The 111,583-nt window shown below is 70.0% G+C and carries 116 protein-coding genes (1 of these 116 running past the window's edge); 56 read left to right on the top strand and 60 right to left on the bottom strand.

The features are described 5' to 3' along the window. Together ACFC06_RS12740 and glpX are read right to left on the bottom strand one after the other, a co-directional pair. A protein-coding gene (locus ACFC06_RS12740; RefSeq protein ID WP_375929896.1) for a class II fumarate hydratase crosses the window boundary here: on the bottom strand, positions 1-1,053 show its 5' portion. The gene continues 357 nt to the left of window position 1, outside the view; 1,053 of the gene's 1,410 nt are visible here — the first part of the coding sequence; its start codon is at positions 1,051-1,053; the stop codon falls past the left edge of the window. Between the two features lie 218 nt (positions 1,054-1,271). Further along, positions 1,272-2,315 (bottom strand): class II fructose-bisphosphatase, encoded by a 1,044-nt coding sequence (gene glpX, locus ACFC06_RS12735; RefSeq protein WP_375929895.1) that lies wholly within the window; start codon positions 2,313-2,315, stop codon positions 1,272-1,274. A 126-nt stretch (positions 2,316-2,441) separates the two neighbouring features. Here glpX and ACFC06_RS12730 point away from each other — a divergent pair, with 126 nt between their 5' ends. Further along, complete coding sequence (locus ACFC06_RS12730) at positions 2,442-3,008, top strand: DUF4245 domain-containing protein (protein WP_375929894.1); 567 nt, start codon at positions 2,442-2,444, stop codon at positions 3,006-3,008. Positions 3,009-3,028: 20 nt separating this feature from the next. Here the strand turns inward: ACFC06_RS12730 and ACFC06_RS12725 are convergent, their stop codons facing one another. From ACFC06_RS12725 to ACFC06_RS12715, 3 genes are all read right to left on the bottom strand, one after another. After that, on the bottom strand, positions 3,029-3,289 hold the full coding sequence (locus tag ACFC06_RS12725) for an exodeoxyribonuclease VII small subunit (RefSeq protein ID WP_375935445.1): 261 nt from the start codon (positions 3,287-3,289) through the stop codon (positions 3,029-3,031). Next, positions 3,286-4,569: an exodeoxyribonuclease VII large subunit gene (gene xseA, locus ACFC06_RS12720; RefSeq protein ID WP_375929893.1), complete on the bottom strand. Its 1,284-nt coding sequence runs from the start codon at positions 4,567-4,569 to the stop codon at positions 3,286-3,288. The genes ACFC06_RS12725 and xseA overlap by 4 nt, the downstream gene beginning before the upstream one ends. A 176-nt stretch (positions 4,570-4,745) precedes the next feature. Further along, entirely contained in the window at positions 4,746-5,333 is a 588-nt protein-coding gene (locus tag ACFC06_RS12715; RefSeq protein WP_375929892.1) for a lipid droplet-associated protein, read from the bottom strand. 114 nt (positions 5,334-5,447) lie between these two features. On the opposite strand from ACFC06_RS12715, the gene ACFC06_RS12710 reads away from it, so the two are divergent. After that, positions 5,448-6,467, top strand: a complete 1,020-nt coding sequence (locus tag ACFC06_RS12710) for a 4-hydroxy-3-methylbut-2-enyl diphosphate reductase (RefSeq protein WP_375929891.1) — start codon at positions 5,448-5,450, stop codon at positions 6,465-6,467. A gap of 54 nt (positions 6,468-6,521) precedes the next feature. Here the strand turns inward: ACFC06_RS12710 and ACFC06_RS12705 are convergent, their stop codons facing one another. Then, complete coding sequence (locus tag ACFC06_RS12705; protein WP_375929890.1) at positions 6,522-7,382, bottom strand: DUF6542 domain-containing protein; 861 nt, start codon at positions 7,380-7,382, stop codon at positions 6,522-6,524. Positions 7,383-7,433: 51 nt separating this feature from the next. After that, a complete protein-coding gene (locus ACFC06_RS12700; RefSeq protein ID WP_375929889.1) occupies positions 7,434-8,582 on the bottom strand; it encodes a DNA recombination protein RmuC in 1,149 nt (382 codons plus the stop codon). A 134-nt stretch (positions 8,583-8,716) separates the two neighbouring features. On the opposite strand from ACFC06_RS12700, the gene ACFC06_RS12695 reads away from it, so the two are divergent. Then, positions 8,717-9,901: an exonuclease SbcCD subunit D gene (locus ACFC06_RS12695; protein WP_375929888.1), complete on the top strand. Its 1,185-nt coding sequence runs from the start codon at positions 8,717-8,719 to the stop codon at positions 9,899-9,901. A gap of 34 nt (positions 9,902-9,935) precedes the next feature. Next, positions 9,936-13,826, top strand: coding sequence for an AAA family ATPase (locus ACFC06_RS12690; RefSeq protein ID WP_375929887.1), 3,891 nt, complete (start codon positions 9,936-9,938; stop codon positions 13,824-13,826). A 17-nt stretch (positions 13,827-13,843) separates the two neighbouring features. Here the strand turns inward: ACFC06_RS12690 and ACFC06_RS12685 are convergent, their stop codons facing one another. The 5 genes from ACFC06_RS12685 to ACFC06_RS12665 all read right to left on the bottom strand — a co-directional run bounded on the left by ACFC06_RS12685 (position 13,844) and on the right by ACFC06_RS12665 (position 19,113). Continuing rightward, positions 13,844-14,464: a YitT family protein gene (locus ACFC06_RS12685; protein ID WP_375929886.1), complete on the bottom strand. Its 621-nt coding sequence runs from the start codon at positions 14,462-14,464 to the stop codon at positions 13,844-13,846. Positions 14,465-14,534: 70 nt separating this feature from the next. Next, complete coding sequence (locus ACFC06_RS12680) at positions 14,535-15,047, bottom strand: methylated-DNA--[protein]-cysteine S-methyltransferase (RefSeq protein ID WP_375929885.1); 513 nt, start codon at positions 15,045-15,047, stop codon at positions 14,535-14,537. Next, on the bottom strand, positions 15,044-16,546 hold the full coding sequence (locus tag ACFC06_RS12675; RefSeq protein ID WP_375929884.1) for an AlkA N-terminal domain-containing protein: 1,503 nt from the start codon (positions 16,544-16,546) through the stop codon (positions 15,044-15,046). The genes ACFC06_RS12680 and ACFC06_RS12675 overlap by 4 nt, the downstream gene beginning before the upstream one ends. Before the next feature lie 78 nt (positions 16,547-16,624). Then, positions 16,625-16,864: a YbdD/YjiX family protein gene (locus tag ACFC06_RS12670; RefSeq protein ID WP_375929883.1), complete on the bottom strand. Its 240-nt coding sequence runs from the start codon at positions 16,862-16,864 to the stop codon at positions 16,625-16,627. Then, the gene (locus ACFC06_RS12665; protein WP_375929882.1) at positions 16,861-19,113 is read right to left on the bottom strand and encodes a carbon starvation CstA family protein; all 2,253 of its coding nucleotides are present in this window, start codon (positions 19,111-19,113) and stop codon (positions 16,861-16,863) included. The genes ACFC06_RS12670 and ACFC06_RS12665 overlap by 4 nt, the downstream gene beginning before the upstream one ends. Positions 19,114-19,716: 603 nt before the next feature. On the opposite strand from ACFC06_RS12665, the gene ACFC06_RS12660 reads away from it, so the two are divergent. Continuing rightward, complete coding sequence (locus tag ACFC06_RS12660; RefSeq protein WP_375929881.1) at positions 19,717-20,880, top strand: esterase/lipase family protein; 1,164 nt, start codon at positions 19,717-19,719, stop codon at positions 20,878-20,880. 84 nt (positions 20,881-20,964) lie between these two features. On the opposite strand, the gene ACFC06_RS12655 is transcribed toward ACFC06_RS12660, so the two are convergent. Together ACFC06_RS12655 and ACFC06_RS12650 are read right to left on the bottom strand one after the other, a co-directional pair. Then, the gene (locus tag ACFC06_RS12655) at positions 20,965-21,375 is read right to left on the bottom strand and encodes a VOC family protein (protein ID WP_375929880.1); all 411 of its coding nucleotides are present in this window, start codon (positions 21,373-21,375) and stop codon (positions 20,965-20,967) included. 4 nt (positions 21,376-21,379) lie between these two features. Next, entirely contained in the window at positions 21,380-22,225 is an 846-nt protein-coding gene (locus tag ACFC06_RS12650) for a helix-turn-helix domain-containing protein (RefSeq protein WP_375929879.1), read from the bottom strand. A gap of 225 nt (positions 22,226-22,450) precedes the next feature. Here ACFC06_RS12650 and ACFC06_RS12645 point away from each other — a divergent pair, with 225 nt between their 5' ends. Further along, positions 22,451-23,374: a zinc-binding alcohol dehydrogenase family protein gene (locus ACFC06_RS12645; RefSeq protein WP_375929878.1), complete on the top strand. Its 924-nt coding sequence runs from the start codon at positions 22,451-22,453 to the stop codon at positions 23,372-23,374. 5 nt (positions 23,375-23,379) lie between these two features. Here the strand turns inward: ACFC06_RS12645 and ACFC06_RS12640 are convergent, their stop codons facing one another. Next, positions 23,380-23,976 carry a YbhB/YbcL family Raf kinase inhibitor-like protein gene (locus tag ACFC06_RS12640; protein WP_375929877.1) on the bottom strand — a complete coding sequence of 199 codons (597 nt, stop codon included), beginning with the start codon at positions 23,974-23,976 and terminating at the stop codon, positions 23,380-23,382. A gap of 2 nt (positions 23,977-23,978) precedes the next feature. Here ACFC06_RS12640 and ACFC06_RS12635 point away from each other — a divergent pair, with 2 nt between their 5' ends. The 6 genes from ACFC06_RS12635 to ACFC06_RS12610 all read left to right on the top strand — a co-directional run bounded on the left by ACFC06_RS12635 (position 23,979) and on the right by ACFC06_RS12610 (position 29,857). Next, positions 23,979-24,815, top strand: coding sequence for a helix-turn-helix transcriptional regulator (locus ACFC06_RS12635; RefSeq protein ID WP_375929876.1), 837 nt, complete (start codon positions 23,979-23,981; stop codon positions 24,813-24,815). Between the two features lie 12 nt (positions 24,816-24,827). Next, positions 24,828-25,934, top strand: coding sequence for a redox-regulated ATPase YchF (gene ychF / locus ACFC06_RS12630; protein ID WP_375929875.1), 1,107 nt, complete (start codon positions 24,828-24,830; stop codon positions 25,932-25,934). 21 nt (positions 25,935-25,955) lie between these two features. Beyond that, positions 25,956-26,810, top strand: a complete 855-nt coding sequence (locus ACFC06_RS12625; protein WP_375929874.1) for a hypothetical protein — start codon at positions 25,956-25,958, stop codon at positions 26,808-26,810. 101 nt (positions 26,811-26,911) lie between these two features. Continuing rightward, positions 26,912-28,423 (top strand): Eco57I restriction-modification methylase domain-containing protein, encoded by a 1,512-nt coding sequence (locus ACFC06_RS12620; RefSeq protein ID WP_375929873.1) that lies wholly within the window; start codon positions 26,912-26,914, stop codon positions 28,421-28,423. Further along, the gene (locus ACFC06_RS12615; RefSeq protein WP_375929872.1) at positions 28,420-29,382 is read left to right on the top strand and encodes a BsuBI/PstI family type II restriction endonuclease; all 963 of its coding nucleotides are present in this window, start codon (positions 28,420-28,422) and stop codon (positions 29,380-29,382) included. The genes ACFC06_RS12620 and ACFC06_RS12615 overlap by 4 nt, the downstream gene beginning before the upstream one ends. Before the next feature lie 4 nt (positions 29,383-29,386). Further along, entirely contained in the window at positions 29,387-29,857 is a 471-nt protein-coding gene (locus ACFC06_RS12610; RefSeq protein WP_375929871.1) for a hypothetical protein, read from the top strand. Between the two features lie 232 nt (positions 29,858-30,089). On the opposite strand, the gene ACFC06_RS12605 is transcribed toward ACFC06_RS12610, so the two are convergent. Continuing rightward, positions 30,090-31,073 carry a type IV toxin-antitoxin system AbiEi family antitoxin gene (locus tag ACFC06_RS12605; RefSeq protein WP_375929870.1) on the bottom strand — a complete coding sequence of 328 codons (984 nt, stop codon included), beginning with the start codon at positions 31,071-31,073 and terminating at the stop codon, positions 30,090-30,092. A gap of 97 nt (positions 31,074-31,170) precedes the next feature. On the opposite strand from ACFC06_RS12605, the gene ACFC06_RS12600 reads away from it, so the two are divergent. Continuing rightward, positions 31,171-31,515: a DUF1801 domain-containing protein gene (locus ACFC06_RS12600; RefSeq protein WP_375929869.1), complete on the top strand. Its 345-nt coding sequence runs from the start codon at positions 31,171-31,173 to the stop codon at positions 31,513-31,515. A 10-nt stretch (positions 31,516-31,525) separates the two neighbouring features. On the opposite strand, the gene ACFC06_RS12595 is transcribed toward ACFC06_RS12600, so the two are convergent. The 3 genes from ACFC06_RS12595 to ACFC06_RS12585 are packed head-to-tail and all read right to left on the bottom strand — an operon-like array spanning position 31,526 to position 33,677. Next, positions 31,526-31,963: a VOC family protein gene (locus ACFC06_RS12595; RefSeq protein ID WP_375929868.1), complete on the bottom strand. Its 438-nt coding sequence runs from the start codon at positions 31,961-31,963 to the stop codon at positions 31,526-31,528. 36 nt (positions 31,964-31,999) lie between these two features. Next, positions 32,000-32,563: a TetR/AcrR family transcriptional regulator gene (locus ACFC06_RS12590; RefSeq protein WP_375929867.1), complete on the bottom strand. Its 564-nt coding sequence runs from the start codon at positions 32,561-32,563 to the stop codon at positions 32,000-32,002. Between the two features lie 40 nt (positions 32,564-32,603). After that, entirely contained in the window at positions 32,604-33,677 is a 1,074-nt protein-coding gene (locus tag ACFC06_RS12585) for an agmatine/peptidylarginine deiminase (protein ID WP_375935442.1), read from the bottom strand. A gap of 137 nt (positions 33,678-33,814) precedes the next feature. Between ACFC06_RS12585 and ACFC06_RS12580 the strand changes: the two genes are divergently transcribed. The 4 genes from ACFC06_RS12580 to ACFC06_RS12565 all read left to right on the top strand — a co-directional run bounded on the left by ACFC06_RS12580 (position 33,815) and on the right by ACFC06_RS12565 (position 37,220). Beyond that, positions 33,815-34,768 (top strand): alpha/beta fold hydrolase, encoded by a 954-nt coding sequence (locus ACFC06_RS12580; protein ID WP_375929866.1) that lies wholly within the window; start codon positions 33,815-33,817, stop codon positions 34,766-34,768. A 110-nt stretch (positions 34,769-34,878) separates the two neighbouring features. Continuing rightward, positions 34,879-35,547 carry a hypothetical protein gene (locus ACFC06_RS12575; RefSeq protein WP_375929865.1) on the top strand — a complete coding sequence of 223 codons (669 nt, stop codon included), beginning with the start codon at positions 34,879-34,881 and terminating at the stop codon, positions 35,545-35,547. Between the two features lie 125 nt (positions 35,548-35,672). Next, complete coding sequence (locus tag ACFC06_RS12570) at positions 35,673-36,671, top strand: DoxX family membrane protein (protein ID WP_375929864.1); 999 nt, start codon at positions 35,673-35,675, stop codon at positions 36,669-36,671. Positions 36,672-36,926: 255 nt separating this feature from the next. Beyond that, on the top strand, positions 36,927-37,220 hold the full coding sequence (locus ACFC06_RS12565) for a hypothetical protein (protein ID WP_375929863.1): 294 nt from the start codon (positions 36,927-36,929) through the stop codon (positions 37,218-37,220). Between the two features lie 3 nt (positions 37,221-37,223). Here the strand turns inward: ACFC06_RS12565 and ACFC06_RS12560 are convergent, their stop codons facing one another. Beyond that, positions 37,224-37,547 carry a hypothetical protein gene (locus tag ACFC06_RS12560; RefSeq protein ID WP_375929862.1) on the bottom strand — a complete coding sequence of 108 codons (324 nt, stop codon included), beginning with the start codon at positions 37,545-37,547 and terminating at the stop codon, positions 37,224-37,226. Between the two features lie 18 nt (positions 37,548-37,565). Next, on the bottom strand, positions 37,566-38,051 hold the full coding sequence (locus ACFC06_RS12555; RefSeq protein WP_375929861.1) for a MarR family winged helix-turn-helix transcriptional regulator: 486 nt from the start codon (positions 38,049-38,051) through the stop codon (positions 37,566-37,568). Positions 38,052-38,118: 67 nt separating this feature from the next. Here ACFC06_RS12555 and ACFC06_RS12550 point away from each other — a divergent pair, with 67 nt between their 5' ends. Next, on the top strand, positions 38,119-39,549 hold the full coding sequence (locus tag ACFC06_RS12550) for an MFS transporter (RefSeq protein ID WP_375935439.1): 1,431 nt from the start codon (positions 38,119-38,121) through the stop codon (positions 39,547-39,549). Here the strand turns inward: ACFC06_RS12550 and ACFC06_RS12545 are convergent. Further along, positions 39,546-40,286, bottom strand: coding sequence for a helix-turn-helix domain-containing protein (locus tag ACFC06_RS12545; RefSeq protein ID WP_375929860.1), 741 nt, complete (start codon positions 40,284-40,286; stop codon positions 39,546-39,548). The two genes, ACFC06_RS12550 and ACFC06_RS12545, sit on opposite strands and share 4 nt — an antisense overlap. After that, positions 40,283-41,035: a helix-turn-helix domain-containing protein gene (locus ACFC06_RS12540; protein WP_375929859.1), complete on the bottom strand. Its 753-nt coding sequence runs from the start codon at positions 41,033-41,035 to the stop codon at positions 40,283-40,285. The genes ACFC06_RS12545 and ACFC06_RS12540 overlap by 4 nt, the downstream gene beginning before the upstream one ends. 422 nt (positions 41,036-41,457) lie before the next feature. On the opposite strand from ACFC06_RS12540, the gene ACFC06_RS12535 reads away from it, so the two are divergent. The 3 genes from ACFC06_RS12535 to ACFC06_RS12525 all read left to right on the top strand — a co-directional run bounded on the left by ACFC06_RS12535 (position 41,458) and on the right by ACFC06_RS12525 (position 44,226). Next, positions 41,458-42,045: a CHAP domain-containing protein gene (locus ACFC06_RS12535; protein WP_375929858.1), complete on the top strand. Its 588-nt coding sequence runs from the start codon at positions 41,458-41,460 to the stop codon at positions 42,043-42,045. 149 nt (positions 42,046-42,194) lie between these two features. Continuing rightward, positions 42,195-43,352 carry a hypothetical protein gene (locus ACFC06_RS12530; RefSeq protein ID WP_375929857.1) on the top strand — a complete coding sequence of 386 codons (1,158 nt, stop codon included), beginning with the start codon at positions 42,195-42,197 and terminating at the stop codon, positions 43,350-43,352. A 163-nt stretch (positions 43,353-43,515) separates the two neighbouring features. Further along, a complete protein-coding gene (locus tag ACFC06_RS12525; RefSeq protein WP_375929856.1) occupies positions 43,516-44,226 on the top strand; it encodes a DUF1906 domain-containing protein in 711 nt (236 codons plus the stop codon). A 4-nt stretch (positions 44,227-44,230) separates the two neighbouring features. Here ACFC06_RS12525 and ACFC06_RS12520 read toward each other — a convergent pair whose 3' ends face one another. Together ACFC06_RS12520 and ACFC06_RS12515 are read right to left on the bottom strand one after the other, a co-directional pair. Then, positions 44,231-44,587 (bottom strand): hypothetical protein, encoded by a 357-nt coding sequence (locus ACFC06_RS12520; protein WP_375929855.1) that lies wholly within the window; start codon positions 44,585-44,587, stop codon positions 44,231-44,233. 98 nt (positions 44,588-44,685) lie between these two features. Further along, positions 44,686-45,459 (bottom strand): hypothetical protein, encoded by a 774-nt coding sequence (locus ACFC06_RS12515; RefSeq protein WP_375929854.1) that lies wholly within the window; start codon positions 45,457-45,459, stop codon positions 44,686-44,688. Between the two features lie 267 nt (positions 45,460-45,726). On the opposite strand from ACFC06_RS12515, the gene ACFC06_RS12510 reads away from it, so the two are divergent. After that, complete coding sequence (locus tag ACFC06_RS12510; protein ID WP_375929853.1) at positions 45,727-46,959, top strand: mannosyltransferase; 1,233 nt, start codon at positions 45,727-45,729, stop codon at positions 46,957-46,959. 1 nt (position 46,960) lies between these two features. Here ACFC06_RS12510 and ACFC06_RS12505 read toward each other — a convergent pair whose 3' ends face one another. After that, complete coding sequence (locus ACFC06_RS12505) at positions 46,961-47,257, bottom strand: 4a-hydroxytetrahydrobiopterin dehydratase (protein ID WP_375929852.1); 297 nt, start codon at positions 47,255-47,257, stop codon at positions 46,961-46,963. A gap of 53 nt (positions 47,258-47,310) precedes the next feature. Then, entirely contained in the window at positions 47,311-47,487 is a 177-nt protein-coding gene (locus tag ACFC06_RS12500; RefSeq protein ID WP_278263204.1) for a hypothetical protein, read from the bottom strand. Positions 47,488-47,612: 125 nt separating this feature from the next. Between ACFC06_RS12500 and typA the strand changes: the two genes are divergently transcribed. The 4 genes from typA (at position 47,613) to ACFC06_RS12480 (ending at position 52,725) form a co-directional block, all read left to right on the top strand. Further along, the gene (gene typA, locus ACFC06_RS12495) at positions 47,613-49,517 is read left to right on the top strand and encodes a translational GTPase TypA (RefSeq protein ID WP_375929851.1); all 1,905 of its coding nucleotides are present in this window, start codon (positions 47,613-47,615) and stop codon (positions 49,515-49,517) included. A 154-nt stretch (positions 49,518-49,671) separates the two neighbouring features. Beyond that, positions 49,672-51,390, top strand: coding sequence for an ABC transporter family substrate-binding protein (locus ACFC06_RS12490; protein ID WP_375935436.1), 1,719 nt, complete (start codon positions 49,672-49,674; stop codon positions 51,388-51,390). Next, the gene (gene mshB, locus ACFC06_RS12485; protein ID WP_375929850.1) at positions 51,387-52,274 is read left to right on the top strand and encodes an N-acetyl-1-D-myo-inositol-2-amino-2-deoxy-alpha-D-glucopyranoside deacetylase; all 888 of its coding nucleotides are present in this window, start codon (positions 51,387-51,389) and stop codon (positions 52,272-52,274) included. The genes ACFC06_RS12490 and mshB overlap by 4 nt, the downstream gene beginning before the upstream one ends. Before the next feature lie 34 nt (positions 52,275-52,308). Then, positions 52,309-52,725, top strand: coding sequence for a hypothetical protein (locus tag ACFC06_RS12480; RefSeq protein WP_375929849.1), 417 nt, complete (start codon positions 52,309-52,311; stop codon positions 52,723-52,725). Here ACFC06_RS12480 and ACFC06_RS12475 read toward each other — a convergent pair. From ACFC06_RS12475 to ACFC06_RS12465, 3 genes are all read right to left on the bottom strand, one after another. Then, a complete protein-coding gene (locus tag ACFC06_RS12475) occupies positions 52,722-53,069 on the bottom strand; it encodes a DUF1622 domain-containing protein (protein WP_375929848.1) in 348 nt (115 codons plus the stop codon). The genes ACFC06_RS12480 and ACFC06_RS12475 overlap by 4 nt on opposite strands. Before the next feature lie 125 nt (positions 53,070-53,194). Beyond that, entirely contained in the window at positions 53,195-54,850 is a 1,656-nt protein-coding gene (locus ACFC06_RS12470) for a PH domain-containing protein (RefSeq protein ID WP_375935433.1), read from the bottom strand. A 41-nt stretch (positions 54,851-54,891) separates the two neighbouring features. Continuing rightward, positions 54,892-55,392: a PH domain-containing protein gene (locus ACFC06_RS12465; RefSeq protein ID WP_375929847.1), complete on the bottom strand. Its 501-nt coding sequence runs from the start codon at positions 55,390-55,392 to the stop codon at positions 54,892-54,894. A 148-nt stretch (positions 55,393-55,540) separates the two neighbouring features. On the opposite strand from ACFC06_RS12465, the gene ACFC06_RS12460 reads away from it, so the two are divergent. The 5 genes from ACFC06_RS12460 (at position 55,541) to ACFC06_RS12440 (ending at position 61,864) form a co-directional block, all read left to right on the top strand. Beyond that, on the top strand, positions 55,541-58,141 hold the full coding sequence (locus tag ACFC06_RS12460) for a bifunctional FO biosynthesis protein CofGH (protein WP_375929846.1): 2,601 nt from the start codon (positions 55,541-55,543) through the stop codon (positions 58,139-58,141). A gap of 102 nt (positions 58,142-58,243) precedes the next feature. Further along, positions 58,244-58,567 carry a ferredoxin gene (gene fdxA / locus ACFC06_RS12455; protein ID WP_022566345.1) on the top strand — a complete coding sequence of 108 codons (324 nt, stop codon included), beginning with the start codon at positions 58,244-58,246 and terminating at the stop codon, positions 58,565-58,567. Then, the gene (gene dapC, locus ACFC06_RS12450; RefSeq protein ID WP_375929845.1) at positions 58,564-59,655 is read left to right on the top strand and encodes a succinyldiaminopimelate transaminase; all 1,092 of its coding nucleotides are present in this window, start codon (positions 58,564-58,566) and stop codon (positions 59,653-59,655) included. Before fdxA ends, dapC begins: the two co-directional genes overlap by 4 nt. A gap of 78 nt (positions 59,656-59,733) precedes the next feature. Beyond that, the gene (locus ACFC06_RS12445) at positions 59,734-61,320 is read left to right on the top strand and encodes a serine/threonine-protein kinase (RefSeq protein ID WP_375929844.1); all 1,587 of its coding nucleotides are present in this window, start codon (positions 59,734-59,736) and stop codon (positions 61,318-61,320) included. A 16-nt stretch (positions 61,321-61,336) separates the two neighbouring features. Next, the gene (locus tag ACFC06_RS12440; protein ID WP_375929843.1) at positions 61,337-61,864 is read left to right on the top strand and encodes a hypothetical protein; all 528 of its coding nucleotides are present in this window, start codon (positions 61,337-61,339) and stop codon (positions 61,862-61,864) included. 34 nt (positions 61,865-61,898) lie between these two features. Here the strand turns inward: ACFC06_RS12440 and ACFC06_RS12435 are convergent, their stop codons facing one another. Continuing rightward, a complete protein-coding gene (locus tag ACFC06_RS12435; protein ID WP_375929842.1) occupies positions 61,899-62,750 on the bottom strand; it encodes an oxygenase MpaB family protein in 852 nt (283 codons plus the stop codon). Between the two features lie 115 nt (positions 62,751-62,865). On the opposite strand from ACFC06_RS12435, the gene ACFC06_RS12430 reads away from it, so the two are divergent. Further along, positions 62,866-64,293, top strand: coding sequence for an acyl-CoA synthetase (locus tag ACFC06_RS12430; RefSeq protein WP_375929841.1), 1,428 nt, complete (start codon positions 62,866-62,868; stop codon positions 64,291-64,293). Between the two features lie 3 nt (positions 64,294-64,296). On the opposite strand, the gene ACFC06_RS12425 is transcribed toward ACFC06_RS12430, so the two are convergent. The 4 genes from ACFC06_RS12425 to ACFC06_RS12410 all read right to left on the bottom strand — a co-directional run bounded on the left by ACFC06_RS12425 (position 64,297) and on the right by ACFC06_RS12410 (position 68,071). Next, positions 64,297-65,175 (bottom strand): RNA polymerase sigma-70 factor, encoded by an 879-nt coding sequence (locus ACFC06_RS12425; RefSeq protein ID WP_375929840.1) that lies wholly within the window; start codon positions 65,173-65,175, stop codon positions 64,297-64,299. After that, positions 65,172-66,251, bottom strand: coding sequence for an NAD(P)/FAD-dependent oxidoreductase (locus ACFC06_RS12420; RefSeq protein WP_375929839.1), 1,080 nt, complete (start codon positions 66,249-66,251; stop codon positions 65,172-65,174). Before ACFC06_RS12420 ends, ACFC06_RS12425 begins: the two co-directional genes overlap by 4 nt. Positions 66,252-66,383: 132 nt before the next feature. After that, on the bottom strand, positions 66,384-67,334 hold the full coding sequence (dapD, locus tag ACFC06_RS12415) for a 2,3,4,5-tetrahydropyridine-2,6-dicarboxylate N-succinyltransferase (RefSeq protein ID WP_375929838.1): 951 nt from the start codon (positions 67,332-67,334) through the stop codon (positions 66,384-66,386). A 119-nt stretch (positions 67,335-67,453) separates the two neighbouring features. Continuing rightward, positions 67,454-68,071, bottom strand: coding sequence for a hypothetical protein (locus tag ACFC06_RS12410; protein ID WP_375929837.1), 618 nt, complete (start codon positions 68,069-68,071; stop codon positions 67,454-67,456). Between the two features lie 285 nt (positions 68,072-68,356). Between ACFC06_RS12410 and dapE the strand changes: the two genes are divergently transcribed. The 6 genes from dapE to ACFC06_RS12380 all read left to right on the top strand — a co-directional run bounded on the left by dapE (position 68,357) and on the right by ACFC06_RS12380 (position 74,566). Further along, the gene (dapE, locus tag ACFC06_RS12405) at positions 68,357-69,451 is read left to right on the top strand and encodes a succinyl-diaminopimelate desuccinylase (protein WP_375929836.1); all 1,095 of its coding nucleotides are present in this window, start codon (positions 68,357-68,359) and stop codon (positions 69,449-69,451) included. Between the two features lie 27 nt (positions 69,452-69,478). Next, entirely contained in the window at positions 69,479-70,285 is an 807-nt protein-coding gene (locus ACFC06_RS12400; protein ID WP_375929835.1) for a TIGR00730 family Rossman fold protein, read from the top strand. Next, complete coding sequence (locus tag ACFC06_RS12395) at positions 70,279-70,833, top strand: TIGR00730 family Rossman fold protein (RefSeq protein WP_375929834.1); 555 nt, start codon at positions 70,279-70,281, stop codon at positions 70,831-70,833. The genes ACFC06_RS12400 and ACFC06_RS12395 overlap by 7 nt, the downstream gene beginning before the upstream one ends. Before the next feature lie 11 nt (positions 70,834-70,844). Next, entirely contained in the window at positions 70,845-72,611 is a 1,767-nt protein-coding gene (locus ACFC06_RS12390) for a long-chain-acyl-CoA synthetase (RefSeq protein WP_375929833.1), read from the top strand. Between the two features lie 204 nt (positions 72,612-72,815). Next, the gene (gene folP / locus ACFC06_RS12385) at positions 72,816-73,631 is read left to right on the top strand and encodes a dihydropteroate synthase (protein WP_375935430.1); all 816 of its coding nucleotides are present in this window, start codon (positions 72,816-72,818) and stop codon (positions 73,629-73,631) included. Further along, positions 73,628-74,566, top strand: a complete 939-nt coding sequence (locus ACFC06_RS12380; protein WP_375929832.1) for a glucosyl-3-phosphoglycerate synthase — start codon at positions 73,628-73,630, stop codon at positions 74,564-74,566. The genes folP and ACFC06_RS12380 overlap by 4 nt, the downstream gene beginning before the upstream one ends. Before the next feature lie 18 nt (positions 74,567-74,584). Here the strand turns inward: ACFC06_RS12380 and ACFC06_RS12375 are convergent, their stop codons facing one another. From ACFC06_RS12375 to sigE, 9 genes are all read right to left on the bottom strand, one after another. Continuing rightward, a complete protein-coding gene (locus ACFC06_RS12375; protein ID WP_375929831.1) occupies positions 74,585-75,043 on the bottom strand; it encodes a DUF6640 family protein in 459 nt (152 codons plus the stop codon). Continuing rightward, positions 75,040-75,603 (bottom strand): TetR/AcrR family transcriptional regulator, encoded by a 564-nt coding sequence (locus ACFC06_RS12370; protein ID WP_375929830.1) that lies wholly within the window; start codon positions 75,601-75,603, stop codon positions 75,040-75,042. The genes ACFC06_RS12375 and ACFC06_RS12370 overlap by 4 nt, the downstream gene beginning before the upstream one ends. A gap of 86 nt (positions 75,604-75,689) precedes the next feature. Next, complete coding sequence (locus ACFC06_RS12365) at positions 75,690-76,763, bottom strand: XdhC family protein (RefSeq protein ID WP_375929829.1); 1,074 nt, start codon at positions 76,761-76,763, stop codon at positions 75,690-75,692. 89 nt (positions 76,764-76,852) lie between these two features. Further along, positions 76,853-77,425: a hypothetical protein gene (locus ACFC06_RS12360; protein WP_375929828.1), complete on the bottom strand. Its 573-nt coding sequence runs from the start codon at positions 77,423-77,425 to the stop codon at positions 76,853-76,855. 116 nt (positions 77,426-77,541) lie between these two features. Then, positions 77,542-78,399, bottom strand: coding sequence for a hypothetical protein (locus ACFC06_RS12355; protein WP_278263229.1), 858 nt, complete (start codon positions 78,397-78,399; stop codon positions 77,542-77,544). 180 nt (positions 78,400-78,579) lie between these two features. Next, positions 78,580-78,996, bottom strand: a complete 417-nt coding sequence (tatB, locus tag ACFC06_RS12350; RefSeq protein WP_375929827.1) for a Sec-independent protein translocase protein TatB — start codon at positions 78,994-78,996, stop codon at positions 78,580-78,582. Positions 78,997-79,029: 33 nt separating this feature from the next. Beyond that, positions 79,030-80,565, bottom strand: a complete 1,536-nt coding sequence (locus ACFC06_RS12345) for a S1C family serine protease (RefSeq protein WP_375929826.1) — start codon at positions 80,563-80,565, stop codon at positions 79,030-79,032. Positions 80,566-80,576: 11 nt separating this feature from the next. Beyond that, positions 80,577-80,945 carry a hypothetical protein gene (locus ACFC06_RS12340; protein WP_375929825.1) on the bottom strand — a complete coding sequence of 123 codons (369 nt, stop codon included), beginning with the start codon at positions 80,943-80,945 and terminating at the stop codon, positions 80,577-80,579. A gap of 74 nt (positions 80,946-81,019) precedes the next feature. Beyond that, positions 81,020-81,670, bottom strand: coding sequence for an RNA polymerase sigma factor SigE (gene sigE, locus ACFC06_RS12335; protein WP_375929824.1), 651 nt, complete (start codon positions 81,668-81,670; stop codon positions 81,020-81,022). A gap of 270 nt (positions 81,671-81,940) precedes the next feature. Between sigE and ACFC06_RS12330 the strand changes: the two genes are divergently transcribed. Further along, the gene (locus ACFC06_RS12330) at positions 81,941-82,573 is read left to right on the top strand and encodes an O-methyltransferase (protein WP_375929823.1); all 633 of its coding nucleotides are present in this window, start codon (positions 81,941-81,943) and stop codon (positions 82,571-82,573) included. A 34-nt stretch (positions 82,574-82,607) separates the two neighbouring features. On the opposite strand, the gene glgC is transcribed toward ACFC06_RS12330, so the two are convergent. After that, positions 82,608-83,825, bottom strand: coding sequence for a glucose-1-phosphate adenylyltransferase (gene glgC / locus ACFC06_RS12325; RefSeq protein ID WP_375929822.1), 1,218 nt, complete (start codon positions 83,823-83,825; stop codon positions 82,608-82,610). A gap of 110 nt (positions 83,826-83,935) precedes the next feature. On the opposite strand from glgC, the gene glgA reads away from it, so the two are divergent. Then, positions 83,936-85,102 carry a glycogen synthase gene (glgA, locus tag ACFC06_RS12320; protein WP_375935427.1) on the top strand — a complete coding sequence of 389 codons (1,167 nt, stop codon included), beginning with the start codon at positions 83,936-83,938 and terminating at the stop codon, positions 85,100-85,102. 4 nt (positions 85,103-85,106) lie between these two features. Here glgA and ACFC06_RS12315 read toward each other — a convergent pair whose 3' ends face one another. From ACFC06_RS12315 to ACFC06_RS12270, 10 genes are all read right to left on the bottom strand, one after another. Next, positions 85,107-85,940 (bottom strand): putative RNA methyltransferase, encoded by an 834-nt coding sequence (locus ACFC06_RS12315; RefSeq protein ID WP_375935424.1) that lies wholly within the window; start codon positions 85,938-85,940, stop codon positions 85,107-85,109. After that, complete coding sequence (locus ACFC06_RS12310; protein WP_011211259.1) at positions 85,937-86,104, bottom strand: DUF3117 domain-containing protein; 168 nt, start codon at positions 86,102-86,104, stop codon at positions 85,937-85,939. The genes ACFC06_RS12315 and ACFC06_RS12310 overlap by 4 nt, the downstream gene beginning before the upstream one ends. A gap of 105 nt (positions 86,105-86,209) precedes the next feature. Then, the gene (locus tag ACFC06_RS12305) at positions 86,210-86,842 is read right to left on the bottom strand and encodes a DNA-3-methyladenine glycosylase I (RefSeq protein WP_375929821.1); all 633 of its coding nucleotides are present in this window, start codon (positions 86,840-86,842) and stop codon (positions 86,210-86,212) included. After that, positions 86,839-87,159, bottom strand: a complete 321-nt coding sequence (locus ACFC06_RS12300; RefSeq protein ID WP_278263238.1) for a DivIVA domain-containing protein — start codon at positions 87,157-87,159, stop codon at positions 86,839-86,841. Before ACFC06_RS12300 ends, ACFC06_RS12305 begins: the two co-directional genes overlap by 4 nt. 37 nt (positions 87,160-87,196) lie before the next feature. Then, the gene (locus ACFC06_RS12295; RefSeq protein WP_375929820.1) at positions 87,197-88,333 is read right to left on the bottom strand and encodes an Mrp/NBP35 family ATP-binding protein; all 1,137 of its coding nucleotides are present in this window, start codon (positions 88,331-88,333) and stop codon (positions 87,197-87,199) included. Positions 88,334-88,393: 60 nt separating this feature from the next. Continuing rightward, positions 88,394-88,660 carry a hypothetical protein gene (locus tag ACFC06_RS12290; RefSeq protein WP_375929819.1) on the bottom strand — a complete coding sequence of 89 codons (267 nt, stop codon included), beginning with the start codon at positions 88,658-88,660 and terminating at the stop codon, positions 88,394-88,396. Between the two features lie 365 nt (positions 88,661-89,025). Continuing rightward, positions 89,026-89,880, bottom strand: a complete 855-nt coding sequence (locus tag ACFC06_RS12285; protein ID WP_375929818.1) for a lytic transglycosylase domain-containing protein — start codon at positions 89,878-89,880, stop codon at positions 89,026-89,028. Positions 89,881-89,945: 65 nt separating this feature from the next. Beyond that, positions 89,946-91,316, bottom strand: coding sequence for a lytic transglycosylase domain-containing protein (locus tag ACFC06_RS12280; protein WP_375929817.1), 1,371 nt, complete (start codon positions 91,314-91,316; stop codon positions 89,946-89,948). A 142-nt stretch (positions 91,317-91,458) separates the two neighbouring features. Then, positions 91,459-92,049, bottom strand: a complete 591-nt coding sequence (locus tag ACFC06_RS12275) for a DUF1003 domain-containing protein (protein ID WP_375929816.1) — start codon at positions 92,047-92,049, stop codon at positions 91,459-91,461. Beyond that, on the bottom strand, positions 92,042-93,337 hold the full coding sequence (locus ACFC06_RS12270) for a magnesium transporter MgtE N-terminal domain-containing protein (protein WP_375929815.1): 1,296 nt from the start codon (positions 93,335-93,337) through the stop codon (positions 92,042-92,044). Before ACFC06_RS12270 ends, ACFC06_RS12275 begins: the two co-directional genes overlap by 8 nt. Positions 93,338-93,412: 75 nt before the next feature. Between ACFC06_RS12270 and ACFC06_RS12265 the strand changes: the two genes are divergently transcribed. The 4 genes from ACFC06_RS12265 (at position 93,413) to ACFC06_RS12250 (ending at position 95,944) form a co-directional block, all read left to right on the top strand. Beyond that, on the top strand, positions 93,413-94,342 hold the full coding sequence (locus tag ACFC06_RS12265) for an HpcH/HpaI aldolase/citrate lyase family protein (RefSeq protein ID WP_375929814.1): 930 nt from the start codon (positions 93,413-93,415) through the stop codon (positions 94,340-94,342). A 94-nt stretch (positions 94,343-94,436) separates the two neighbouring features. Next, positions 94,437-94,931 carry a general stress protein gene (locus tag ACFC06_RS12260; RefSeq protein WP_375929813.1) on the top strand — a complete coding sequence of 165 codons (495 nt, stop codon included), beginning with the start codon at positions 94,437-94,439 and terminating at the stop codon, positions 94,929-94,931. A 4-nt stretch (positions 94,932-94,935) separates the two neighbouring features. Next, on the top strand, positions 94,936-95,517 hold the full coding sequence (locus tag ACFC06_RS12255) for a suppressor of fused domain protein (RefSeq protein ID WP_375929812.1): 582 nt from the start codon (positions 94,936-94,938) through the stop codon (positions 95,515-95,517). Positions 95,518-95,521: 4 nt separating this feature from the next. Continuing rightward, positions 95,522-95,944, top strand: a complete 423-nt coding sequence (locus ACFC06_RS12250; protein ID WP_375929811.1) for a hypothetical protein — start codon at positions 95,522-95,524, stop codon at positions 95,942-95,944. A 50-nt stretch (positions 95,945-95,994) separates the two neighbouring features. Here the strand turns inward: ACFC06_RS12250 and ACFC06_RS12245 are convergent, their stop codons facing one another. Continuing rightward, positions 95,995-97,056: a magnesium and cobalt transport protein CorA gene (locus ACFC06_RS12245; RefSeq protein ID WP_375935421.1), complete on the bottom strand. Its 1,062-nt coding sequence runs from the start codon at positions 97,054-97,056 to the stop codon at positions 95,995-95,997. A 94-nt stretch (positions 97,057-97,150) separates the two neighbouring features. Here ACFC06_RS12245 and ACFC06_RS12240 point away from each other — a divergent pair, with 94 nt between their 5' ends. From ACFC06_RS12240 to ACFC06_RS12220, 5 genes are all read left to right on the top strand, one after another. Beyond that, on the top strand, positions 97,151-98,005 hold the full coding sequence (locus ACFC06_RS12240) for a PHP domain-containing protein (protein ID WP_375929810.1): 855 nt from the start codon (positions 97,151-97,153) through the stop codon (positions 98,003-98,005). Continuing rightward, positions 98,002-98,268, top strand: a complete 267-nt coding sequence (locus ACFC06_RS12235) for a hypothetical protein (RefSeq protein WP_375929809.1) — start codon at positions 98,002-98,004, stop codon at positions 98,266-98,268. Before ACFC06_RS12240 ends, ACFC06_RS12235 begins: the two co-directional genes overlap by 4 nt. Before the next feature lie 51 nt (positions 98,269-98,319). After that, positions 98,320-99,864 (top strand): FAD-binding protein, encoded by a 1,545-nt coding sequence (locus ACFC06_RS12230; protein WP_375929808.1) that lies wholly within the window; start codon positions 98,320-98,322, stop codon positions 99,862-99,864. A 420-nt stretch (positions 99,865-100,284) separates the two neighbouring features. Next, positions 100,285-101,496, top strand: coding sequence for an NADP-dependent malic enzyme (locus ACFC06_RS12225; RefSeq protein ID WP_375929807.1), 1,212 nt, complete (start codon positions 100,285-100,287; stop codon positions 101,494-101,496). Between the two features lie 75 nt (positions 101,497-101,571). After that, complete coding sequence (locus tag ACFC06_RS12220) at positions 101,572-101,781, top strand: hypothetical protein (protein ID WP_375929806.1); 210 nt, start codon at positions 101,572-101,574, stop codon at positions 101,779-101,781. On the opposite strand, the gene ACFC06_RS12215 is transcribed toward ACFC06_RS12220, so the two are convergent. Next, positions 101,778-102,662 carry an ABC transporter substrate-binding protein gene (locus ACFC06_RS12215; protein ID WP_375935418.1) on the bottom strand — a complete coding sequence of 295 codons (885 nt, stop codon included), beginning with the start codon at positions 102,660-102,662 and terminating at the stop codon, positions 101,778-101,780. The genes ACFC06_RS12220 and ACFC06_RS12215 overlap by 4 nt on opposite strands. A gap of 233 nt (positions 102,663-102,895) precedes the next feature. On the opposite strand from ACFC06_RS12215, the gene ACFC06_RS12210 reads away from it, so the two are divergent. Continuing rightward, the gene (locus ACFC06_RS12210; protein ID WP_375929805.1) at positions 102,896-103,771 is read left to right on the top strand and encodes a transporter; all 876 of its coding nucleotides are present in this window, start codon (positions 102,896-102,898) and stop codon (positions 103,769-103,771) included. 19 nt (positions 103,772-103,790) lie between these two features. On the opposite strand, the gene ACFC06_RS12205 is transcribed toward ACFC06_RS12210, so the two are convergent. Next, complete coding sequence (locus ACFC06_RS12205; RefSeq protein ID WP_375929804.1) at positions 103,791-104,006, bottom strand: hypothetical protein; 216 nt, start codon at positions 104,004-104,006, stop codon at positions 103,791-103,793. A gap of 232 nt (positions 104,007-104,238) precedes the next feature. On the opposite strand from ACFC06_RS12205, the gene ACFC06_RS12200 reads away from it, so the two are divergent. Continuing rightward, entirely contained in the window at positions 104,239-104,550 is a 312-nt protein-coding gene (locus ACFC06_RS12200; RefSeq protein ID WP_375929803.1) for a DUF6968 family protein, read from the top strand. Next, entirely contained in the window at positions 104,547-104,810 is a 264-nt protein-coding gene (locus ACFC06_RS12195) for a hypothetical protein (protein ID WP_375929802.1), read from the top strand. The genes ACFC06_RS12200 and ACFC06_RS12195 overlap by 4 nt, the downstream gene beginning before the upstream one ends. On the opposite strand, the gene ACFC06_RS12190 is transcribed toward ACFC06_RS12195, so the two are convergent. Beyond that, the gene (locus ACFC06_RS12190; RefSeq protein ID WP_375929801.1) at positions 104,788-105,717 is read right to left on the bottom strand and encodes a hypothetical protein; all 930 of its coding nucleotides are present in this window, start codon (positions 105,715-105,717) and stop codon (positions 104,788-104,790) included. The two genes, ACFC06_RS12195 and ACFC06_RS12190, sit on opposite strands and share 23 nt — an antisense overlap. 187 nt (positions 105,718-105,904) lie before the next feature. On the opposite strand from ACFC06_RS12190, the gene ACFC06_RS12185 reads away from it, so the two are divergent. The 4 genes from ACFC06_RS12185 to ACFC06_RS12170 all read left to right on the top strand — a co-directional run bounded on the left by ACFC06_RS12185 (position 105,905) and on the right by ACFC06_RS12170 (position 109,536). After that, complete coding sequence (locus ACFC06_RS12185) at positions 105,905-106,570, top strand: PadR family transcriptional regulator (protein ID WP_375935415.1); 666 nt, start codon at positions 105,905-105,907, stop codon at positions 106,568-106,570. Positions 106,571-106,606: 36 nt separating this feature from the next. Continuing rightward, positions 106,607-108,079 carry a DHA2 family efflux MFS transporter permease subunit gene (locus ACFC06_RS12180; protein WP_375929800.1) on the top strand — a complete coding sequence of 491 codons (1,473 nt, stop codon included), beginning with the start codon at positions 106,607-106,609 and terminating at the stop codon, positions 108,077-108,079. A gap of 223 nt (positions 108,080-108,302) precedes the next feature. Beyond that, entirely contained in the window at positions 108,303-108,743 is a 441-nt protein-coding gene (locus ACFC06_RS12175) for a hypothetical protein (protein WP_375929799.1), read from the top strand. Between the two features lie 82 nt (positions 108,744-108,825). Continuing rightward, positions 108,826-109,536 carry a cutinase family protein gene (locus ACFC06_RS12170; RefSeq protein ID WP_375929798.1) on the top strand — a complete coding sequence of 237 codons (711 nt, stop codon included), beginning with the start codon at positions 108,826-108,828 and terminating at the stop codon, positions 109,534-109,536. A 187-nt stretch (positions 109,537-109,723) separates the two neighbouring features. Here the strand turns inward: ACFC06_RS12170 and ACFC06_RS12165 are convergent, their stop codons facing one another. Then, positions 109,724-111,517, bottom strand: coding sequence for an AMP-dependent synthetase/ligase (locus ACFC06_RS12165; protein WP_375929797.1), 1,794 nt, complete (start codon positions 111,515-111,517; stop codon positions 109,724-109,726). Between the last annotated feature and the right edge of the window lie 66 nt (positions 111,518-111,583).

The following is a 111,583-nucleotide window of genomic DNA, read 5'->3' as shown; positions in this document are numbered from 1 at the left end:
ACTCGCCCCACCGAAGGCGATGGCCGCGTCGTTGCCCACCACCTGCACCGCCACCTGGGTGACCGCCTCGGGCAGCACGGGGTTGACCTTGCCCGGCATGATCGAGCTGCCCGGCTGCAGGTCGGGCAGCTGCAGTTCGCCCAGGCCGGTCAGCGGGCCCGAGCCCATCCAGCGGATGTCGTTGGCGATCTTGGTCAGGCTCACCGCGATGGTGCGCAGCGCACCGGAAGCCTCCACCAGGCCGTCGCGCGCGGCCTGGGCCTCGAAGTGGTCCTCGGATTCGCGCAGCGCGTCGATGCCGGTGGCGCGCACCAGTTCCGCGACGACCTTCGCCCCGAAACCGGCGGGGGCGTTGAGCCCGGTGCCGACCGCGGTGCCGCCGATCGGCAGCTCGCCCAGGCGCGGCAGGGTGGCCATGGCGCGTTCGATGCCCGCGGCGATCTGGCGGGTGTAGCCGCCGAACTCCTGGCCCAGGGTCACCGGGACGGCGTCCATCAGGTGGGTGCGGCCGGACTTCACCACGGTGCGCCACTCGGTCGCCTTGTCCTGCAGAGCCAGGCGCAGGTGGTCGAGAGCGGGCACCAGTTCGGTGATCACGGCTTCGGTGGCGGCCAGATGGGTGGCGGTGGGGAAGGTGTCGTTGGACGACTGCGACATGTTCACGTCGTCGTTGGGATGCACGGTGACGCCGTCACGCGCGGCGATCGAGGCGATCACCTCGTTGGCGTTCATGTTGGAGCTGGTGCCCGAGCCGGTCTGGAACACGTCGATCGGGAACTGGTCGTCGTGGCGGCCCTGCGCGATCTCGTTCGCCGCGGCGACGATCGCGTCGGCCTTCACCGGATCCAGCAGCCCCAGATCTTTGTTGACCTGCGCGCAGGCGGCCTTCAGCAGGCCCAGCGCCCGGATCTGCGCGCGCTCGAGCCCGCGCCCGCTGATCGGGAAGTTCTCCACCGCCCGCTGCGTCTGCGCCCGCCACAGGGCATCCACGGGAACCCGGACCTCACCCATGGTGTCGTGCTCGATCCGGTACTGCGCGTCGTCATCAGCCATAGCACGACCCTAGGACGAGAACAGCGCGAATGGGGTTGCCACGTCAGCGGAAAATCCCACACCGTGTCACGGAATACATTCCCGGTGACAACCACAGGCGAGTCTTACGAGCCGTTCGCGGCCGGCCCGCGTTCGCGGCTCGAAGCGTAACGCCGCAGGCGCAGTCTCGAGTCGCGAGCGCGGGCCTTCGGGGCCGCGAACACCGCGGCCCCGGCCGCTCAGGGAAGAGGCGGGTTGGCGCTGTCGTCGCCGTCGAAGTCGACGGAGGAGTATTCGCGGAGCTTGGTGAGGCGGTGGTAGGCGTCGATCATGCGGACCGTGCCGGACTTGGAGCGCATGACGATCGACTGGGTCGACGCGCCGCCACCGAAGTAGCGCACGCCGCGCAGCAGGTCGCCGTCGGTGACGCCGGTGGCGCAGAAGAAGACGTTCTCGCCCGCGACGAGGTCGGTGGTCGAGAGCACGCGGTCCAGGTCATGGCCCGCGTCGATCGCCTTCTGGCGCTCCTCGTCGTCCTTGGGGGCCAGCATGCCCTGCAGTTCGCCACCCAGGCAGCGCAGCGCGGCGGCGGCGATGATGCCCTCGGGCGTGCCGCCGATGCCGACGAGGATGTCGACGCCGGACTCCGGGCGGGCCGCGGCGATGGCGCCGGCGACGTCACCGTCGGAGATGAGGCGGATGCGCGCGCCCGCGTCGCGGGTCTGCTGGATGATGTCGGCGTGGCGGGGGCGGTCCAGGATGCAGACCGTCAGGTCCGACACCGAGGACTGCTTGGCCTTGGCGACCCGGCGGATGTTCTCGCCGATGGGGGCGGTGATGTCGATCGAGCCCGCGGCGTCGGGGCCGACGGCGATCTTGTGCATGTAGAACACCGCGGACGGGTCGAACATGGCGCCGCGTTCGGCGACCGCGAGCACCGAGATGGCGCCGGGGGAGCCCTTCGACATCAGCGTGGTGCCGTCGATCGGGTCGACGGCGAAGTCGACCTCGGGACCGGTTCCGTCGCCGACGGCCTCGCCGTTGTACAGCATCGGCGCTTCGTCCTTCTCGCCCTCACCGATGACGACGACGCCCTGCATGGAGACCGAGCTGACGAGCTGACGCATGGCGTCGACCGCCGCGCCGTCGCCGCCTTCCTTGTCGCCACGGCCGACCCAGCGGCCCGCGGCCATCGCCCCTGCCTCGGTGACGCGGACCAGCTCGAGTGCGAGGTTGCGGTCGGGTGCCTCGCGGCGGCTGGGGGCGGGCGATGATGCCGTCATGCGTGGGGCCTCCTTGGCGTTGGTGTTACGGGTGCATTGTCGCATTCGGAATCGGCACGCCCGTGCACGACCTCCCGCGCGGCCCCCTGGCGGTGCTGGTCAGGCGCCGAGTGGATACTGGTAGCCGTGGCCCAGCAGAAGCACCGGATCTTCAACGACTATCGCGACCTGTTCTGGTCGCTGATCCCGTTGGTACTGATCGCGGTCGTGCTGGCGGGGGCGGCGAGCCAGTGCACCGTGGCGACCAACGGCCCCACCCAAGGTCAGGTGCCGCATTTCGACGTCGACGCGGCGCTGGGTTCCGACGCCGCGAGCCTGTCGTTCCCCATTCGCAACCCCGAGGTCCCGCAGGACTGGACCTCGAATTCCGGCAGCCGCGACACCGTCACCGTCGCGGGCGGCGGCCCGGTGAGCACGGTCGGCTACATCACCCCGCAGGGCACCTACATGCGCCTGTCGCAGAGCAGCGCGACCGAGGAGAGCCTCTCGCGCCACATTCTCGGCTCGCGCTACCCGACCGGCACGGTCGATGTCGGCGGCCGCAAGTGGGTCGTCTACACCGAACCCACCGAGGAGACCGCCTGGATCGCCGACTTCGGCGACGTGCGGGTCCTGATCACCGGCGCGGGCGACGAGGCCGCGTTCACGACGCTGGCCCAGGCGGTCACGGCCGCCACCCCGCTGGCGAAGTGAGTCCGGCGGGCTGAGCCCGGCTAGTCGCCGGTGTCGAGGTCGGCGCGCGAGAGCGCGTCCTCGACGCGGCGGCGGGCACCGGCCAGGTGCTGTTCGCAGCGGGCCGCGAGGGCTTCGCCGCGCTCCCACAGGGTGAGCGAGTCGTCGAGATCCAGGCCGCCCTGTTCGAGCATCTTCACGACATTGATCAGTTCGTCGCGGGCGCGCTCGTAGCCGAAGCCGGCGATCTCGGCGAGGGTGTCGGCGGCGGGGGTCTCGGAGCCGGCGTCGGCCACGGTCAGGTCCTCTTCTCGTCGGTGGTCTTCGGCGTCAGGCGCTGGGTGCCCAGGGCCGCAGCGGTGACGGCGCCGTCGGCGACCCGGATCCGCAGCTGGCTGCCCGCGGGGGCGTCCTCGATCGACCGGACGACATGGCGTTCGGGCCCGGCCACCCGCTGCACGACAGCGTAACCACGCGCCAGCGTGGCGGCCGGACCCACCGCGGTGAGTTTCTCGCGCAGGTGCAGCGTGGTGGTCGCCTCGGCACGCAGCAGGTGGTCGATGCTGCGCTGGGCGGCGGTGCGCCAGCGTTCCAGTTCGTCGTGGCGGTGGCCGAGTTCGCGCAGCGGGTCGGCCAGGACCGGCCGCGAGCGCAACTGCGTGAGCGTGTGCTCCTCGCGCCGCACCCAGCCGCGCAGCGCGCCCGCCGCGCGTTCACGCATCTCGCGCACGCCGGCCAGTTCGGCCGCGGCGTCGGGCACGATCCGCTTGGCGGCGTCGGTGGGGGTGGCCGCGCGCAGGTCGGCGACCAGGTCGAGCAGCGGGTTGTCGGGTTCGTGCCCGATGGCGCTGACGACCGGGGTGCGCGCCGCGGCGACCGCCCGGCACAGCGCCTCGTCGGAGAAGGGCAGCAGGTCCTCGGTGCTGCCGCCGCCGCGGGCCAGCACGATCACCTCCACCTCGGGATCACGATCGAGCTCGGCCAGCGCCGTCAGCATCTGCGGTACCGCCGTCGGCCCCTGCACCGCCGTGTTCCGGATGACGAAACGCACTGCGGGCCAGCGGTTCTGGGCCACGCTCAGCACGTCCCGTTCGGCCGCGCTCGCGCGCCCGGTGATCAGCCCGACGGTGCCCGGCAGGAACGGCAGCGGCCGTTTGAGTTTCGGGTCGAAGAGCCCCTCGGCGGCCAGCAGCGCCTTGAGCCGCTCGATGCGGGCCAGCAGCTCACCGATCCCGACCGCGCGGATCTCGGTGACCCGCAGCGAGATCGTGCCGCGCCCGGTGAAGAACTGCAGCTTGCCGTAGACCACCACCCGGCTGCCCTCGGTGAGCGGCACCGGCAGCCTGCGCAGCAGATCGGGATCGCAGGTGAGCGACAGCGACATGTCCGCCGAGGTGTCGCGCAGCACCAGGAACGCGGTGCGCGTGCCCGGCCGCAGATTGATCTGGGTGACCTGCCCCTCCACCCAGATGCTGCCGAGCCGCTCGATCCACTGCGCGACCTTCACGGCCACGGATCGCACCGGATACGGCTGCTCGGCCGAATTGGCCGGTGCTCCCGCCGCGCCACCCTCGGTAGTCATACGACAGGTATACGCGGCCCCACCGACACAACAAAAGGCGGCCGCGTCGGCGCCGAAGGCGCGGATCGCGGCCGCCTCGATTCTGGACTGACGGAGAGAAGGAGCGAAGCGACTGAACGCAGGAGGGAAGAATCGAGGCTCAAGGGCCGCGATCCCCGCGGCGCCAGCCGCCTATGTCACTGCTGGACCGTGGCGATCCGGTTGGTCAGCATGGTGACGAAGGGTGCGCGGGCGCGGGTCTGCTGTTCGAAGGCCAGCAGCTGGGCCAGCTCCTCCACGGTCAGCATCCGCAGCCGGGCGCGCAGCTGGGCCAGCGTCATCGAGGGGTAGTCGTAGCGGATCGCGACCTCGGGAGCCTCGATCTCGGCGGGCTCGTCGGCGGCGGGTTCCTCGACGGTCTCGAGCAGCAGCAGGTTCGCCGGGGAGACCTCACCGTTCACGGGCGCGACCGGCGCTTCCTCGGTGAACAGGTCGAAGCGGCTGGTGTGGCCGTTGGTGGCCACGGCGGGCTCGGGAGCGATGTCCTCGTCGAAGGTCGCCCACTCGGGCTGCTCCTGCGGAGCCGAGCCGAGGCGCTCGAACACGGCGTCACCCTTGAGCGCGAGGCTGGTGACGAACTGCTGCACGTGCATGGTGGTCTGCAGCACGCGACTCAGGGCCGTGATGGGGAAATTCACGGCCGCGACCGGGAGCCGCCTGGTCTCTTCTAAGGCGTATACGGCGGCACCGGCGGCGACCCGGGCCACGAACGGAGGACGGAACATGGTCCCAGCCTGCCGCAAACGGTCTGTGATGCAAAGGTCCAGCCTGCCCGAATGTGACTTTCGCCCCTCGAACCGCCCGGATCGGGCTCCCCGCGCGCACGTAAGCTGGGGACCATGACCTCGGCAATTCCCTTGAACGTCGGTATCGCGCGCTCGCCGGGCGCGACTGCTGCCGGTGGCAAGCGCGTGCTGCTGGCCGAGCCCCGCGGCTACTGCGCGGGCGTCGACCGCGCCGTCGAGACGGTCGAGAAGGCACTGGACAAGCACGGTGCCCCGATCTACGTGCGCAAGGAGATCGTGCACAACCGGCACGTGGTGGAGACGCTACGCGAGCGCGGCGTGGTCTTCGTCGACGAGAACGACGAGGTGCCGGAGGGTGCGCTGGTCGTGTTCTCCGCGCACGGCGTGGCGCCGACCGTGCACGAGAGCGCCGCGGCGCGCAATCTGCGCACCATCGACGCCACCTGCCCGCTGGTGACCAAGGTGCACCAGGAGGCCAAGCGCTTCGCCCGCGACGACTACGACATCCTGCTGATCGGCCACGAGGGCCACGAGGAGGTCGAGGGCACCGCCGGCGAGGCACCCGAGCACGTGCAGCTGGTCGACGGCCCGGATTCGGTGGACGCGGTGACCGTGCGCGATCCGGCCAAGGTGATCTGGCTGTCGCAGACCACGCTGTCGGTGGACGAGACGATGGCGACCGTCGAGCGCCTGCGCGAGCGCTTCCCGACGCTGCAGGACCCGCCCAGCGACGACATCTGCTACGCCACCTCCAACCGCCAGACCGCGGTCAAGGCGATGGCGCCGGAATGCGATCTGGTGATCGTGGTCGGTTCGCGCAACTCCTCCAACTCGGTGCGCCTGGTCGAGGTGGCGCTGGGCGCGGGCGCGCGGGCCGCGTATCTGGTCGACTACGCCCGCGAAATCGACCCGGCCTGGCTCGACGGCGTGCGGACCGTCGGCATCACCTCGGGCGCGTCGGTGCCGGAGATCCTGGTGACCGGCGTGCTCGACCTGCTGGCCGAGCACGGTTTCGGTGAGGTGCAGCCGGTGACCACGGCCAACGAGACGCTGGTGTTCGCCCTGCCGCGTGAGCTGCGCCCGTCCCGCAAGGACGCCGCCGCGAAGAGCTGACCCCCGACAGAAACAATCCCCGCCGCGCTGTTCGCGGCGGGGATTCCGTCTTTCCTACCCGTTGTCCGGGCGGCGGCGTTCGGTGCGGGTCGAGTCGGCGCGGTCGCGGTAGCGCACATTCGGCTGCGGGTGCGGCGGCGCCTCACCGCGCCGCCGCGGTACCCGGGCGGGTTCCGGTTCGCGGGGTCCGCCGCGGGCGGCGCGCGGTTCGCGGTTGCGCGGCGGGGCGGGGGCGCGCTTGGGGTCGCGGGGCTGACGGCGGGCCGGGCTCGCCATGTCGACCTCGGTGGCCGGGTCGTCCAGCACGGCGGTCGCGCGCCGGGGACGTCTGCGCGCCTCGGCCGGTTCGGCGGCGGGCTCGGGACGGCGGCGCTTGACCGGCTTGCGCTCGGGGGTGCGTTCGGCCTTGGGCTTGCGGTCGGTGCGCGGCTTGCGCTCACCCCGGCGCTCGGCGGCGGCCGGGCGCGCGGTCGCGGGGGCGCGCTTGGCGACGGCGATCCGGACGCCGCCGATCAGCAGCACCAGCACCGTGGCCAGCATCATCGTCGGGAACCGCTCCACCAGCGGGATGACCAGGTTCATCAGGACGTCTTTGATGGAGGTGGTGGCCCGCCCACCCAGTAGCTGGCAGGCCAGCGGCACCGCGACGAACAGCAGCAGCGGCGGCATCACCATCGTCGCGAACAGCCCGCGCATCCGGACCGCGCACACGGCCAGCACGCAGCCGAGCACGTACGTCGCCGAGAACGTGCCGGTCGGGTAGGTCTCGCCCCCGAGCCCGTCGATCACGAACCCCACCGCTGTCGCGCCCGCGGCCAGCGCGATCGCGGCCCAGGCGGGGATGCCGGGCACCGAGGGCAGGATCGAACGTTGCGGCGCGGGCACCCGGGGTCGCGCACGTTGGGAAGCAGCCACCCTATGACACTAACTGCACATCGGCCCGGCGGGCGCTACGGCACGGAGAACTCAGACGCGATCCTCCGCGTCGGCGAAGGCCACGACCCGTGGCCTGGTCTCGGTGCGCCGGATTGCCGGGAGCTCCTGATCGGCGATGCCGAGATCGTGCATCCGGCGCGCGGTGACCAGCACCCGCGATTCCACCGAGCCCACCGTGGCGTTGAAAGCCGCTACGGCCTTACCGAGATTCACGCCGAGAGTGTCGAGGTGCTCGGCCACTTTGCCGACCCTGGTGTAGAGCTCCTTGCCCAATTGCTGCACCGTTGCCATATCGCGCGAGAGCGCCTCCTGGCGCCAGCTGAACGCGACCGTGCGTAACAGGGCGATGAGCGTAGTGGGGGTTGCCAGGATCACGTTCCGGCCGAACGCGTACTCGAGCAGGCCCGCGTCGGTGGTCAGCGCGGCGTCGAGGAAGGGGTCACCGGGGACGAACAGCACCACGAACTCCGGCGCCGGGTCGAACGCGGCCCAGTAGGCCTTGTCGGCGAGCTGGTCGACGTGGGCGCGCAGCTGCTTGGCGTGCCGGGCCAGCAGTTGATCGCGATGGGCGGGGTCCTCGGTGGTGGCGGCGTCGAGGTAGGCCGTGAAGGGGACTTTCGCGTCGACCACGATGTGCCTGCCTCCGGCCAGGCGCACCACCAGGTCGGGCCGCACCGCACCGCGGTCGTCACCGCCCCGGCGGTGGACCTGGGTGTCGAAATCGCAGTGCCTGGTCATCCCGGCCAGTTCGACGACGCGTTCGAGCTGGATCTCGCCCCAGCGCCCGCGGATCTGCGGCGCCCGCAGCGCCGCGACCAGCTGACCGGTCTGATCGGAGAGCCGATGCGAGGTGCGCTGCATCCCGGCGACCTGCTCGCGCAGCCCCGAATACGCGTCGATCCGGTGGTGCTCGACCTGGCGGATCTGCTGTTCCAGCGCGCCGACCGCCGCCCGCAGCGGATCGACCAGGGCGCCGACGGCGGCCGAATGCCTGCGCGCCGCATCCTCGTTGGCCGCGTGCAGCGACTGCTGCAGCAACCGCTGATTGTCACCGGCCGCGGCGAGCCGGGCCTCCGCCGCGGCGGCGCGCTGCCCGCCCCTGGCGGCACGGCCCAACCAGCCGAGACCGAAGCCTGCGGCGAAAACCAGGACGAGCGCGACGAGCATCGAAGCGGTCATAGCGGCGATAGTGCCCGAGGCCACCGACAAACTCGCAATCGACGGGCAACCCCGGCGCGGCGCCACGCCGGGAAATCACATCCCTGTAGTGCGCCGATTGAATTCTGTCGGGGGTGTGCCCTACGGTTCGCGGCATGCGGATCCTGCACACCTCCGACTGGCACATCGGGCGCACCTTTCACGGTGTCGACCTGCTGGCCGATCAGGCGCGGGTGCTCGCGGCGATCGCCGATCTGGTGGCCGCCGAAGCGGTGGACGTGGTGGTGGTGCCGGGCGACGTCTACGACCGCTCCATCCCCAGCGCCGACGCCATCACCGTCTGCCAGCGCGGTTTCGAGGCCATCCGGGCCGCGGGCGCCACGATCATCGCCACCTCCGGCAACCACGACTCGCCCGCCCGGCTCGGCGCCGGTGCCAGCTTCGCCGCCGCCGGTGGACTGCACCTGTGCACGAGGGTCGCCGACGCCGACCGTCCCGTCCTGCTCGCCGACGCCGACGGCGAGGTGGCCTTCTACGGCATCCCGTATCTCGAGCCGGAGATCACCCGCGCCGAACTCGGTGTGCCGCAGGCGCGTTCGCACGCGGAGATCCTCGCTGCCGCGATGGCGCGGATCAATGCCGACCGCGCCACCCGGCCGGGTGTGCGGTCGGTGGTGCTCGCGCACGCGTTCGTGGTCGGGGGCGAGGCCACCGGTTCGGAGCGCTCCATCTCGGTGGGCGGGGTGGAGACCGTGCCCATGTCCGCTTTCGACGGTATCGACTATGTGGCCCTGGGGCATCTGCATTCGCCGCAGACGCTCGCGGAATCGGTGCGCTACAGCGGTTCCCCGCTGCCGTACTCGTTCGGTGAGAACTCCCACCGCAAGGCGGTCTGGATCGTCGACCTCGACGCGCGCGGACTGGCCGCGGTGCGCAGGCACGATCTTCCGTTGGTGCGTGGCCTGAGCAGGCTCACCGGCACGCTCGACGAGCTGCTCACCGCCGCCGAATTCGCCGCCGCCGAGCCGCATTACGTGTCGGCGACACTCACCGACAGCAAGCGTCCGGTGGACCCGATGCGGCAGTTGCGCGAACGGTTCCCGCATGCCGTGCACGTGGAATGGCAACGCCCGGAGGGTAATCCGGAGCTGCGCTACCGCGAGCGGGTGCACGGGCGCCACGACACCGAGGTGGCGGCGAGTTTCCTGACCGATGTTCGTGGTACGCCGAGCAAGGGGGAGATGGCATGGGTGGAGCGGGCATTGGCCGCGGCGGTGCGCGAGTCCGATCCGGTCCGGGTGGGGTCCGGCGACGACGAGCAGCCGGAGCTGACGGCGTGAAGACCCGGCGCGCCGACCTGTCCGGTGGTGCCGCGTGAGGTTGCACCGGCTCGAACTCACCGCCTTCGGTCCGTTCGCCGAGACCACCGTGGTCGATTTCGACGCGCTCGGCGCCGACGGGCTGTTCCTGCTGCACGGGCACACCGGCGCGGGCAAGACCACGGTGCTCGACGCCATCGCCTTCGCCCTCTACGGGCGTGTCCCCGGTGTGCGTGGCGAGAGCAAACGCCTGCACTCCGATCACGCCGACGCCCAGACCCCGCCCCGGGTGAGCCTCGAGGCCACCCTCGGTGCCCGGCGGCTGCGGCTGACCCGCACCCCGGAGTTCGAGCGGCCCAAGCTGCGTGGCACCGGCACCAGGATCGAACCGGCCAAGGCCACGCTGACCTGGCTCGACGGCAGCGGCGAGAACCTCTCGCGGATCACCGATATCGGCGACGAGGTGCTGCGGCTGCTCGGCATGAGCGCCGACCAGTTCTTCCAGGTCGTGCTCCTGCCGCAGGGCGATTTCGCGCGGTTCCTGCGCGCGGAGAACGAGGACCGCGAGAAGCTGCTCGAAAAGCTCTTCGACACCCAGCGTTTCGGCACCGCCGAACAGTGGCTGGCCGAGCGCCGCCGGGCCGCCGGTGCCGCGCTGGAGACCCATCGGCAGGGGATCGACCGTCTGATCACCATGGTCGGCATGGCCGGTGGGTACCAGGGCTCGGAGTCGGTCGAGGTGCGCGATGCCGTTGTCTGGTCGCAGGAACTGCTCGCGACCGCGCGCGCCGAACTCACCGAAGCGAACACCGTCACCGACCTGCGCCGCGAGGAATCCGCCGCGGCCCGTGCAGAAGCCGAGGAACAGCGCCGCGTCACCGAGCTGCGCACCCGCCGCGCCGCCGCCGAAACCGAACTGGCCGCCTACACCGCCGCCGCACCCCGCCGCGCCGAGCGGCAACACGAACTCGACCAGGCCCGCCGCGCCGAGCCGGTCGTCCACGCCATCGACGAGGCTCGCTCCGCCGTCCGCACCCTCCGCCGCGCCGAATCCGCCACCCACACCGCCGCCACCACCCTCGCCGCCCACCTCACGGCCCCCGAGACCGCCGACATCAGCGGCATCGACCTGCTGACCATCGTCACCGAGCACACCGAGCACACCGAGCACACCGAGCACACCGAGCACACCGAGCACACCGAGCACGCCGGGCGGGCCGAGCACGCCGGGCGGGCCGAGCGGCCCGGGCGAGCCGGGCAGGCCGAGCGGGCCGGGCAGGCCGAGCGTGCCGGGCGGGCCGAGCATGCCGGGCGGGCCGGGCAGGCCGAGCGTGCCAGGCGGGCCGGGCAGGCCGAGCGTGCCGGGCAGGCCGAGCGAGCCGGGCAGGCCGAGCGAGCCGGGCAGGCCGAGCGAGCCGGACAGGTGGGCACGCCGGGCGAGGTGGCGCGTACGGGTGGGCGTAGCACTACGCGCGAACCGAAATTGCCCGACGCGGCTCGTCGCGTGTCGGCGGGAACGGCTGCGGGCGCTGAGGATGCGGGGGTGCGTGATGTCGTGGGCGACCTCGATGCCGCCGTCAGCGGGTGGAACGGATTGCTCGGTGTGCTCGCGGAGGTACGGGCCGACGCTACGACGGCTGAGCAGCTGACCGCCGATCTCGCGGCGCGCGAGCGGGAGGCCGCGCGGCTCACCGCACGGGCGGGGGAGCTGGCGCGGCGGCGGACCGAACTGCCGGTCGCCCTCGCCTCGGCGCAGGAACAGTTGCGTGAGGCCACCGACGCGGCGGCCGCGCTGCCCGGGATACGCAACGAGCTCGCCAAGTGGCAGGACTCGGCGGCCGCGGCGGTCGAGATCGCCCGGCAGCGCCCGGCGCTGGACCGGGCGCAGGGGGAGTTCGACGCCGCCCGGCGCACGCACCTCGATGCCCGTGAACGCGTGCTCGATCTGCGCGCCCGGCGGCTGGCGGGAATGGCCGCCGAGCTCGCGGGGGCCCTCGTCGTGGGCGCGCCGTGCACCGTCTGTGGTTCGGCCGAGCATCCCCAGCCCGCGCGGCCCACCGACGACGCGGTGTCCAAGGATGCCGAGGACGCGGCGGCGGCCGCCGAACAGGCCGCGGAGGTGGCCCGCGACCGGATCGCCGAGCGGATCGGCGCCATCGAACGCGAGATCGAGGCCCTGATCGCCCGTGGCGGCGACACCGACCCCGTCGCCCTGGCCGACGAGGTGCGCGCCGCCACCCACCGCTTCACCGACACCGCCGACACCGCCGAGCGCGTCCCCACCCTCACCACCCGCCTCGACACCTTGCGCGGCGAGGAAACCCGGCTCAACGACGAGTCCCGCGATATCGACGCCCGCCTCGGCACCACCACCGCCACGATCACCGCCACCCGCACTCGCCTGGACGAACTCACCCAGCGCCTGCGCACCGCCGCAGGCGCCGACCGCACCCTCGAGGCCCGCGTCACCCGCCTCGAATCCCTCATCACCGCCGCCACCGCCCTGCGCACCGCCCGCACCGAGGAATCCGCCGCCCGCACCGCCGTCCACCGCATCGCCACTCGCGTCGAAAATCTTGCCCGCGCAGCAGGTTTCGTCCCCGAGGGCTTCGAGCAAGAGCGTTCCCCGCTGGAGTCGAGCCCGGCCACGAACGAGACGCCCGGCGCCCCGCCCGCAAACTCGCCCGCCAGTTCGGCACAGGCATGTGCCACCGACGGCGCGGCGACTCGAGCACGTGGCACCGTCGATGCCACCGCGCGTGGTGCCGACGACGTGATGGTGCGTGGTGCCGACGACGTGACGGTGCGTGGCGCCGAGGACGCGATGGCGCGTGGCGCCGACGACGTGACGGCGCGTGGCGCCGAGGACGCGATGGCGCGTGGCGCCGCCGACGCCGATCGGCCCGGAGCCGCCATCGAGGGCGACGAGGCCGAATCCGCTTCGGGCCCCGGGGAATCCGGCAGGCCCACGAATGCCGAGTCCGAATCGCTCAGCCTGTTCGACCTCTTCGCTGAGGACTCCACCGGCGACACGACCGCCGACCCGGAACCCGCGACGCCCCGCGACGATATCGCCCTGCTCACCGCGTACGCCCAGGTCGTCACCGCGGTCGCCCGGACCGCGCGGCAGCAGGCGGATATCGAGGCCGAACTCACCGCCGCCGACCGGGCGCGGGCCCACGCCGAGGCGGTGCTCGCCGAACCGCAGATCAAGGCGGTGGCCGGGCAGCTGCCCGGTGACCTCGCCGAACTGGAACAGCGGTTCGCGCAGGCGCAGACCGCGCTGAACACGGCGGTGGCCGCGCAGTCCGCGGCGGCGGAGCGGGTGGCCCAGCTCGAGCGACTGGGCACCCAGCTGTGGGGCGAGGTCGAGCGGATCGCGCCGGAGCAGCGGGCCTATGACGAACTGGCCGGGCTGGCCGATGTGGTCGCCGGGCGGGGCGAGAACAATCGCCGGATGTCGTTGCGGTCGTATGTGCTCGCGGCCCGGCTGGAGGAGGTCGCGGTGGCGGGTTCGCTGCGCCTGCGCCGGATGTCGGGTGGCCGTTATGAACTCGTGCACTCGGACAAGGCGGGGCCGCGTGGGCGCCGTGGTGGACTCGGCCTCGATGTCCGCGACGACTACACCGGCGCCGTGCGCTCCGCGAAGACCCTGTCCGGTGGCGAAACCTTCATGGCCTCCCTCGCCCTGGCTCTCGGCCTGGCCGATGTGGTCGCCGCCGAATCCGGCGGCGTCGTCCTGGACACCCTGTTCATCGACGAGGGCTTCGGCAGCCTCGACGCCGACACCCTCGACGCCGTCATGGGAGTCCTCGACGAACTCCGCGCCGGCGGCCGCGTCGTCGGCGTCGTCAGCCACGTCGACGAAATGCGCCAACGCATCCCCAGCCGCCTCCACGTCCTGCGCGGCCGCACCGGCTCCCGCCTCGAAGCCACCGTCGCGTAACCGCGGCGCTCCCGTGACTACACCACCACGGGTTCCGGGCGCGGGATCGGGGTGAAGCCGGGCAGCCACCGGTCCACGAACGGGATCATCAGCTGGATGAGCGGTCCGATGCCGAAGGCGTAGACCAGTGTCGCGATGCCGACGGTGCCGCCCAGGAACCAGCCGGTGGTGAGCACCGTGGCCTCGATGCCGGTGCGCACCGACCAGACGGGCCACCCGGTCCGGGCTACCAGTCCAGTCATCAGTCCATCACGGGGACCCGGACCCATGCCCGCGCCGATGTAGAGCACGGTCGCCGCCGCGTTGACGACCACCGCCGCCACCATGGCCAGCCCCTGCCACGCCAGCCCGCGCACGTCGGGGAGCAGCCACAGCCCCACATCCACCGCGACGGCGATCACCACCACATTGCTCACGGTGCCCAGCCCCGGTCGCTGCCGCAGCGGAATCCAGGCCAGCAGCACCGCGAGGCCGGTCAGCGCGGTGACCACGCCGAAACTCAGGGGCACGTGCGCGGCGACTCCCTGATGGAAGACGTCCCACGGATCGAGCCCGAGACCGGCTCGGATCATCACCGCCATCGACGTCCCGTACAACCACAGCCCGGCATACAGGGCGACCAGACGACGAGTGAGCATGTCACTCAGCATCCGGGCAGACTGGACCTTCAGAAAGAGCCACTCGGCGAATACTGGCCTGATGGATCGCTCACTGTTCGTGCGCGAGCAGCCACCGCTTCGCCTCGAGCCCCCACCGGAAACCGCCGAGCTGCCCACCGATCCGCAGCACCCGATGACACGGCACGAACAGCGCCGCCGCATTGCGCGCGCAGGCATTGGCCGCGGCCCGCGTCGCCGCCGGACGGCCCGCCAGCCCAGCGAACTCGGTGTAGGTCACCGGCTCACCGGCGGGCACCTTGCGCAAAATGTCCCACGCGTGGGTGAGGAATTCCCCCGACTGCTGGCGCACCGGGATCGTGTCGATCGCCGTGAGATCACCGGCGTGGTAGTCGAGTACCGCCCGGGTCACGGCACCGAGGGAGTCCCGGCGCCGCAGCTCGGCCGGTCGCAGGCTCGAGTGGATGACGGTGGTGAGGTCGGCGGGATCGCCGGTCCAGCCCGAGGCCAGTACGGCCCCGTCGGCATCGACGATCGCGGTGAACGGACCGATCGGGGTGGTGACGGTGGCGATATCGGCGGAACGAACAGGGGTGGTGGTCATGGTTTTTCGCTTCCGGTCGCGGGGATGACGCCGCGCTCCACGAGCGCCGTCTTCCACAGATGCATGGACAGATACGAGCGCCACGGCGCCCAGCGGGTGGTGTGGTCGAGGTCGACCCCGGCCAGCAGCGCGCCTTGGCGCACCACCAGATCGGTGTCGAGCAGGATGTCGGGGTCGGCGAGCAGCCGCATGGTGACGTAGTCGGCCGTCCATGGCCCGATCCCGGCCAGGGTGAGCAGGTCGCGGCGCAGATCGGCCGCGGTGCGCCCGGCGTGCAGGGCCAGGTCGCCGTCGGCGATGGCCCGGGCGGCGGCCACGATCGCGGCGACCCGCCGGGCCGGACCGGTGAGGATCTCGGCGCCCTGCTCGGCGATCGCCTCGGCGGTGGGGAACAGTCGCGGTGCCGGTCCGTCGATCCGCTCGCCGAGCGCGTCGACCAGCCGTGCGGTGTGCGTGGCGGCGGCGCGCACCGAGATCTGCTGACCGATCATGGTGCGCAGCAGCAACTCCGGGCCGTCCGGGCAGCCGGGCACCCGGATGCCCGGCGACCAGCCCGCGCGGCTCGCCGGGCCCGCGGCGTCGGTATCGATACCGAGCGCCTCGTCGATGCCGAGCGGGTCGGCGTCGAGGTCGAGCAGGTGCCGCACCCGCGCGACCGTCGGTGCCAGATCGCGCATGTCGCGCAACGCGAGCTCGGCGCGCACGTGGCCCGGACGCAACGACAGCCGCACCGTCGCGTATCCGTGCGGGGTGCGCAGGCTACGGGTGTAGACGCCGTCGTCGAACAGTTCCATCCCCGGCACCGTGTGGGCGGACAGGAACCAGCCGAGCCACGCCGTGTCGAGGGGTTCCCGGTAGGGCAGGCGCAGCGTCAGCAGCCCGGGCACGGCCGGAACGACGACATCGTTGCGTGCCGAGGCCCGCAGTTCGCCGCGCATCGTCGTCGGGCTGACGGCGAACACCTCGCGCACGGTGTCGTTGAACTGGCGGATGCTGGCGAACCCGGCCGCGAAGGCGATATCCGACATCGGCATCTCGGTGGTCTGGATGAGCAGCCGCGCGGTGTGCGCGCGATGCGCCCTGGCCAGCGCGAGCGGTCCGGCGCCGAGTTCGGTGGTGAGCACCCTGGTCAGCTGACGTTGCGAGTACCCCAGCGTCGCGGCCAGCCCGGGCACCCCGCCGCGTTCGACCACCCCGTCCCCGATCAGCCGCATGGCGCGCGCGGCGAGATCGGCGCGGACGTTCCACAGCGGGGAGCCGGGCGCGGCGTCGGGCAGGCAGCGGCGACAGGCCCGGTAACCGGCCTGCTGGGCGGCCGCCGCCGTGGGTAAGAAGCAGACATTGGCCCGTTTGGGGGTGATCGCCGGGCACGAGGGCCTGCAGTAGATGCCGGTCGTGCGCACCGCGGTGAAGAACTGCCCGTCGAAACGGGAGTCCCTGGTCGACACCGCGCGGTAGCAGCGTTCGAAGTCCAATGCCGTGATCGTCACGGGTTCCACAGTGTCAGCACGGAGGCGCCGACGCTAGCGGAAATCAGCCACATACCCCCGAGGGGGCGTCGGCGGGTCGTGGCCCGGTCAGCAGCAGCGATTGGTGGGGTTGCGGTCGGCTTCGGCGTAGCGTTCGCGCCAGTAGTCCCGTTCCGAGGCGATCGGCTCGCCCGGGTGGGTGCGCCTGCGATGCTCGACGTACCGGCGGTAGTCCTGACCACCGTTGATCGCGCTGTACCACCAGGCCACCCCGCGCGCCGCCGACCGCAGCCACGCCCAGCCCGCGGCCACAACCGGCCCGGCCCAGCGGCCGCGGGCGGCGCTCACGACACGTGCGCCGATCCGGGCGCGCTCACCTTGCCCTCGGCGATGAGCACGTCCCACTCCTTCTGCACGTCCTTCTCCGCCGAGGTGGCCAGGAAACCGCTGGGCGAGAAGATCTTCGACGGCTGCTCCTCGGACTCGGTGCTCGACACCGTCCCCGAACGGATCGCCTTGAAGCACACATACGCGCCGACCACGGTCACGATCAGCACCAGCACCGCGAACACGATGGACAGCGTGCCCTGGATGAAGGTGTTGCGGATGGCCGTCTCCACCTGCTCCGGCGTCTTGGCCGTCAGACAGCCCTTGCCCGCGTCCTTGGCCGACTGGCACAGGCTGTGCTGCTTCCAGTAGCCGAGCTTGGGATCGGCGGAGAAGATCTTCTGCCAGGAGGCGGTCATCGTGACGATCAGATCCCAGACCAGCGGCACGCCCGGAATCCACGCCCACTTCCACTGCCCGCGTTTGACGATGATGGTGAGCACCACCGTCAGCGCGATCGCGGCCAGCAGCTGGTTGGCGATACCGAACAGCGGGAACAGCGCGTTGATACCGCCGAACGGATCGTTGACACCCATCAGCAGCACACTGCCCCAGCCCGCCACCACCAGCAGCGAGCACACCCACGCGCCGACCCGCCAGGACGGGTCCTTGAACTTGCGGAAACCGCCGCCGAAATTGCCCAGTGCGTCCGACACCAGGAACCGCGCCACGCGGGTACCCGCGTCGATGGTGGTGAGGATGAACAGCGCCTCGAACATGATCGCGAAGTGGTACCAGAACGCCTTCATCGACTCACCGCCGAGGAACTGGTGGAACACTTCGGAGATACCGACCGCCAGCGTCGGGGCGCCACCGGTGCGCGAGATCACCGAGTTCTCGCCGACGTCAGCGGCCGCGTCGGCGAACAGCGCGGGCGTAGCCTTCGGATCGCCGAGCCCCAGCGAATTGGTATAGGCCGCAGCGCCTTCCGGGGTGCCGCCGGTGAGCCCGACCGGGGCGTTCATCCCGAAGTACAGGTGCTGGTCGATGATCGAGGCGGTGATGATCGCCATCACCGCGACGAACGACTCCATCAGCATGCCGCCGTAGCCGATCATCCTGGCATTGGACTCCTTGGCCATCAGCTTGGGCGTGGTGCCCGAGGAGACCAGCGCGTGGAAACCCGACAGCGCACCGCAGGCGATGGTGATGAACAGGAACGGGAACAGGCTGCCCGCGAACGCCGGACCCGTACCGCTGTACGCGAACTCGGAGACCGCGGGCGCCTTCAGCACCGGCATCGTGATCAGGATGCCCGCCGCCAGCAACACGATGGTGCCGACCTTCATGAACGTCGACAGATAGTCGCGCGGAGCCAGCAGCAACCACACCGGCAGCACCGAGGCGAAGAAACCGTAGGCGATCAGGCACCAGGCGATGGTGGTGCGCGAGAGGGTGAACCAGTCGGTGCCCCACTCGGTCTCCGACACCATGCCGCCACCGACGATCGCCGCCAGCAGCAGCGCGATACCGATCGCGGACACCTCACCGACCTTGCCCGGCCGCAGATACCGCAGATACACACCCATGAACAGGGCGATCGGGATGGTCATCGCGATGGAGAACACACCCCACGGGCTCTCACCCAGCGCGTTGACCACCACCAGCGCCAGCACCGCCAGCAGGATCGTCATGATGGCCAGGATCGCCACGATCGCGGCCACACCACCGACCGCGCCGAGCTCGTCGCGCGCCATCTGCCCGAGACTGCGCCCACGCCGGCGCGTCGAGGCCCACAGCACCAGATAGTCCTGCACCGCGCCCGCGAAGACGACACCGACGATGATCCAGATGGTGCCCGGCAGATACCCCATCTGCGCGGCCAGCACCGGACCCACCAGCGGCCCGGCCCCGGCGATGGCGGCGAAATGGTGCCCGTAGAGCACCCGCCGATCCATCGGCATGAAATCCTTGCCGTTGTCGTAGATCTCGGCGGGCGTGGCCACATCGTCACGCGGCTTGGTGATCTTCCATTCGATGAACCGCGCGTAGAAGCGGTAGGCGATGATGTAGGTACACACCGCCGCGATCACGATCCACACCGCGTTCACCGACTCGCCGCGCACGAACGCCACCACGGTCCAGGCGATGGCGCCGAGCACGGCGATCCCCGCGAACACGGCCTTCTTGGCCGGGGTGATCGGCGTGCGGTCGACGAGACCGACCGGAGGAAGATCCGGCTCGGTCCGCAGATACTCGATGGTCGCCATTGACTCAACTCCTGATCGAACGCGCCAAGCCTCGGGTAGAACACGGACAAGGTAGCGGATCGGCCGGGCCGATCGAGCGGGATCTCCGGCCTCGCGGCCAAGATGAAATTTTGTTCAGGGTTGGTTGGAGCGCTGGCGCGCTCGAGTTCGCGCCCTTTGGGCGGTCCCGTCGATCAGGCACCGTGGCTTGCTCCTTCGTCGCGTACGCCACGGCGCCTGATCGACGGGACGGGCGCGAACCGCCGACTTCGTCGGCGATCCCTCCTCGGGGTCGGGATGTTGTTGTTGCGGGGAGTTGTTCGGGTTTTGTGTAGTGGTGACAGTGAATTCATCGGGTTGCCTGTTGTGGATCACTGTGTCGGTGTTTCTGCCCTGGTCAGGTGGGTGGTCGTGGTGTCGAATTGTCGTTCTCGGAAATGCTCGACTATTTCCTGTGTGTGGCCATGGGGTTTTTCGTGATCAGTTCGTGAACTGTCCAGATGCGGTGGTACCGGGACGATTTCGCGTAGTTCTCGCCTTAGGTTCGGGGCGGCTCATGGGCCGAATCCTTTTCCCTTCGGAAGGCAAGTCTTTATGCGAACTACCGGCGGCCGCAGACGCAGCATGCATGCGGCAGTGATGATCGGCGTCAGCGCTCTCGCTGTCGCCTTGTCCGGGGCCGGCGCCTCGGCGAATCCCACCTCCGAACCCACCGAGCAGGCGCTGGCCGAGATCATCGGCGCGGGTGCCATCGCGGACAGCGGCAGTGCGTCGGGGTCGGGGTGCAACTCGGGGTCGGGCACGGGCTCGGGCAACGGGTCGGGGGACTGCTACGGCGGCTCGGGCTCCAGCTCGGGGTCGGCGGGCGGCTACTCCAGCGACACCAAGGGCTGGGGGCCGCGGCAGACGGCGTTCCTGCCCGCGTTCGCCTACGGCCTGTCCAACGGTGACGCGGCCCCGCCCGGCACCAACGACTGGAACTGCAAGCCGACCGCCGAACACCCGCGCCCGGTCCTGCTGATCCACGGCACCTGGATGAACGCCTACAACGGCTACGCCTACATGAGCCAGCCGATCAAGGACGCGGGCTACTGCACCTTCACCTTCAACTACGGGCGCTCGAACCTGCTCGAGGGCGGTGGCCTCGGTTCGGTGCTGCCGGGCGTGATGGGCACCGGCTACATCCAGGACTCGGCCAAGCAGCTGGCCGGATTCGTCGACAAGGTGCTGGCCGCGACCGGCGCCGACGAGGTCGACCTGGTCGCCCACTCCCAGGGCGGGTCGATGTCGAACTGGTACACCAAGTACGAGGGCGGCGCGGCCAAGGTCAAGAACCTGATCACCTTCGGTGCCACCCACCACGGCACCTCGCTCGACGGCATCGGCGCGCTGGGCCGCATGATCAACAACCTCGGCATCGACATCCTCGGGTTCATCGAGATCTTCGTCGGCCACGCGGGCATCCAGCAGACCATCGGCTCGGACTTCGTCAACCAGCTCAACGCCAACGGTGACACCGTCGCCGGGGTCGACTACACGGTCGTGGGCACCCGCTACGACGAGGTGACCAACCCCTACGACCTGACCTTCCTGAAGGCCGGGCCGGGTGCCACGGTCAACAACATCACCCTCCAGGACGGCTGCGAGCAGGACGTCTCCGACCACCTGACGATGATGTACTCGCCCCGGGCCCTGTCGATCGCGCTGCGCGCGCTGGACCCGGCGAGCAGCCCGAACCTGGTGTGCGAGTTCAACCCGTGGCTGGTCGGAGGGGGTGGTTCGCTGTAACTTGTCGAACCCTCGGTGACCGACCGCGATTCTCGGCACCGGCGGACGCGGTGGGCGGCTACTCCAGCCGCCCACCGCGTTCGTTCATTCCCCGGTGTAGGTGCCGAAGCTCCAGAGGTTGCCCTCGGGGTCGGCGGCGCTGAAGCCGCGGGAGCCGTAGTCCTCGTCGCGCAGCCCGCGGATGATCCGCGCGCCGGCGGCGGTGGCGCGGGCGTGGAGGGCGTCGGGGTCGTCGGTGATCAGGTAGAGGGAGGCGGTGCCGGCGGGGCGGCTGCCGAAGGGGGACTCGTCGCGGCCGGTGGAGCCGAACATGATGCCGCCGCCCGCGGGCCAGCGCAGTTCCCCGTGCTCGACGACCGACGGGTCGTCTGCTCTGGCGTAGACCGCGGTCTCGGTGAAACCGAAGGCGGTGGTGAGGAATTCGATCATGGCGCGGGCGTCGTCGAAGGCCAGGCAGGGCCAGACGCCGGTCACGGTGTTGGTTGTGGTGTCCATGGATTCAGCCTCGTGTGTCGGCGGTACTCGGGTCTTGGACGGATGGAACCTCCTCCTCGGTCAGCCAGGTGGTGGGCGAGCAGCCGGCGAGTTCGGCGAAGTCGCGATCGAGATGGGCCTGGTCGTAGTAGCCGCAGGCGGCGGCGACCTGGGCGATGGAGACGAACGAGGGCGTGGCCGCGAGCATGTGCCGGGCGCGTTCGAAGCGGATGATCCTGGCCGCCAGTTTCGGGCTCGCGCCGAACTCAGCGGTGAACTTGCGGGTCAGGTGCTGGCGGCTCCAGCCGATCCGCTCGGCCAGCGGGGTGATCTCGCAGGTGCCGCCGGTGCCGACGAGAGTGCGCCAGGCCCAGGTCAATTCGGGCCCGGCCAGCGACTCGGTGCGGGCGGCGGCCAGCAGTGCCCGGTCGCAGGCGGCGAAGCGGTCCGGCCAATCCCGGTGCGATTGCACGGCATCGGCGAGCTGATCACCCAAAATCCTTTGCGCGTCGGTGCATTCGATCGACACATCCCACAGTTCGCGCGCGGGCATGCCGAACAGCACGCGGCTGCCCAGCGGTGTCAGCTCGATGGCGATGCCCTCCTGGAAGCCGGTGTGCGCGATCATCGCCGGGCTCGCCTGCAGGCCGCTGAGCACACAGCGGTAGCTGCCCGGCGCCTGACGGGGATCGGTCTGGGCGACCACGTCGATGGTCGGGCCGATCGCGACGATGAAGGTCATGTGGCGCGAGGGCAGCCCGCGGTGCAGGCCGGGGGCGAAGCCCGCCAGCCGGTAGCCCACGTACCGGTCGATGAACGCTGCCAGCACCGGCGCGGGGGCCGCGGTCACCACCTCGGTGCTCGGCTCCATACCGGCCACGCTACGCCGGGACGGCGCGGTCGGCGTCCGTCAAGCCCGCGACGGTGTGGGATGACGCACGCGTCCCGGCCACCGGGGTGGGGTAACCGTTTCGTGAAGGTGCTCTCCGCAGTGTCGCGGAGTCGGTGAGATTTCGCACTCACACGTCCATGGCCTGTGGAAACGCGCACTCGGCCGGTTAACGTTGCGCCTTCGCCCAAATCTGTAGGAGGTGTCATGCGGCGGGTTCAGTACGAGCGCAGCGGTGGTCCGGAGGCGCTCGAGGTCGTCGCGGCGGAGGTGCCGGTGCCCGGCGCCGGTGAGCTGCTGGTCCGGGTCGAGGCCATCGGGGTCACGCTGTCGTCGATCCGGCGGATCAGCGCCCAGCCGGTCGCGCAGGAATCACGCGCCGAGGTCGCCGGTGAGGTCGTCGCCGTCGGTGACGGGGTCGACGGCTACAGCGCCGGATACCGCGTCGTCGGCCTGTGCACCTCCGACGCCTACGCCGAATACGTCGTGCTGGCCGCCGACCAGGCCAGCGCCATCCCCGACGGCGCGTCCGCCGTCGACGCCGTCGCGCTCATGCGCAGCGGCCTGGTTGCCCTCGGCGCCCTCGACACCGCCGCCCCGCGCGAGGGCGAGACCGCCCTGGTCACCGCCGCCTCCGGTGGTGTCGGCCACCTGGCCGTCCAGCTGGCCCGCGTGCGCGGCGCCGCCTGGGTCGTCGCCGCCGTCTCGGACCCGGCCAAGGCCGATTTCGTGCGCGAACTCGGTGCCGACGAGGTGTTCACCTACGACCAGCTGCACTGCGGCAAGCAGGCCGACTACGCCCTCGACGGCGTCGGCGGCACCGGTCTCGGCGGCACCCTGGCCGGGCTGGCCGAAGGTGGCCGCGTGGTCACCTACGGCACCGGCGGCGGCCTGATCGACGCCGAGGACCTGCTCGCCGGCGGCAAGACCCTCACCGGCTTCCGCATCGGCCGCCTCGCCCAGCGCGACCCGGCCCGCTACGAGGACCTGCGCCAGGAGGTCTGGCAGTACTACGCCTCCGGGCTGCTGCACCCCGTCGTGCACGCCGAGTTCGCCCTCGACGACGCGGCGGCCGCGCACGCGGTCATCGAGCAGCGGGCCAACCTGGGCAAGGTCGTACTGGTTCCCTGATCCGGTCAGCGCCGGGCGGTGGCGGTCAGGTGACCTTCGCCGATGATGTGATCGCGCAGGGTGAAGGTGACCAGCGCGGGCGGTGTCGTCGGCGGCAGCCCCAGGCTCGGGGTGTCGAGCGCCAGGACGGTGAACCGGTAGCGATGCGCCGGGTCACCGACCGGCGGGCACGGACCCAGATAGCCGGTACCCCCGGCGGTGTGGGTGCCCGCGACCGCGCCCGCCGGGGCCGGATCGGTGACGCTGGTCGCGGTGGCCGGGATGTCCCAGGTCAGCCAGTGCCAGAAGCCGGAGCCGGTGGGCGCGTCGGGATCGAACACGGTGAGCGCGAAGCTCTTCGCCGCCGCAGGCGCGCCCGACCAGGTGATGGTGGGCGCGTCGTTGTCGCCGGTGCAGCCCAGGCTCGCGGCGAAACCCGCGCCGGGGACCTCCGAGCCGTCGGGCAGATCGGGACTCGTGACGGTGAACGTCGGGGTCCCGGCCGGAATGTAGGACCGCACGGCGGTCGTATCGTCCGCCGGGGTGCCCGCGTCACCACAGGCGGTGGTGAGCAGCGCGACAGCGGGCAGTGCGATGCTCGCCAGGGTGCGGGCGATGGTCATGGGTGACTCCTTGTTCCTTCCTGCGTGCCGCGCGCGAGCGGGTGAGTCCGCGCGAGGCGGGACTGCCCGAGACCGGCCGCCGCCGGACCCCCGGCCTGCGGCGGCAGGAAGTGGCGCAGCTGGCCGCCGTCAGCGTCGACTGGTATATCCGGCTGGAACAGGGCAGGGCCGGAACCCCGGGCTCCGGCGTCCTGGACGGCATCGCAGACGCGCTGCGGCTGGGTCCGGCCGAGCGCACACACCTGCATCTGCTGGCCCGGGGCGAGGCGCCGCCCGCACCGCACACCCCGGGACCGGTGCGGGCCTCGCTGCACCTGATCCTGGACAGCCTGCCCTGGCCCGGCTACCTGATGGACCACCGCTTCGATGTCCTCGCGCGCAACGACGCCTCCGCGGCGCTGTTCGGCGACGGATTCGTCGCCGGGATCAATGTCGCGAACATGATCTTCCTCGACCCCACCTCCCGCGCGACGCAGGCGAACTGGGATCAGATCGCCCGCGAGACCGTCGGCCACCTGCGCCGCAACCGCACCCGGTACCCCGGCGATCCCGAACTGGACCGCATCATCGAGGAACTGCGCTGCGCCAGTCCCGAGTTCGCCACCTGGTGGGACGACCACACCGTGCGCGAACGCAGCTTCGGAACCAAACTGATCCGTCATCGCGAGGCAGGCGAGATCCCCGTCTCCTACGACATGCTCGCCGCGCCGGACGGGTCCGGTCAGGTCCTGGCGGTGGTGACCCCGATCGGTCCCGCCGCCGCGCGTGCCGTGCACAGCCTCGTCCTCGCCCGCGCCGATCGCTTGGGCGCCACCAGGCTGCGGGGGATCACCGCGTAGGATCTGATCCTCGTGAGCCTCACCCTCGGAATCGTCGGCCTGCCCAATGTCGGAAAGTCGACCCTGTTCAACGCGCTGACCAAGAACGACGTGCTGGCCGCGAACTACCCGTTCGCGACCATCGAGCCCAACGTCGGCGTGGTCCCGCTGCCCGACCCGCGGCTGGGCGAGCTCGCGAAGATCTTCGGTTCCGAGAAGATCGTGCCCGCCGTGGTGTCCTTCGTCGACATCGCCGGCATCGTGAAGGGCGCCTCCGAAGGCGCGGGCCTGGGCAACAAGTTCCTGGCCAACATCCGTGAGGCCGACGCCATCTGCCAGGTCGTGCGCGTGTTCGCCGACGACGACGTGGTGCACGTCGACGGTCGGGTCGACCCCACCGCCGACATCGAGGTCATCGAGACCGAGCTCATCCTGGCCGACCTGCAGACCCTCGAGAAGGCCATCCCGCGCCTCGAGAAGGAAGCCAAGGTCAAGAAAGACCGCAAGCCGCTGCTCGACGCCGCCAAGGTCGCCCAGGAGTTCCTCAACGACGGAACCACCCTGTTCGCCGCGGGCAAGAAGATCGACGCCGAGCTGCTGCGCGAACTCTCGCTGCTCACCGTCAAGCCGTTCCTCTACGTCTTCAACGCCGACGAATCGGTGCTCACCGACGAGGCCAAGGTCGCCGAACTGAAGGCCGCCGTCGCCCCCGCCGACGCCGTCTTCCTCGACGCCAAGGTCGAAGCCGAACTCCTCGAACTCGACGACGAGTCCGCCCTCGAACTCCTCGAATCCATCGGCCAGACCGAACCCGGCCTGCACGCCCTGGCCCGCGCCGGCTTCCACACCCTCGGCCTGCAGACCTACCTCACCGCAGGCCCCAAGGAAGCCCGAGCCTGGACCATTCACCAGGGCGACACCGCCCCCAAGGCCGCAGGCGTCATCCACACCGACTTCGAACGCGGCTTCATCAAAGCCGAACTCGTCGCCTTCACCGACCTCGTCGAAGCCGGCTCCATGTCCGCCGCCAAGGCGGCAGGCAAGGTCCGCATGGAAGGCAAGGACTACGTCATGTCCGACGGCGACGTCGTCGAGTTCCGTTTTCAAACAACGTCAGGTGGCAAGGCCGCTGCCAAGTAGGCCCCCGGCTTCTGGATAAACATGCAGGTAGACGACTTCTTCATCGAGGCGCACGACACCGATGACCCGTGGGGCGTCGGCTCGCCGAAGCTCTTCTTGCGGACGGACCTCCTGAACAGTCTTCGCAGCGGACCGCTGCCGGACGAAGATGATCTCTCGACCGCGATAGCCCTCACGCGGCTGGTGCATGGCGAGCTGGAGTCGTACGGCACGGATGGCACGGAGCGGCTGAACAACGACGAGATTTCGGTTGCACAGCGAAGTCTCCGCGTGACATTGGAGCGGCACGGGATTCGGCTGTCGTTGCCGTGGCGGGACTACAGCACATTTCGTGGCTACTGGCTTCGGAACGAAGCCTCGGGCTCGTGGCAGGCCCGAAGAGACATCCTCAGCACGTTCTTCGATCCCGTCTTCGAACAGCTCTATCAGCTTGAGGAAGCGGCCTTCTCGGCCGGTACGGCGGTGGCGGTATCACCGCACGCGGGCACTGGTTGGCCCGCAGTCGATACGGAAATTGCTGAGCTGCGGAAACGGTTCAGATCAGCCATCACACCGCAGGACTTCCGCGACGTAGGGAACAGGTGTGTCGCGGTGCTGGAGACGTTGAGCCGAACGGTCTACGACCCGGCGCAGCACCTGCGCGAGGGCGAAACCGAGCCACCGGTGGACAAGACCAAGCAGCGACTCGGCCGCTACGTAGAGGACTCGCTTGCAGGCAAGGACAACGAGGAAGTCCGTGGTGTGGCGAACAAGGTGTCCGAGCTGGCTCACAAGGTGAAGCACCGGCCGTTCCCCAGCCGCCGGGACGCCGGGATCGTGGCCGACGCCGTGATCCTGCTCGCGAACATTCTCCGTCGGGTCGATCAGGATCAGTGATCGACGCAATGCGAAACGTCCGTGACGGGCTGGCCGGACACAGCGGTGACAATGACCGCGCGCACGGTCGTTCTGTCGGACGACTGCAATACAGTGGCCGCATGACCACGGGACTACTGCAACGCGCCGAGCGCCGACGTGTCGAAGCGCTTGCGACGCTCGACGCTGACCATCAGGCACGTCTCGGCCAGTTCTTTACCCCGGAGCGTGCCGCGCAGCTCATCGCCGGTTTACCGCGCCTACCGCAGACGGGGACGCTCCGAGTTCTCGACCCAGGTGCAGGGTCCGGTTCCCTGACTGCCGCGCTGATCGAACGGGTGCTCACCGAGGCACCACATCTGTCTGTCGATCTCGTGGCCGTAGAGATCGACCCTGTCGTGGCGGACTTCGCGGGGGCGACCCTGGACGATTGCGCACGCACCGCCAGCGAACGCGGTGCCACGGTCACGTCTCGCGTCGTCGTTGGAGATTTCATCGAGCTGCGTACGGCGGGCATGTTCGAGGATGCCTTGAGCGAGCGGTTCGACATAGTGATCATGAATCCGCCGTATGCCAAGCTCGCAGCGGGATCAGACCATCGAAAGGGACTTCGCCAGGCGGTGGTTGATTGCCCGAACTTGTACGCTGCGTTCCTGGCGCTTGGCGCGGACGCGCTCCATGCCGGTGGGCAGCTCGTCGCCATCACACCACGTTCATTCGCGAACGGGCCGTACTTCGAGCAGTTCCGCCGCTACCTCCTCGGTGAACTCGCCCTCGACCGACTTCACACCTTCGAGTCACGCTCGACTGTCTTCGCCGACACGGGCGTGCTCCAGGAGAACATCGTCTTGTCGGCTACGCGCGGCGGTGACCGCGAGAAGGTCATGCTCAGCGTGAGCAGCGGGCACACGGACACCGCCGTCGAACACGTCGTGGATTATGACGAGATCGTGCGCCCCGGCGATCCCCATCAATTTCTGCGAATCAGCGCGGGCGACGCCGATACGGCTGTTGCCGAACTCATGGCGTTGATGCCGTCCACGCTGACGGATATCGACCTCCATATCTCTACAGGCCGAGTCGTGGATTTCCGCTCTCGCGAATGCCTGCTGGATGGTCCTGAGCCGGGCTCCGTGCCGTTGATCTACCCCGGCAATCTCCGCAACGGCGTTGTCGAGTGGCCGAGGGAAATCCGAAAGCCCCAAGGTTTCGCGGCCCACACCGAAAAGGACCGCAAGCTCCTTATGCCGACGGGCGCTTACGTACTCGTGAAGCGGTTCTCGGCAAAAGAGGAGCGGCGGCGCATCGTGGCGGCTGTCTGGAACCCCGAGACTGACGGCGCGACCCCGGTCGCGTTCGAGAACCACGTGAACGTCTTTCACTCCGGCGGCGAAGGCCTGGACCTCGCGACGGCCGTCGGCCTGAGCCTATGGCTCAACAGCACGGCCGTGGACAAGTTCTTCCGCACGTTCTCGGGTCACACGCAGGTGAACGCGACCGACCTACGAACGCTTCGTTACCCGACGGCCGATGCTCTGCGCTCTCTCGGGCTCGGCCGCACACCCGTTCTGCCCGATCAAGATTCAATCGACGCACTGGTGCGCGAGCACCTGCTGGGGGACCACGACGTATGACGATCGACCCGAACGCTCAGACGATCACCGAGGCGCGGCAGCTCCTCTCCGACCTGGGTTTCGACCGCGAGCGGACCAACGAGCGCTCAGCTCTGGTTCTCCTGGCACTGCTTGAACTCGGCCCCGGCGACGATTGGTCGAATGCCGCGAATCCGATGCTCGGTACCCGAGCGATCATGGACTGGATCAGCGAGCAGTTCGACGTTCAATACGCACCGAACACGCGCGAGGCGGTTCGCCGATTCACCCTGCACCAGTTCGCCGACGCCCTGCTCATTGAGCAGAATCCCGACCAGCCTGACCGCCCGGTCAATTCGCCGAAGTGGTGCTACCAGGTACACGCAAACGCCCTCAAAGTAGTCCGCGCTTTCGGCTCCTCCGAGTATGCGACGCTCCTTCTCGACCATCTGATTGCGGTTCCTGGTCTGAAAGCCCAGTACGACGCCGCCCGAGAAATGCATCGAATCCCGGTCAATTTGCCGAGTGGTCAGCCGTTAACGCTCAGCCCCGGTGGCCAGAATGTCCTCATCAAGCAAATGGTGGAGGACTTCTGCGGGTACTACACGCCCGGCGGTGAAGTGCTCTACGTCGGCGACGCCGACGCGAAATGGGCGGTGTTCGAGGAAGCCGCGCTGGCTGCGCTTGGCGTGACGGTAGACCAGCACGGCAAGATGCCCGACTTGGTGGTCTACCTGCCCGCCAAGAACTGGCTGGTGCTGCTGGAAGCTGCGTCGTCACACGGCCCGGTCGATGCCAAGCGCCACCGCGAATTGAGCGAGTTGTTCCAGCACTCCACAGCCGGGCTTGTGTATGTCTCGTGCTTCCCGTCTCGGGTCGAAATGCGGAAGTACCTTGCTGAGATCGCCTGGGAGACCGAAGTCTGGTGCGCGGACAACCCGACGCACCTCATTCACTTCAACGGCGAGCGGTTCCTGGGGCCGTACGAGAGCAAACCGTAGGCCAATGACGTTCGACCTGGCTGGATTTGAGGGCTTCGTACCCTTCGCTGACCTGCTGAAGAGCGATGTGCCTACGGGGCTGGGTGTCTACGTGGTCACCCGGCCAGCGTCGGCACCGCCCGTGTTCCTGCCGCAGAGTCCGGCCGGGTGGTTCAAGGGCAAAGACCCCACCGTGCCCGTGTCCGAACTGCAAACGTCCTGGGTGCCTGGGGAATCGGTGATCTACATCGGCAAGGCCAACGCTGGCGTGTCCGGCAAGCGGGGGATGCGTAAGCGGCTGAACGAATACCGGCGGCACGGAGCCGGGCAGCCGGTCGGGCATTGGGGCGGCCGGTTGATCTGGCAGCTCACCGACAGCGCGGAGTTGCTGGTCGGCTGGCGCGAGGAGTCCGACGCCCGCGCGCTGGAAAAGGCGATGATCGCCGAGTTCGTGACGATGTACGGCAAACGTCCGTTCGCCAACCGGACCGGTTGAATCGAGCAGGGGTTGATCGGCGCAGCTCAGGGCTGCGAGTCCACGAACACCGGCACCACCGCGCCGCACCGATCGCACAGGGTGAAGCTCGTAAAGCGCAGTGAAGGACATCATGAGCTGCCAGTGTGCGCCGATGATCATGATCGACGCGTCGTTCGCGCCGGCGGCCGATACCAGTTCGGCGATCACCTTGTCGATCAGATCCGCTGACTGTGCGTCGATGCGCTCAGGATCAAACAAGGTCGTCTCTCCTCAAGGCTTCCGCGACTTCGGCCTGTCGTGGTTCTTTCGACGCCAGGAGATCCGCGTATACCAGGACCGGTGGTGCTGCCGAGTCCGTGAACGCGCCGAATGGCTGGGGATCGGTGGCACCGGCGGGTTCGGTCCAGAATTTCTGGCGGATTTCGATGTTCGGATTGTCGGATCTGTGCCAGCCGTTGCGTATGGCCACCATGGGATCGAAGTCTCGGGTGTAGACCGTCAGCGTTTGGGGGTGTCTGATGGTGTCGACCGCAGATTCGCCGCTGACCAGGTGTCCCGGCGGTGGGGTCCAGTTCCGGATGTCGCCTGCGTAGGTGTGTTCCCGAATCTTCGGCAGGAGGGTGCCTCGATACGCGGCGGACCAGAGATCCAGGAGTTCGTCTCGGCGATGGAGCGATCTTCCGACCAGGTAGTCGGACTCCTTCATGATTTCCAGCGTCGATTGGGTGATGCCGACAGATGTACCTGACGTCTGGGCGATGCTGCGAACCGGCCCATCGAGCAGGCCCGGCCACGACAAGATCCCGAAGAGGACCTGCATTCGTCTTGCGCTGAACAGATTGGCTTCGGTGTGTCGGCGGTCCTGGCGCGTCAGTGCGCTGCGGCGTCCCCGGATGTCGATGAGGATCTGACCGAAGTCCAAGTGGGCGTTTCCCGCGTAGTCGATGAAGTCGATGTGGGCGTCCCGAAGCGCGTCGGCGGTTCGGCTGCTGATCTGGGAGCTGGTGACGAGCAGGCGATGAGAGCCGGACTGCTGGTCGATACGGGCGAGCGCTGACAGGGTCGCATGGGGCAACCACGCCATCTGGTACACCGTGCTGGAGCTCTTCCGGCCGACTTCGACGAGGGCCGTCTGGGGTGAGGTCCAGTCCAGGATCCGGAGATCGATCGAGATCGCCGCCGCTACCTCGGCGAGCCTGCGAGCGATGTCGCTGTCGTGCGTTCGACCATCCATGTTGTTCAGTTTAAGTGAACATGCTGAAATATTGAACATGGCGGATGCTCTCCGCATGTTCCGCTTCAACGTGTGAGGTGCGGCTTATCATCGGGGGATGGCTGAGGACTGGCGGGTCGGGCGGGTGGAGGACATTCGGGCGCTGATCAAGGCGGCGGAGCCGGATGTGGTCGAGGAGATGAAGTGGAAGAAGCCGTCGAATCCTGAGGGGGTTCCGGCTTTTTCGTTGGACGGGTTGATCTGCACCTTGGAGATGTACAAGGGGAAGGTGAAGGTGAACTTCGCCAAGGGGTCTTCGGTGAAGGATCCGGAGGGGCTGTTCAATGCCAGTCTGCAGGCTCCGGTGGGGCGGTCGATCGATTTGCACGAGGACGACGAGCTCGATGCCAAGGCGTTCAAAGCGCTGATCAACGAGGCGGTGCGGGTCAACCGGGCGCGGTGAACCGCGGCGGTCAGTGGAGTGCTTCGGCGAGGCCGAGGAGGATTCCTTCGGGGCCGCGGAGGTAGCAGAGGCGGTAGACGTCTTCGTAGCGGACGACTTCGTCGCTGACGAGTTCGGCGCCGTGGGCGCGCAGGCGGGTGAGGGTGGCGTCGATGTCGTCGACCTCGAACATGACGCGCAGGTAGCCCAGGGCGTTGACGGGGGCCGTGCGGTGGTCGGCGATGACGGCGGGTTCGAGGAAGCGGGAGAGTTCGAGGCGGCTGTGGCCGTCGGGGGTGCGCATCATCGCGATCTCGACGCGCTGGGTGCCCAGGCCGGTGACACGGCCCGCCCATTCGCCTTCCACGGCGCCCTGACCTTCGAGTTCGAGGCCGAGTACACGGAAGAATTCGATCGCCGCGGTGAGGTCTTCCACGACGATGCCGACGTTGTTCATCCTCACGGTCATGGCGCGAGTCTAGGACGGTGTCGAGCGTAACGAGGGTCAGGTCGGCAACTCGAGGGCGATGGCGCCGGCGAGGAGTTCGCGGGCTCGGGCGAGGGTGAGCGAACCGCTGTGCCATCGTTCGCTGAGGCCCTCGACCAGCGCGGTGAGGCGCTCGGCGGCGTCGGCCGGATCGACTGTGGTGGCGACGCTGCCCGCGTCCGTCGCCGCGCGGATCAGGGACGCGATATCGGCGTTCCAGGATTCGGTGGTGGTGCGCAGCGGGGTGCGCAGCTCGGGGTCGAAGGCGGCGGTGGCTCGCAGTTCACCCCAGGCGAGGCTGGTTTCGCGCACGTCGGCGGTGTCCTGGAGTTCCTGGAGCAGCATCTGTTCGAGGCGGGCGCGCGGGTCGGTGGTGGGTGCGTCGGTGTAGGTCTGGGCGCGATGGTTGATGTGGGCGAGCGCGGCCCGCAGGATGCCCGCGCGGTCCTTGAAGTGGTAGTAGATCAGGGCTGTGGAGACCTCGGCGGTCGCGGCGAGTTTGTCGACCCGCAGTCCGCGCACGCCGTCCTGGGCGATGACGCGCACCGCGGCTTCCATGATCTGAGTACGACGATCCGACACGATTCCTCACAGTAGGTCCCGGTGTTCGTCCGGGCGCGGCTCAGGCGGCGGGTTCCTGCTGGGTGGTGCAGTGGATACCGCCGCCACCTGCGGCGATGCCGTCGATATTGATCTGCACCACGTCGCGTCCGGGGAACAGCCGGGTCAAGGTGGCGGCGGTGGCGCCGTCGGCGGCGGGATCGCCGAATTCGGGAGCGATGACGGCGCCGTTGCACACGTAGAAGTTGATGTAGCCCGCGGCGAAATCGTCGTTCTCGAACGTCTCGCGCACGGTCGACGGCCCGGCCAGCACCTCCACCCGCAACGGACGGCCGCGGGCGTCGGTGGCCGCGCGCAGGATGTCGAGGTGGCGTCGGGTGACGTCGTGGTCGAACGAGTCGGGGTCGTTGTCCAGTCCGGCGACGACCACGCCGGGGCCGGTGAAGCGGGCATAGAAATCGGTGTGCCCGTCGGTGATGTCGTGCCCGGCGATACCGGGCAGCCAGATCACCTTCTCGATGCCGAGCAGGTAGTCGAGTTCCTCCTCGACATCGCGTTTGCTCCAGCCGGGATTGCGATTGCTGTTGAGCACGCAGCTCTCGGTGATGATCGCGGTGCCCTCGCCGTCGACCTCGAGCGCGCCGCCTTCGAGCACCAGATCGGTGTGCCGGGTCTCGACGCCCGCGCGGGCGGTGACGAACTGCGCGACCTTCGCGTCGGCGCGGTGCTGCTGCTTGTCGCCCCAGCCGTTGAAGTTGAAGTCGACACCGGCCCTGGTGTTGGCGCTGCGCACGAAGACCGGACCGGTGTCGCGCATCCACAGGTCGTCGAGATCGGTGGGGATCAGCTCGACGTTCGCGGTGCCGATCAGGCTCTGGGCCAGGGCCTGATCGGCGGGCCGGACCAGCATGGCGACCGGTTCGTAGCGGGCGATGGTGGTGGCGATGGTGGCCAGGTTGCGCTGCACTTCCGGGACCAGGTGCGCGCCCCAGATGCGTTCGTCGGCCGCGAATGCCATCCAGGTGCGCTGGTGGGGGTGTGCTTCGTCGGGCATGAGCCAGGCGCGGCCGTCGTCGGGCTCGTCGCGGGAGCTGTCGTCGCAACCGGTCCACAGCACGCTGCCGAGCACGGCCATCGTGGTCAAGTCGATTCACCTAGGTGGGGATTCCATGCACCCTCGGTGCTTCGGTGTCAGCACTCGGGGATCTGCTGGTGGGGGCCGATCCGGTGGAGAGTTGAACCTGTCGAATTCACCTGGAACCGGAGGCCACGATGTCGAGCATCAGCACTATCGCCCCCTCGGCGCAGCGGCGTGTCGCGGTCTCGACGAGCGACGGGGTCGAGCTGGTGGTGCGGGAGTACGGGCGGCGGTCGGCGGAGGTCACCATCGTGCTGATCCACGGGCACTGCCTGCGCAGCGAATCGTGGACCGATGTGCGCGACGCGCTGCTGCGGGGCAATCCCGAGGCGCGGATCGTCTGCTACGACCATCGCGGGCACGGCGACTCGGGGACCTCGGCGGGGCGGTCCTACAACCTCGAGCAGCTGGGCCGGGATCTGCGCGATGTGCTCGAAGCGGTCGCGCCGAGCGGGCCGGTCGTGCTGGTCGGGCATTCGATGGGTGGGATGACGGTGCTGACCTACGCCGATCAGCATCGGGACGAGATCGGCACGCGGATCGTCGGCGTCGGGCTCATCGCGACCGCGGCCAGTGGGCTCGCCGACGCCGGCTTCGGGCGGCTGCTGCGGCATCCGATCGTCGCCGGGTTCCAGGCGGCGGTGCGGCGGGCGCCGCGGCTGATGCAGCGGGTGAAGCGGGTGGCGTGCACGGTGTTCGCGCCGGTGGTGCGGGCCGCGGAGTTCGGTGACCGGAAGGTCAGCCCGCGGGTGCTGGCGCTGGCCTACGCGATGCACAACGAGACACCGATCGTCACCATGGCGAGCTTCCTGAGCGCCTTCATGACCTACGATCGCACCGATGTGCTGCCCGCGCTCTCCCCGATCCCGACCCTGATCCTGAGCGGCACGGCCGACCTGATGACGCCCCCGTCGCACTCGGTCGCCATGGCCGCCGCCGTGGACTACGCGGATTTCGTGCTGATCGAGGGTGCGGGGCACTCGGTGATCCTCGAGCAGCCCGTCCGGGTCGCCGAGGCGATCACCCGCCTGGCCGACCGGGCGAGCGGCCACCGCGCGCTGAACTCGGTCCTGGCCGCGGCTGCCTGACGGACCAGGCGGCGGCTGTTCCCGTCGCCCGGGCGCAGTACGATCCACACCTGTCGGATCGACGAAATGGGGGTATGACCGGTGGTTCGTCGGATCGAGGGGGACATGTCGTGAGTTATCCGCCGCAGCAGGGTCCACCGCAGTACGGCGGGGGATACCCGCAGCAGCCGTACTACGCCGCACCGGGTCCGGGACAGTGGGCACCGGCACCGCCGCCGCGCTCCGACAACACGCTCTGGATCGTGCTGGCCGCGGTCCTCGCCGTGGTGCTGGTCACCGGGATCGGCTTCGTCGTGTTCCGGTCGGTGAACCAGTCCCGGGATCTGGATCCCGTCCAGCGGGCGTTTCCGGAACTCGTTCCGCGCAAGAAGAATTCGGGGACCGGCTTCCAGGACACCGACTGCACCTCGGGCTCCGCGCTCACCCCGCCGCCGACGATGCAGGGTGGTCCCTCGATTCCGCAGAGTTTCGACTCGTGGGTGTACGCGTGGGGTTGCGTCAACACCGGTGGCAGGCCGTCGTTCACGATCCTGCAGTTCCCCACGGCCGCCGACGCCGCGCGCCCACTCTCGTCGCTTCCTCGTCCCAGCAAGACCGACGGCTCGAAAGACGGCGTGTCGTACACGAACTATTCGGTCTATGTGGAGAACGGCCGCCCGTACATGTTCACGGCATTCCCGAACGATTCCGAACGCTCCGTCTTCCTGCTCTACACCTACGGCACCGACTTCAACGATCAGCTCGTGTCCTGGGTGAAACACAACGCCCCGCTCAGCTGACGCGGCGACGGTGGCCACTCGATAGGGCATGCATCGGGCGGCGCGTCGTTTCGGTTCGGAGGACCCGGGTAGACGCAGGATGAGGAGCTGCGTTCTCCCCAGTCGTTGACGAAGGGATTCCCACGATGCCGATCAAGCCTGTCCGCCGTCTGGCCCGTACTCTGCTGGCGACCACGTTCGTCGCCGGGGGTGTGAACGGGTTGATGAATCCGAAACCTCGGGCGGAGGCCGCGTCCGCGCTGGCCGACAAGGGGCGCACGGGGTTGCCCGACGCGCTCGCCGCGAAGGTGCCCGACGACCCGGGGCAGTGGGTGCGGATCAACTCGATGATGCAGATCGCGGGCGGGTTGTTGCTGGCCAGCGGTCGCGCGCCGCGGCCCGCCGCGCTGGTGCTGGCGGCGACGGTGGTGCCGGGGACGGTCACCGAACAGGACTTCTGGGCCGAACCCGATCCGGATCGCCGCGCGGTCAAACGCATCGGGTTCCTGAAGGATCTCGGCCTGCTCGGCGGTCTGCTGATCACCGCCTCCGACACCGCGGGCAAGCCGTCGCTGGGCTGGCGGGCGCGCAAGGCGCTGGAACGCCACGATTCGAAGGCGGAGGGCGCCGCGCTCCTCGGTGCCGCCAAACTGCGCGGGGCGCAGCTGGCCGACGCCGCGCAGGGGCAGGGTGAGCACCTGGCCGCCATCGCGCAGGAGCGCGGATCGCAGCTCGGCGAGTTCGCCAAGGAGCGCGGACCGCAGGTCGCCGAGGTGGCCAAGGAACGCGGACAACAGCTCAGCGAGCTCGCCCGCGATCGGGGGCCGCAGCTGGCCGACGCCGCCAAGGAACGCGGACAGCAGCTCGGCGAGCTCGCCCGTGACCGGGGCCCGCAACTGGCCGAGGCGGCCAAGGAGCGCAGCGCGCACTGGGGCGAGCTCGCCCGTGAGCGCGCGCCGCAGCTGGCCGAGGCCGCGAAGGAACGCGGCGCCCACCTCGCCGAGATCGCCAAGGACCGCGGGCCCGAGCTGGCCGAGGCCGCGCGGCAGCGCGGCACGGCACTGGTCGACGTCCTGCGCGAGCGCGCGGAGGCGGCCACCCGCCAGGCCGAGCCGGCCGGGAAGACCCGCCGCTTCTTCCGCTGATACCGCGCCGGAAACGCCGGGGTCGCGCACTCGCGCACCCCGGCGTTCCCGCGTCCGGACGACGGTGAAGACCTGCCCCGAGATCCGGTGTCTATCGGCCCTTGCCCGCACGGGTCATGATGGGACAGGGTCTGGGTGAAGAATTCGCGCGGAGTCCGGCGCCCGGAACGCAATCCGGGCGAATCGGGCTCGGTGCCGAGTTGTGGCGTGAATACTGCATACTCGCAGTGATTTCCGAGAGTGGGTTCGAGGTTGATGTTGTCCGGTCGTGAAACGTCCAAGCCGTATGCCGTGCGGGTCGCCCTGGTGGGTGCCGCGCTGACCATCGGGCTGCTCGGGGCGGCGGCGCCCGCTTCGGCCGTGCCGGGGACGGGCTCGGCGACCGGGTCGGCCACCGGCTCGGCGAATCTGGCGACCGGTTCGGCGCAGCTCGCGACCGGTTCGGCGCAGGCCTCCGCGGCCGCGGCCGATTCCTATTTCACCTGGCAGTCGGCCCAGTTCCTGCAGAAGGCGCTGCAACTGCTGCTCGCCGTGGGGCCGAATCTCTAGCGGTCACTTCCAGGCCTGCTGCCAGCGGTCGGCGGCCCAGTCGCGCACGTCGGGGCTGACCAGGATCGCGGGCAGCAGGATCGCGAAGCCGAGCACCAACACGGCCAGGCGCAGCCAGACGCTCAGCTCGATCACCGCGCGCACCAGCGCGGGCAGGACACACAACCCGGCCAGAACCACCAGGGCGATCGCCGCGAGGTTGCGGCCGGGCCCGGCGATCAGGGCCGCGCAGGTGCCGAAACACAGGCCGAGGACCAGTCCGCCGACGCCGACGAAGTAGTTGTCCCAGGCGAGCCAGCTCGGACGGGCAGACCGGTGAGTGACCACGCGCGGCAGCTTAGCGCGCTAGCTGTCGGTGTGCGGCGGTCTCGGCCACGGGTTGCGCTCGATCTGTTCGACCGAGCGATTGAACTTGCGCATCAGCCTGCTCAGCTCGCCGATGTCGGCGGCGTCCCAGTCGGCCACGACGACGCCGATCCCGTCGGCGCGATGTTTGCGGTCGGCGGCCAGCGCCGCCCTGCCCTCGGCGGTGGCGCGGATCTTGCGGGCCAGCCCGCCGTCCGGATCGGGCACCCGTTCCACCAGTTGCTGCTTCAGCATCGCGCCCACCTGCCGGTTGATGGTGGAGATATCGAGCTGGAAAGCCTCCGACAGTTCCTTGAGACTGAGCGGTTCGCCCAGGTCCAGGCGGGTGAGGATGAGGAATGCCGAGCGGTCGAGCTGGAAGCCGGGGCGGCGCCGCGAGGTGGTCGGGAAGTGCCGGGAGATCAGGTTCAGCTCGAAAACCAGGCGGGCGAACGGGGTGTCGTCGGCGGGGCCGGAATCGGACATGTGCCAACTATGTCGCGTGAGTCACCCGAATCCAAATTGTGTAGTATGCACATGCTGTGTACGGTGCATATTCGTGTCCGTAACTACCGCCGACGTCTCGCCGGCCACCCCCGAAACCGGCCGGATCACCCCGGCGGTACTCATCGCGGTGCTCAGCACGGTCGGCGTCGTCGTGTCGCTGATGCAGACGCTGGTCATCCCGATCATCCCCTCGCTGCCGACGCTGCTGGGCACCTCGGCCTCCAACGCCTCCTGGGTGATCACCGCGACGCTGCTGGCAGGCGCGGTCTCCACGCCCATCTCCGGCAAGCTCGGCGACATGTTCGGCAAGCGCCTGGTGCTGGTGATCAATCTCGGGTTCATGATCGTCGGCTCGGTGGTCTGCGCGAGCTTCTCCTCGCTGCTGCCCGAGATCGTCGGCCGCTCGCTGCAGGGCGCCGCGGTGGGCGCGATCCCGCTGGGCATCAGCATCATGCGCGACGAACTGCCCCCGGCCAAGGTCGGCGGCGCGATGGCGGTGATGAGCGCGACGCTCGGCGTCGGTGGCGCCATCGGCCTGCCCTTCGCCGCGGTGATCGCGCAGAACGCCGACTGGCACATGCTCTTCTGGACCGCAGCGGGCCTCGGCATCGTCTGCGCGGTGCTGGTGTTCGTGTTCGTGCCCGAATCGCCGGTGCGCACCCCGGCGAAGTTCGATTTCGGTGGGGCGCTCGGCCTGTCGATCGCGCTGCTGACGCTGCTGGTCGGCATCACCAAGGGCGCCGACTGGGGCTGGGCGAGCGCCTCGATCCTCGGCCTGTTCGCCGCGTCGCTGGTGAGCTTCCTGCTCTGGGGTTTCTACGAACTGCGCCAGTCCGCGCCGCTGGTCGACCTGCGGGTCTCGGCGCGCCCGCGCGTGCTGTTCACCAATATGGCCTCGATCGCCGTCGGCTTCGCGCTCTACGGCATGTCGCTGACCTTCCCGCAGCTGCTCATGGCCCCCGAGGCGACCGGCTACGGCTTCGGGCTGTCGATGGTGGTCGCCGGTCTGGCGATGGCGCCGACCGGCCTGGTCATGATGCTGCTCTCGCCGGTCTCGGCGCGGCTCTCGGCCAAGAAGGGGCCCAAGCTCACCCTGGCGCTGGGCTCGGCCGTGATCGGGATCGGGTACCTGTGCGCGGTGCTGATGATGGACAGCGTCTGGCAGATCATGCTGGCCTCGGTGATCGTCGCCGGTGGTGTGGGCCTGGCCTACGCGGCCATGCCCGCGCTGATCATGGGCGCGGTGCCGATCACCGAGACCGCCGCCGCCAACGGCCTGAACTCGCTGATGCGCTCGATCGGCACGTCCACCTCGGCCGCGGTGATGGGCGTGGTGCTCGCGCACATGACCATGCAGCTCGGCCCGCACGTGCTGCCCTCGCGCGAGGGTTTCCACACCGCCTTCTTCATCGCGATGGCCGGTGCGGTGGCCGCGATCGCGCTCACCGCCTGCATCCCGATGCGCAAGACCGACTAGTCCGAGTCCGGCACCGGGGAGAACACCACCAGCGACCATTCCCGGCGCGGAATGGTGTAGTCGAGCACGTGCATGGTCATGGTGACCGAGGCGCCCGTCTCCGGATGCCGGATGCGCTGGACCGGGCGGTCCAGGTGGGTGGGCGCGTCCGGTTCGGTGGTCCAGAACTCGGTCCACTCCTCGGCCTGGGAACAGGTCGCCACCAGCTCGTCGATGCGGCGCTGGGGCACCACCCCCGGGCTCATCACCCGGAACCCGTAGACGCACAGGTGCACCTGCTTGTGCCAGTCCAGCATGGCCACCCGGGAGCGGGGGTCGAGCATCATCCACTCGAGCAGGGTGGTGCCGGCGTGCAGGCCGGGGAAATACCGCTCCCAGGCCGCGTTGGCCGCCACGATGTCGAAGGACGAATACACCTGCAGGCTGGCCGGATAGGGGAGTGACTCGAGCAGGTCCAGGTCGGCGGCGGGCACGGTGCCGGTGTCGGGCACCGAGCTGTCGTAGCGGTCGGCGTAGGACAGCGACACCAGGTGATCGCGGAACAGGTCGGGCACCTCTAGCACGTCGAACAGGGCGTTGAGCGTCTCCACGGTCGGGGTGCGGGTGCCCTGTTCGATCTTCTGGATGAGGGCAGGGGAGATGCCCGCGGCGGCGCTGAGCGCGGTGCGGGTGAGTCCCGCCGACTCGCGGCGGTCGCGCAGATAGCGCGCGATCGAGGCGTGCGGGTCGTCTTTCACGTGTCACTCCCTCTGCGCGAGGCGTACGGCGCCACGGTGACCAGCGACCACGGGCGGCGCGGCAAGGTGAACTCCAGATTGTGCAGGGCCGTTCTCGTCGGCTCGCCGGTCTCGGCGTGCCGCAGCAGCAATTCGGGGGCGTCGGCGTTGCCGGGGGTGTCGGGGACCGTGGTCCACAGCCGTTCCCACACCGCCGCGCGCGAACACGCGTCGACGATGGCGGCGATGCGCGCCTGCGGCACCACCCCGGGCGCGGTCACCCGGAAGCTGTAGACGAACAGGTGGATCTGGCGCTCCCAGTCCAGCACCACCGTGGGGGCCACCGGGTCGAGCAGCATCCACTCCAGCAGCGTCGTGCCCGCGACCATGCCGGGGAACTGGCGGTCCCAGCCGGGGTTGGTCGCCACGACGTCGGAGGTGGGATAGACCAGCAGGCACGCGGGCTGGGCCAGGTTGGCGAGCAGGGTGAGATCGGCGGCGGGGACCTCCGGCGAGACGACCGGCGCCGGGGTGTCGTAGCGCGGTGACAGCGACAGCGACACCAGGTGCTCGCGGAACAGGTCGGGCACGTCGAGGGCCTCGAACAGCGAGGTCAGCGCCTCGAGGGTGGGGGTACGCGTGCCCTGCTCGATCTTCTGGACGAGCGCGGGGGAGATGCCGGCGCGGGCGCCGAGCGCGGCTCTGGTCAGGCCCGCCGACTCCCGGCGTTCGCGCAGGAATCGCGCCACCGGTGCGTGCGGGTCTTCCACGCCACGTTCCTCCGCTACGTCGATGGGACAAATTGGGACAGTCGTCTAGCTTGACCGACAGTAAAGCGTTCGCAAAAATTCTCACAGCCGGGCGGGAAACCGCACGGCTACCAGTCCAGCACGATCGGGCGCCACGCGCCGCTGTCCGTGCTGGTCCGGTCAGTGTGTTCCGGAGCGGTACGTGTTCGAAACCACGTCCGCGCCCCCGTGCGCGGATGTCGCCGGAGGGGATGGCACGCACGCTTGCTGCGCGCCGAGAGCGCGGTTTGCCGAGCCGACGCCCGGGTGGCGCAGGGGTCCACCCGGTGGTCGTGCTCCCGCCCGGCCCGCTCCGGAGCACACCGACCGGTTTCCCGACTCGGGGAACCTGTCGCGCCTCCGGTTCGTCTAAGAGTGCACAGGCACAACGAAAGCGGGGGGCGATGACGCAAGTACAGACCGAAGAACCCACCAGTCGCGTCGGCCGGTGGATGCTCGGCATCTCGGGATTCCTGGCGGCCACGGCGGTGATCGTCGGCGGACTGGTGTGGTGGCAGCACGACTGGGGCGAGCCGTTCCCCACGCTGGACACCGAACACCTCGACGAACAGCAGATCGCCCTGGTCGAGGTGTTGCGGCGCGAATACGAGCAGCCCGGTGACGGCCGCAAGTACGCCGAGGGTGTCGAGGAGGCGTGGTGCGCCGACTTCGTCAGCTGGACCATGCGCGAGGCGGGCAGGCCGCTGGCCAATCCGAACTCCGGGTCCTGGCGTATCCCGGGTGTCTACACGCTGCAGGAGTACTACCAGCAGGTCGGCCGGTTCACCCGCGGCGATGTCGGCTACCGGCCGCGCGCCGGTGACGTGGTGCTCTACGGTCCGGACAGCCCCTTGGGTCAGCACACCAACATCGTGCTGGAGTCCGACGGCGAGACGATCACCACCATCGGTGGCAACGAACTGGGCGGAATCCGGGTCCGCACCATCACCCTCGCCGAAACGGACGATCTGGTCGGGTATGGGCGTTTCTGAAATCTCTTGTCGCTCAAGACAACTGCCATGAACCTGGACGGCGGTACCACGCGGGTGCCCGTACCATGGAGATCGCGGCGCCCGGCAGCGCCGCCGATGGCTCCTCCGTCCTGCTTCCCCCTCATCGGCAGGACGGAGGAGTTGTTACGGTGTCCGATGTGCATGCGCAGGTGACCGATGAGGCCCGTCGTGACCCGACGTGGATCGACTACGCCGATTTCGGCGAGCGCTTCGTCACCTACGCGGTGACCGAGGACCGCATCGCCGCCGCCGTCGCGGGCATGACCGGGCGCGGGGTGCAGATCGGCCCGTTCTCGCTGGGTCCGGCCGGGCTGGCCGGGTTCGTCGCCGAGGGCACCCTGGGCACCCCGGTGGTCACCCGCACGCCCGGTGACGCGCTCAGCTTCGGGGTGAAGATCCCGCTGACGCTGGCCGTCAACCTGGTGCTCGGCGGGCGCAAACTGGGCCTGGCCGCCGTCGTCGAGATCGGCCTGACGCTGCACGCCCGCACCGCAGCGCCGCTGCTGGTGGTGATCGACGTGGCCCCGGTGACCGCGCGCGACGTGAGCTTCACCCTGCGCGCCGAGGCCGTCGACAGCGCCTGGGAGATGCTGCTCGACCCGATCGCGGGCCTGGTGCAGCGCGAAGTGGCGGGCCGGGTGAACGCCATCGTCGGTGATCCGAAGGTCCGCTCGGAGCGGGTCTTCGACATCGAGGCCATCCTCGACGGCTACCGCTCGCCGCACCGCAACGACACCGTCTTCGAATGGATCGACTACCGCGAGTTCGGCCTGCGCTTCTTCACCACCATCGTCACCCGCGACCGCGTGCACGGGGTGGTCGGCCAGATGGCGGGCAGCCCGATCGAGGTGGGCCCGCTCTCGGAGGGCCCGCGCGGCGCGGCCACGGTGACGGTGCGCGGCGCGATCGAGGAACCGCGCGTGCTCGACCGCGGCACCGGCGCGCCCGGTGACCTGCGGGTCTTCGACATGGTGCTGCCGGTGGGCCTCGACATCACCGTCGACGTGCTCAAGGCCAACCACTACCGCGCCGACCTGCGGATTCCGCTGGTCCTCACGGCCAGGGCCGCCGAGCCGCTGCAGATCGTCATCGATGTGCCGCCGCCCGCGGTCGAGGACATCTCGATGGAGTTCCGGGCCAAGGGATTGCGCGCGGCCACGCTGGCGCGGCTGGCCGGGATCAAGAAGCAGATCATCTCCCAGGTCGTGGCGGTGGTGAGCACCGAGCTGGCCGATTCGCGCGGCCGGACCATCGACGTGGGCGCGGCGATCGACGGCGCCACCTGACGCCCGTGTGACTCGTGGGGCGAATGTGACCGTTGGTTCTGGCGGTTCCCCTGTGGTTGTGGTGCAATGAGTCGACATTCGAGGCTCCCGGCGCGCAGGTTTCGGGGAAGGCGCACCGGGCACGCCGCCGGTTGACGGTCGGGTTGCGCGAAGGAGTCCTGCGATGCGTTCTGTCCCTGTGAGCCGGCGGGAGTTCTTCGGATTCGCCGCCGCCGCGGCCACCGTCGGGATGGGCCTGTCCGCGGCTCCCGCCGCCGCCCAGTCCTACGGCACCATGGTCGATTACGCCGCGGGCGTGCCCTCGGCGGCGGCCATCCGCGCGGCCGGGCACATCGGCGTGATCCGCTACGTCTCCGATCGCAGGCCCGGCGCGGAGTGGATGGAGGGCAAGCCGCTGCGGGCCGCGGAGGTGGAGGACCTCTGGTCGGAGGGCCTGTCGATCGTGTCGAACTATCAGTTCGGCAAGGGCCCGACCGCCGACTGGCGCGGTGGCCGCGAGGCCGGTAAGCGCTGCGCCGAGCGCGGCTGGCAATTGCACGGTGCCGCGGGCGGACCCGATTCGGCACCGATCTACGCCTCGATCGACGACAACCCCGACGAGGACGAGTTCGTGGAGATGATCGCGCCCTATATCGAGGGCTGGGAATCGGTCCTCGGCCACGAGCTGGTCGGCATCTACGCCAACAGCCCCACCATCGACCGCGCGCTCGACGCGGGCCTGGCTTCCTGGTTCTGGCAGCACAATTGGGGCACCCCGCGCGGCTACGTGCACCCCGAGGCGCACCTGCACCAGTTCGAGATCGACAAGCGCAGCATCGACGGCGTCGGGGTCGACCTGAACCGGGTCCTGGCCTCGGACTACGGCCAGTGGTGAACCGCTAGGTCTGGCAGTGACAGGTCGGCGCGAGCCGCAGTTCCGGTTCGTCGTCGGGCACCACCCGCAGCGCCGCCCGGTTGTCGGGTGCGGCATGGTCGCCGAGCCAGGACAGCAGCGACCACCGGGACAGTCCCGACAGCGCCGACCCGAGACTCACGAACGACCCCGACGAGATCGCCGACCCGAACGAGCCCACCGACCCGATCGAGAGCACCGACCCGACGCTGCCGATCGAGAGCACCGAATAGGCCGACCCGATCGACAGGATCGAGCCCTCGGATCGCCACGACAGAATGGACCGGCGCGATTTCCTGCTCCGGATCGAGCGGAGGTCTCCGACACTCTGGTTGGTCGCCATCGTCCCGGTCTACCACATGCCCTGGGCGCGGCGGAACACCCCGGAAACGACCGAACCCGGTCCGTTCGGGGGAACGGACCGGGTTCGGCGGTGCTTTCCTAGACGGTGAAGAAGCCCAGGGTCGGCATGAACGAGCAGGTGCGCGGGGCGGCGCCCTCGGCGGCGGTGGTCAGCGAGCCGGAGACGACCGCGACGACGCGGCCGTGGCCGGTGTTCGCGATGGCCGAGAGGGTGGCCGGGCCACCGGGGTTGATCTTGGCCTCGTCGGTCAGCGTCTGGATCGCCGACTGGCGGGTGTCGAGGTTGAGCCACTGCACCGTCATCGGCGGGTTCTGCTCGGCGGTCGGCGCCTTGGTGCCGAGCGCGGTGAACACGAAACCGGCCTGACCGGCGGCGGGGCCGGGCGGGGGCAGCTGGGCCGGACCGGCGACCGCGAGCGCGGTGCCGACCGAATCGGCGCCGTCACCGATGCAGCCCTTGCCGATGGTGGGGTAGAGGAACTGGGCGATGACCGGCCCGTCCTCGGGGATCTCGGGGCCGCCGCCACCGCTGCCGTCGAGGAAGGTGATGATCCGCTCGAGGGTGGACTTGATGGCGGGCGGGAGGTTCAGCGTGGCCAGCAGCGCGCGCGCCTGATCGAGCAGCGCGGTCTGCGGGTTGGCGACGTCGGCGGGGCCTGCGATGAGGCCGGCGACGGCGGGGGCGAAGGCGGCGAGCGCGTCGACCGGGACGCCCTCGGGCACCATCGGAACGCTGATCGGCGCCGCCTGCGGGGCGGGCGCGGGAGCGGCGATGGCCGGCGCGGCGAGCATGGCGCTGGCCGCGATGGCGAGAGCGGTCGTTGCGATCCGCGATCCTCGGCTACGAAGCACTGGTCTAGCCGTCCTTACCTCGGTGTTGCGATGGTGACGAGGTGTCGAACCCGTCTGTGTCGGGGTCACTCTAGGGACAACGCCGCTGTGTTGTACAGCCGCCCGGCCCGATGTCGCGTCCGGACCCGAAACCGTGTTCATCGACGCTAACCCCGGTCCGTGTTACAGATGGGGATGTTGATGCAACTGTTACCGATGGTGTCGATGGGTGGCTGGTCAACCCGTGCGCGCAGGCGCGCGTGGGAGCCCGGTTAAGGTTGTCTCACCATGGCATCGAACAGACATCTCCGATGGGCGCTCGTGCTGCTCGGACTGTCCGTGCTGGCCCGCCTGGGCTGGATGCTGTTCGCGCCGAACGGCCTCAACGTCGTCGACCTGCACGTCTACGTGGACGGGTCGGCCTCGCTGCTCACCGACCGGCTCTACGATTTCACCTATTCGGAAGTGACGCCGGACTTCCCGCTGCCGTTCACCTATCCGCCCTTCGCCGCGCTGGTCTTCTTCCCGCTGCACTACCTGCCGTTCACGCTGGTGGCGGTCGGCTGGATGCTGGCGACGGTGGCCGCGCTCTACGGCGTGATCCGGATCAGCCTGGAACTGCTGGTCGGCGCCGAGCGCGCCCGGCAGACCCGCTGGATCACCCTGGCGGTGGGCTGGACGGCGCTGGGCGTCTGGCTCGAGCCGGTGCGCACCACCATCGACTACGGCCAGGTCAATGTGTTCCTGGTGTTCGGCGCGATGCTGGCGGTGCGCAGTGCGCGCTGGTGGATCTCGGGAACGCTGGTCGGCGTGATCGCGGGCATCAAGCTGACCCCGGCGATCACCGGCCTCTACTTCGTGGCGCGGCGCCGCTGGGCGACGGTGCTGTGGTCGGCGGCGGCCTTCGGGCTGACCGTGGCGGTGAGCTTCCTGATCAACGCGCACGAGGCGCGCCGCTACTTCGGCACCCTGCTCGGCGACGCCGACCGGATCGGGCCGGTGGGCTCGGTGTGGAACCAGTCGCTGCGCGGCACGATCAGCCGGATCCTCGGCCACGACGTGCAGTCCGGGCCGTGGTGGATCGCGGCGGTGCTGGTCACCGCGGTACTGGCGCTGCTGGCCTGGCGCACCCTCGGCCCCGACGACCGGCTCGGCACCCTGGTGCTGGTGCAGCTGTTCGGCCTGATGATCTCGCCGATCTCCTGGTCGCACCACTGGGTGTGGCTGATCCCCACCTCCCTGTGGCTGCTCTACGGGCCGCTGCGCGAGGAACGGATGGCGCGGATCATCGCCGGGTTCTGGGTGCTGACGATGCTGGTCGGCGTGCCGTGGGTGCTCTCGTTCGCGCAGCCGACCATCTGGACCATCCCGCGGCCGTGGCCGCTGGCCTGGCTGGGCGCGGTCGACGCGATCGGGGTGTTCGTGCTGCTGGGCTGGCTGATCTGGCGCGGTCGCGACACCCTGCGCGCGCAGGTGCGCTCGCTCGGCCGCGCGCCGGTCGAGGTGGCGGCGAACCGGTAGGTCAGCCGACGATCTCGTCGATGCTGTGCGCCAGCGCGACGTCCTTGGCGGTGATCCCGCCCGCCGAATGCGTGCTCAGCGTGAAATGCAGTGTGCGCCAGCGGATATCGATATCGGGGTGATGATCGGCCGTCTCGGCCGCCGCCGCGATCCGGCGCACCAGTTCGATGCCTGCCAGGAAACTCTGCGCCTGCACCGTGCGGGTGAGTGTGGTGCCCTCGTGTGACCACCCGGGCAGGGTCGCCAGGGCGATGGTGATCTCGGGATCGCTGAGCAGTGCCGGTTGCGGAGTACCCATGCCTGCAGTTCTACGCCGGTTTCGGGCACGGCGCATCGCCCGTCGTCACAGCGTCAGGCGGCGCGCGCTTTCTTCAGCGCTTTTTTGAGATCTTTACCGCATATTCCGGCCGCTTCGGCCTTCTTCATCCGCATGATGACGACGGGACATTTGAAGCAGCGCGTCTTCTTTCTGCAGCACTTCTTCTTCGGTTTCAGGCTCGACACCTTCTTGGCCTTCACCTTGCCCATGCGGGTTAGCGTAGCCTAAGTACAAAGCCTGACACGTGTGGGCCACCGGGGTACCGGTAGGGTGTAACAGGCCGCGATGCCAGTTGAATGCGCGCCAATACACCAACATGCAGGAGGATTGAGGCGTGTCGTCTACACGCGATTTTCGCAACGTCGCCATCGTGGCCCACGTCGACCACGGCAAGACGACGCTGGTCGACGCCATGCTTCGTCAGTCGGGCGCGTTCGCAGAGCGAGCCGAGCTGGTCGACCGAGTCATGGACTCCGGTGACCTCGAGCGCGAGAAGGGCATCACCATTCTCGCCAAGAACACCGCGGTGCACCGGCACCACCCCGACGGCTCCGTCACCGTCATCAATGTGATCGACACCCCCGGCCACGCCGACTTCGGTGGCGAGGTCGAGCGCGGCCTGTCCATGGTCGACGGTGTCGTGCTGCTCGTCGACGCGTCCGAGGGCCCGCTGCCGCAGACCCGGTTCGTGCTGCGCAAGGCGCTCTCGGCCAAGCTGCCGGTGATCCTGGTGGTCAACAAGACCGACCGCCCCGACGCCCGCATCGCCGAGGTCGTCGAGGAGTCGCACGATCTGCTGCTCGACCTGGCCTCCGACCTCGACGACGAGGCTGCCGAAGCCGCCGAGCTGGCGCTGGACCTGCCGGTCCTCTACGCCTCGGGCCGCGAGGGCAAGGCGTCCAAGGAGCGTCCGGAGAACGGTCAGGCGCCCGACGCCGAGAACCTCGACGCCCTGTTCGACGTGCTGCTCAACAACATCCCGGCGCCCAAGGGCAACGCGGACGCGCCGCTGCAGGCCCACGTCACCAACCTCGACGCCTCGGCCTTCCTCGGCCGCCTGGCGCTGGTGCGGGTGCACAACGGCGAGCTGCGCAAGGGCCAGAACGTCACCTGGATCAACGCCGACGGCGCCAAGCAGGTCAAGATCACCGAACTGCTGCAGACCATCGGTGTGGAGCGTCAGCCGGGCGAGGTCGCCGTGGCCGGTGACATCGTCGCCATCGCCGGTATCCCCGACATCATGATCGGCGACACCCTCGCCGACATCGACAACCCGGTGGCACTGCCCCGCATCTCCGTCGACGAGCCCGCCATCTCGGTGGTCATCGGCACCAACACCTCGCCGCTGGTCGGCCGGGTGCAGGGGCACAAGCTCACCGCCCGCATGGTGAAGTCGCGCCTGGACCAGGAACTCATCGGCAACGTGTCGCTGCGCGTGCTCGACATCGGCCGTCCCGACGCCTGGGAGGTGCAGGGCCGCGGTGAGCTGGCGCTGGCCATCCTGGTCGAGCAGATGCGCCGCGAGGGCTTCGAGCTCACCGTCGGCAAGCCGCAGGTGGTCACCAAGCAGGTCGACGGCAAGGTGCACGAGCCGTTCGAAGAGCTGACCATCGACTGCCCCGACGAGTACCTGGGCGCGATCACCCAGCTGCTGGCCGCCCGCAAGGGCAAGATGGTGCAGATGAGCAACCACGCCGCCGGCTGGGTGCGCATGGAGTTCATCGTCCCCTCGCGCGGCCTGATCGGCTTCCGCACCGTGTTCCTCACCGAGACCCGCGGCACCGGCATCGCCAACGCCGTGTCCCACGGCTACGCGCCGTGGGCCGGTGAGATCCGCGCCCGCCACACCGGTTCGCTGGTGTCGGACCGGGCCGGAACGGTCACCCCGTTCGCGATGATCCAGCTGGCCGACCGCGGTCAGTTCTTCGTCGAGCCGGGTGCCGACACCTACGAGGGCATGGTCGTCGGCATCAACCCGCGCGCCGAGGATCTCGACATCAACGTCACCCGCGAGAAGAAGCTGACCAACATGCGCAGCGCGACCGCCGACGTGATGGAGACCCTGGCCAAGCCGCTGGCCCTCGACCTCGAGCTGGCGATGGAGTTCTGCGCCGGTGACGAGTGCGTGGAGGTCACCCCCGAGGTGGTGCGCGTGCGTAAGGTCGTGCTCGGCGCCAACGAGCGTGCCCGCGATCTGTCCCGCCGCAAGGCGCGCGACCGCGCGGCCGCCGGGTCCTAGGTAGTACCCGAGTCGAGGGGACGGTGCTTCGGTACCGTCCCCTCGTTCGTTTCGGTGGGGTGCGCGTGCGCGCCCCCGGACAGATGGGGCAGGTAGAGTGCCGGACGTGAGTTCGGGGGTAGGGCGCGCGAAGTGGCGCACAGCGTTGGTGGCGATGGCCGCGTCGGCGGTCCTCGCCGGTTGCACGGCGAATCCACCACCGCCGATCGAGAGCACCGATTCCCCCAAGACCACCCAGGCCAAGCCGGGCAAGAACACCGTCGTGGTCGCGATCGACGACATCGGCATCGGCTTCAACCCGCATCTGCGCTCGGATCAGTCGCCGGCGACCAGCGCGGTCAGCTCGATGGTGCTGCCGAGCCCGTTCCGGCCCGCGCCGAACCCGGCCGCGCACAACGAGGTGAACTGGCTGCCCGACTCCTCGCTGATCGAGTCGGCCGACGTGACGTCCCAGGAGCCGTTCACCCTCACCTACACCCTGCGCAACCAGGCCAATTGGTCCGACGGCGCGCCCATCGCCGCCGAGGACTTCCGGTTCCTGTGGCAGCAGATGGTCACCCAGCCCGGCGTGGTCGATCCGGCCGGCTACCGGCTGATCACCGATGTGGCGTCCTCCGGGGGCGGCAAGACGGTCACCGTGACGCTGTCGCAGCCGTATCCGGCGTGGCGGGAGCTGTTCGCCAATCTGCTGCCCTCGCACCTGGTGAAGGATTCGCCGGGCGGGTTCACCAGCGGCCTGGTCGACCGGATTCCGGTGTCGGGCGGTAACTTCACGATCAAGTCGGTGGACCGGGGCCGCGACGAGATCCTGCTCGAACGCAACGACCGCTTCTGGGGCACCCCGGCCGCCCCGGATCAGATCCTGTTGCGCCGTGGCGGAACTCCCTCGCAGCTGGCCGAATCGCTGCGCACCGGGGACGCCCAGATGGCGCTGGTCCACGGCGGCGTCGCCACCCAGGCGCAACTGGCCGCGATCCCCTCGGTGCGTACCACGATCATGCCGCAGGCGCGCGAGCTGCAACTCTCGCTCAACGGCCGCTCCGGTGACCTCACCGACGTGCGGGTGCGCAAAGCCGTTCTCGCCCTGCTGGATCCGGCGCTGCTGGCCACCGTCGGCGCGCAGACCGGCGGCTGGGTGGAACCCGCCCGCGCCCAGGTGCTGCCGCCGTCGAGCCCCGGCTATGTCGCCACCGCGCCGCCGCGGCTCAGCACCGAGGACGCCTTCGCGCTGCTGGCCGAGGCCGGTTTCGGGCGCGCCCCGGAGACCCCGCAGACCGGTTCGCCCACCTCGCCCGCCCCGCAGCCGCGGTCGGTGGCCCGCAACGGCAAGGGCCTGTCGATCCGGATCGGCGCGGTCAACGAGGACCCGACCGCTCTCGCCGTGGCCAATACCGCCGCCGACCAGCTGCGCAGCGCCGGTATCGACGCCACCGTGCGCGGCGTGGCCGCCGACGAGCTCTACGGCAAGGCACTGACCGAGTCCTCGATCGACGCCGTGGTCGGCTGGGAACTGGCCGGTGACGATCCGGCCACCGTGCTGGCCTCGCGCTACGGCTGCCCGCCGCCGGAGATCCCCGACGCCGACGGCAAGGCCCTGGCCGCGGCCGAGGCGTACCGCAAGGCGCCCAGCAATATCGGCGGGGTCTGCGATCCGGGTCTGCAACCCTCGATCGACGAGGCGCTGCGCGGGATCGAGGTGGGCCGCATCCTGGCCGAGGCCGAGCCGCGCCTGTGGGACCTGTGGACGGTGCTGCCGATCGTGCAGGACAACGTGGTCGCGGCGGCGGGCCCGCGGGTGGACGGCGTCTCGCTGTCGGGCGCGATCCAGATCGGTGTCTTCGGTGACACGGCGCAATGGCGGAGGCTCCCATGACCGATCGGCAGACCGGCGGACTGCTGCTGGTGCACGCCCACCCCGACGACGAGTCGCTCACCACCGGTGGCACCATCGCGCACTACCGGCGCCTCGGGGTGCCGGTGACCGTGGTGACCTGCACGCTCGGTGAGGAAGGCGAGGTGATCGGGTCGCGCTGGGCGGGCCTGATCGCGGGCGAGGCCGATCAGCTCGGCGGCTACCGGATCAGCGAACTCACCGCCGCGCTGGCGGCACTGGACGCCGGTGAGCCGTGGTTCCTCGGTGGCGCGGGCCGGTGGCGTGATTCGGGGATGGCGGGGACGCCCTCGGCCGAGCATCCGCGGGCTTTCGTGAACTCCGGGGACGCGGCGGTCGACGAGCTCGTCGCGGTGATCCTGGCGCTGCGCCCGCGCGTGGTGGTCACCTATGACCCGCGCGGCGGCTACGGCCATCCCGACCACATCCGCGCGCACCGCATCACCACCGCCGCGGTGGCCGCGGCCGCCGGCCAGGGCTGGGACGTGCCCAAGTTCTACTGGACCGTCACCGACGGCGAGCTGCTGCGTCAGCACACCGCCGCGCTGGCCCGCCGCACCGTCGACGAGCTGCCCGGCGCGCTGCCCGCGGGCTGGCGGCTGCCGGTGGAGGCCGAGCTGGCGGCGGTGTCGACCGACACCGCGACCACCCTGGTCGACGTCTCCGATGTGCTCGCGGCCAAGCGCGCCGCCCTGCGCGCGCACGCCACCCAGGTGAGCGTGGCGCCCAGCGGCCGGGAGTTCGCGCTGTCGAACAACATCGCCCTTCCGGTGCTGCCGGTGGAGCATTTCCAGCTGGTGCGCGGCGCGCGCGGGCCGGTCGCGGCCGACGGGCTCGAACACGATCTGTTCGCCGGACTGGAGTGAGGTCACCGGTCCGCGGCCGCATAGACTCGGCCGCATGACCGACCAGCCCGCCGCCGTGTCGCGGCGCCTGCCCGCGCTGCCGGATCCGGTGCTCTCGGGACTCGTCGTCGTGCTGCTGCTGTTCAACGCGCTGCTCACGCTGGTCGTCGAGGTGCTGTTCCTGCCGCTGTACATCGGCTCGGTGCCGGTGCCGATCTCGGCGCTGCTGGCCGCGCCGATCAATGTCGCGCTGGTCTACGGCATGGAGTCGGTGACCGGGCGGCTCGGCTTCACCTTCGCCCCGATCGTGGTGTGGGTCTTCGGTTTCCTGGTCTGCGCCTCGCGCGGGCCCGGCGGTGACATCATGCTCGGCAGCGACGGCCGCACCCTGTTGCTGCTGGCCTGCGGCGTGATCCCGCCGATCGCCTACCTCTACTACCGTTCGAACGCGAACGTCTTCCGCACCGGCTAGGTGCTCGTCTTGGCCTGGTTCCACGGCCAGTGCCCGGTCAGCTCCAGCTGCATGGAGTAGCTGAGGAAGGTCCGCACCAGCACGATCAGGGCCAGCACGCCCACACTGGTGAAACTCGGTGCGACGGCGACGGTCCGGATGATGTCGGCGGCCACCAGGAATTCCAGGCCGAGCAGGATCGCGCGCCCGAGCCCGCGCCGGTAGGTCTCGTAGGCGGGTTCGAAGTCGTCGCGCCAGCTGCGCGCGAACTGCACCGTCGCGACCAGCGCGCCGATCGCGATGGCGGCCACGCCCGCCCCGTCCAGGGCCTTGCCTGCGGTCTCGATGATCTCGGTGAAGTCCACGAAGCACCCCTTGCGTGAGCGACCGGGCGAGCTCTTCGCAGCCTACGCCGCACCGCGACGGCCCGAGGCCGGACACTCGCGGCGCCGACCCGGTCGGGATCTGAGGGGACCGCACGGGGAGCGGGCTATCCGCGGTGGCCGAGCCGCCCCGGTGTGACTTCCTCGATGAGGGAGTAGGCACGGTCGAGCGGGATGTCGACGACGAGATAGGCCTTCTTCCCGGCGGCTGTCGCCGCGACGACGGTGGCCAGCCCGGCCCGGCGCTGCCAGAACGTCTGGCGGACGGTCCAGCCGATGATGCCGGGCGCTTCCAGACAGTCGCGATTGCGATCGAGACTGCCGCGCCGGGTGATGAGCCAGGTCGGGCCGGTGGTGCCGGGCAGGACGCGATGACCGAGTCCGCGATAGCGATCCTCGGCCAGCGCCGCCATGACCAGGGCCAGCAGCACCGGCAGGGCCCAGGTCCAGCCGGGCAGGTCGCCGCCCAGCAGCACGGCGAGGATCATGGCGGCGATCAGGATGCCCACCGGCCAGGCGGCTCTGGTGTAGCGCCGTCGTCGGGCGGTGGGGCCATGGCGGTGCAGCTCGATCGTGCCGAGCGTGGCACCGGTGACCGGGCCCTGGACGACAGGCCGCGGCCCGGCATCCGCGTGCGGACGATCGGCGCCGCCGGTCGCGATCCCGATGGCGTGGCTCGGCTGGGCAGGCGGGGTCTCGGTGGCGGGGCCTGGTTCGGCCGGCGCGTTCCCGGGCAGTAACTCGGTCGAGCCGGCGCCCGCTTCGGCTCTCGTCGGCGTCCCCGGCCTGCGCCGCGTGCGCAGCAGTTCGTCCAGGGTACGTTCGACCGCGATGCGTGGCGCCTGCGGCAGGATCTTCTGCCGTGGGTTCTCGCCGGTCATGATCATTTCCAGCTGCGCGGCGCGGGCGGCCCGCAGCAGCAGCGGCTCGCTGAGCGTGGCGCCGCGGAAACGGGCCAGGTCCAGGGTGATCTGGCGGGTGGTGATCAGGCCGTGGCGCAGGTGCAGGGTGCTGCCGTTGTCGAGCACCCGCAGGCCGTACCAGGTGGTCAGGTACTGCGCGCAGGCGGCCAGGCTCACCAGTGCCAGCGTGGCGAGGGTCAGGCCGAGCACCACGACGGTGACGATCGAGACGCTGTCGTCGCCCAGATGCTGCACGGGCGCCGAATCCGAGACCACGTCGATGAGCCCGTACTGGGCACCCAGGCCCGCGATCGGCGCGACGATGGCCAGCCCGGTCAGCGACAGCGGCGCGTACCGCACCCAGGCGGCCTGCCAGTGGCCGATCTCGTTGCCCGTCTCGGCCGCGGCGTCGTACGGCGAGACATGGGGCACCACAGGGGAATCCGTGGCATTCGCGGCACCGGTGTGGGCGAGCAGTTCGGCGCGCAGCGCGGGAATCCGGCTGGTGTCGAGCGCGTCGAGCTTGAATTCCTCGCCCTTGCCGGTCTGCTTGCCGGTGCCGATCGCGAGCACCGCCAGGCCCAGCATCCGGTGCAGCAGATCGGCTTCCACGTCCACCGAGCGGATGCGCGGGCGCGGTACCGACAGCGTGCGTCGTTGCAGAATCCCGGTGCGCAACTGCACGTGATCGGGGTCGATGCGATAGGAGGTGGTGAACCAGCGGGCCACGCCGTAGGCGGCGACCAGCGCCACCGGGCCCAGACTCCACAGCGGATTGCCGCTGGTCGTGCCGACGATCACCGAGCCGAGCAGCACGGGGATGTACTTGATGATCTCGGTGACCGGATACACCAGCAGCATCCGGGGATCGAGCCGCTGCCACTCGACCGGCGCCGCTGCGGTCACGTGGCGTCCCCGCGGTGCTGGGCGGCGATGGCGGCCAGCCGGGTGACGGTCTGCTCGGCGACCGGCAGGTCCAGCGCGCCGATCTTCACCGCGCCCGCCGAGGACGCCGTGGTCACCGTGACGGTGGCCAGCCCGAGGATGCGCTCGAGCGGCCCGCGCTCGGTGTCGACGGTCTGCACCCGCGAGATCGGCGCGACCCGCGATTCCTGATCCACCCACCCCACCCGGGTGTAGACGGCCTCGTCGGTGACCTCCCAGCGATGCACCGCGTAGCGCCACAGCGGCACGACCACCACCGCGAGCACCGCCAGCAGCACCAGCACCAGCGCCGCGAGCCCCTGCCAGTTCCGATGCGCGCTGTCGAGCACCGTCCACACCACCAGCACGGCGGCCAGCACCACGATCCCGAGGGCGTTCTCGAGCGCCCACAGCAGCTTGGCCTTGGAACTCGGACGCCAGGCCGGTTCGGCCAGAATGGTGGAGCGCGGCAGTGACATGCTGCCCATGGTTCCATGCGGGGCCGACGAGTTCACCCGCTCGGGAATACCGGTGCGCCCCCGGTGGGTTGTCGTTCGACGGGACCGAACGACGCGCGCCGGTCATGGCCGTGACCAGCAGACCGCACGTTCTGGAAGGAAATAGCGCATGATCGACGGGGTGAGCGATCTTCCGAAGCCGAGCTTCCCGCTGCCGCCACCGACGCCCGCCGCCATGCGCAGGGCGTTGCGCCGGGCTCGCGACGGCGTGACCTTGAACGTGGACGAGGCCACCGTCCTGCTGCACGCCACCGGCGAGGACCTGGCCGATCTGTGCGCCAGCGCCGCCCGGGTCCGCGACGCGGGACTGGAATCGGCCGGTCGGCCGCGCACCATCAGTTATTCGCGCAATGTGTTCATCCCGCTCACCAAGCTGTGCCGGGACAAATGCCACTACTGCACCTTCGTCACGGTGCCGGGCAAGCTGCGCGCCGAGGGCAAGGGCATGTTCCTCGAGCCCGACGAGGTGCTCGAGATCGCCCGCCAAGGTGCCGCGCTGGGCTGCAAGGAAGCCCTGTTCACCCTGGGTGACCGCCCCGAGGACCGCTGGCCCGAGGCCGCGCAGTGGCTCGACGAACGCGGCTACGACTCCACCCTGGACTACCTGCGCGCGGTGTCGATCCTGGTGTTGGAGGAGACCGGCCTGCTGCCGCACCTGAACCCCGGGGTGATGAGCTGGGCCGAGATCGCCCGCCTCAAGCCGGTCGCGCAGTCGATGGGCATGATGCTCGAGACCACCGCGACCAGGCTGTTCACCGAGAAGGGCGCCTGCCACTACGGCAGCCCCGACAAGGACCCGGCCGTGCGGCTGCGCGCGATCACCGACGCGGGCAGGCTCTCGGTGCCCTACACCACCGGCATCCTGGTCGGCATCGGCGAGAGTCTCACCGAGCGCGCCGAGTCGATCATGGCCATCCGTAAGCAGCATCGCGAGTTCGGGCACATCCAGGAAGTGATCGTGCAGAACTTCCGCGCCAAGGACGACACCGCCATGCGCGATGTCCCCGATGCCGGCGTCGACGAGTTCCTCGCCGCCGTCGCGGTGACGAGATTGCTGCTGGGACCGGATGTTCCGGTGCAGGCACCGCCGAACCTGGTGTCGCACAGCGATTGCCGCGCGCTCATCGACGCGGGTATCGACGACTGGGGTGGGGTGTCGCCGGTGACGGTCGACCACGTCAACCCCGAGCGGCCGTGGCCGAACCTGGACACGCTGCGCGAGATCACCGAGGCCGCCGGATTCACCCTGGTCGAGCGCACCTCGGCACATCCGAAGTACGTGCGCGCCGGGCACCCGTGGATCGACCCGCGCATCGGCGCCCACGTCGACGCGCTCACCGACCCGGCCACCGGCCTGGCCCGCCCCGACGCGATGCCGGTGGGCCTGCCCTGGCAGGAGCCCGACGAGTCCTGGGATTCGGTCGGCCGCGTCGACCTCAACACCGCCATCGACAGCGAGGGCCGCAAGACCGACAGCCGCAGCGACTCCGGCCTCGGCCAGGAGGTCGTCGGCGCGTTCGGTGACTGGGAGACCATCCGCGAACACGCCCGCGAACTGGCCGTCACCGCGCCCGAGCGCCTCGATTCCGAGGTCCTCGACGCTCTCAACGCCGCCGAGAAGGACCCGGGCGGGCTCACCGACGATCAGTACCTGGCCCTGGCCACCGCCGACGGTGTGGCGCTGGACGCCGTTGCGGCACTGGCCGATCAGCTGCGCCGCGAGGTCTCCGGTGACGAGGTCACCTACGTGGTGAACCGCAATATCAACTTCACCAACATCTGCTACACCGGCTGTCGTTTCTGCGCGTTCGCCCAGCGCAAGGGCGACGCCGACGCGTTCACCCTGAGCACCGACGAGGTCGCCGACCGGGCCTGGGAAGCGCACGTCGACGGCGCCACCGAGGTCTGCATGCAGGGCGGCATCGACCCCGAACTGCCGGTCACCGGATACGCCGATCTGGTGCGCGCCATCAAGGCCAAGGTGCCGTCGATGCACGTGCACGCCTTCAGCCCGATGGAGATCGTCAACGGTGCCTCGCGCGGCGGCCAGAGCATCCGCGACTGGCTCGCCGCACTGAAAGAGGCTGGGCTGGGCAGCATTCCGGGCACGGCCGCCGAGATCCTCGACGACGAGGTGCGCTGGGTGCTCACCAAGGGCAAGCTGCCCACCTCGGCCTGGATCGAGGTGATCACCACCGCGCACCAGCTGGGCATCCCGTCGAGCTCGACGATGATGTACGGCCACGTCGACAACCCCAAGCACTGGGTCGGGCACCTGCGCGTACTGCGCGGCATCCAGGACGAGACCGGCGGCTTCACCGAGTTCGTCCCGCTGCCGTTCGTGCACCAGAGCGCCCCGCTCTACCTGGCGGGCGCGGCCCGGCCGGGCCCGACCAACCGCGACAACCGGGCCGTGCACGCGCTGGCCAGGATCATGCTGCACGGGCGCATCCACAACATCCAGACCAGCTGGGTCAAGCTCGGCACCCTCGGCACGCAGGCCATGCTCTCCGGCGGCGCCAACGATCTCGGCGGCACGCTGATGGAGGAGACCATCTCCCGGATGGCGGGCTCGCAGCACGGTTCGGCCAAGACTGTGGCCGAACTCACCGAGATCGCCGCCGGCATCGGCAGGCCGGTGCGCGAACGCACCACGACCTACGGATCGGTGGCCGCGAAACCGGTGCCGTTGTCGCTGTCGATCGGGTGAGGAAAACGTCGAGTTAGGGCAGGCTGACCTGGGGGTAACGTGGAGTCACGCGATAGGGTTTCGGGGGCGGAGCAACCCGCAGGACAGACTAGGAGAACGGCAGTGCCGTACATCATCGCTGAACCGTGCGTTGACGTGAAGGACAAGGCGTGCATCGAAGAGTGCCCCGTGGATTGCATCTACGAGGGTGGCCGCATGCTCTACATCCAACCCGACGAGTGCGTTGACTGTGGTGCGTGTGAGCCGGTCTGCCCCGTGGAGGCGATCTTCTACGAAGACGACACCCCGGACCAGTGGAGCGGCTACATCAACGCCAACGTCGACTTCTTCGACGAACTCGGTTCTCCCGGCGGCGCGACCAAGGTGGGCAAGGTCGACTACGACCCGGCCTTCATCAAGGCGCTGCCCCCCATGGCCGAAGAATGAGGGTCAGCAGCCTGCTGCCCGATTTCCCCTGGGACACCATCGCCGGGTTCAAGCAGAAGGCGTCCGCGCATCCCGGCGGGCTGGTGGACCTGTCCGTCGGCACGCCGGTCGACCCGGTCGATCCGCTGATCCAGGCGGCCCTGAACTCGGTCGCGGCCGTTCCCGGCTACCCGACCACCCACGGCACCCCTGAGCTGCGCGCGGCCGCCGTCGCGGCGCTGGCCCGCCGGTTCGGGGTCACCGGGGTCGACCAGGCCGCGGTGCTGCCGGTGATCGGCACCAAGGAGCTCATCGCCGGTCTGCCGCGCCTGCTCGGGCTCGGCGCCGAGGACCTGGTGGTGATCCCCGAGATCGCCTACCCGACCTACGAGGTGGGCGCGCTGCTGGCCGGCTCCAAGCCGTGGCGGGCCGACGGCCTCACCCAGATCGGCCCGCAGAACCCGGCGCTGATCTTCGTGAACTCGCCGTCGAACCCCACCGGCAAGGTGCTGCCGGTCGAGCACCTGCGCAAGGTGGTGGCCTTCGCCCGCGAACGCGGTGCGATCGTCGCCTCCGACGAGTGCTACCTGGGCCTGACCTGGGAAGGCGAGGCCGTCTCCATCCTCGACCCGCGCGTGTGCGACGGCGACCACACCGGTCTGCTGGCCATCCACTCGCTGTCGAAGACCTCCAACCTGGCCAGCTACCGCGCCGGTTTCGTCGCCGGTGACCCGGAACTGGTGGCCGAACTGCTCGAGGTGCGCAAGCACTCCGGCATGATGCTGCCCTTCCCCATCCAGGCCGCCATGACCGCCGCCCTGAGCGACGACACCCACGAGGCCCAGCAGCGCGAGCGCTACCGCGCCCGTCGCGACACCCTGCGAAAAGCCTTGCTGGCGGCCGGTTTCCGCATCGACCACTCCGAAGCGGGCCTCTACCTCTGGGCCACCCGCGGCGAACCCTGCCGCCTGACCCTCGAATGGCTGGCCGACCGCGGCATCCTCGCCGCCCCCGGCGACTTCTACGGCCCCCGCTCCCCGGAACACGTCCGCATCGCCCTCACCGCGACCGACGAACGCATCACCGAAGCGGCATCGCGCCTGGCCTGATCACCGTTCGCCCCCCGGCCCCCGGATCGGCTACTGTCCGGCGGGTCGGGTGACACGGGATCGGAAGGCGCACAACGCATGCATGGGGTGGGGATCGGTGCGGGCACGGTGTTCGCCGGGTACCGGATCGTGCGGACACTCGGCCGCGGTGGGATGGGCACCGTCTACCTGGCGGCACATCCGCGGCTGCCGCGTCAGGTGGCGCTCAAGCTGCTGAACCGGGAACTCTCGGCCGACGCCGAGGTGCGTGGCCGGTTCGAGCGCGAGGCGGATGTGTCCTCGCGGCTGGATCATCCCGGCATCGTGTCGGTGCTCGATCGCGGTGTCGAGGACGGGCTGATGTGGATCTCGATGCAGTACGTCGACGGGACCGATGCCTCGGTATTCCGTGGCACGCCACTGGATCCCGCCCGGGCGGTCGGCGTCGTCACCCAGACCGCCGAAGCCCTGGACTACGCCCACGAACGCGATGTGCTGCACCGGGATGTGAAGCCCGCCAATATCCTGCTGGCGGCCGCGCGGACCGGAGATCGCGTGGTACTCACCGATTTCGGTATCGCCCGGCTACGCGGTGACGCCCGTCAGCTCACCCGCACCGGCGACTTCCTCGCCACCCTCGCCTACGCCTCGCCCGAACAGCTGTCCGGTGGCGAGATCGACCACCGCTCCGATCAGTATTCGCTGGGCTGCACGCTGTTCACCCTGCTGACCGGCGAAAGTCCTTTTCCCGCAGACAATCCCGGCGCGGTGGTGGCGGCGCACCTGACCAAGCCGGTGCCCCGGGTCTCCGCGACGGTTCGTCATCTGCCTGCGGGGATCGACGCGATCATCGCCCGGGCGCTGGCCAAGGAACCGGCCGAAAGATTCGACAGCTGTGCGGAATTCGCGCAGGCGGCCGCTGCGGCTCTGTCGGGCGGTGCCGGTCTGTCGGTGTCACCCGCTCCGTCGACGGCGACCTACCCGCCCGCGTATTCGCGACCGGGTACCGGCGCGACAGCGATGAGCGATGCCCATCAGCCGACTGTCGTGAGTACCCCGCGTGCCGTACCTCGTCCGCCGATCGGCCCGGCGCCGTACGGTCGGCCGCCGTATCCGCCCGACCGCCGGGTGTCCTCGGGTTGGCGCACACTCTCGGTCCTGCTGGTGCTGCTGGCGGTGCTGGGCGTGGCCGCCATCGGTGTCGCGGGTGTCTACTGGAAGTTCATCCGTCCCCAGCGCCTGGCCCCCACCATGCCCTGGGGCCAGCACCATTCGATCGCCATCGCCTATCCCCAGATGATCCCCACCGATCCCCAGGGCCTGGGCTGGCGCGACGCGCGCTGCGTGGGCGCGGGCACGGTCGTCGCGCTGGCGGGCGACCCGGTCCCACTGGGCCAGATCATCTGCACCCAGCCCGACGGCGTCACCGTCTGGTACACGAAGTACAACTCCGCCGACGACGTCAGCGCCTATCTCACCGCCCACACCGACCGCGTCGCCGAACGCGACTACTCCCGCATGGGCACCCTCGTCCTGTTCCGCCCCACCGCCCCCGGGGCCCCCTTCACCCTCGCCACCCACGGCTGGATCAACCCCTTCACCGACACCATCCTCGTCGAAGTCTCCTGGCCCACCCACACCTTCGACGACCTGCGCGCCCAGTGGTGGGACCAAGCTCCCCTCTGACCCGAGAAGGACTGACATGCGCTGGATCGTTCCGAATGTCCTTGTTCTCGCGATGGTGGCAGTCGCGGTATCCGGGTGTGGATCGCCCGATGAACCGACAGCCCCATGCCTCGGGCAGGCGTTCGACCTGAAATCCGGGGCAGAGCCATTGGGGTCGGGTAAACGGCTGATCGAGGAGTTCGCGTCGGCGGTACACAACGAGGTCGAGTCCGTGGCGGTGGGAGAGCTGACGGCAAAGGCGGGATGGTCGGGGGAATGGGATCGGGCGGTTCAGGTGAGCTTCCTGACCACCGTCGAGTCCTTCAATGAAAAAGCAGGGACACATTTGGCTGAGAATTGTCTGCTGGGAATTCCCTCTCGGTTCCTGACGAACGACGATGCTCCGACATCGAACAAATTCACCGTCTTCATTCGGGGCGGTGAACCGGTTCAAGCAGTCGACTGGCAGGAGCCCCGGCCGGATCTGCAGATGCGGGTGCCGTTTGTCACGCCGGACTCCGAGCTGACCTATTACGCGTCCGAGTACAGCATGCGCACGAAGTGACATTCGCGCACGCGCAGGCGTGAAAGGCCGGTTGTCATACCAGGGGCTTTCCCTTGCGCTGGCGGCGGCGCATGTCGGCGAGGGTGGCGTTGAAGGGGAAATTGCGGATCGGGCGGGGAAGGCGGCTGACGACCGAGCCGGTGGTGCGCATGAGCCGGTTGAGGCGGTGTTCGTCGCGCTCGGTCCAGCGCATCCCCATCTGGTCGCGGAGGTGTTCCGGGAGCAGGCCGGTGGTGTACCAGCGGTGGAAGCGGGCGAAGGGGAGGCGGAGGGGGGTGGGGAGCATGCGGAGGTCGAGGAGGCCGTCGAAGTAGGTCTTGATGGTGGGGTCGATGCTGGTGCGGGGGAGGTGGGTGGACCAGTAGGTGTCGAAGGCGGCGCGGTCGGCGGGCCACATGTCGCGGGGGACCTGCAGGGTGGTGCCGAGGTGGTGGGCGTAGGTGTAGAAGAGGTCGGCGATCTCGTCGTCGGTGGGGCCGTGCAGGCGGCGCATGACGTCGACCGAGCCCCAGTAGAGACAGGCGGCGACCCACAGTTGCAGGTTGCGGTCGAAGGCGTTGTATTTCACGGGGCTCTCGGGCGTGGAGCGGACGTGGCGGTGCACGCTGTCCACGGCCGCGCGGAAGGCGGCGCGGTCCTCGTCGGTGCCCATGAGGGCGACCGAGAGGTAGGTGAGGGTGGTGCGGGTTCGTTTCACCGGATGACGCATGATGCTGCCGCTGTGCACGCGTGATTCCGCGACGCCGTAGCCGACGGGGGCCAGGCTGAGCTGCATGATCACATTGGCGGTGGCGCCGTAGAAGGCGGCCGCCCCGTCGACATAGTCGCGAATATCGAAATCGGCCGGTTCGGATCTCGGCGAACGCGAGCGAGCGAGGATGGTCATCGTTGACCCCGTCTTCATCGGTGAGAGAACTATACGTTGAATGTCTCATTCTGTCGCCGGGGTGTCAACGGACGGCGGCGTACCGCGCCGGACCACACCGGGTTAGCGTGGACGAATGCCTTTCGGTCCGCCGCTGCTGCTCGCCTCACTCGATCCGATCGCCGTCGCCGCCGGGGCCGACATTCCCGACGCCGTCACCATCGATGATGCCACCGTCTCGCGCTCGGATCTGCTGGGTGCGGCAACTTCGGTGGCGGAACGGGTCGCGCGGGCGCAGCGGGTCGCGGTGCTGGCCGAACCGACGCTGCGCACGGTGCTCGCGGTGGTCGGCTGCCTGATCGCCGGGGTGACGGTGGTTCCGGTGCCGCCGGATTCCGGCAGTGCCGAGCGCGAGCACATCCTGCGCGATTCCGGCGCCCAGGCCTGGGTCGGTCCCGCGCCCGAGGGCACCGAGCTGCCGGTGATCCCGGTGCGCCTGCACGCGCGCTCCTGGCACACCTATCCCGAGCCCGACCCGGCGCGCATCGCGTTCATCCTCTACACCTCCGGCACCACCGGCGCGCCCAAGGGCGTGATGCTCAGCCGCGGCGCCATCGCCGCCGGGCTGGACGCGCTCGCCGAAGCCTGGGCGTGGACCTGGAAAGACACTCTGGTGCACGGACTTCCGCTGTTCCACGTGCACGGGCTGATCCTCGGACTGCTGGGCCCGCTGCGGGTGGGCTCGCCGGTGATCCACACCGGCAAGCCGACGCCGGAGTCCTACGCGCGGGCCGGTGGCAGCCTGTACTTCGGGGTGCCGACGGTGTGGTCGCGCATCGTCGAAAAGCCCGAGCTGGCCAAGGAATTGAGCGCGGCACGGCTGCTGGTGTCGGGGAGCGCGCCGCTGCCGGTGCCGGTGTTCGAGCGGCTGACCGAGCTCACCGGGCAGGCGCCGGTGGAGCGCTACGGCATGAGCGAGACCATGATCACCCTGTCGACCCGCGCCGACGGCGAACGCAGGCCGGGCTGGGTGGGGACGCCGGTGCGCGGCGTGGAAACCCGTCTGCGCGACGAATCGGGGGAGCCGGTCCCGCACGACGGCAGCAGCATCGGTGGTTTGCAGGTGCGCGGCCCGATGCTCTTCGACGGCTACCTCAACCGTCCCGAGGCCACCGCGGCGGACTGGACCGAGGACGGCTGGTTCCGCACCGGTGACGTCGCCGTGATCGATCCCGACGGCTTCCATCGCATCGTCGGCCGCGAGTCGATCGACCTGATCAAGTCCGGCGGCTACCGCATCGGCGCGGGCGAGATCGAGACCGCGCTGCTCGGGCACCCGGCCGTGGCCGAGGTCGCGGTGGCGGGCCTGCCCGACGACGACCTCGGCCAGCGCATCGTGGCCTTCGTGGTGCCCCGCGAGGCGGGCTCGCCCGCGCTGGCCGAGGAGCTGACCGCCTTTGTCGGCGAACAGCTCTCGGCCCACAAGCGCCCGCGCGAGGTCCGTTTCGTCCAGGCCCTGCCGCGCAATGCCATGGGCAAGGTGCAGAAGAAGCTGCTGGGCTGAGCGTCAGTCGGTGAGCCGCACGGTCGCGAGCTTGGCGGGATTGCGCACCGAGTACAGCGCGGTGACCACCCCGTCGACGACCTCGATGGTGGTCACCTGGTCGACCACCCCGTCCAGGGTGGTCACCACCGCGGGCATGGCGTTGTAGGTGGCGATCCGCGCGCCCAGCTCACCCCGCTGCGCGCCCTTGCCGAGCAGCCCGATGACCAGCCGCGCCACCTTGTCCGGCCCGACCACCGGGCGCCGTGCCGCGCTCACCACGCCGCCGCCGTCGCCGAGGAACACCACATCGGGGGCGAGCACGTCCATCAGCGCCTGCACATTGCCGGTGGCGGCGGCCAGCGAGAACCGCTCGACCACCGACTGCGCCTCGGCGGGCGTGGCGACGGCGGTGTGCCGCTGCGCGTGCACGCGGGCCCGCGCGCGCTGATTGAGCTGGCGCACAGCGGCTTCGGACTTGTCGACCGCGGCCGCGATCTCGGCGTAGTCGAAGGCGAACACCTCGCGCAGCACGAACACCGCGCGCTGCAACGGGGTGAGCGTCTCGAGCACGAGCAGCATGGCGACGGTGACGTCCTCGCCGGTGAGCACGTGCTCCACCCCGCCGTCGGCGGTGGTGGCCAGCGGCTCGGGCAGCCACGGGCCCACGTACTCCTCGTGCCGGTGCGCGGCCGAGCGCAGCACCCCCAGCGCCTGCCGGGTGACGATCTGGGCCAGGTAGGCGCGGGGATTGCCGACCGCGGACAGGTCGACTCCGCGCCAGCGCAGGTAGCTGTCCTGGAGCACGTCCTCGGCATCGACCACGGTGCCGAGGATCTCGTAGGCGATCGAGAACAGCAGCCGCCGGTTCTCGGCGAAGGTGTCCTCGTGCGGGCCGGTCATGGTTTGCGGCCGCGCAGCCAGACGGCGTTGCCGGTGCGCGCGGCGTAGGCGGCGTAGCGCACGATGCGTTCCTTGGCGACGGCGGCCGGGCGCCGGGCGAGGTGCAGCGGCAGCGGGGTGTCGTCGCCGCGGGTGGCCTGGAGCACGGCGTCGCGGCGGCCGATGCTCAGCGCCTGCCCGACCGAGGCCATCGAGAAGGGTTGCGGCGCACGTCCTTCGATCATCCGGGCGAGCGTATCGGCCGCGTGCGCGCCCTGCGGACCCGCGGTGGCGCAGGCCATCCGGGCGCCGGGGACCGCGGCGCAGTCACCGATGACGAACACGCGCGGGTCGGTGACGCTGCGCAGATGGGCGTCGACGAGCGCGCGGCCCTGGGCGTCGACGGCGAGCCCGCTGCGCGCGGCGAGTTCGGGCACGCCCGAGACGACGGCCCACAGCGTCAGATCCGTGTCGAGCGCGGTCCCCGAGCGCAGGTTTACCCGCGACCCGTCGACATGATCGATCTCGCCGCGCACACACTCCACGCCCAGCCGCTCGAGCCCCCGGCGCGCGCTGCGCTGTCCACCGCGCGACAGGCTCGCCCCGAGCGTGCCGCTCACCAGGCGCACCCGCAGATCCGGCCGCGCCTCGGCGACCTCGGCGGCGGTCTCGATACCGGTCAGGCCACCGCCGATGACCGTGACGACCCGGTCCGCGGGCAGGGCGGCGAGGGCGACCCGCGCCAGCTCGGCGCCCTCCCAGGTGGCGACGGGGATCGTGCCGGGCAGCGGCTGGGCGGTGCTGCCGACGGCCAGCAGCAGGTGGTCGAAGGCGAGATCGGTGCCGTCGTCGAGGGCCACCGTGCCGTCACCGATCTTGTCCGCCGCGGCCACGCGCAGCGTGATGCCGGGGCGCAGCATCTCGGTCAGCGGAATGGCCGCCGACCCGGTGCCCGCCAGCTGCTCGTGCAGCCGCACCCGCTGGATGAAATCGGCCCGCGGATTGACCACGGTGATCCGCGCCCCCGCTGTCTTGGCGGCCAGCCGGTTGGCTGCCCCCGCGCCCGCATACCCTGCCCCGATCACGACGATGTGCATCGCTGCCTCCTGCTGTTGGATGGTGCGTTCGACCATGGGATGCGGCAGGGCCCGGATCTGTGACGGTGATCTGGATCACCGCAGGCAGAAGGCCCCGCACTCGGGGAGTACGGGGCCTTCCGCGACGGGTGCTCAGTCGTTGGCGTGCAGGGCGGCGTTGAGCTCGACGCCGGTGCCCTTGCGCGGCACCACCTCGACGGCGCCGGTGGTGGAGTTGCGGCGGAACAGCAGGTTCGACTGCCCGGACAGTGTCGCGGCCTTGACCACGGTGCCGTCGGGGCCGGTCACCTTGGTGCCCGCGGTGACGTAGAGGCCCGCCTCGATCACGCAGTCGTCGCCCAGCGAGATGCCCAGGCCGGAGTTGGCGCCCAGCAGCGAGCGCTCGCCCACCGAGATGACCTGGGTGCCGCCGCCGGACAGGGTGCCCATGATGGAGGCGCCACCGCCGACGTCGGTGCCGTCGGCGACCACGACACCGGCCGAGATGCGGCCCTCGACCATCGAGTTGCCCAGGGTGCCCGCGTTGAAGTTGACGAAGCCCTCGTGCATGACCGTGGTGCCCGAGGCCAGGTGCGCACCCAGGCGCACGCGGTCGGCGTCACCGATGCGTACACCGGAGGGGACCACGTAGTCGACCAGGCGGGGGAACTTGTCGATGCTGAGCACGGTCACCGGGCCGCGGGCGCGCAGCTTCAGGCGGGTCTGCTCGAAGCCCTCCACCGCGCACGGGCCGTGGTTGGTCCACACCACATTGCTGAGCAGACCGAACTGGCCGTCCAGGCTCAGGCCGTGCGGCTGGACGAGACGGTGCGAGAGCAGGTGCAGGCGCAGGTAGACGTCGTGCGCGTCGACCGGGGCGGCCGACAGGTCCGCGATGGTGGTACGCACCGCGATCACCTCGACCCCGCGCGCCGCGTCCACGCCGAGCAGCTCGGCGAACGCACCGGCCTCCGACGCCTCCAGGCGCTTGGTGCCGGTCTCGCTGACCTCGCCCAGCTCCGGGCTGGGGTACCAGGTGTCGAGGACGGTCCCGTCCGAGGTCACATTGGCGATACCGACTGCGGTGGCTCCCTGAATACTCACATCCCCCATTTTGCCGGGTCGGCCGCGCGAAGTGTGCGCTACCCCCGCCGCAGGCGACGAGAAAGGGGTGTGCGGGCCGCTGTGGCCCGCACACCCCCTCACGGTGCTACCGCGTCAGATCAGGGCTGACCGGTGGCGAACGCGATCACGGCGTCCAGGAACTCCTGGCCACCCATCACGTAACCGCCGATGAGCATGCCGGCGGGGATGGTGATCAGCCACAGGAACGGGATGAACGCGCCGATGATGCCACCGATCGCGATACCCGGCAGGTTCTTGTTGACCTGCTCCATCAGGCGGTCGTAGGAGCTGATGTCCTTCAGCTCCGCGACGTTCTGCAGCTTGGTGGTGTCCTCGGGGGTCATCGAGGCGGCCAGCTTGACGCTGCGGCCGTCCGCGCTGATCTCCTGGGCCACCGCGATCGGCAGACCGGCGACCTCGGACTTCAGCGCCACCTGGTCGACCGTCGCGCCGTTGTCGGCGATCAGGGCGACGGCCGAGCCGTCCTCGGTCAGCTGGAAGCGACCGCTGTCCACCGACCAGGTGATGGTCTTGTCGACCGGCGAGACGGTGGTGTTGTAGTTGATGCCCTGCGCGACACCCGAAGTCACGCCCCCCGAAGCCACCACGGCCGGCTGCTCGGTCGCCACGGCGGGCTGACCGTTCGCGGTCGCGGCGGTGATACCCACCGCGGTCACCGCGAGGAAAACAGCAGTGGTGATCTTTCCGAACTTCATACTGATGAACCCCTCCATGTGTTTGCTGTCCCGATCGGGACCGCCGCCGTAACGCTAGCGGAGCGAAAAACGATGGGGCACACCCGGGTTCGTCGTCATGAGATCGTCATATTTGCTCGAGCAGGCACTTTGCGGTCCTGTGACGGGAGGCGCCGAGCGTCACCCGGGTGGGCGCGGGTTCGCTGGGACGATGCTGTGCGCCGGATCGTCCGCCCCGGCCCCGCCGATCGTCGCCCGCGCGCGCGAACACGGGGTGCGGGCCGCCGGGCGTACTACTGTCGAGATGTGACTCTCGATTTGCGCGCCGATCCGATCCAGCTGACAGCCGCCCTCGTGGATGTCCCCAGTGTGTCGCGGGACGAGGCCAAGATCGCGGACCTGGTCGAGCAGGCGCTGCGCGAGCAGACCAGCGGATTCGAGATCCTGCGGCACGGCAATGTGGTCCTGGCGCGCACCTCGCGCGGGCTGCCCACCCGGGTGATCCTGGCCGGGCACCTGGACACCGTCCCGATCGCCGACAATGTGCCCAGCCGCCCGGCCGAGGTCGACGGGGAACCGGTGCTGTTCGGCTGCGGCACCGTCGACATGAAGTCCGGCGACGCGGTCTTCCTGCACCTGGCCGCCACCATCACCGACCCGGCCCACGATCTGACGCTCATCTTCTACGACGGCGAGGAGATCGCCGCGGAGTTCAACGGTCTCGCCCACATCGAGCGCGACCTGCCCGAATGGCTCGAAGGCGACCTCGCCGTGCTCGGTGAACCGTCGGCGGGCTGGATCGAGGCGGGCTGCCAGGGCACCCTGCGGGTGCGGCTGAGCACCGCGGGCACGCGCGCGCACTCGGCCCGCGCGTGGCTGGGCGAGAACGCGATCCACGGGCTGGCGCCGGTGCTCGAGCGCCTGTCGGCGTACCAGGCCCGGCAGGTCGACATCGACGGCTGTGTGTACCGGGAGGGGCTGTCGGCGGTGCGGGTCTCCGGTGGCGTGGCGGGCAATGTGGTGCCCGATGTCGCCGAGGTGGATGTGAACTTCCGTTTCGCGCCCGATCGCAGTGTGGAGCAGGCCGTCGAGCACGTGCGCGAGGTCTTCGCCGGGCTCCCGGTGACCTTCGAGATCACCGATTCCTCACCGGGCGCGCTGCCCGGGCTCACCGCGCCCGCCGCGCGCACCCTGATCGACTCGGTCAACGCGCACGGCGGCGGCGGGGTGCGCGCCAAGTACGGCTGGACCGATGTCTCCCGCTTCGCCGCGCGCGGCATCCCGGCCGTGAACTTCGGCCCCGGCGATCCGAACCTGGCGCACAAGCGCGACGAGCACGTGCCGCTGGCGCAGATCACCGCCGTCACCGCCATGCTGCGCACCTACCTCACCCGGAGCTGAGCGGCCCGCGGCAAGTAGGTTGGGAGCATGTCTACCGATTCCGCGGACGAGCAGGGTGGGAAGGTCAGATCGACGGCGAAGTTCCGGGGACCGGTGATGTTCCGGCGCGAACGCAAGCCGGGCGTGCGCACCGCCGACCGCAACCTGCTGGACTCGCGCCAGGACGCCGACTGGGTGCACACCGATCCGTGGCGGGTGCTGCGCATCCAGGCCGAGTTCGTCGAGGGTTTCGGCGCGCTGGCCGAGGTACCGCCCGCGGTGACGGTGTTCGGCTCGGCCCGCACCCCGCGTGACCATCCGGAATACCAGGCGGGCGTGGCCATCGGCGCCGCGCTGACCGAGGCCGGGTTCGCGGTGATCACCGGCGGCGGCCCCGGCGCGATGGAGGCCGCCAACCGCGGGTCGTCGGAGGCGGGCGGGTACTCGATCGGCCTCGGCATCGAGCTGCCGTTCGAACAGGGCCTCAACGAGTGGGTGGACCTGGGGATCAACTTCCGCTACTTCTTCGTCCGCAAGACCATGTTCGTGAAGTACTCGCAGGCCTTCGTGTGCCTGCCCGGCGGTTTCGGCACCCTCGACGAGCTGTTCGAGGCGATGACGCTGGTGCAGACCCGCAAGATCACCCGGTTCCCGATCATCCTGTTCGGCACCGCCTTCTGGTCGGGCCTGGTCGACTGGCTGCGGGACTCGCTGGCCGCCTCCGGCAAGATCTCGCCCGAGGACGTCGACCTGATCCAGGTCACCGACAGCGTCGAGGAGGTCGTGCGGATCATCCAGGCCGACCACGTCGGCCACCCGGACATCGAGCGGCTCGGCAGCGAGGACCAGTGGTGAGCCGTGCGATCTGCGTCTACTGTTCGGCCAGCACCACCGACCCCGAACTGATCGGCCTGGCCGCGCGCGTCGGCACCGAGATCGCCCGGCGCGGTTGGAGTCTGGTCTCCGGCGGCGGGCACGTGTCGATGATGGGCGCGGTGGCCACCGCCGCGAGGGCGGGTGGCGCGCACACCCTCGGGGTGATCCCGAAACATCTGGTGCACCGGGAAGTCGCCGATGTCGACTCCGACGAGCTGGTCGTCACCGACACCATGCGCCAGCGCAAGCAGATCATGGAACAGCGCGCCGACGCGTTCCTGGCGCTGCCCGGCGGAATCGGCACACTGGAGGAACTGTTCGAGACCTGGACCGGTGGCTACCTCGGTGAGCACGACAAGACCGTGGTGGTGCTGGACGCGAACGGCTTCTACGACGGGCTGTTCCGCTGGATCGACGAACTGTACGAGCGCAACATCATGACCCGGCAGGCACGGGACCGCATCATCGTGGTCACCGACCTGGCGGCCGCGTTCGCCGCGCTGGAACCGGCTGCGGCGCAAGGGTAGGAGAGATCGACGTGAGCAATGACGCCCGCGACACGGTGAGCGTGTTCGACCTGGCCAAGGCACTGCCCGGGATGGCCATGGAGGTCCCCGGCATGCTGCGCAACGCGCGCGGAATGCTGGTGGGGCCCAAGGACAAAGCCTCCATCGGCCTGTACTTCCAGCGGGTCGCGCACCGCCGCCCGGACCGGGTGTTCCTGCGGTTCGAGGGCAGTTCCTACACCTATCGGGCCGCCAACAGCGAGGTCAACCGGTATGCCGCGGTGCTGACCGCGCGCGGGGTGCGCCGCGGCGAGGTGGTCGGCGTGCTGATGACCAACCGGCCCGAGACGCTGTTCACCGTGCTCGCGGTGCTCAAGCTCGGCGCCACCGTGGGCCTGCTCAACTACAACCAGCGCGACCAGGTGCTCGCGCACAGCATCGGCCTGCTCGACAGCGTGCTCGACGTGGTCGGTGCCGAATGCGCCGAGGCGCTGGACTCGCTGCCCGAACCGGCCGCGAACGTGCTGCCCGCCGAGGAGCTGGCCGAGGCCGCGCGCACCGCCGCCGACGCCGACCCGGCCGTCTGCGCGCAGGTCACCGCGGGGGAGCGGGCCTTCCTGATCTTCACCTCCGGCACCACCGGGATGCCCAAGGCCAGCGTGATGACCCATCACCGCTGGACCAAGAGCATGTCCGGCCTCGGCGGGCTCGGGGTGCGGCTGCGCGCCGACGACGCCCTGTACTGCTGCCTGCCGCTCTATCACAACAACGCGCTCACGGTCGCGCTGTCGTCGGTGCTGGCCGGCGAGGCGACCTATGTGCTCAGCCGCAAGTTCTCCGCCTCGAACTTCTGGGACGAGATCGCCCGCGAGCGCGCGACCGCGTTCATCTACATCGGCGAACTGTGCCGCTACCTGCTCAATCAGCCGGTCCGCCCGGCCGAGCAGGGCAACCGGGTGCGCCTGGCCGTCGGCAACGGGCTGCGCCCGGAACTGTGGGACGAGTTCCGCCGCCGCTTCGGCATCGCGCGGGTGGTGGAGTTCTACGGCTCCAGCGAGGCGCCGCTGGCCTTCGTCAACGCCTTCGGTGTCGACCGCACCGCCGGGCTGTGCCCGCTGCCGTACGCGGTCGTGGAATACGACGACGAGACCGGCAAGGCCCGGCGCGGCCGCGACGGGAAGCTGCGCAAGGTGCGCTCGGGTGGCGTGGGGCTGCTGCTGGCCAAGGTGAACGATCGTCAGCCCTTCGACGGCTACACCGACAAGACGGCCTCGGAGTCCAAGCTCGTGCGCGACGGCTTCAAGAAGGGCGACTGCTGGTTCGACACCGGCGACCTGGTGCGCGACCAGCACTTCTGGCACATCGCCTTCGTCGACCGGCTCGGCGACACCTTCCGCTGGAAGGGCGAGAACGTGGCCACCACCGAGGTCGAGGGTGCCCTGGACCACGACGACCAGATCGAGCAGGCCGTGGTCTACGGCGTCGACATCCCCGGCACCGACGGCAAGGCGGGCATGGCCGCGGTCACCCTGCACCCCGATACCGAGTTCGACGGCCGCGCCCTGGCGTCCACCGCCTACGCGCGTCTGCCGCTCTACGCGGTGCCGCTGTTCGTGCGCGTGGTCGCGGAACTGGAGCAGACCTCCACCTTCAAGAGCCGCAAGGTGGAACTGCGCAAGCAGGGCTACACCCTGGACGACGAGAGTCAGCTCTACGTGCTGTCGGGCCCGTCGGAGGGCTATGTGCCCGCCTACGACGACTACGCCGCCGACGTCGCGGGCGGCCGAGCCCCGCGATAGCCCGGAATCGCCCGGAGACCGCAAGGTAACGTCTGATTTCGCATGAACACCGGTAACCCGTCGGGCACGCCCGAACCGCGACCAGCCACCGAACCGCCTGCCCGGCACGCCAGCGGCAGCGGCTCCGAGTCGTCGGCAAGAGTCGCGGAGAGGCGGGCGAGCCCCAGCTTGTGCGGGCGGGTGGTGCCGGGGGATCGGGCGCTGGTGATGGCGATCGTGAATCGCACGCCCGATTCCTTCTACGACCGCGGCGCCACCTTCACCGACGAGGCCGCCATGGACCGGGTGGCCAGGGCCGTCGACGAGGGCGCCGACCTGGTCGACATCGGCGGGGTGAAGGCGGGCCCGGGCGCCACCGTCGACGCGGCCGAGGAAACGCTGCGGGTGGTGCCGTTCGTCGCGGCGATCCGCGCGAAGTATCCCGACCTGTTGATCAGTGTGGACACCTGGCGCAGCGAGGTCGCGCGGGCGGCGGTGGCCGAGGGCGCCGAGCTGATCAACGACACCTGGGCGGGCGCCGACCCGGACCTGGTGCGGGTGGCGGCCGAGACCGGCGCGGGGATCGTGTGCAGTCACACCGGCGGCGCCGTCCCGCGGACCCGTCCGCACCGGGTGCGCTACACCGATGTGGTGGCCGAGGTGACCGCGACGGTGGTGGCCGCGGCCGAGCGCGCGGCCGCGGCGGGGGTGCGCCGGGACGGGATCGTGATCGATCCCACGCATGATTTCGGGAAGAACACCTATCACGGGCTCGAGTTGTTGCGCGGAATCGACAGTCTCGTAAAAACCGGATGGCCAGTCCTGATGGCACTGAGCAACAAGGATTTTATCGGGGAGACTCTAGGGGTAGGTCTCACCGAAAGGGTCGAGGGCACCTTGGCGGCCACCGCGTGGTCGGCCGCCGCGGGCGCTCGGATCTTCCGGGTTCACGAAGTCGCCGAAACCCGGCGGGTCGTGGACATGATCGCCGCGATCCAGGGCATCCGGCCCCCCGCACGAACTCTGCGAGGTCTGGCATGAAAATCCAACACCGCGAGCCCGCCTGGGCCACCACCCACACCTGGGACACCCCCGACTGGACAGTGGACGCACTCGTCGCCGCCAAGGCGGGCCGCACCGTCTCGGTGGTGCTGCCCGCGCTCAACGAACAGGACACCGTCGCCGACGTGGTGGCCAGTATCCGGCCGCTGCTCGGCACGCTCGTCGACGAACTGATCGTCCTCGATTCCGGCTCCACCGACGCCACCGCCGCCCGGGCCCGCGCCGCGGGCGCCGAGGTGATCACCCGCGAGGAAGCCGTCCCCGAACTCGAACCGCTGCCCGGCAAGGGCGAGGTGCTGTGGCGTTCGCTGGCCTGCACCACCGGCGACCTGATCGCCTTCGTCGACTCCGATCTCATCGACCCCGACCCCGCGTTCGTGCCCAAGCTGCTCGGGCCCCTGCTGACCACGCCGGACACGCACCTGTCCAAGGCGTACTACCGGCGCCCGCTGCGTCAGGGCGAGTCGGTGGACGCGCACGGCGGCGGCCGGGTCACCGAGCTGGTAGCGCGCCCGCTGCTGGCCGCGCTGCGCCCCGAACTGGCCCAGGTGCTCCAGCCCCTGGGCGGTGAGTACGCCGGCACCCGCGAGCTGCTCACGGCCGTGCCCTTCGCCCCCGGCTACGGGGTGGAGATCGGCCTGCTGCTCGACACCTACGACCGTCTCGGCCTCGACGCCATCACCCAGGTCAACCTGGGCGTGCGCACCCACCGCAACCGCCCCCTGTCCGACCTCGGCGTCATGAGCCGCCAGATCCTCGGCACCGCGCTGCGCCGCAGCGGCGTCCCCGACTCCGGCGCCGCCCTCACCCAGTTCCCGCTCATCGGCAACGAATTCATCCCCCACTCCACCGAGGTCTCCCTCGAGGACCGCCCCCCGATGAAAACCCTCCGCCCCGAACAGGTCGCCGCCTGACCGACGCCACCGCCGGTGCTAGACCTGGGTTCCGGCCGGTTCGGAACGGTAGGTCAGCACGGTGGCGGCCGTGAGGACGATCAGCAGGATCAGCGCCAGCAGCACCTGGGGGTGCAGTCCGAGGACGACCGGGTTGTCGAAGCCGGGGTCCTGGATTCCGGTGCCCGGGAAGGCAAGTGCGGCGAGCAAGCCCAGCCAGGGGGTCGCCAGGATCGCGCAGGCGGTGCGCAGACGCGCTCGCGTCAGGCCGTCGCGGACCACCAGTGCCGCGGCGATCACGCCGAGCAGGATCGACATCACGATGTACTGGGCGTCATGGAATTTCGCGTGCGGGGGCCAGGCGTCGTTGCGCAGGTGCTGCTCGGCGCTCGCCGGGATCAGGTAGTCGGCGAGCAGGGCGCCTGCCGCGGTGACGAGCGCAACCAGGACGACGAGAACGCGTGCGGTGGAAAGGGTTCGGGTGGGGGAAGTGCTCACGCGGTTCCTTGGAGGAAGTCGTCGACCACGTCGTCGACGTAGTCGAGGTCGAAGGTCCGGTCGGCGAGGAGCCGCCGGAAGAACAGGGGACCGAACAGGCGGTCCACCGCCCGGTCGATGTCCAGGCCGTCCGGGAGTTCGCCGCGTGCGACGGCGTCGGTCAGTACCGCCCGCACCACCCGGGTGCCCGACCGGTACAGCGCCTGCTTGATTCGTGCGAATTCCGGTTCGACGGCGGCCCTTTCGATCACCACGCGCATGGCCTGGTCGCTGCCGGGATCGTGCAGCATCGCCCGGGTACCCGCCAGTTCGCGGCGCAGGTCGGCGCGGAGGTCACCGGTGGGCTCGGACCGGGCCTGGGCGATGTGGCGGGTGAGGGTGGCGCGCACCAGATCGGTGGGCTCGGGCCAGATTCGGTACAGGGTCGCGCGGCTGATCCCGCTGCGGGTGGCGACCGCGCCGTGGGTGAGCCCGGCGAAGCCCTGTTCGATCAGCAGCTCCCTCGCGGCGGTGAGCGCGGTGTCGCGGCTGCGCACGGTGCGCGGATCGGGTGGACGCATCGAACCTCACTGTGAGACAGATTGTTTCGAACTTATGAAACAAACTGTATCAAAGCTTGGGCTGAGTGCAGAGGCCCTCGGGCCGCTCAGCGGTGCGGATGAATGGGGCCGTCGAGGTCGGCGAGGGGCCGGGCCGAGGCGGCGGTGCGGGTGGCGAGGATCTCGGCGAGGATGGAGATGGCGGTCTCCTCGGGGGTGTGGGCGGCGAGGTCCAGGCCGAGGGGGCTGTGGATGCGGGCGATATCAGCCGGGGCGCAACCGGATTCGCGCAGGCGCGCGGTGCGGTCGGCGTGGGCGCGGCGCGAGCCGAGGGCGCCGAGGAAGGCCAGGGGCAGGGGTAGGGCCGCGGCCAGCAGCGGGACATCGAACTTCGGGTCGTGGGTGAGCACGCAGACGACGGTGCGGTGGTCCAGGCGGCCCGCGCGGTGTTCGGATTCGAGATAGCGGTGCGGCCAGTCGACGACCACCTCGTGCGCGCCGGGGAATCGGGCCGGGGTGGTGAAGGTTTCGCGGGCGTCGACCACGGTGACGTGGTAGCCGAGCGGGGTGGCGGCGGCCGCGAGAGCGCGGGTGTAGTCGTCGGCACCGGCCAGGATCATCCGGGCGGGTGAGCGGAAGACCTGCACGAAGGTGCGGGGGCGCGTCGCCGCGGCGGGGGTGCAGTCCTGGGCGCCGACGATCCCGTGGCGCCCCGCGGCGAGCAGGGCGGCGGCGTCGCGGTCGAGATCGCGCCACGGTCGCCGGTGTCCCGGGGTCAGCAGCCTGCGGTCCGGCGTGGATTCGAGGGTGGTGGCCAGGGCGATCGGGCGGTGGGCGGTGAGCGCCGCGTCCAGCTCGCGCAGCAGGGAGACGGCGGTGTGGTCGAGACGTTCGACGAAGACCTCGATCTCGCCGCCACAGGGCAGCCCGACCGCGAACTCGTCGGCCGCGGCGAATCGTTCGGTGCTCGCGTGGCCGTCGCGCAGCACCTGTCCGGCGGTGTGCAGGACGGCGGCCTCGACACAGCCACCCGACAGCGAACCCAGCACCCGGCCGTCGCCGGTCACCGCCATCGCGGCCCCGGTCTCGCGCGGGCCGGCGTCGGTACGGTCGACGATCCTGGCCAGCGCCACCGGCTGGGCGGCGAGCAGTGCGAGCACCGGTCCGAGCAGTTCACGCATCGCGCACCGGCCTTCCCGCGGTCGCGGGGGACCGCTGCGACCAGCCTAGCTATCGCCGGGCATGCGCGCGCGCCGAGCGCGGGGGAGTGTCAGTCGAGGATTTCGCGGCGGTGCAGGCCGGCGGGGATGGTGCCCGCGTGGAAGAAGTCGCGGAAGACCTCCGTCGCGTGGTCGGCCGTGAACACCTCTTCCGGGTAGACGTAGGTGTCCTCGTCGCCGTGCGGCAGGTACACCGTGGGCAGGCCGAGGCGGCTGCCGGTGAGACCGAGGGTGTAGCGGCGGGTGACGTGGTCGATGGTGGTGCGCAGCTGTAGCGTCATCGCGCCCGCCGAGCCCGCGCAGTGCAGCGCGAGGTCTCCGCGGGCCGCGCTCACCGTCGCGGTGACGTCGGTGGCGGGCATCGGCTCGGGGAGCAGGGTCAGTTCGAGCGCGTAGCGCTGGTGCCCGTCCATCCGGCGTAGCGGGCGCAGGAAGCTGTCGACGTCCTCGTGCGGGCCGATGAAGACCTTCAGCCGGTCGCTGTAGGTGACGCGGTGCGTGGCGACGATGACCTCGTCGGCCACCGGCGCGGCCTCGAACGGGGGGACGGGGTGGGGGTCCGGGGTGCCTGCCGCGCGGACGGGCAGGACCCGGCACGCGCTGGCCTCGGGAGACGAGAACATGTGAAGCTCACCTACTCACACTCGGTTACTCGCTAGCAATCTAACCATCGTGGACGACATGTGATCCATAACAATACCGTGATGCAGATCACAAAGCATGGTTAGTTTAATTCCAGCTATGGATGAACCCGGGTCGTAGCCAACCTGGGGTCGGTTTCGTGCCGATAGACCGGGGTGAGCAGGTCCGCGTCTACCGGTTCTCCGGTCGTGCGGTCATACCGAACCGCAATCAACACCGAGAACAGCTGTGTGCTCGCGCGTTCGTGCAGGGTCGCGAGCCGGGTCGCCAGCAATCTGATCGCACCCAGTGAGCCGGGCGGATGCAGGCCGTCGATGAGCATGATGCTGCCGCGCCGGTCGGGGCGGGGCAGCCGGGCCAGGTAGGCGATGTCGTGCGGTTCGGTGCCGCCGGGCCGGTAGACACGCCGCGCGGCCCGGTCCTCGATGCCGCGCCGGGTGTCGCCCGCGCGGGTGACGGTGCGGCGCAGCCGGGGGTCGGCGACCACCAGCTGACGCAGGCTCGGTGAGAGCTCCGGGCCGCCGAGGATCACCAGGCCGTCGCGATTGAGATCGATCGGCCTGCCGGGCAGGAAGGTCTCCACCGTCGCCACGAAGCCGAGCTGGCGCAGGAGCTCGGCCAGGCGTTGCGGGGCGGCCGGATCGGGCGCGCCGAGCAGCCTGCCCGCCCGGACCTCCGGCGCGAGGACGGTCAGCGCGCCGTGCCCGAAGAACAGTCCCTCCGGCACGGGGCCCTGGGTGCTGACCTGATGGATCCGCGCGCGCGATAGGCCCGCCGCGGCGCCGATCCTGGCGAAAGTCCAGCCTTCGGCATGGAGTTCGCGGATCACGGCGCGCCGGATCCTGGTGAGTTCGTTGATGGTCTGCTGGGCAGCCGCCACCCCGTCGGTGGCCGCTTTGAGTCTCTCGACCTTGTCCTCGATCGCGAAGACTCTTGCCACGTCATCGGCCGACATGTGCGAAGTCTAGACAGCTCGACAGCATTCCGTGTCTATATCGGTTGACATCCAACTGTCCTGTGCGACAACGGGAATTCTCGCGATCTTGTCGGCAATCACAAGGATGCGAGGTCGGCACGGCAACACCGGGTGTGCGCGATCACGTGGCAAATGCCGACCGTGCGGTGTGTTCTGGGCTCAGGTGGCGTCGGAGTCGATCGGCGGGCGCTCGTTGTGCGTCAGCGGCTTCTGCAGCGACGGCGTCGATCCGCCGGGCATGCCGCTGCTGGTGCCGAAGAGCTGCTGCTTGTCGGGCACCGCGCTCTCCAGATCGCGCAGCACCGAATCGTCCCCACCCAGCAGGTGCTTGGTCACCGCGGCGCGCGGGCTCATCGACCGCAGCTCGTTGAGCTCGGCCAGCGGCTTGCGCAGCTCGTCGAACTCCGGCCCCAGCTCCTGCTTGAGCTGGCTGGTGGCCCCGCTGGCGTAGTCGCGCACCTGGCGCAGGGAACGGGTGGTCCAGCGCACGGCGCCGGGCAGGCGCTCCGGCCCGAGGATCACGAGGGCGGCGACGAGCAGGATCATCATCTCGCTCCACCCGATGTTGCTGAACACGAATCCAGGGTACCCGGCGCGCGACGCCGCTGGTCAGTCGGATTCGAGGGTGACCGGGACGTCCACCTGCCTGCCGTCGCGGATCAACTGCACGTTCACCTTGTCGCCGATCTTGTGCTGCTGGACGGCCACGACCAGCTCGTCGGGATTGGTGACCTCACGGTCGCCGATCTTCACGATCACATCGCCCTCGACGATGCCCGCCTTGGCCGCGGGCCCGTCCGGGGTGACATCGGCGACGGCGGCGCCGCTCATCACCTCGTTGGCCACGGTCTTGGTGCGTGCGGTCAGGCCGATCACCGGGTGGTGCATCTGGCCGTCGTTGATGAGCGTCTGGGCGACGTTCTGCATGACGTCGACCGGGATGGCGAAGCCCAGGCCCACCGAACCGCCGGTCTCGCTGCGGATGGCGGTGTTGATGCCGATCACGCGGCCCTGCATGTCGACCAGGGCGCCACCGGAGTTACCCGGGTTGATGGCGGCGTCGGTCTGCACGGCGTCGATGACGGCGTTGGTGTCGCTGCCCTCACCCGCCAGCTTCACCGGGCGGTGCAGGGCGCTGACGATGCCGGAGGTGACGGTCTTGCTCAGGCCCAGCGGGGAGCCGATGGCCAGCACGTCGTCGCCGACCTGCACGTCGGCGGATTTCCCGAGATTGGCGACGGTGAGGTTCTTGGCCTCCACCTTGAGCACGGCCAGGTCGGTCTTGGGATCGCGGCCGACGATCTGGGCGGGCACGCGGGTGCCGTCGGAGAACTGCACCTGGATGGCGGCGCGGTCGGACTTGTCGGTCGCGGCCATCGAGATGACGTGGTTGTTGGTGACGACATAGCCCTTGCCGTCGATCACCACACCCGAACCGGTGGCGCCGTTGTCGCCGACGGTGACCCGGATGGAGACCACCGAGGGCAGCACCGCGTTGGCGACCGCGGCGATGCGGCTGTGCGGCTCCTCGGTGCCGCCGGTCTGATCGAGGGTGACCTCGCGCGAGGTCAGGGTGGAGGCGGTCTCGGCGGTGATCCGCCCGACCAGCCCGCCCACCACGGCGATACCGAGCGCCAGGGCGGCCAGCACGGCCAGCGCCTTGGGCGCGACGGTGGAGCCGAACAGCACCTCGCGGGCGGTCAGTTTGGGCGCGTCGGGCGGGCGCTTGACCGGCGCGGCGGCGACGGCGGGAGCGCCGAGGCGGGCCGCGGCGGCCGGATCACGCCAGGGATCGACAGGGCCTGCGACGGCGGGGGAGTCCTCGGTGGCACCCGGCTCGCGCTGGAGCAGCTCGTCGGAACCCTCCGGCCGGGCGAACGCCTCGGCCAGCACGCCGTCGGGCGGGCGCTGGGTGACGAGCTGATCGGTCTCGGCGGGCCGATCGGTGGGCCGGGGTTCGTGCGGGGCGAACGAGCCGGACTGTCCGTTCGGACGGCGGAACGCGCGCGCGGTATGGCTGTCGATGTGCGGCCGGTACACCGGGCGCGGTCCGAGGTTCGGCGCGTCGGAGGGACGCAGGTTCCCCCGCTCCGCCCCCGAATCCGTGTGCTCGGTCGATCCGGAATTCGTCGATTCGCCTGTCACGTGTCGAGACTCTACTTGCGCCGCCAGGTTGTCCACCGGGTCGCGGTGAAGGAATCGGTGATGAATCCGAGAAACGCCTCGTTACGGCGCGGCGGCTGGGCCGGCGTGCCGGGCAGTTCGGCCAGCGGGATGCGGGTGAGACTGTCGTGCAGGCTGCGCGGCACGGCCACCTCGGCGGCGCGGCGCAGCGCGATGCGGGCCTGCTGCTGGGCGTCGACCTCGGCCGCGCACTCGGGGCAGACCGAAAGATGCTGGGCGGCACGCAGATACGCGTTCATCCGCAGCTCGCCGTCGACATAGGCCGCGACCGCCTCGCTGGCCAGGTGCTCGGTGGGCTGGAAGCGCGGCGATCGACCCGCCGCTCCGGGGTCCACACTCATGCGGAGATCATCCTTCCGACCGACATCGACCGACCAACCGGGGACACCACACCCGGCGTCACCCAGCGTAGGCGTCAGCGGAGTACCGCTGCTGTAGTTCCATTATGCGCAAGGTGCTCGCGCAGTGCCTGCCGCCCACGGTGGATCCGGCTGCGCACGGTACCCAGCTTGACGCCGAGCGTCGCGCCGATCTCCTCGTAGGACAGGCCCTCGATGTCACACAGCACCACCGCGGCGCGGAACTCCGGTGCCAGCGCGTCGAGTGCTTTCTGCAGGTCGGGGTCGAGGCGCGCGTCGTGGTAGGCGTCCTCGGGGGTGGGGCCCTCGGCGGGCACCCGGTCGTAGTCCTCGGGTAAGGCTTCCATCCGGATGCGGTTGCGGCGGCGCACCATGTCCAGGAACAGGTTGGTGGTGATGCGGTGCAGCCAGCCCTCGAAGGTGCCCGGCTGGTAGCTCTGCAGCGAGCGGAAGACCCGGATGAAGGTCTCCTGGGTGAGGTCCTCGGCGTCCTGGGCGTCGCCGGAGAGGCGGTAGGCCAGGCGGTAGACCCGGTCGGCGTGTTCGCGGACCAATTCGTCCCAGGAGGGCATGACCGTGCGGTCACCGGTCGCGTCGAACGCGGCGGTGCCGGTGAGCTCGGCATCGAGGATCTCGCCCTCGGCGGCGAAGTCTGCGGGGAGGGTGTGATCGGGCAGTGTGGCGTTCGGACGCGCCGTGTCTACCATCGGGATGGGACACCTCCTACTCGGGACCGCCGGCACGAGGCCTGCCGGTCCGGGTCAGCGAACCTTGCTTACCGGAATCAACCAGCATCGGTGTGTGGTTGTTCCCGTCTCGTGCCCGCCGCGATCGGCTGGCCTTGCGTAGGGCAACTATTTCCTGTCGCGATATGGGACAGGTGTGGGGATCCTGAGTGTGGCCTGAGAATCGACATTTCGCCGCACCCGCGCCTTCGCTGAATACACAGACCCCCTCGGTGGCCTAGCCTCTTAGCTGTGGCATCGAACGTGGAGCGGAACCTGGCGTACGTGGAGGAGTCCGTCGTCGAGGACGAGGTCCTCCTCGAGGCGCGGGAGCGGGCCACCGAACTGGGGGCAGCGCCCGTGCCCGCCTCGGTCGGCGCGGTGCTGAGCATGTACGCGCAGATGCTGGGCGCCCGCGCGGTCGTCGAAGTGGGCACCGGCGCCGGCATCAGCGGGTTATGGCTGCTCGACGGCATGCGTGAGGACGGCACCCTCACCACCATCGATTCCGAGCCCGAGCATCAGCGCGCCGCCAAGGAGGCCTTCCGCACCGCCGACATCCCGCCCGCGCGCACCCGGCTGATCAACGGCCGCGCGCTCGACGTGCTGCCCCGGCTGGCCGACGGCGCCTACGACCTGGTCTTCGTCGACGCCGCGCCGATGGAACACCTGCACTATGTGGAGCAGGGCGTGCGACTACTGCGCGAAGGCGGCGCCATCATCCTGCACAACGCGCTGCTCGGCGGGCGTGTCCCCGACCCGGCCCAGCGCGACCCGGCCACCACGGCGGTGCGCGCCGCCACCCGCGCCATCGCCGAGAATCCCGACCTGACCAGCGTCCTCATCCCCATCGGCGACGGACTCCTCTGCGCCTCGCGGTGTTGAGGCGAACCCGCGGCGCCAGCCGCCGTGATTCGGCTCAGCCGACCCAGATGCCCTTGCCTACGGTGACCACCCCGCCGTTGCTCACCGCGAAGCGCTCGCGGTCGCGGTCCAGGTCGACACCGATGATCTCGCCCTCGCCGACCACCACGTTCTTGTCCAGGATGGCGTGGCGCACCACCGCGCCGCGCCCGATCCGCACCCCGGGCATCAGCACGCTGCCCTCCACGGTGGCGCCGTCGTCGATCATCACGTTCGAGCTGAGCACCGAGTTGCGCACGGTGGCCGCCGACAGGATCGAGCCGGACCCCACGATCGACTCCTGCGCCAGCCCGCCCTGGGCGAACTTGGCCGGGGGCAGGTTCTCGGCGGCGCCGCGGATGGGCCAGTGCTTGTTGTAGAGGTTGAACACCGGGTGCACCGAGACCAGGTCCATGTGCGCCTCGTAGAAGGCGTCGATGGTGCCGACGTCACGCCAGTAGCCGCGGTCGCGGTCGGTCGCGCCGGGCACCTCGTTGTCGGCGAAGTCGTAGACGGCGGCCTGGCCCGCGGCCACCAGTGCCGGGATGATGTCGCCGCCCATGTCGTGGTCGGAATCGGAGTTCTCGGCGTCGGCGCGGATGGCCTCGACCAGCACGCGGGTGGTGAACACGTAGTTGCCCATCGAGGCGAAGGTGACGTTCGGGTCGTCGGGCGTGCCGGGCGGGTGCGCGGGTTTCTCCAGGAACTGGGTGATCCGGCCGGACTCGTCGGAGTCGATACAGCCGAACGCGCTCGCCTCGCTGCGCGGCACCCGGATACCCGCCACGGTGACACCCGCGCCGGAGGCGATGTGGCTGGCGACCATCTGCTCCGGGTCCATCCGGTACACGTGGTCGGCGCCGAAGACCACGATGTAGTCGGGGTCCTCGTCGTAGATCAGGTTGAGCGACTGCATGATCGCGTCGGCGCTGCCGGTGTACCAGCGCGGCCCGAGCCGCTGCTGGGCGGGCACCGGGGTGATGTACTCGCCGGTGAACCCGGACAGCCGCCAGGTCTGGGAGATGTGGCGGTCCAGCGAGTGCGACTTGTACTGGGTGAGCACGCACAGGCGCAGATAGCCCGCGTTGACCAGATTGCTGAGCACGAAATCGATCAGCCGGTAGGCGCCACCGAACGGCACCGCGGGCTTGGCGCGGTCTGCCGTGAGCGGAAACAGTCGTTTGCCCTCGCCACCGGCGAGCACGATCCCGAGTACGTGCGGCTGGCTCCTCACCCTGCTCAAAGTACAGGTCCGCGCAGGCGTCGGTGGCTCATGTCGACCCGACGGTCTAATTTGGACCGGTGAGTTCTGGCACCGACACCGAGCAGGCGCGGGCCGACGCGTTGCGCGTCGCCGTGCTGACCCGGGAATACCCGCCGGAGGTGTACGGCGGGGCGGGCGTGCACGTCACCGAACTCACCGCGCGGCTGCGCGCGTTGTGCGCGGTGACGGTGCACTGCATGGGCGCGCCGCGCCCCGGCGCGGTGGTGCACCGGCCCGATCCCGAGCTCGCCGCGGCCAATGCCGCGTTGCGGATGATGTCGGCCCAGTTGCGCATGGCCGACGCGGCGGGCGGCGTCGAAGTGGTCCACTCGCACACCTGGTACGCGGGCCTGGCCGGGCATCTGGCGGCCGCGCTCTACGACATCCCGCACGTGCTCACCGCGCATTCGCTCGAGCCGCGCAGGCCGTGGAAGGCCGAGCAGCTCGGCGGCGGCTACCGGCTGTCGTCGTGGTCGGAGCGCACCGCGATGGAGAACGCCGACGCGATCATCGCCGTCAGCGCGGGCATGCGCCACGACGTACTCGACGCCTACCCGGCGATCGACCCCGCGCGAGTGCACGTGGTGCACAACGGGATCGACGCGACCGTCTGGCATCCCGGCCCGCCCGCGCCGGGGGAGACAACGGTGCTGGAGCGCCTCGGGGTGCGTCCGGACCTGCCGATCGTCTCGTTCGTCGGACGGATCACCCGGCAGAAGGGCGTCGGCCACCTGCTCGCCGCCGCCCACGATTTCGACCCCGACATCCAGCTGGTGCTGTGCGCGGGCGCGGCCGACACCCCCGAACTCGAGCAGGAGGTCGCCACGGCGGTCGACGAGCTGCACCGCCGCCGCGGCAAGGTGTTCTGGGTGCAGGAGATGCTGCCCACCGAGCAGGTGCGCCAGATCCTGGCCGCCTCGGCGGTCTTCGTGTGCCCGTCGGTCTACGAGCCGCTCGGCATCGTCAACCTGGAGGCGATGGCCTGTGCCACCGCGGTGGTGGCCTCCGATGTGGGCGGGATTCCCGAGGTGGTCGCCGACGGGGTCACCGGCACGCTGGTGCACTACGCCGCCGACGAGCCGGAGGTCTACGAACGCGGGCTGGCCATGGCGGTGAACGCGGTGACGAGTGATCCGGCGCTGGCGGTGCGCTACGGCGAGGCCGGGCGGGCACGGGCCATCGCGGAATTCGACTGGGCCAAGATCGCCGAGGACACCGTGGCGGTGTATCGCAGCGTCCTGCGCTGAGCCCTCAGGAATTCGGCGCGTAGACCGAGACCGTCACCGACGCGGTGACTTCGGTGATGTCCGGGAGCGCGGCGATACGCGGGTCGTCGGCGGGGGTGCCGTGGAAGGCCGACGGGCCCATGGCGACCACGTTCGTCACATCGGCGCGGGTGAGTTTCATCGGGAACTCGACGAGGGTGTGCTCGGTGCGGGTGAAGGTGCCCGCGAGGGAGTCGGCCAGGCGCCGGTCCTTGTCGGGGTCGACGCGGACCATGCCGAGCGGGCCGATCAGCTCGCCCAGATGCCGGTCGGTGGGGGTGACCACCACGAAGCGGCCGCCGGGCGCCAGGACGCGGGCGATCTCGGCGGGGTTGCGCGGGGCGAAGACCGAGAGCACGCCGGTGAGGCAGTGATCGCGGACCGGCAGGCCGCGCCAGGCATCGGCCAGGATCGAGGCCATGCGCGGGTGCGCGCGGGCGGCCCGGCGCGCGGCCGGTTTGGACACGTCCAGGGCGATGCCGAAGGAGTCCGGCCGGGCATCGAGCACCGAGGCCAGGTAGTAGCCGGTGCCCGCGCCGATCTCGAGCACGACGTCGTCGGCAGGGGCGAGCCCGTCGGCGGTGGCCGTGGCGATGGGGGCGTAGTGGCCTGCGCCCTGGAAGGCCGCGCGGGCGTCGAGCATGGCGGCGGTGTCGCCGGTCATCTTGGTCGAGGCCCCGGTCAGCAGCCCGACATAACCCTGGCGGGCGATGTCGAAGCTGTGCCCGGTCGCGCAGCGCAGCGCGGTGTCGCGCTGATGCAGTGCGGCGCCGCACTCCGGGCAAGCCAGGAGTGCGGCGACCGTGTCGAGCGCTGTCAGCTGGTGACGCTCTTCAGTTCGTCACCGAGCGCCGCAGCCTCGTCCGGCGTGAGTTCGACGACCAGACGCCCGCCACCCTCGAGTGGAACCCGCATGACGATTCCACGACCTTCCTTGGTTGCCTCGAGGGGACCGTCCCCGGTACGGGGCTTCATGGCCGCCATCCTCTGCTCCCTCCAGATCTGCGCGGTCTGTCTGCGCACTGTTTCTCGTCTGCCGGTTGTCGCCAACCAGCGGGCTCGCCGGGTGTTCGGCGGGCCACACCGGTCCTATTCTTCCCTATTGCCCGCGCGGGCGGACACCTGAGTAGGAAATGTGACTCTCGAGTCGGTTCCGTCCGGCGTGGGGCGTACCCAGCAAACTTCCAGGTGGTCGTCCACCATCCCGGTCGCCTGCATCAGGGCGTACGCCGTCGTCGGGCCGACGAAAGCGAAGCCCCGGCGCTTCAATTCCTTTGCCAGAGCAACGGATTCGGGTGTGGTCGCGGGCACATCCGCGAGGGTGGCCGGTCGCGGGCGTGGCGCGGGTGCGAACGACCACACCAGCTCGTCCAGGCCCACCGGCAGGTCGCGAGCAACCCGGGCATTGGTGATGGCCGCGTCGATCTTGGCGCGATTGCGGACGATGCCGGTGTCGGCGAGCAGCCGGGCGCGATCGTCGTCACCGAACTCGGCCACCTTCGCGATCTCGAACCCGGCGAAGGCCGCGCGGAAGGCGGGCCGCTTGCGCAGGATGGTGATCCAGGCCAGCCCCGACTGGAACGCCTCGAGGCACAGGCGCTCGAACAGGGCGTCGTCACCGTGCAGGGGCACGCCCCACTCGGTGTCGTGGTAGTCGCGGTAGAGCTGGGAGCCGGTCGACCAGCCGCAGCGGACCAGTCCGTCGTCGGCGGGCTCGCTCACGGGCGTTCCTGGCTGGCCATGACCTGCGCCTGCCAGTGCCGCGCCTGGGCCAGCTCGAGCTCCAGTTCGTCGATGCGCTCGGCCAGCCTGCCCAGCGCCCAGTCGACCTCCCCGGCCTTGTAACCGCGCACCACCTGCTGAAACCGCAGCGCCCGCACATCGGCCCCGGTGACGCCCTGCGCGGGCAGCACGGTGGCCGTGGTCCCCTCGGGCAGCGGCCCGAGCTCCTCGGACCGCCCGAACACCGCACTCGCGACGAGGAACAGCATCGCCGCCACCAACCCGACGATGAGCACGTATAGAAGCAGCGTCAGCATGGGTCCAGCCTAGGCACCCCCACCGACAACCCCCGAATCAGAGATGGCGGGTGGTGTCGATGCCCAGGGACATGCCCGCCAGGCCGCGCTTGCGGACGGCGAGCTTGTCGGCCACGCCGCGCAGGGCGACGGCGGCCGGGTTCTCCGGCTCGCCGAGCACGATCGGGGTGCCCGCGTCGCCGCCCTCGCGCAGGGCCTGCTCGATCGGGATCTGGCCCAGCAGCGGCACCGTCGAACCGACGGCGCGGGTCAGCCGGTCGGCGACCACCTGGCCGCCGCCGGAGCCGTAGAGCTCCATGCGGGAGCCGTCGGGCAGGTCCAGCCAGGACATGTTCTCCACCACGCCCGCGATGCGCTGACGCGTCTGCAGGGCGATGGCGCCCGCGCGCTCGGCCACCTCGGCGGCGGCGATCTGCGGGGTGGTGACCACCAGGATCTCGGCGTTGGGGATCAGCTGGGCGATGGAGATGGCGACGTCACCGGTGCCGGGCGGCAGGTCGAGCAGCAGCACGTCCAGGTCGCCCCAGAACACGTCGGCCAGGAACTGCTGCAGCGCGCGATGCAGCATCGGACCGCGCCACACCACCGGCGTGTTGCCCGAGGTGAACTGCGCGATCGAGATCATCTTCACGTTGTGCGCGACCGGTGGCAGGATCATCCGCTCGACCTGGGTGGGCTTGGCGTCGGAGCCGAGCATGCGCGGAATCGAGTGACCGTAGATGTCGGCGTCGAGCACACCCACCGACAGGCCGCGCTCGGCCAGCGCGACGGCGAGGTTGGCGGTGACACTGGACTTGCCGACGCCACCCTTGCCGGAGGCGACCGCGTACACGCGGGTCAGCGAGCCCGGCTGGGCGAAGGGGACCACCGGCTCGGCCGAATCACCGCGCAGCGACTTGCGCAGCTCGGTGCGCTGCTCGTCGCTCATCACGTCGAGATCGACCGTCACCGCGCCCGCCCCGGGCACATCCGCGACGGCCTTGGTCACACGCTGCACGATCTCGGTCCGCAACGGGCATCCGGACGTGGTCAGATACACCTCGACATGCACATCACCGCTGTCGGCGATGGCGATGGACTTCACCATGCCCAACTCGGTGATCGGCTTGCGGATCTCCGGATCGTCGACCTTCGCGAGCGCCGCCCGCACATCCGCTTCCGTAATCACTGCCATACGACCGATATTATGCTGCGCGGAATCCGGCAACCCCCGTGGCCTGTTCGTGACCCTTCATCACCGGCGGTCCCGCGCCCGCTGCCGCTCGACGGCGGCGGCGAAGTCCGGATGCGCCGAAACGATCAGCCGATGATCCGCCGGATCCATCCACACATCCGCGAAATACCCCGACCGGCTCCACGCCAGCAGCGCGGCCAGCAGCGCGAGCGGAAAACACCCCGGCACCACAGCCACCGCCAGCGGCACATACGCCGCCTCGAACTCCAGCGCCCGCGCGACGACAACACCCACGATCGTCAACGGAACCAGCAGCGCCGCGACCACCGCGACCCACCGGAACCGCCTGACATCCTCCAGACAGAGCTCACAGGCCGGACACTCGAACCGGACCCGCGCCTCGACCGCCCCCCGCCGTCCCGGCCCCATGGACCGCACCATCGCCCGAACCGTCGGCATCTCCGACATGGGCCCACTGGAATTCACCGTACAAACCCGCGTCGCCCCCGCCACCACCCCGTGCTCACTACACACACCCGGCATAGCCTCGCTCAACACCAGTTCCGTCGGCCCACCGGCACCCACCGGCACCCACGCCGAATCGACCTCGGTACCGAACACCACCCGCCGCCGCCCACCCCCACTCATGGGCGCGGCCGGAAAGTCGGAAGGGCCGTCATCGACCGCCTGCCTCAGATGCGGGGGAGGTCCTGGGGGCGGGGGGCCAGGCCGCTGGAGTAGGAGCCGGACCAGGCCATGACGTTGGCTACGTAGGCCATGGAGTTGTTGTAGCGGAGGATGGCCTTGGACTGCTGGGAGAGGTCGCGCATGTTGAGGCCGCCGTCGCAGAGGTAGCGGCCCGCGGTGAGGGCGGCGTCGAAGAGGTTCTGGGGGTCGGCGATGCCGTCGGCGTTGCCGTCGGCGGCGTAGCGCTGCCAGGTCTCGGGGAGGAACTGCATCGGGCCGATGGCGCGGTCGTAGCCGCCGAGGCCGTCGAGCTCGCCGCCGTCGCTGTCGTGGATGACGTTGTTGCCGTAGAGGCTGCCGTCGAGGACCGGGCCGTAGACGGCCTTGATCGGGTTGCCCTGCGCGTCGGCCTTGCCGTAGGCGTGGGTGGACTCGACGCGGCCGATCCCGGCCAGCAGCGACCAGTTCATCCCGCAGTGCGGATTCTCCACGGCCAGTTGCTCTTCGGCGCTCTGGTAGGCGGCGACCGCGATACCGGGAATGCCGAGCGGTCCGGCGGGTAGGTCGGAGGCGGCTCGGTCGTCCGGCAGCGCAACGGTTTTGACGACCGGTGCGGCCGACGCCGACTGCTTGGCCTCCATGTGCGCCACTTCCGCGACCTCGGCCAACGGTGCTCCGGCGAGCTCGGCGACCTCCTGATCGGCCTCGGGCAGATCATGTTCGACCGCGGCGGCGGTCGCGGTGGTCACGTCGGTCGCGGCCGCGGTGACGGCCACGAGCCCGGCGGGGACCAATCCGGTCAGTGCGATGAGCGAACTACGGCGAACGGTGGTGGCTGGCTGTTTCCGATGGCGGCCCATAGGTCGAGATTACCGCACCCGAGATCTTTTTGTTACCCCTCTGTGATCTGAATTCCGGTTTGATTTCAGGGAATCACGGGCCCGGCGGGCAGCGGGATGACGATGTTGAACGGCAACGTGATCGCGGGCTGCGGTGCCACGGGCGCCGGGGCGGGCTCGGGTTCCGGCGCGGGCTCCTCGGCCGGTGCGACACCGGGTTCCGGCGTCTTCTCCGGTGCGGTGGGCGCGGGAGTCGGCGCGGGCGCGGCCTCGGCGGGCGTGCACTCGGCCGCGTCGGCGGGTGCGGGCACGACCGGCTCCGCGGGCGCGGCCGGGTCCTTCGGCGCGGCCGCACCATAGGTCTGCTCGACCGGCTGCTGCGCGGGCTGCTCGGCGGGTGCCAGCGGATTCGGCATCTGCGCGGGCTGCGGTTCGCTCACACAGGTTTCGGGCACCACCGGCGCGGGACAGAAGATGCCGCAGGGGATCGGCGGCAGGCCGGGCAGGGTGATCATCACCTGGGTCGGCGTGGTGGTCTTCGGGGTGTTCGGCGGCAGCTGGTTGGCCGTCGACGGCGGGGCCGCGGTGGTGGGGGTGTCGGTGGAGGCGGCCAGCACGTTCGGCGAGACCAGCGGCGCGCTGCCCGGCGGCACGATCTCCGGGGAGATGGCGACCTGGCTCGGCGCGCCACCGTTGCGGTAGGCCGCCGACCAGCTCAGCACATTGGCCGCGTAGGACATGGAGTTGTTGTAGCGCAGCACCGCCCGCAGTTCCTGGGACGCCTCGCGCAGGTTCAGCCCGCCCGAGCACAGGTACTTGCCCGCGCCGAGCGCCGCGTCGAAGACATTGTGCGGATCGGCCACGCCGTCGCCGTTGCCGTCGGCGGCGTAGTGCGCCCAGGTGCTGGGCAGGAACTGCATCGGGCCCACGGCGCGCACGAATCCGCCGTCGGCCTCCTTGATGACCTCGTTACCCGGCAGCGTGCCGTCCAGCGCCGGGCCGAAGATGGGGGTGGTCGTGGTGCCCGCGGCGTCGGTGCTGCCACTGCTGGCGTGCCCGGACTCGATCCGGCCGATGCCTGCGAGCAGGTTCCAGGTGAGCCCGCAGCCGGGCTCGGCGGTCTCCATCGCGAGCTCGGCATTGCGGTAGGCGGCCAGCACGATCTCCGGGATGCCCAGCGCGCCGCTGCCGGTGGGCAGCGAAATGCTTTGCAGCGGAACGGTTCCGGCGAAGGGGGCGGCGCTGTTGGCCGACGGGCTGAGCGCGCGCAGCTTGCGCGGGGCCTCCTGGGAGACCGGCAGCAGGCCGACCACCTCCGAGAGCGGGGCTTCGGAATCGGCGGTGCTGCTCGCGTTCGCGGCCAGCAGGGCCTCGGGGGCCTGCGGCGCGGTGCTCGGGTTGGTGGAGTGCGCGGCCGAACCCGAGGCGACGAGTCCCGCCACTACCAGGGCCGACATCGTGATCGGAGTAGAGATTCGCATTGGCGACACACCAGCCCTTTACGTCGAAGCAGCGGCACCGCAGAGTCCCCCCTCCGGCCCGCCCGGAACAACGTGATCCAGGTTACCTACCGGTCAGGAAGTTGTTGAGCATTTCCGGTCATGCATCTGGAGCGCCTGGCGAAATCGGGGCGGAAGAGGGCGTTTGACCGGAGGTTTTCTTGCGGACGGCTTTTCGCTTTTTGTCCGTTGTCGGCGCGCCGCCGGGCGTGGTGACCGCGTCGATGCGGTCGAGCACCTCTTTGATCTCCTCGAGCTCGCGGCGCAGGTAGTCGCGGGTGGCCACATCGCCGACCGCCAGCCGCAGCGAGGCCAGCTCGCGGGCCAGGAATTCGGTGTCGGCCTTGGTCTGGGCGGCGCGGGTGCGGTCTTCCTCGAGGGCGACCTTGTCGCGGTTGTCCTGGCGGTTCTGCGCCAGCAGGATCAGCGGCGCGGCGTAGGCGGCCTGGGTGGAGAAGGCCAGGTTGAGCAGGATGAACGGGTACGGGTCCCAGCGCAGCGACACCGCGAACACATTGAGCACGATCCACACCACGACGATCACGGTCTGGATCGCCAGGTAGCGGCCGGTGCCGAGGAAGCGGGCCACCTTCTCGCTGGCGCTGGCGAACGCGTCGGAGTCCCAGTCGAAGCGCAGTCGCGAGCCGACCGGCGTCTCCAGGCGCTGCCGGGCGGGGCTCTTCTCACTCACTGCGGATCTCCTCCTCGGTGTGCGCCAGTGGCGGCTCTTCCTCGCGCCAGTCCTCGGGCAGCAGATGATCGAGCACGTCGTCGACGGTCACCGCGCCGAGCAGATGGTTCTCCGCGTCGACCACCGGCCCGCACACCAGGTTGTAGGTGGCGAAGTAGCGGGTCACCGCGGCCAGCGGCAGCTCGGCCGACAGCGGCGACAGATCCGCGTCGACGATCCCGCCGACCAGATGCGCGGGCGGTTCCCGCAGCAACTGCTGGATGTGCACACAGCCCAGGTAGCGGCCGGTGGGTGTGGCCGTGGGCGGCCGCACGACGAAGGCCATGGAGGCCAGCGCCGGGGTCAGGTCGGGATCGCGGACCCGCGCGAGCGCCTCGGCGACGGTGGTGGACGGACTCAGCACCACCGGTTTGGTCGTCATCAGGCCGCCCGCGGTGTCGGGGGAGTGCGCGAGCAGGCGGCGCACCGGCTCGGATTCCTCCGGGTCCATCAGCGCGAGCAGCGATTCGGCCTCGCTCTCGGGCAGCTCGCCCAGCAGGTCGGCGGCGTCGTCGGGGTCCATGGCCTCGAGCACGTCGGCGGCGCGGTGCACCTCGAGGTGGCCGAGCAGATCGACCTGGTCGTCGTCGGGCAGTTCCTGGACCACGTCGGCGAGGCGCTCGTCGTCCAGGGCGATGGCCACCTCGACGCGGCGCTTCTCGGGCAGTTCGCGCAGCCGGTGTGCCACATCGGCCGGGCGCAGGCCCTCGAACTGCGACAGCAGCGTGGTGACGTCCTGTCCCGGCCTGCCGACCACGGCCGGCGTCAGCCCGACGACCTGCGACCAGTCGACCACGTGCACGGTGCGCCGCCGCCCGAGGCGCCGGTGCCCGCGCACCGCGACCCGCCCGATCACCCAGTCGCGGGTGCGGGTCTGCTCGATGCCGAGATCGGCGACGAAGACCGCGACCCCGTCCAGGTCGGGCAGGCCGGGGTCGTCCACGCGAACCTGCGTGTCCACGATCTGGGCCAGCGCCAGCATCTCGCCCGGTCGCTGGGCGAATCGGCGCAGGCTGACGGTGCCGGTATTGAGCGTGACCATGCCCGGTTCGATCGCGGTGACCCGCAGCATCGGCACGAAAATCCGCCGCCGGGTGACCAATTCGACCACCAGCCCGTGCACCCGCGGTTGCTGGCGCCCGTACCGGACGGCCACGACCACGTCACGGACCCGGCCGATAGACTCCCCGTCCGGACCCAGCACCGTCAGGCCGGCGAGCCGGGCGACGTACACCCTGGTGGTTGCCATGATCATCAGGCTAGGCGGTCCGCTACGGCCGGTCACCACACGCCACGGCCGGTGTGACGAACAACAGGAGGCCCCATGCAGCCCCGTCGCTCGGTGCTCGCCGTGCCAGGCAGCAATCCCAAGATGATCGCCAAGGCCAAGGGCCTGCCGGTGGACGAGGTGTTCCTCGACCTGGAGGACGCGGTCGCGCCCGGCGCCAAGGTCGCGGCGCGGGCCAATATCGTTGCCGCGCTCAACGAGCCGGGGTGGGGTGAGCAGCTGCGCGTGGTCCGGGTCAACGACTGGTCGACCGAGTGGACCTACGCCGATGTCATCCAGGTGGTCGAGGGCGCGGGCGCGGTGCTCGACGCGATCCTGCTGCCGAAGGTGACCGACGCCGGTCAGGTCCAGGCACTGGATCTGCTGCTGACCCAGCTGGAGAAGGCCAGCGGACTCGAGGTGGGCCGCATCGGCATCGAGCCGCAGATCGAGAACGCGCTGGGCCTGCGCAATATCGACGCCATCGCCACCGCGAGCCCGCGCGTGCAGACGCTGGTGTTCGGCCCCGCCGATTTCATGGCCAGTATCAATATGCGCACCCTGGTGGTCGGCGAGCAGCCGGAGGGCTACGACGTCGGCGACGCCTACCACCACATCCTGATGACCATCCTGCTCGCCGCCCGCGCCCACGGCCTGCAGGCCATCGACGGCCCCTACCTGCAGATCCGCGATCTCGACGGCTTCCGCCGCGCCGCGAGCCGCACGGCCGCACTCGGTTTCGACGGTAAGTGGGTGCTGCATCCGACGCAGGTCGACGCGGCCAACGAGATCTTCAGCCCCCGTCAGCGCGACTACGACCGCGCCGAGCAGATTCTCGACGCCTACGCCTTCCACACCTCGGCCGAGGGCGGCGCGCGCGGCGCGGTCATGCTCGGAGATGAGATGATCGACGAGGCCAGCGCGAAAATGGCCAAAGTGATCGCCGACAAGGGTCGAGCAGCCGGAATGAAGCGGTCGGACGCCTGATCCGGGAGCCCGCGATCACAGAACGGGCATACCGGACATTTTGGAGACGCGTTTCACTCCACCACACCCACCCCGGACCTAGCAGAATGGGACTATGACGAATCCCTTGGGCAACCCGAATCGCGGACGGCAGGCGTTGCCGACGCCGCCGTCGGGCTGGCCGGTCGGCTCGTATCCGACCTACGCCGAAGCGCAGCGCGCGGTCGACTACCTGGCCGACGGGCAGTTCCCGGTGGGCGATGTGACCATCGTGGGTGTCGACCTGATGCAGGTCGAGCGGGTGCTCTACCGGCTCACCTGGGGCAAGGTCATCGGCGGCGGTGTAGTCTCGGGCGCCTGGCTCGGCCTGTTCCTCGGCCTGCTGCTGAGCCTGTTCACGACCACCGGTGGCGCGCTGGGCCCGCTGGTCGTCGGCCTGGTCGGCGGCATCATCTTCGGCGTCATCACCACCTCGATCCCGTACGCGGCCACCAAGGGCCAGCGCGACTTCGCCTCGACCATGCAGTTGGTCGCGGGCCGCTATGACGTGCTGTGCGACCCGAAGAGCGCCGAGCGCGCCCGCGACATGCTGGCCCGATTGGCGCTGTGAGCCGATGGACGTGGTGAACACGGTCCGCACCGCGGTGCTGGACCACTACGAAGTCGCGCGCGACCAGGTCGACGCGGCCTCGGTGACCTTCCTCGGCCTGGAACCGATCGAGATCCTGCGCATCCCCGGCGACGGCGTGGTCCACTACGCCACCCTCGGCGGCTCCCGCCACCCCATGGGAGACCCGTCCGACCTGCTAGCCGACCCGCTGCGCGGCCCCCGCGCCGAACTGGTACTCACCCTGCTCCTGAGCGCCGGACCACAGGCCGGGGTGGCCCGCTCGCTGGGCGTACTGGTCGCCACCCCGTCGGTGGAAGGCGTTGTGCTGCAAGCCGACGCGCTACTCGACCTCGGGGAACCACTGTGGCGCAACGCCATCTTCACCGCGGTGCTGCTCGGCGAGAGCGAGGTGCCCGAGGTGGCACTACCCGAACCGGCCGAACCGGTGCGCTATCTCAGCGTCACCCCGATCACCGCGACCGAGGCCGCCTGGGTCCGGGTACGCGGCGCACAGGCCCTACGCGACGCCTGGACCGAGGCAGGCATCGACGTCCGCGACCCGTCCCGCGGCGCAGTGAACCTCTAGAGCCATGTATTTCGCCGATCTCAGCCCCTACACCTATATTCGGGTTCCTGCGGATTGTGGTCGAGTTCTAAATGTCGGCTGGCTCTCCGTCGATGAACCGTTTCCGACCGGAGAAACATCCCGCCAATTTGTGGCCCGATTGCAAAAGGTGGCAAAAAAGCGCATCAACATGACTCGGGGATACCATGGGTGTGAGTTTTGCGCGTCCGAACTCCTGGCTGAAGCCGGAGAAGAAATGGCTGGGCTTCAAATACATGATGAGCTGGTCGGTTTGGAAGCGCTGGGGAACGGGGAGATTCTGGTACGAGGGGCGGCGGGTGAATGCTATATTGCACCGGTGATGATCGTTCATTACATTGAGCTTCATAATTATTTGCCTCCCCAGGAATTCATAGATGCGGTGTTGAACGGGGCCGCGTTCGGGTGATCGGCGCAAAGATCCCGATCCGGCGATCGGTTCGTAGTATTTTCGTAGTATTAGAGCCACTTGTTGCGGCGGAAGCTGCGGAACAGCATGGCGCACAACACTGCCATCACCAGCAGTACGACCGGGTAGGCGGCGGGTTGGTGTAATTCCCACATGTAGTCGAAATTCATGCCGTAGACGCCGGCGATCATGGTGGGTACCGCGGCCATGGCGGCGTAGGCCGAGATCTTGCGCATGTCGGTGTTCTGCTGGACGCTGATCTTGGCCAGGGCCGCGTTGACCAGGCCGCTGAGCGCCTCGTCGAAGAAGGTGATGTGTTCGGAGACGCTGGTGTGGTGGTCGGCCACGTCGCGCAGGTAGGCCCGGATCTCCTGGGGCACCGGTAGTTCCTTGTTGTGCACCAGCAGTTGCAGCGGCAGGCCCAGCGGCGCGACCGAGCGGCGTAGCTCCACCACCTCGCGCTTGAGCTGGTAGATCGCCTCGACCCCGATCTTGGAGTTCGGCGTGAACACCGCCTCCTCCATCTCGTCGATGTCCTGCTCGACCGATTCGGAGACCTCCACATACGAGTCGACCACGTGATCGGCCACCGTGTGCAGCACGGAGTACGGGCCCAGGCGCACCTGGTCGGGATCGGCCTCGAGTTCGCGGCGGACGCCGGTCAGGCCGGTGTGCTCGCCGTGGCGCACGGTGATGGCGAAGTGCTCGCCGGTGAAGACCATGATGTCGCCGGTCTCGACGATCTCGCTGATCGCGTCGATGTCGTGCTCGACGTAGCTGACCGTGCGCATCACCAGGAACAGCGTGTCGTCGTAGCGTTCCAGCTTGGGCCGCTGACGGCCCTGCACCGCGTCCTCCACGGCCAGCGGGTGCAGCCCGAAGATCTGCGCGATCTCGCTCATCTGCGCCTCATCGGGATCGTGCAGGCCCAGCCAGACGAAACCGTCCTCGCTGCCGCGCGCCTCGGTCAGCGCTTGTTCCGGGGTGAAGTGCCCGGGTCGCCGCTTGCCGTCGATGTAGACGCCGCAGTCGACGATGGCCCGCGCGGTGGGGACGGGGACCCGGGGTCGCGGGCTCGTGCGCGCGCGGCCGGACCCGCGCCAGGACGGCATCGGGGGCAGAGTCGGCACGTGTCGATGGTACGGGCAGCGTCTGGTTTCCCGGACGGATCGCCCGCGCGTGGGCACCGCACGGTAAGACTGAGGGGTGCGCATCGATCTGCATACCCATTCCACGGCGTCCGACGGCACCGACACCCCGGCCGAACTGGTGCGCCGTGCCGCGGCGGCCGGGCTCGACGTCGTCGCCATCACCGATCACGACACCACCGGTGGCTGGGCCGAGGCCGAGGCCGCGCGCCCCTCGGGACTGACGCTGGTGCGCGGGATGGAGATGTCGTGTCAGGGCATGGGGGAGGACGGGTATCCCGTCCCCGTGCATCTGCTGGCCTACCTGTTCGACCCCACCGACGCCGGTTTCGCCGAGGAGCGCGAGCGGCTGCGCGCCGAGCGGGTGGCCAGGGTGCGCGCGATGGCCGACAAGATGGTGGCCGACGGCCTGCCGATCGACCCCGACGCGGTGCTCGCCGGCGCGGGCCCGGCGGCGGGCAGGCCGCATCTGGCGCGGGCGCTGGTCGCGGCGGGGGTGGTCGAGAGCGTCGACGCGGCGTTCGTCGACCTGCTGGCCCCACACGGTCCGTACTACGCCGAGAAGGCCGACACCCCGCTGACCACGGCGGTGCGGCTCATCGCCGCGGCGGGCGGGGTCAGCGTGCTGGCCCATGTGCGGGCCCGCAAACGCGGCCGTCTGCTCGCCCTCGACGAGATCAGGGAACTGGCCACGCTCGGCCTGGGCGGTCTCGAGATCGATCATCCCGACCACAGCGCCGCCGATCGCGCGGTGCTCACCGACCTCTCCGCCGAACTCGGCCTGCTGCGCACCGGCTCCTCGGACTATCACGGCAGCAACAAGACGATCGCGCTCGGCGCCTGCCACACCGATCCCGAGCAGTTCGAGGCGCTGATCGGTAAGGCCAGCGGTGTCCCGGTGATCACCTCGTGACGCTGTTGCGCGGGATCAGCGGCGTCGTCGCCGGTGGCGTCGTGGTGCTGCTGTGCGTGGTGATCGGCGCCGCCGTGATGGGCGCGCGGCGCGATTTCCCCGGGCCCGGTGCCGCGTCGCTGGGCTGGCATGTGGTGGCGGCGGTGGTGGTCGTCGGCGCGCAACTCGTGGCGGATCGCGGCCGTGGTCCGGCGGCGTTGTCGGGGTCGGCGATCGTTCTGGTCACGACCGGTGTACTGCTTTGGACACAATGGTGGGGTTGACCGCCGCGTAGTGGTTGCGGGCAGGTGAATGAGCGGCGAACATTTCTCTTTGTGACCAGCATCGAGACGGATGTTCTGATCCTCGGCGGCGGTCCCGCCGGGCTCTGGGCCGCCGTCGCCGCCGCGGCCGCCGGTGCGCGCGTGGTGCTGGCGGACAAGAGCCGCAGCGGATCGAGCGGTCCCACCGTGCACGGCACCACCGTGCTGTGGGACATCGCCCCCGGTCCGGAACGGGCCGAGGCGGTGGCCGCGAGCATCGCGCGCGGCGGCGGCCTGGGCGATCCGGTCTGGCTGGAGAGGGTGATCGACGAGACGCACCGTCGGCTGCGCGGCTGGACCGGGCCGGTGCGGCGCACGCCCGCCCCCGGCCCGCCGCGCGTGTACCTCGACGGCGCGAGCTATCTGCGCAGGCTGCGCCGCGGTGCGCTGGCGGCGGGGGTACGCGTCCTCGATCATCACCCGGCGCTGCAACTGCTCGTCGACCCGGCGGGCACCGTCGTCGGCGCGGCGGGCCTGCAACGGCACCACCGGTTCCGCCCGTGGACCATCCGGGCGGGGGCGGTGGTGGTGGCCACCGGCGGCTGCGCCTTCCTGTCCGGCGGCGCGGGCACCGAGGTGAACACCGGGGAGGGCCTGCTGATGGCCGCCGAGGCGGGCGCCGAACTGGCGGGCATGGAGTTCTCCAGCGCCTACGGTCTGGCCCCGGTCCCGGCCCGGCTGTACTCCGCCCTCGCACCGGGGCCGTCTATGCCGTTCGCGGTGCTCTACGACGAGGCGGGCACCGCGCTCCCGGCCGGTGACGGCACCGCCCTGGCCGCCATCGCCGAGGGCCGCCGGGTCTTCGCGGCCCTGCGCGAGACCCCGGAACCGCTGCGGTCGTGGCTCGGCCGCCACGGCGCCGTCGACGCGGCGGGGCGGGTGCCGGTGCGCGCGGTGCTCGAGGGCACCATCGGCGGCGCGGGCGGTCTCGCGCTGACCGGTCCCGACTGCGCGACCACCGTGCGCGGCCTCTACACCGCGGGCGACCTGGCCGGGCGCGAACTCGTCGCCGGGGCGGCGGGCACCGCGGGCGGACTCAGCGGCGCGTGGGCCGTGGCCTCGGGCAGCTGGGCCGGTGCGGGTGCGGCCGCCTTCGCCCGGTCGACCGAGTGGGCGGGCAGCGCGCGCCCGGTCCCCGGCGCCGGCCTGGGCCCGCGCGCCCACATCGACCCGCGCTCGGTCGTCGGCCTGGTCCAGGAACACACCCTGCCGCTGCGCCGCAGCTACCGGCGCAGCGCGGGCAGCCTGGGCGACAGCATCGCCGAACTCGACGCCATGTGGCCGGGCGCGCAGTTCGAACTCGGCGGCACCGGCGCGGCCCAGTTGCGCGCCCGCCAGGCCGCCGCGCTGCTCGCCGTCGCCCGCTGGGCCGGCTACAGCGCGCTGGTGCGCACCGAGTCGCGCGGCATCCACCGCCGCACCGACCATCCCGACCCGGCCGCGGACTGGCGTGCGCGGCTGCGCTGTGGTGGGCTGGACGAGGTCTGGGTGCGCCGCGAACAAGGCCCGCAACCCCTGGGCGACGAACTCACCGCGCCACGCCCGGCCGCGGTGTGATTGTTCACCGGCTGTTCCCCGTCAGCTGCGAGTTTTCTCTTACCCCGCGGCAATTCGGCGTCGCTACGCTCGACAGATGACGCGCTGTCGGCGGACACCCCGCACCGGTTTGGCAACTGGTCGGCCCGGCTGGCAGAATGTTGCGGATTCCCTTCCCTCGCCACCGCCGGGTTCGGGAAACCTGGTGACCTCCCGCCACGCGACGCACCGTCGCGGCCGAGGGACCACCCTTTGTTCGCCCGGACCACCCGTCCGGCTCCGCACCCTGGATCAGTGCCGCGCCCCGCGACCGGTTGTGACCGGTATCCGCGTCGGGCTGCGCGTCCGGTGAGCGCTCATGAAGAACCGTAACCCGATATACCCGGCGGTAACCGTCCCCCGGTTGAGTCCGACTCGAGCAGGAGTGAAATCGTGTCATCTGTGACTGACGCACCGAATGCCACCGCGGCGCCCCAGGCCGATGATGCAGCGAGTTTGGCTGCCATCACCCACGACGAGATCTTCGCGGGACACCTCGGCGGCAAGCTGTCGGTAGAGCTCAGTGCCCCGCTCGAGACCCAGCGCGACCTGTCCATCGCCTACACCCCGGGCGTCGCCCAGGTCAGCCGGGCCATCGCCGAGGACGCCGCGCTCACCAAGACCTACACCTGGACCGACCGCCTCGTGGTCGTCGTCAGCGACGGCACCGCCGTGCTCGGCCTGGGCGACATCGGCCCGCGCGCCTCGCTGCCGGTGATGGAGGGCAAGGCCGCGCTGTTCAAGAAGTTCGCGGGCCTGAACTCCATCCCGCTGGTGCTCGACACCACCGACCCCGACGCGATCGTGGAGACCCTGATCCGCCTGCGCCCGAGCTTCGGCGCGGTGAACCTCGAGGACATCTCCGCCCCGCGCTGCTTCGAGATCGAGCAGCGGGTCATCGAGGCGCTGGACTGCCCGGTCATGCACGACGACCAGCACGGCACCGCCATCGTGGTGCTCGCCGCGCTCAAGGGTGCCGCCGCCCAGCAGGGCCGTGACATGTCCGCCCTGAAGGTGGTCGTCTCCGGTGCCGGTGCCGCCGGTGTGGCGTGCGCCAACATCCTGCTCGCCGCGGGCATCCCCGACGTGGTCGTGCTCGACTCCAAGGGCATCGTCAGCGCCGGTCGCGACGGCCTCAACGGCGTCAAGGCCGACCTGGCCGCCCGCAGCAACCCGCGCGGCCTGACCGGTGGCCCGGCCGAGGCGCTGGCCGGTGCCGATGTGTTCCTGGGCCTGTCCGCGGGCACCATCGGCGAGGAGCTCATCGCCTCGATGGCGCCGGAGTCGATCGTGTTCGCCATGTCGAACCCGGACCCGGAGATCCACCCCGAGGTGGCCGCCAAGTACGCCGCCATCGTGGCCACCGGCCGCAGCGACTTCCCGAACCAGATCAACAACGTGCTCGCCTTCCCCGGCGTGTTCAAGGGTGCGCTGGACGCGGGCGCTCGCCGCATCACCGAGGGCATGAAGGTCGCCGCCGCCGACGCCATCTTCAACGTGGTCGCCGGTGAGCTCGCGGTCGACAAGATCATCCCGAGCCCGCTGGACCCGCGCGTGGCCCCCGCCGTCGCCGAGGCCGTGGCCGCGACCGCGCGCGCCGAGGGTGTCGCGTAGTTCGTCGTCCCGCGACAGCGCCCCCGTTCCGGACCGGAGCGGGGGCGCTGTCGCATTCTCTGGGATCATCGGGGCATGGCATCGATCACCGTGCAGTTCCCGGACGAGATGGCCGCGGAGCTCGTCGCCGCGGCCGAGGCGGCGGGCGTCGGGGTGAACGTCGTCCTCGTGCAGGCCGCGCAGGACTGGCTGCACGCCCAGGCCCAGCGCGCCCACGAACGGGCCAGGATGCGGGCGGTGCTGGCCGACGACCCACACCTGCGCGCCCTGCTGGGCGATGACTAACCGATCGGGGAATTCAAGCCCTGCGCGGTGATCCACGCCAGCGCGGCCGCCTTCGGCTCGATCCTGCCGGGCCCGGAGACCGCGGTGTTGAGCGAAATCAATTCCGTGGTGGTGAGTTTCGCCGACACCGCGTCGAGGACCGCCACCGCTTTGTCGGTCTTCTTCGCGGCATTGAACAGCGGCACCACATTCTGCGCCGCGAAATTGCGCTTCGGATCGGCGAGCACCACCAGATCGTTCTGCGCGATGGCGGGGGAGGTGGTGTAGATGTCGGCGGCGAGGACCTTTCCGTCGACCAGCGCGCGCACCGTCGCCGGACCGCCGTGGTCGTCGATCGCCTCGAAATTGCCCGCGCTGATGTCGAGCCCGTAGTTCTTCTTCAGCCCGGGCAATCCGCCGGGCCGCTGCGCGAATTCCGGCTGGGCGCCGAAGGTCACCTCGGCCGAATGCGGTGCCAGATCGGCGATGCTGCTCAGCTTCCATTTCTCGGCGGTGGCCCGGGTGACCACCACCGCGTCGGAATCCTGGCCGGGCGCGGGAGTCGCGATGGCCAGTTCCTCGCCGAGCACGCCGGGCAGGGCCGCGGTGACCTCGTCCGCGGTGGTGGCGGTGGCGTCGTTGTCGAGGTAGCGCAACAGGTTTCCGGTGTATTCGGGAATCAGCGAGATCGCGCACTGGCGCAGCGCCGGGAGATAGGTCTCGCGATCACCGATATTGAACTCGGTGTCGACCTTGAAGCCATTGATGCGTAAGACCTCGGTGTAGATCGTGGCGACTGTCTCGGATTCGGGAAAGTCGGCCGAACCGATGATCAGCGCGTCGCTGGCGCAATCGCCCTTGGCGGCCATCGGATCGGTGTTGCCGCACGCGGAGACGATCATGGCGGCGGCGAGAGCGACAGCGGCCGCGAGTACCCGTCCGGCCCGGACCACGAGGCGGCGAGCCGGTCGGCGATGTCCTGGAGAGGCGGTGAACGCGGTTTTCACTGGGGTCCTTCCGGCAAAGGCGGGCAGTGCGCTGTGCATGCGTCCCGGGGGCCGCAGGTACATTCTGGGTGGTAATACTGCCCGCGTCGCGCCGAAATGCGTGGGTGGACGGCGAATACGGGAAGTTGGTGTCGGAGGCGATGGTCGCGCGCGCGGTGCGTCGGGGTATGGCCGCGATCCTGGTGACGGCCGGTGCGATGGCCGCCGTGTCCTGCGCCGATACCGATGATCGGCCCATGGTCGCGGTCGGTGCGGACAGCTCCACCGAGTCGGTGGTACTCGCCGAGATCTACGCCCAGGCCCTGGCGCGTACCGGTACCCGCACCAGCGTGGTGACCGGTCTGACCGACCCGCAGGCCGCGCTCGACGCGGGCCGCGTCGCGGTCCTGGCCGCCCGCAACGGCGAATTGCTCGACCGCTGGAATCTCGCTTCACCCGCCCGCGAGCCCGCCGCCGTCGCCGCCGCCGTCAACGCGGCGCTGCCCGCCGGGCTCAGTGTGTCCGACGCCGCCGACGGCACCGATCTGCGTCCCCGTGTGGTCCGCCCCGAGGCCGCCGTGGCCGCCGACGGCATCCGCACCGTCACCGCGCTGGCCCCCGCCTGCGCCACCCTCACCGTCGGCGCCGTCGCCCCGGCCTCGGACGACGACCCGTCCGCACAGCTCGTCACCGGCTGCGCCCCCGCCACCGTCCACCCCTACCCCGACCTCGCCGCCCTGCGAACCGACCTGCTGAACAACACGATCCAGGCCGGCCTCACCGACGGCCCCGGCGGCGACCTCACCGGCCTCACGGTCCTCGCCGACCCCGGCTACGCGATCCGCGCCCAGAACATCCTGGCCCTCTACCGCAGCGGCATCTTCGACCGCCAGCAGGTCAAGAAGCTCAACTACGTCGCGGGCGAACTCACCACCGACGACCTCCTCGCCCTCATCGCCGAGGTCGACACCGGCACCGCCCCCGCCACCGCCGCCCGCCACTGGCTCGACGCCCACGCCCTCTGAACCACGTCCCGCCGGACGCTCAGCGGGTGGGCGTGACCCGCACGTCGAGCTTGCCGACGAAAGTCGCGTCCCGAATGGCCACGTCGGTGTTGGCGGGAATCGAACACAGCATGTTCACCCCACCGCGCGCCACATCGATCGTCGCCGGTGTGAACTCCGCATCGCCCCGGCGCCGCTCCTCGAGAAACTTGGTGATCGTGGTGCGCTGGTCCTCGGCATCCTGCTCGAGATACACACCGCACGTCGTATCCCCACCCTCGTTGAGCGCCCGCCCGACCTCCCCACACCCCACCGTCACAGCCACGAGCACCCCCAACACCGGCCCGATCCGATACATCCCCACAGCGATCCCCCCGCCACGACCGTCACCCCCGAGTCTACGGCGCCCCAACCCCTTCCGGACCCCTTCCATCGACTCGCCGGTCCGCCCGGCGGATACCGCCGGACACCCGATGCATACTGGGCCGATGCCGGCGACCGACATCATCGACTACGGCCCGAACATCCTGTCGCGCATCATCGACCACTCCGGCGAGGCGCTAGCCATCGACATCGGCGCACCCACGCAAGACCCGGCTTCCGGCGAGTGGCTCTGCCGCTACCGCATCGAGAACACGACCACCGGCTCGTCCACTGGCGCCGACCCCCTTGCCGCGATCTACACCGCCCTCGCCGCCATCGATGCCGACCTGGCCCGCGCCGCGGAATCCGGCACCGCCTACACCGTCTTCGGCCAGGCCGACCACGGCCTGCCGAGGCTCCCCGGCGCGCCACGATGAGCACCACCGCCCTGGACACACCGATCGCGACCAGAGTCCTCGCCACCCCCGACGGCCCGGTCACTGTCGTCTTCGGCCGCCCGTACCCGCGGCCGGACGACCCGCGAATCACCCTGTGCCCCTGCCGAATCGGTGACCGTCCCGTGAACCTGGTCCCCGGCCTGGACGACATCCATGCCTTCCTGACCGCGGTCCGCCTGGTCGGCGCGGTCCTCGGCCTCCCCGCCGACTGGCCCGTCACCCAGCCGTCCGCGGCGTGATCCCGGCGCAGGTCAGCTCGAACCGCCGCCAGCCGCTGCCCTCGCCGCGCGGGAGCTTTGCCGTGAACACCCATTCGCCGGTTTTGCGGTGCCGGGTGGAAGCGCTGAGCGTGCAGGTCACAGGGGTGCCGTCGGCGGTGCGGGCGACGATCGGGTCCATGCGTCGGGTGTGGGGGCCGGGCATCGCGGTCGGGTCGACGATGGTGATGCTCCAATCGTCGGCGAACGCCTGCGCCTGTCTCAGCTGGTGGCCGCTGGCGCCCGATCGCAGCATCCACTCGAGCAGCCACGCGGTGAACAGCACCGGGACGAACAGGATCAGCGCGATCCCGAAACAGGATCGTGACGGCGCCGGCTTGCCCTCGACGAATCGGTAGAAGCGAACGGCCCGGGTCACGACGAACACGGCGGCCAGGATCGCGAGGCCGACCAGGGTCGACCAGATGTCGAAACCGACCGCGCGCCAGTCGGTGTAGACGGTGTAGGTGTTCGATCCGGAGCCGGGGACACCCAGGGAACCATCCGCGCGGAACTGCTGTACCGTCCGATCTCCGGTCGCGCACAGTCCCGTGCGCCGCCAGCCGCCGGGCACCTCGCGGTAGCACGCGCCGGTGATCCACCGCAGTGCGAAACAATGTCCGGACCAGAGTATTTCGCCGTCCGTGCCGCAGCGCCGGGCCGACGATGCCGTCACCACGGCATTGCTGTTCACGCTGTTGTCGCAGGGTGCCGGAGTAGGCGCGGGGATGGTCTCGCTCGGGATATCGCCGAACGCGGGCACATGCGCGCAGTCGCCGATACGCATCGCCGCCAGCACCTGTGCCGGGGCACCGGGATCGTAAGTCCCGTACGGCGAGCACGCGGCCGAGAATCCCGCGCAGACCAGCAGGCACATCAGGACCCCCACACGAGTCCACACTCTCGACACTCGCCCATTCTGCCCGGCGGGCCGACCCGCGTTCGCCGATTCCGCACGGCTGCGCCGGGCCGCAGGGGTAGCTCTTGCCGCCGTCTGTTCCGCTCCGTATATTCCTACTGGAATATTTGGTTCGGAGCAGGGAGGTGGGGTGGTGGGGCAGGTGGGCCGGGGGGTGATGTCGCCGTTGGCGGTCGCGGTGCTCGCGCTGCTGGACGAGCGGCCGATGCATCCCTACGAGATGTATCAACTGCTGGTGGCGCGGCGGGAGGATCTGCTGGTCAAGGTGCGGCCGGGGTCGCTGTATCACGCGGTGGCGCGGCTGGCCGACGACGAGATGGTCGCCGCGGAGGGCACCGATCGGGCGGGTAACCGGCCCGAACGCACCACCTACCGGATCACCGAATCCGGGCGCACCGCCTTGCGCGAGCGGATCGCCGAGCTGCTGAGCACCCCCGCGCGCGAGTACCCGATCTTCCGGCTGGCGCTGGCCGAGGCGCACAGCCTGCCGCGCGAGCAGGTCGTCACGCTGCTCGGCGAGCGGGTCGCGCACCTGCGCCACGAACTCGCCGACATCGACGCGCTGATCGACTGGACCCGTGACCGTGCCATGCCGCGCCGGTACTGCATGGTCCTGGAGTACATCCGCACCACCCTGCACGCCGAACTGACCTGGATCGAGGGCTTCGCCGCCGAACTCGGCAGCGGCGCCGTCGAGTGGGAGGAGTTCGACCCCGGCACCGGCGAACGCGTCATCAGCGGTATCGGGACCGAGGACGACTGGCCGAGCCGCGACCACCCCATACCGCGACCCCGCTGGGTGGACGTTCCCGCCCGCGGCTGATATCCGCGCTTCATCTTCTCGATAGGAACCACTTCGATGACTGACCGACGCAATCCGTGGCCCGCGCTGTTCGCGCTGGTCGTCGGATTCTTCATGATCCTGCTGGACATGACGATCGTCGCGGTCGCCAACCCGGCGATCATGACCGAGCTCGACACCGACATCTCCAACGTCATCTGGGTCACCAGTGCCTACCTGCTCACCTACGCGGTGCCGCTGCTGGTCACCGGCCGCCTCGGTGACCGGTTCGGGCCCAAGAACATCTACCTGATCGGCCTGGCGGTCTTCACCGTCGCCTCGCTGTGGTGCGGTCTGTCGGGCAGCATCGGCATGCTGATCGCGGCGCGCGCGGCCCAGGGCATCGGCGCGGCGCTGATGACGCCGCAGACGATGGCCGTCATCACCCGCACGTTCCCGCCGGACAAGCGCGGCGCGGCGATGGGTCTGTGGGGCGGCGTGGCCGGTCTGGCGACGCTGGTCGGCCCGATCCTGGGCGGTGTGCTGGTCGACAATCTCGGCTGGGAGTGGATCTTCTTCGTCAACGTGCCGGTCGGCATCATCGCGTTCGCACTGGCCGTGTGGCTGGTGCCGGCGCTGCCGACCAGCGAGCACAAGTTCGACATCGTCGGCGTGGTGCTCAGCGGTGTCGGCATGCTGGCGCTGGTGTTCGGCATCCAGGAGGGCAACGCGCAGGACTGGTCGCTGCGTATCTGGCTGCTCATCGGCTTCGGTGTGGTGATGCTGGTGGTGTTCGTGATCAACCAGACCCGCAACACCGGCGAACCGCTGGTGCCGATGAGCCTGTTCCGCGACCGCAATTTCGCGCTGTCGAACCTGGCGATCGCGGCGATGGGTGCCGCGGTGACCTCGCTGATGGTGCCCTCGTACTTCTATCTGCAGGCCGTGCGCGAGATGTCGCCGACCACCTCGGCGCTGGTGTTCGCGCCGATGGCGCTGGCCACCGGTTTCACCGCGCCGTTCATCGGCCGGATCTCCGACAAGCTGCCGCCCCGGCTGGTGCCGACCATCGGTTTCACGCTGTTCGCGGCCTCGGTGTTCGCCTTCGCGGCGCTGATGCGCCCGGATTCGTCGATCGTCTGGTTCCTGCTCGCGGCCACTCTGGCCGGCTTCGCCAACGCCTGCATCTGGGCTCCGCTGGCCTCGATCGCCACGCACAACCTGCCGGTCGCGCAGGCCGGTGCGGGGGCGGGTGTCTACAACACCACCCGCCAGGTCGGTTCGGTGCTGGGCAGCGCGGCCATCAGCGCGCTGATCGCCGCGCGCCTGACCGCCAACGGCCTCGGTGGCGGCGGTCCGGTCGGCGAGGGTGCCGCCACCGGCCCCCTTCCGCCGCAGATCCTCGACGAGTTCAGCACCGCCCTGGGCCAGTCGATGATCCTCCCGGCCGCCATCCTCCTCATCGGGGTCGTCGCCTCGGCGCTGTTCGTGGGTCACACCAAGTCCGCCGCCCCCCGCCCGCAACTCGAGAAAGCCGACGCGGGCGTCTGATTCTCCCCTCGAGCCGCCCGTCGCGAACTGTCGCGACGGGCGGCTCTGTGCTGTGTGCCGTCCACCCCGGTGGACGTCGACCGGAAAGGGGTCTCTGCCAGCGCGGATATCCGCGCCGAGACCGGTCGGAGTGGGGGTGACCCATTCGTGACGGCGGAAACCCTGTGCGGATCGTGCTCGAAAAACTACGCTATGTAGTAGTCGTGATGGGCAGGAGGACCCCATGCCGGAGACCACCACCGATCCAGCCGACCGGGCCTTGCGGGCGACGACCGCGGTGTTCGCCGTGGCGCTGTTCGTGCATGCCGGGGATCACTTCTGGCGGGGGCTGAACGTCTGTTCGGCGCTGGTCAACGCGCTGGGCACGCTCCAGCTGTTGTTCGCGGTGCTGACCATCGTGCTGGTGTTCCGCGGGCACAGCGCGGCACCCCTGGCGGCGACGATCGTCGGGTTTGCCAGTGCGGCCGGCTTCATCGTGGTGCACATACTGCCCGACTGGTTCGGGCCGCTCAGCGACAGTTTCATCAACGCGCCGCCGCAGGCCCGCGTCACCGGGTTCTCCTGGTTCGCCGCACTGTTCGAGATCGGCGCCGACATCGCCATCGGTATCGCGGGCCTCTACGCCCTGCGCGCCCGCCGGACGATCCCGGCCCCGGTTTCCTAGCCTCGCGAAAGACCCGCTGACCGGCGGCGCGTCGGCGCCACGAAGCGCCGGGTGCGCGCCGCCGGTCGGTAGTCTGCGCGGCATGACAGCACGTTCTCTTCCTCGATTCGTGTCTGCAGCTCTTCTGGCAGCCGCGATTCCGCTGGTAGCGCCCACCCATCCGGCCACCGCGGCGCCCTGCGCCGACATCGAGGTGGTCTTCGCCCGCGGGACCGCCGAGCCCGGCGGCGAACTCGGTCTCACCGGCACGTCCTTCGTCGAGGCGGTGCGCCTGAACGCCGGCGGCCGCTCGGTCGGCGCCTACGGCGTGAACTACCCGGCCAGCAGCGATTTCACCGACCGCCTCGCCTTCGCCCACACCGTCCTGCGCGGCATCGACGACACCCAGCGGCGCGTGGAATACCTCGCCGCCGCCTGCCCCGGCACCCGGATCGTGCTCGGCGGTTACAGCCAGGGTGCGGCCGTGGCCGGTTTCGCGCTCGGCGCCGACGCGCCCGCGGGCGTGCCCACCGAATACCTGTCCTACATTCCCGAACCGCTGGCACCCGAGATCGCCGAGCACATCGCCGCGGTCGCCCTGTTCGGCAAACCCTCCGAACGCTTCCTCACCGACGCGGGCGCCCCCGTCGTCACCGTCGGCGACCCCTACGCGGGCAAGACCATCGACCTGTGCATCCCCACCGACAACATCTGCGACGGTTCCCCCCTCGCCCAACCCAACGCCGTCCACACCCTCTACGCGGTGAACGGAATGACCCTCACCGCAGCAGAATTCGCCGCCCAGCGCTACTGAGTCATTTGCGGCTGGCGCCGCGGGGGTTTCGGCCCCTCGAGCCTCACGTCCGAGGAGCGATACTCCGGCTGCGCCGTTACGTCTCGCCCCTCGGACGCGAGGCGGCCGAAACCCCGTGGTTGTCGAGATATGACGAACGGCCGGCCGCGCATACACTGCGCGACCGGCCGTTTCGTACCAGTGAGACCTACGAGTAGATCTTGTCCACCTCGGAGGCGTACTGCTTCATCACGACGGCGCGCTTGAGCGACATCTTCGGGGTGAGCTCGCCACCCTCCTGGGTCCAGTCGACCGGCAGGATGCGGATCTTCTTGATCGCCTCGGCCTTGGAGACCTTCTTGTTGGTCTCGTCGACCGCCGCCTGCACCTCGGCGACCAGCGCCGGGTTCTCGATCAGTGTCTCGATCGCGGTGTCGGCGGCGACGCCGTTGCGATCCTTCCAGCCCGGCAGGGCCTCCGGGTCGAGGGTGATCAGGGCACCGATGAACGGCTGCCCGTCACCGACGACCATGACCTGGCTGATCAGCGGGTGCGCGCGCAGGGAGTCCTCGAGCACGGCGGGGGAGACGTTCTTGCCGCCCGCGGTGACCAGGATTTCCTTCTTGCGGCCGGTGATGGTGATGAAGCCGTCGGCGTCGATGGCGCCCAGGTCACCGGTCTTGAACCAGCCGTCCTCGAAGGAGTCCGCGGTGGCCTCCGGGTTGCCCCAGTAGCCGTCGAACACGACCGAGCCCTTGAGCAGCAGCTCGCCGTCTTCGGCGATCTTGGCCGCGTGGCCCTGGATCGGGCGACCGACCGAACCCACGCGGATGAACTGCGGGGTGTTGACGCTGAACGCGGCGGTGGTCTCGGTCAGGCCGTAGCCCTCGTAGATGGTGACGCCGACGCCACGGAAGAAGTGGCCCAGGCGCGCGCCCAGCGGGCCGCCACCGGAGACAGCGGCCAGGCACTGGCCACCGAGGGCCGCGCGCAGCTTGCTGTAGACCAGCTTGTCGAAGACGAAGTGCTTGAGCTTGAGCAGCAGGTCGGGGCTGCCCTTCTCGAGCGCCTCGCTGTAGGCGATGGCGGTCTCGGCGGCGGCGTCGAAGATCTTGCCCTTGCCGCCGTCGTGCGCCTTCTGCTTGGCCGAGTTGTACACCTTCTCGAACACGCGCGGCACCGAGAGGATGAAGTCGGGCTTGAACTCGCCGAACTGCTCGACCAGGGTGGTCCAGTCCGAGCTGTGCCGGATGGTCACCTTCGAGTCGAAGGCGATCAGCGCGACCGCGCGGGCGAACACGTGCGCCAGCGGCAGGAACAGCAGGGTCTTCTGGCCCTCGGAGACGAACGCCGACAGCTCGATGCCGCCGGAGCGCGACTCGGCGTAGAGGTTCGCGTGGGTCAGCTGCACGCCCTTGGGCTTGCCGGTGGTGCCCGAGGTGTAGATCAGGGTGGCGGGGGAGGCCGCGCCGACCTGCTTGCGACGCTCGTGCACGACCGAGTCGTCGAGGTCGGTGCCGCGCTTGGTCAGCTCGTCGATCGCGCCCTTGTCGATCTGCAGGGTCTCGGCGAGCGCGGGCAGCGAACCGGCCTCGATCTCCTCGATGGTCGCGCGGTGCTTGTCGTTCTCGACGACGAGCAGCTTGGTCTCGGAGTCCTGCAGGATCCACTTGGCCTGCTCGGCGGCCGAGCTGTCGTAGATCGCGACGGTCACGCCACCGGCGGCCCAGATCGCGAAGTCCAGCAGCGTCCACTCGTACCGGGTGGCGGCCATGATGGCGACCCGGTCGCCCAGCTCGATGCCCGCGGCGATCAGGCCCTTGGCCACGCCGGTGACGGCCCGCTCGAACTGTGCCGCCGTGACGTCGTTCCAGCCGCCGCTGCCGTTCGGGACGTTGAACAAGACCGTGTTCGGCGTCTCCTGCGCGAAGCGGAAGACGTTGTCGGAATTGTTCGCATCGTCCGGGATGGTGTAGGAAGCCGGAACTTCGAACTCTCGCATCTGTGCCCTTCCAGTGGGTTCTACTCGCCAGTAATCTACGACACTCTCGGCCGGGTCGCGATATCG

It is taken from the genome of Nocardia sp. NPDC056064 (assembly GCF_042266925.1).
GTDB lineage: Bacteria > Actinomycetota > Actinomycetes > Mycobacteriales > Mycobacteriaceae > Nocardia.
This window is presented reverse-complemented; position numbering and strand designations above follow the sequence as displayed.

Excerpts from the sequence above, each read along its gene's own strand:
- ACFC06_RS12170 (WP_375929798.1), top strand. The coding sequence starts at position 108,826 with ATGACAGCACGTTCTCTTCCTCGATTCGTGTCTGCAGCTCTTCTGGCA.
- ACFC06_RS12420 (WP_375929839.1), bottom strand. The coding sequence starts at position 66,251 with ATGCACATCGTCGTGATCGGGGCAGGGTATGCGGGCGCGGGGGCAGCC.
- ACFC06_RS12600 (WP_375929869.1), top strand. The coding sequence starts at position 31,171 with ATGGCTGAGGACTGGCGGGTCGGGCGGGTGGAGGACATTCGGGCGCTG.
- ACFC06_RS12490 (WP_375935436.1), top strand. The coding sequence starts at position 49,672 with ATGGCCGCGTCGGCGGTCCTCGCCGGTTGCACGGCGAATCCACCACCG.
- ACFC06_RS12435 (WP_375929842.1), bottom strand. The coding sequence starts at position 62,750 with ATGACCATCCTCGCTCGCTCGCGTTCGCCGAGATCCGAACCGGCCGAT.
- ACFC06_RS12665 (WP_375929882.1), bottom strand. The coding sequence starts at position 19,113 with ATGGCGACCATCGAGTATCTGCGGACCGAGCCGGATCTTCCTCCGGTC.
- xseA (WP_375929893.1), bottom strand. The coding sequence starts at position 4,569 with ATGACTACCGAGGGTGGCGCGGCGGGAGCACCGGCCAATTCGGCCGAG.
- ACFC06_RS12365 (WP_375929829.1), bottom strand. The coding sequence starts at position 76,763 with ATGCGTGAACTGCTCGGACCGGTGCTCGCACTGCTCGCCGCCCAGCCG.
- ACFC06_RS12200 (WP_375929803.1), top strand. The coding sequence starts at position 104,239 with ATGCCGGCGACCGACATCATCGACTACGGCCCGAACATCCTGTCGCGC.
- ACFC06_RS12570 (WP_375929864.1), top strand. The coding sequence starts at position 35,673 with ATGCCGATCAAGCCTGTCCGCCGTCTGGCCCGTACTCTGCTGGCGACC.
- ACFC06_RS12620 (WP_375929873.1), top strand. The coding sequence starts at position 26,912 with ATGACCACGGGACTACTGCAACGCGCCGAGCGCCGACGTGTCGAAGCG.
- ACFC06_RS12250 (WP_375929811.1), top strand. The coding sequence starts at position 95,522 with ATGTATTTCGCCGATCTCAGCCCCTACACCTATATTCGGGTTCCTGCG.
- ACFC06_RS12300 (WP_278263238.1), bottom strand. The coding sequence starts at position 87,159 with ATGCTGACGCTGCTTCTATACGTGCTCATCGTCGGGTTGGTGGCGGCG.
- ACFC06_RS12270 (WP_375929815.1), bottom strand. The coding sequence starts at position 93,337 with ATGGCAACCACCAGGGTGTACGTCGCCCGGCTCGCCGGCCTGACGGTG.
- glpX (WP_375929895.1), bottom strand. The coding sequence starts at position 2,315 with ATGACGGCATCATCGCCCGCCCCCAGCCGCCGCGAGGCACCCGACCGC.
- ACFC06_RS12715 (WP_375929892.1), bottom strand. The coding sequence starts at position 5,333 with ATGTTCCGTCCTCCGTTCGTGGCCCGGGTCGCCGCCGGTGCCGCCGTA.
- ACFC06_RS12280 (WP_375929817.1), bottom strand. The coding sequence starts at position 91,316 with ATGTCGGCCCTGGTAGTGGCGGGACTCGTCGCCTCGGGTTCGGCCGCG.
- ACFC06_RS12640 (WP_375929877.1), bottom strand. The coding sequence starts at position 23,976 with ATGACCATCGCCCGCACCCTGGCGAGCATCGCACTGCCCGCTGTCGCG.
- ACFC06_RS12650 (WP_375929879.1), bottom strand. The coding sequence starts at position 22,225 with ATGGAGCCGAGCACCGAGGTGGTGACCGCGGCCCCCGCGCCGGTGCTG.
- ACFC06_RS12500 (WP_278263204.1), bottom strand. The coding sequence starts at position 47,487 with ATGGGCAAGGTGAAGGCCAAGAAGGTGTCGAGCCTGAAACCGAAGAAG.
- ACFC06_RS12340 (WP_375929825.1), bottom strand. The coding sequence starts at position 80,945 with ATGAGTGTGGACCCCGGAGCGGCGGGTCGATCGCCGCGCTTCCAGCCC.
- ACFC06_RS12610 (WP_375929871.1), top strand. The coding sequence starts at position 29,387 with ATGACGTTCGACCTGGCTGGATTTGAGGGCTTCGTACCCTTCGCTGAC.
- ACFC06_RS12220 (WP_375929806.1), top strand. The coding sequence starts at position 101,572 with ATGGCATCGATCACCGTGCAGTTCCCGGACGAGATGGCCGCGGAGCTC.
- ACFC06_RS12445 (WP_375929844.1), top strand. The coding sequence starts at position 59,734 with ATGCATGGGGTGGGGATCGGTGCGGGCACGGTGTTCGCCGGGTACCGG.
- ACFC06_RS12615 (WP_375929872.1), top strand. The coding sequence starts at position 28,420 with ATGACGATCGACCCGAACGCTCAGACGATCACCGAGGCGCGGCAGCTC.
- ACFC06_RS12400 (WP_375929835.1), top strand. The coding sequence starts at position 69,479 with ATGTCTACCGATTCCGCGGACGAGCAGGGTGGGAAGGTCAGATCGACG.
- ACFC06_RS12510 (WP_375929853.1), top strand. The coding sequence starts at position 45,727 with ATGGCATCGAACAGACATCTCCGATGGGCGCTCGTGCTGCTCGGACTG.
- ACFC06_RS12440 (WP_375929843.1), top strand. The coding sequence starts at position 61,337 with ATGCGCTGGATCGTTCCGAATGTCCTTGTTCTCGCGATGGTGGCAGTC.
- ACFC06_RS12245 (WP_375935421.1), bottom strand. The coding sequence starts at position 97,056 with ATGCCGTCCTGGCGCGGGTCCGGCCGCGCGCGCACGAGCCCGCGACCC.
- ACFC06_RS12215 (WP_375935418.1), bottom strand. The coding sequence starts at position 102,662 with ATGATCGTCTCCGCGTGCGGCAACACCGATCCGATGGCCGCCAAGGGC.
- ACFC06_RS12360 (WP_375929828.1), bottom strand. The coding sequence starts at position 77,425 with ATGTTCTCGTCTCCCGAGGCCAGCGCGTGCCGGGTCCTGCCCGTCCGC.
- ACFC06_RS12430 (WP_375929841.1), top strand. The coding sequence starts at position 62,866 with ATGCCTTTCGGTCCGCCGCTGCTGCTCGCCTCACTCGATCCGATCGCC.
- ACFC06_RS12535 (WP_375929858.1), top strand. The coding sequence starts at position 41,458 with ATGACGCAAGTACAGACCGAAGAACCCACCAGTCGCGTCGGCCGGTGG.
- ACFC06_RS12505 (WP_375929852.1), bottom strand. The coding sequence starts at position 47,257 with ATGGGTACTCCGCAACCGGCACTGCTCAGCGATCCCGAGATCACCATC.
- ACFC06_RS12465 (WP_375929847.1), bottom strand. The coding sequence starts at position 55,392 with ATGTCACTGCCGCGCTCCACCATTCTGGCCGAACCGGCCTGGCGTCCG.
- ACFC06_RS12410 (WP_375929837.1), bottom strand. The coding sequence starts at position 68,071 with ATGAAGTTCGGAAAGATCACCACTGCTGTTTTCCTCGCGGTGACCGCG.
- ACFC06_RS12660 (WP_375929881.1), top strand. The coding sequence starts at position 19,717 with ATGCATGCGGCAGTGATGATCGGCGTCAGCGCTCTCGCTGTCGCCTTG.
- ACFC06_RS12265 (WP_375929814.1), top strand. The coding sequence starts at position 93,413 with ATGCAGCCCCGTCGCTCGGTGCTCGCCGTGCCAGGCAGCAATCCCAAG.
- mshB (WP_375929850.1), top strand. The coding sequence starts at position 51,387 with ATGACCGATCGGCAGACCGGCGGACTGCTGCTGGTGCACGCCCACCCC.
- ACFC06_RS12460 (WP_375929846.1), top strand. The coding sequence starts at position 55,541 with ATGATCGACGGGGTGAGCGATCTTCCGAAGCCGAGCTTCCCGCTGCCG.
- ACFC06_RS12185 (WP_375935415.1), top strand. The coding sequence starts at position 105,905 with ATGTCGCCGTTGGCGGTCGCGGTGCTCGCGCTGCTGGACGAGCGGCCG.
- ACFC06_RS12175 (WP_375929799.1), top strand. The coding sequence starts at position 108,303 with ATGCCGGAGACCACCACCGATCCAGCCGACCGGGCCTTGCGGGCGACG.
- ACFC06_RS12380 (WP_375929832.1), top strand. The coding sequence starts at position 73,628 with ATGAAAATCCAACACCGCGAGCCCGCCTGGGCCACCACCCACACCTGG.
- ACFC06_RS12700 (WP_375929889.1), bottom strand. The coding sequence starts at position 8,582 with ATGACCGCTTCGATGCTCGTCGCGCTCGTCCTGGTTTTCGCCGCAGGC.
- ACFC06_RS12425 (WP_375929840.1), bottom strand. The coding sequence starts at position 65,175 with ATGACCGGCCCGCACGAGGACACCTTCGCCGAGAACCGGCGGCTGCTG.
- ACFC06_RS12555 (WP_375929861.1), bottom strand. The coding sequence starts at position 38,051 with ATGTCCGATTCCGGCCCCGCCGACGACACCCCGTTCGCCCGCCTGGTT.
- ACFC06_RS12180 (WP_375929800.1), top strand. The coding sequence starts at position 106,607 with ATGACTGACCGACGCAATCCGTGGCCCGCGCTGTTCGCGCTGGTCGTC.
- sigE (WP_375929824.1), bottom strand. The coding sequence starts at position 81,670 with ATGGTAGACACGGCGCGTCCGAACGCCACACTGCCCGATCACACCCTC.
- ACFC06_RS12470 (WP_375935433.1), bottom strand. The coding sequence starts at position 54,850 with ATGCTGCTGGTGTATCCGGTCACCGAGATCATCAAGTACATCCCCGTG.
- ACFC06_RS12260 (WP_375929813.1), top strand. The coding sequence starts at position 94,437 with ATGACGAATCCCTTGGGCAACCCGAATCGCGGACGGCAGGCGTTGCCG.
- ACFC06_RS12655 (WP_375929880.1), bottom strand. The coding sequence starts at position 21,375 with ATGGACACCACAACCAACACCGTGACCGGCGTCTGGCCCTGCCTGGCC.
- ACFC06_RS12710 (WP_375929891.1), top strand. The coding sequence starts at position 5,448 with ATGACCTCGGCAATTCCCTTGAACGTCGGTATCGCGCGCTCGCCGGGC.
- ACFC06_RS12525 (WP_375929856.1), top strand. The coding sequence starts at position 43,516 with ATGCGTTCTGTCCCTGTGAGCCGGCGGGAGTTCTTCGGATTCGCCGCC.
- ACFC06_RS12165 (WP_375929797.1), bottom strand. The coding sequence starts at position 111,517 with ATGCGAGAGTTCGAAGTTCCGGCTTCCTACACCATCCCGGACGATGCG.
- ACFC06_RS12625 (WP_375929874.1), top strand. The coding sequence starts at position 25,956 with ATGCAGGTAGACGACTTCTTCATCGAGGCGCACGACACCGATGACCCG.
- ACFC06_RS12645 (WP_375929878.1), top strand. The coding sequence starts at position 22,451 with ATGCGGCGGGTTCAGTACGAGCGCAGCGGTGGTCCGGAGGCGCTCGAG.
- ACFC06_RS12585 (WP_375935442.1), bottom strand. The coding sequence starts at position 33,677 with ATGGCCGTGCTCGGCAGCGTGCTGTGGACCGGTTGCGACGACAGCTCC.
- ACFC06_RS12295 (WP_375929820.1), bottom strand. The coding sequence starts at position 88,333 with ATGGCAGTGATTACGGAAGCGGATGTGCGGGCGGCGCTCGCGAAGGTC.
- ACFC06_RS12520 (WP_375929855.1), bottom strand. The coding sequence starts at position 44,587 with ATGGCGACCAACCAGAGTGTCGGAGACCTCCGCTCGATCCGGAGCAGG.
- ACFC06_RS12285 (WP_375929818.1), bottom strand. The coding sequence starts at position 89,880 with ATGGGCCGCCATCGGAAACAGCCAGCCACCACCGTTCGCCGTAGTTCG.
- ACFC06_RS12595 (WP_375929868.1), bottom strand. The coding sequence starts at position 31,963 with ATGACCGTGAGGATGAACAACGTCGGCATCGTCGTGGAAGACCTCACC.
- ACFC06_RS12195 (WP_375929802.1), top strand. The coding sequence starts at position 104,547 with ATGAGCACCACCGCCCTGGACACACCGATCGCGACCAGAGTCCTCGCC.
- ACFC06_RS12565 (WP_375929863.1), top strand. The coding sequence starts at position 36,927 with ATGTTGTCCGGTCGTGAAACGTCCAAGCCGTATGCCGTGCGGGTCGCC.
- ACFC06_RS12370 (WP_375929830.1), bottom strand. The coding sequence starts at position 75,603 with ATGCGTCCACCCGATCCGCGCACCGTGCGCAGCCGCGACACCGCGCTC.
- ACFC06_RS12480 (WP_375929849.1), top strand. The coding sequence starts at position 52,309 with ATGACCGACCAGCCCGCCGCCGTGTCGCGGCGCCTGCCCGCGCTGCCG.
- ACFC06_RS12255 (WP_375929812.1), top strand. The coding sequence starts at position 94,936 with ATGGACGTGGTGAACACGGTCCGCACCGCGGTGCTGGACCACTACGAA.
- ACFC06_RS12605 (WP_375929870.1), bottom strand. The coding sequence starts at position 31,073 with ATGGATGGTCGAACGCACGACAGCGACATCGCTCGCAGGCTCGCCGAG.
- ACFC06_RS12580 (WP_375929866.1), top strand. The coding sequence starts at position 33,815 with ATGTCGAGCATCAGCACTATCGCCCCCTCGGCGCAGCGGCGTGTCGCG.
- ACFC06_RS12695 (WP_375929888.1), top strand. The coding sequence starts at position 8,717 with ATGCGGATCCTGCACACCTCCGACTGGCACATCGGGCGCACCTTTCAC.
- ACFC06_RS12310 (WP_011211259.1), bottom strand. The coding sequence starts at position 86,104 with ATGGCGGCCATGAAGCCCCGTACCGGGGACGGTCCCCTCGAGGCAACC.
- ACFC06_RS12685 (WP_375929886.1), bottom strand. The coding sequence starts at position 14,464 with ATGCTCACTCGTCGTCTGGTCGCCCTGTATGCCGGGCTGTGGTTGTAC.
- dapC (WP_375929845.1), top strand. The coding sequence starts at position 58,564 with ATGAGGGTCAGCAGCCTGCTGCCCGATTTCCCCTGGGACACCATCGCC.
- ACFC06_RS12680 (WP_375929885.1), bottom strand. The coding sequence starts at position 15,047 with ATGACCACCACCCCTGTTCGTTCCGCCGATATCGCCACCGTCACCACC.
- ACFC06_RS12355 (WP_278263229.1), bottom strand. The coding sequence starts at position 78,399 with ATGTCGGCCGATGACGTGGCAAGAGTCTTCGCGATCGAGGACAAGGTC.